The sequence below is a fragment of the Halorussus salinus genome (genome assembly GCF_004765815.2).
GTDB lineage: Archaea > Halobacteriota > Halobacteria > Halobacteriales > Haladaptataceae > Halorussus > Halorussus salinus.
Window position 1 is genome coordinate 109,159 of sequence record NZ_ML974129.1, and the last position, 109,916, is coordinate 219,074.

Sequence of the window (109,916 nt, forward strand, 5' to 3'; positions counted from 1 at the left end):
CTTCGTGAGCGTGACAGTCACCTATTCGATTTTAGTGGGAGACGAGCATCGAGGAGGCGACGGGAAAACGACCGGTCCCACCGAGGAGGATTGAGACCGTCCACGGTCCGTCCCTACCCGAACACCTGCGCGAACAGCGTCGCCTGCCCCCGGCGCAGGCGCTCCAGAAACGCCGACTTGCTGATTCCCACCTCGTCGGCGACCGCCGCGGCGGTCGCGCCGCGCGGCACCGCGAAGTAGCCCATCTCCAACGCGGTCCGGAGCGCGACCTCTTGGGCGGGGGTCACGTCCCACCGCTGGGCGACCGCCTCGTCGTCCTCGCTCCCGAGCGGGAAGACGCGTTCGAGCGAGACGCCCACCGTCTCGGCGACCGCCGCGAGGACGCCCTGTAACACGTCGTGGCCGACCACCGCACCGGTGTAGCGTTCGGTCCCCTCGCGGTACTGCAACGTCTCGGCCATGAACCCCGCGTCGGTCAACTCGTGGACGACGCAGGGGTGTTTCGAGAGACACCGGAAGTTGGTCCGACTGTCGGTCCGGGAGACGTGGAGGTAGCGAATCCGGTCGTCGGCGTCGAGGAGTGCCGCGAGTTCGTCGGTCTCCTCGCCCGCCGAGAAGCGCAGGAGCGCGTTGTCGTCGTGGCGGAGTTGCGGCGGTCTGGCGTCGATGGTCGCGCCCGTCTCGCGGGTCGCCTCGGCCAGCGGGCAGTCGTCGCCCGTGACGCTGAACTCCACGACGAGACATTCGTCTATCAATTTCGACCACCTCTCGAACCGATGCGTCGCCGAGAGACGGAGGAACGTCGGCGAAGAAGAGTTAGAAAGCCCCCGCCGAGTCGCGGTCGCTCCGCCGGATATTCCGCGCGCAGAACTGCGCGCGGAATAGGGCCGCCGGAGGCGACCACGGGCCTTCGACCCGCGACTCGGCGGCCCCTTTCAGTCCACCCAGACGTGGCGGTCGGTCGGCCGGGCGTTCGCGGTGGTTCGGTGGGTACTCGCGCTATCGTTCGACGGTCGGCCGGGCGTCGGCGGCGTGTCGGCCGGGCGGTCATACGAGAAACTTGTTCGGCTGGCTATTTAAACCCGCCACATGGACGGGTTAATCGGTATCCCGGTCGGGGTCGTAGACGATTGTATATGGACATCGAGCAAGTCAAGGAGCGCGCCGGGCCGCGCGAGTTCAGTCCGAAAGACGACCTCCCGGAGAAGTACCGGAAGGCCGCGACCCGCATGATTCAGTTCCACGCCAACAGCGAAATCATGGGGGCCTACCTCGAACGACCCTTCATCCGTGAGGCACCGAGTCTCGACCGGAAGCTGGCCTTTTCCGCGAAAGTGCAGGACGAAATCGGCCACGGGCAACTCCTCTACCGGGCCGCCGAATCGCTCGGTATCAAGGACCGCGAGCAGATGCTGGACGAACTCGCCAACGGCGAGGGCAAGTTCCTCAACTGCTTCCACTACCCGCTGGAGTCGTGGGTCGAGACGCCGATGATAGCGTTCTTCGTGGACGGCGCGGCGATGCGCCGACAGGCGACGCTCAAGCAGTCCAGTTGGGAGCCGTACGCCCACGCGATGGACAAGGTGTGTTTCGAGGAGGGCTTCCACGTCAAGCACGGCGAGGCCATCCTCTACGAACTCATGACCGGCTCGAAGGCCGAGCAGGAGAAGACCCAAGAGGCCTTCGAGACGTGGTGGCCTCGAATCATCCAGTTCTTCGGACCGACCGACGACAAGTCCACCCACCACGACTTCTCGGCGGACGTAGGGCTGAAGACGATGACCAACGACGACCTGCGAAACGCCTTCCTCAACGCCTACATCCCGAAGGCCGAGAAGTACGGTCTCGAAATCCCCGACGAACCGCGCATCCGGGAGAACGGCGACGGCACCTACGAAGTCGAGGAGGACGACCTGAACTGGGACGAGTTCTTCACCATCGCGAAGAACGACGCGCCGGGGAGCCACGAACAGATCGGCAAGCGCAACCGCACCCAAGAGGCCGTCGAGTGGGTCCGGAACTCGATGGACGGCTGGGAAGCGAAGGACGCGGGCCAGACCCCGCAGGCGGCCGACTAACCATGATTTGGGAAGTGTTCCGTCAGGACCAAGCGGGCGAGTATCACACCCACTGCGGAAACGTCCACGCGCCCGACCGCGAGATGGCGCTGATGTTCGCCGAAGTCCAGCACGGGCGGCGCAAGCCGACCAACAGCCTGTGGGTCGTCCCGCAGAAGGAAATCGGCGAGGTCGATACCGAGGACGCGAAGTTCGGCGGCACGACCGACAAGTCCTACCGGTGGGCACAGTCCTACAGCTTCGAGGCCGCCGCCTCGGAGGTCGCCGAGTCCGAGAGCGAACAGGTCGAGGCCGAGGCCGAGCGCCAGCGGGGTGACGACTGATGGCGACCGCAGAGCAACTGTCCGGACCCGACGAACTCTCCGACGAGGAGCGCGAAGCGGTCGAGACCCTGCTGTTCCGGCTCGCGGACGACGAGTTCGTCCTCGCGGAGCGATACACCGAGTGGCAGGTCCGCGCGCCCACCCTCGAATCCGACCTCGCGCTGGCGAACATCGCGCAGGACGAGTTGGGTCACGCCCGACTCTGGTACGACCTCCTGCAGGATTTCGGCCCGGACGAACCCGACCTGATTTGGGAACGTCCGCCCGACGAGTGGCACCACAGCACGCTGACCGAACGCCCCTTCGAGGAGGGCGACTGGGCCGACCCCATCCTGCGGTCGTACCTCTACGACGTGGCCGAGGAGATTCGCCTCGAAGCCCTCGTGGATTCGTCGTACGCCCGCATCCGCGACCGCGTGGGCAAGATTCGGGGCGAGGAGGACTACCACCGCGAACACGCCGAGAACTGGCTCGAACGACTCTGCGACGACGACGAGGGGCGACGGCGCGTCCAGCAGGCGCTCGACCGACTTCTGCCCTACGCCCTGACCGTCTTCGCGCCGGTAGACGACGAAATAGAGACCCGAATCGACGAGTTGGGGCTTCGGACCGAGACGCTGGCGGACATGCGCGAGGAGTGGCTCGACACCGTGGTCCCGTACCTCGAAGGACTCGGTCTCGATGTCGATGCGGACGCCGACCTGCCCGAGGAGATCGGCCGGGACACTAGTCACACCGACGACTGGGACGACCTCTGGGACGAGTTCACCAACACGTATCGCGAACTCGACCGCCACGAGGCGACCCGAATCATGAAAGACCCCGACGAGGTGGAGTGACGTGTCCAGCGAAAGTGACGAACCACGTTCGTCATCTCGTGAGACGGAGTCTCACGGTGTGCCCTACGACCCCGAGATTCCGGACCTCCGCGAGGAGGACCCCGCGGACCTCGACGCCGACGAGATTCCCGGCACCGGGGGCGTCCCCGGTTTCGGCGACGACTGCGAGGACCCCGCGCTCTGTGCGTACACCGAGTACGTCGAGGGCGAGGAGGTCGAGGACCTGCCCGAGACCGGCGAGGGTGCCGAGGGCGTCGAGGCCGACGTGTGGGACGCCCTCTACGGCGTCGAGGACCCCGAGATGCCCGTCTCCATCGTGGACCTCGGGCTGATTTACGGGGTGGAAGTGACCGAGCGCGTGGACGAGGGCCACCACGCCGAGGTGCTGATGACCCTGACCTACTCGGGGTGTCCGGCCCGCGACATGCTGACCGACGAGGTGGAGCGGAGCGTCACGGGCGTCGAGGGAATCGAGTCGGTGGACCTGCGACTCGTCTGGAGTCCCGAGTGGTCCATCGAGATGGTGACCGAACAGGGGAAGGCCGACCTGAACGACTTCGGCCTGAGCGTCTGACCATGCGACGACCCGACCCGAGCGTCGAGACCTCCGGCGAGGACAGCGGCGCGGAGTGCCCCTACTGCGGTTCGACCGAGACCGAGCGCGAGCATCCGAAAGGCCCGTCGCTCTGCCGGTCGATGCACTACTGCAACGACTGCGAGCAACCGTTCGAGAAGTTCGAGTAGTCCGGTGTCGTCCGTCGCGGGTTGTCCGTCGCGGGTTGTCCGTCGCAGGTCGTCGCCGCTCTTTCTCCGAACTGCACCGAAGCGCGAGCGAACGCGATACCGAGACTATCTATCGTACCATGCCCGAAATAGTTTGATTTATTAGTTATAAGTATAGAAACTAGGTCGCACTCCACCATTCATGATAGGAGATGACACACGAAGCTGGTTCGGAGCCGTCGCTACCTGCGCAGTCGTCTTGCTCACGCTGACGGGTAGCACGCTCGCGCCAGTCGCGGCCGCGACGCCAGTACCGACGACCGACCGAACCGCGCCGAGCGCGGCGACGAGCGCGACGAATGCGACGACGACCGCGGCGAGCGCGACGACGACCGCCGCGAGCGCGACGACGACCGCCGCGAGCGCGACGACGACCGCCGCGACTACCGCGGCGGCCGGGAACACCGCCACGGTGACGCTCTCGGGCACCGTGACCTACCCCAACGGCACGGCCGCCGAGAACGTCACGATTCGGTTGCTGACCGAGGACGGCGGCGAGACCGACTTCGCGGGCGTCGTCACCGACGCCGACGGGTCGTACGCCGCGACGCTCCGAGCCAACCGGAGCTACGAGGCCCACCTCTGGCAGGCGAACCTGAACGACGCGGACCCCGACTCGCCGACCAACGTCGTCTTCCCCCGCGACGGCGTGGCCGACTTCACCTCGCTGGGGTGGGTCAACACGACCACGACCGCCGAGACGCGTAACTACTCGTTCCCGGTCGGGCACCTCCTCGACGTGACCGTCGAGAGCGAATCGGGCGCGCCGGTGGCGAACTCCTCGGTCGGCCTCCGCGACGGCGAGGGACCGACCGGCGCGTCGGTCTACAGCTACCTCTACGCCGACGGCCTCCCCACCGACGCGCAGGGCCGGATGGCTCACCCGCCCAACCCCGGTACGGGACTGGAGGTCAACGGTTCGACCGGCATCTCGGTCGAACCGCCCGCGAACTCGTCGTACGACGAGACGTATCTCCGGCGCACGGTCACGAGTGATTCGAACGTCACCGCGACGCTCTCGACGCCGACCGTCGTCTCGGGCACCGTGACCGACCCCGACGGTACCCCGGCGTCGAACGTCACGCTCCAGTGGGAGGGTGTGAACGGAACCGAAAACGACGGCCGGACCGTCACCGACGCCGAGGGTGACTTCTCCGTCGAGTTCGACCGGACCGGCGACTACCAGTTCACCTACTGGCAGGGCGGCGACGTGTACGCCGAGGCCGGGAACGTCACCTTCCCGCGCGACGGCGTGGCCGACTTCGGGAACCTCGGAACCGTCTCGATTTCCGGCGCGACCACGACCAACTTCACGCTCCCGGTCGGCAACGTCCTGAACGTCACCGTCCTGAACCGCTCGGGTATGCCCGTCGAGGAGGCCGAAGTCGTCCTCTCGGACCAGCATCCGGCGACCGACGAGCGGGCGTACGCCCGCGGATTCGCCGACGGCAACGTCCCGACCGACTCGCAGGGCCGGATGCAGAATCCCTCGAACGACCGACCCGGCATCGAGGTCAACGGCTCGGTCGGCGTCTACGTCGAGGAGCCGGTCGGCACCGACTACGGTGACAACTACACCGAGTACGACGTGCAGGGGCCGCGAAACGAGGCGGTAGTCCTGTCGAAGACGACGGACCTCTCGGGCACCGTGACCGAACCCGACGGCACCCCGGCGTCGAACGTCACGCTCCGCTGGTGGACCGACGACGCGGGCGGCGACTTCCGACAGGCCGTCACCGACGAGAACGGCACCTACGCCGTCGATCTGCTGACGAACAGTGACTATCAGGTGGACGTGTGGCAGGCCGACTTGCGCGAGGCCGACGCCGATTCCCCGACCAACGTCGCCTACCCGCGCGACGGCGTGGCCGACTTCGCCGCGCTCGGGTGGCACAACACGACCACGGCCGACGAGACCCGCGAGTTCCGGCTTCCGGTCGGGCACGTCCTGAACGTCACCGTCGAGAACGGGTCCGGCGCGCCGGTGGCGAACTCCTCGGTCCAACTCGCCGACCGGACCGACGGCGTCTGGACCACGTTCTACGGCTACCTCCGCGCCGACGGGGTGCCGACCGACGCGCAGGGACGGATGGTTCACCCGCCGAACCCCGGCCCCGGCGTCGAACTGAACGGCACCGTCAGCGCGATAGCGCGACTGCCCGCGGACGCGCCCGACGACCACGTGGGGACCGAGGTGACGCTCACCGAGGACCGCGACGTGACGCTGACGACCGAGGAGGCGACGGAAATCGAGGGCCGAGTCGTCGGTCCCGACGGTCTCCCGGCCCCGAACCTGACCGTCTCGGTTATCAACTTCTCGACGGGCGTCTTCGAGCAGACGACGACCGCCGGAGACGGCACCTTCTCGAAGTCGGTCCCCGACGGTGACTACCGAGTCTACGTCTTCGACGGCGCGACCGGGGACGGCGTGGCCGACGCGTGGCTGACCGGTCGCTTCGACGCGAGCGGCCCGACAGACGTGGGCAACCTGACCCTGCCGCCCGCCTCTGAGACGACTATCGACGTGACCGACCGCCGCGGCGACCCGATGGACGCCTACACCGACGTTCGCGGCGGCAACGGCGGTTGGATATTCACGTTCGGCCACGGGCAGGCGCTCGACCGCCCGTCGAGCTACGACAAGCAGTCGGCCGACCTAACGGTCGGCACCCACGCCGCGACGGTCTACGACTCGTGGACCCACGACGTGCTGGCGACCGAGGTCGTCCGCGTCGGCGACTCCGACCGGACCGCCACGCTCTCGGTGGACCGGTTCAACGGTACGCGGGTCTCGGGCGCGTTCGGCACGACGGTCGTCCGCGACCTCCAGACGCCGACCGCCCAACAGTCCGTGCAGGACGTGCTGAGCGAGAGCGTCAACGTCCGCCTGTTCGTGCTGAACGCGACGAGTAGCACCGACCTCCGGGTTACCGAGAAGCTTCCGGACGGGTACGGTCTCGACACGTCGAGCGTGACGGCGGACGGGCCGGGAAGCGTCGAGAACGTCACGTTCGCCGACGGCACGCTCTCGTTCGACGTGCGCGGCGACGTGTCCGAAGTCCGGTATCGCGCGGTGCCGACGAACGGTTCGGCCGCCGAGGTGCGCTTCGCTGGCGAGTTCGGCGACACCCCGACGGTCGGCCAGACCGCGCTCCCGGCCGAGGCGAACGTCTCGGTGTTCGCGCCCGCCGACGGCGCACAGGTCGCCACGGCGAACCCGGTCGTGGAGTTCGTGACCCGCCACCCCGACGCCGGGAACGTCACCGACCTCGAATATCGCGTGGACGGCGGCGCGTGGCGGCCGCTCGGCGACACGCCCGCTATCGGCGCGACGCAGCTCGCGGGTCTCGACGACGGCCAGCACACCGTCACCGTGCGACTCGTGAACGACGAGGGAACCGTCGTGACCGACACCACGACCTTCACGGTCGATACGTCCTGAGACGGTTCCGGCGCTCTCCTCGGTTTTTCTTCGGCCGTCGATACGTTTCCGCACAGAGAACAGACTGGCGGCTGAGATGATACAGACCGATAGCGCATACCTCCGTCTTCAGGCGCGGGAGGAGATCAAGACGAAAGTGGAGGACTGGAACTCGTGATACCGAACCGCGCCGGATGGCGAACGCGCGGGGCGGATGACAGACCGGGACCGTCGGGCGGCGTGGTCGTGGAGTCGCGGCGCAACCGGGGCGCAACCGCAGTTAACTCATCTAGTAGTACCTGTTTAGTTGTTATGGCCGTATTCTGAGAAAATTAGCTGAGGAAGGTGTTCGGACCGACGACTCGCTCGACCGTAGAGCCGCGGGGGTCGCTCGGAGATTACGCGTCGGCCGGGTCGCGCTCGTCACCGCTCTCGACGGCTCTCGGCGTCTCCCGACGGCCCTCGGCGGCTCCTTCGAGCGCCAGCAGTCGGCGCTTGAGCGGGAGTCCGTCGCCCGCCGAGTAGCCGCCCAGCGAGTCCGCGCCGACGACGCGGTGGCAGGGCACGACCAGCGGGACGGGGTTCGCGCCACAGGCCCGACCCACCGCGACGGCCGCGGTGTCGAGGTCGTCGGCGATTTCGCCGTAGGTCCGGGTCTCGCCGTACGGAATCGTCCGCATCTCGGCCGCGACCTCGCCAGCGAACCCCGACGAGAGCGCCACCGACAGGTCGAACGCGCGGCGCTCGCCCGCGGCGTACTCGCCGACCTGCGCGCGAATCTCGTCCGCTGGAGCCTCGACACGTTCGGCGTCGAGTTCGACGGTTCGGTCGAAGAGTTCGACGTTCATCGGTCCAGCGAGGGTGCGCGAGGACTTTGCGGTTTCGGTCGGCGGCCTCGCGGTCGCCGCCTCCGCTCGTCGGCGTGGCTACTCTACGTCCACCGACTGCCGTCGCTCGCGCTTCGGGAGCGTGATTCGGAGTCGCCCGTTCAGGTACTCGGCGCTTGTTCGCTTCTCGTTCACGCGCTCGGGGAGCCGAATCGTCCGGCTTATTCGGCCCTCCTCGCGCGCTCTCGCACCGAACGCGCCCGCGTTCTCGGGGTCGTCCTCCGGTTCGGCGAGTATCTGGACGCGGTCCTTCCGGACTTTCACGTCGATGTCCTGCTTGCGGACGCCCGGCAGGTCCGCGGTCACGACGAACTCGTCGCCGCGTTCGGCCACGTCCACGGCTATCGCAGGGTCCGGTCGGGCGTCAGTCGCGCGAGCGTCGGTCGGTCGGCGTCGGCGTCGATTTCTGCGAACCATCGTTTCTCCCTGTATGGTCTGGCGACGGCGTCCGGCTTAACGTTGGTGTGGGCTCGCGCCGCGACCCGAGTAGCGCAGGTTTAAACCCGAAGACGCGCAAGCCTCGGGCATGACCGACGACGGACCCCACCCCGAAGGCGGGTGGTTCGAGGAGGTCGCGCCCGGCGACGCCGCGGCGGGCGCGGCCCGGATACGCGAGGGGCGGGCCGACGCGCCCGCCGACTGGCCCGAGCGGGCGGTCGCGTCCGGATTCGCCGAGAGCGAGGACGAGTACTACGACGCGCTCCGGGACGCGAGCCTCCGGGCGGCCCGCGAGGGGGCGGCCGAGCGCGAGCGCGCCGACGACCAGCAACTGGTCCACGCGGTCCGGGCGATGGACGACGCCGCGTCCGAGGCCAACGAACTCGCCGAGCGCGTCGCCGAGTGGGCGGGGAGTCGCTACCCCGACGCGGGGACCGGCGTCGAGTACGCCCGCGAACTCGCGGAGCGCGACCCCGAGTCGCCGACCGACGAACGTCTCGTCTCGCTGGCGCGGCGCGTCGCGGACCTCGCCGACGAGTCCGACGAACTGCGCGAGTTCATCGAGCGCGAGACGCCCGAGGTCGCGCCCAACCTCGCGGCGCTGGCCGGGCCGGTCCTCGGCGCGCGACTGATTTCGCTCGCTGGCGGCCTCGAACCGCTGGCGAAAAAGCCCTCCGGGACGGTGCAGGTCCTCGGCGCGGAGGACTCGCTGTTCGCGCACTTGCGAGGCCACGCGACCTCGCCCAAGCACGGCGTCATCTTCACCCACGAGTTCGTCAGGGGCACTCGTCCCGACAAACGCGGGTCCGCGGCCCGGACGCTGGCGGGGAAACTCACCATCGCCGCGCGCATCGACCACTACTCGGGCGAGCGCAAGCCGGAACTCGACGACGAGCTACAGCGCCGAATGGACCAGATTCGCGGGCGGGGCGACGGGAGCGAGGAAGATGACAGCCCCGAGGACGAGAACGCAACCGAGGAGGGCGACGCATGACTGACCAGTCCGACATCGCTCTCCCCGAGGGCGTCGAGCGCCGCGCGTTCGACGGCCGACGGCGGCTGGCGACGCGGGGCGCGCCGGTCTACGGCGAACCGACCGACGGCGAGTGGCGCTGTTGGGACGCCGGGCGCTCGAAGCTCGCGGCGATGGTGGAGTCAGGAATGGAAATCGGTCTCGCTGGCGGCGAGACCGTGCTGTACCTCGGCGCGGCCAGCGGGACGACCGTGAGCCACGTCGCGGACTTCTCGGGGGCGACCTACGCCGTCGAGTTCGCTCCTCGGCCGGTCCGGGACTTGGTGGGCGTCGCCGAGGACCGCCGGAATCTCTTTCCCCTATTGAAGGACGCTCGCAAGCCAGCGACCTACGCCCACGTCGTGGAGGCCGACGTTGACGCCATCGTGCAGGACGTGGCGACTCGCGGGCAGGCCCGCGTGGCGGTCGAAAATCGGCAGTTTCTGGCGGACGACGGTCGCCTGCTTGCGGCCGTCAAGGCCCGTAGCGAGGACGTGTCCCGCGACCCCGAGGCGGTCTTCGACGACGCGCTGGCCGACCTCCGCGACGAGTACGAAATCGTGGAGACGGCGCGACTCGAACCGTACCACGACGACCACCTCGGCGTGGTCGCGCGGCCGCGGTAAGGCTCTTCCAGACCGCAACCGCCCGGCCATGCCGGGTTCGGAACTATTTACACCTCGGATTACGAAAGACCGAGAAATGGACTCGGGTTCGGCTGGAAGTTTCGCGGAGATGGGGACGCTGGGCATCGAAGAGGAGTTCTACGTCGCGGACGAGCGCGGCCGCCCGACCGCGGGCACCGACGAACTCGTCTACCAGCGCGACCCGCCCGAACTGTTGGACGGACGCCTCGACCACGAACTGTTCAAGTGCGTCGTGGAGACCCAGACACCGAAGATACAGCGTCTCGCGGACGCTCGCGAGCATCTGCTTTCGGTCCGCAACGCCCTCGTGGACCACGCCGAGGAGGCCGGATTCCAAATCGCGGCCGCGGGTCTCCACCCCGGCGCGCGGTGGCGCGAGTTGGAACACGCCGAGAAGGAGCGGTATCGCGCCCAGTTGGACCGGATTCAGTACCCTCAACACCGGAACACGACCGCGGGCCTGCACGTCCACGTCGGCGTGGACGACGCCGACAAGGCGGTCTGGATAGCCAACGAGATTCGGTGGTACGTGCCCGTGATGCTCGCGCTCTCGGCGAACTCGCCGTACTGGAACGGGTTCGACACCGGACTCCAGTCCGCGCGAGCGAAGATTTTCGAGGCCCTGCCCAACACCGGGATGCCGACCTGCTTCGACTCCTACGACGACTTCGCGACGTTCGAGGAGACCATGCTTCGTTCGGACTCCATCGCCGACCGCGGGGAACTCTGGTACGACGTGCGACCCCACACCGGCCACGGCACGGTCGAAGTCCGGACGCCCGACGGGCAGGCCGACCCCGACCGCGTGATGGCGTTCGTGGAGTACACTCACGCGCTGGTCGAGGACTTGGCGACGCGCTACGAGGACGGCGAGGAGGGCTACCGACACCGCCGGGAGCTGTTAGACGAGAACAAGTGGCGCGCGATGCGCTACGGTCACGACGCCGCGTTCATTCGCCGGGACCGCGAGGGAGAGATTGGTCTCGGTGAGGTCGTAGACCGGGAGTGCGAGCGACTGGGCGTCTCGGGCATCCGGGACCTCTACGAGGGCGAGAGCGGGGCGACCCGCCAGCGCCGGACTCTGGACGAGGAGGGACCCGACGCGTTGTACGAGTCGTTGCTCCTCGAACGCGAGTGACCGAGCGCGCGGTCGCGGACTCGACACCCGAGACCGTCGAGGGCGGTGCCTCCCGAAAACCTCCGTGCGCGGCCCGGACCGCTCTGAGCAACCTTTTTACTCGCCCGCGACTTGTGTCCTCGTAGAGAGGACATGTCCGACGAGAATACAGACGACGAAGACATCGACGTGAACGTCGAAGACGACACCGTCGAGGAGGCCGAAATCGAAGACGTAGACGACGACGTGTCCGTCGAGGAGGAGCTCGACGTGGACGACGAGGGCGGCGTGACCGAGGAGGTGAACGTGGAGATCGCCGACGACGAGAAACTATCGGTCGAACAGGACGTGTCGGTCGAGACCGACGCCGACGCCGAGGCGGACCGCCTCTCGAAGGGCCGCGAGCGCCTCGGCGAGGAGGCCGACCGAGCGGTGGACCAGTTCGACCAAGGCATCGTGGACCTGCTGTCGTGGGTGCTGGACACCGAGACGCGGGCGCGAATCTATGTCTATCTCCGACAACAGCCTCACAGCACCAGCGAGGAGGTCGCCGAGGGCACCGGTCTCTACCCCTCGACGGTTCGGGAGTCGCTGGCGGAACTCCACGACGAGGAGAACGTAGAGCGCCGCAAGCGCGAGAGCGAGGGCGCGGGCAACAACCCCTACGAGTACACCGCCATCGCGCCGAGCGAACTCGTCGGCGGCATCGTCGGCCAGATTCAAGACGAACTCAACACCGTCTTCAATTTAGACGACCACCTCGAACCCGAGTCCGAGACCCCAGCGGAGACGGAACCGAGCGAACCGGTGAGCATCCGGGTCGAAGACGAAGAGGACGCGAGCGACGACGAGACGACCGGGGCCGACGACGAGGGCGACGAGTAAAATTCGCTCCTCCGGCGGGTATTCCGAAGGCACTAAGCCGCGGGGCACCCTTCGCGGGGGTATGAGGGTTGCCTTGGGCGGGACCTTCGACCCGGTCCACGACGGCCACCGCGCGCTGTTCGAGCGCGCGTTCGAACTCGGCGACGTGACGGTCGGTCTGACGAGCGACGAACTCGCGCCGAAGACGCGCCACGAGGACCGGTACGTCCGCCCGTTCGACGAGCGGAAGGCCGACTTGGAGACGGTCCTGTCGGGGTTCGCCGACGAGTACGACCGCGAGTTCGAGGTCCGAGAGTTGACCGAACCGACCGGTATCGCCACCGAGGAGCAGTTCGACGCCTTGGTGGTCTCGCCCGAGACGACCGACGGTGCCCAACGCATCAACGACATCCGCGCCGAGCGCGGGTTCGACCCGCTGGAGGTCGAAGTCGTGGACCACGTTACGGCCGCGGACGGCGACATCATCTCCAGTACCCGCATCGTGAAGGGTGAAATCGACGAACACGGGAATCTCACGCCCGAACGCGACGGACGCGACGCGGAACGCTGAGCCGGATTCGGTCTTTGTCCGGAACTTCGGAGTCGAACCGGTAGCTTCGACTGTCGTCGCTCCCAACCGACTCGCATGAGCGCACAGGAGACCACCGCGAACGGCATCACCGCGCGCTACCGCGAGACCGACGACGAGCGCCTGCTGGAGTTCGAGTCCGACCGTTCGACCGCCGCCATCGCCCAGAACGTCGAGGGCTACGCCATGCTGAAGGTCCGCCCGACGGCCGACGGCGACGAACTCGAACGCTACTACGGGTTCGACATGGCGCTGGACCACGCCGCGGAACTGCTCGGCGTCTCGCCCCACGACCTGCCGGTGCCCGACGGGGCCGACGACATGGGAATGTGACGGTTCGGAACAACTATAGCATTCTTAGAAGCTTATTTTCATTCTCCAAGAGATTCTCTAGTTTCCTCCGGACGTGCGACCAGCGGCGCTCGCGCGGACCAGACGCGCCGGAGTCGCGCACGAAGGTTTAAATCCGAGAGCGGGACCAACTCGTCTCGGACGTTCCGGGTCGTCTCGGGCGAGCGACCCACAGTCCGACTAACCTGAGAGAGGGCTGAGCCAGTACGAACGACTGTGACCTCGGAGGTCGCGCTCGCTTCGCTCGCGCAACCGGCCGTTACCTCGCAGGCCACGAGCGACTGCCACGTGAAGAATTCGGGTCGGACGAACCCGGTTACGGAGCCGCGGGCACCGAATCGGTCGCCGAGCCTCGGCTACCGGAAGGTCAGGTAGTGGCCGTCGGGGTCCCGGACGCGCGTCCCGTCCTCAACTTCGGCGACCTCACAGGCCGCGTCGCGGACCGCGTCGGCCGCGGCCGCCGGGTCGTCGGCCGCGAACCCCACGTCGGCGTGGAGACCGCCGCGAGCGTCGGCGATGCCGAGGTGCGGCTCCCACAGTTCGAGGTCCACCGGCCCGCCGAGTCGGAGGCGACGGCGCTGGTCGCCCCTATCCACGACCTCGAAGCCCAGCGACCGGTAGAACGACTCGGCGCGCGCGAGGTCTTCGACTTCGAGAACTATCTCGAAGATGTCGGTGATGGCCTCCTCGCCCTCGCCGACGCCGCCGATTTCGACGCAGTTGCCGTCCGGGTCGTAGAAGTACAGCGACTTCGCGCCGCCGAAGTCGAACTCCGTGAGGTCGAACGACTCGCCGAGGAGGTCGTACCACTCGTCGTAGCGGTCGGGCGGCGTGGCGAAGGCGTAGTGGGTGTGGACCCCGCCGCGGGGCACCGCGCCGGGTTCCCGGAGGACGAGGTTGGCCCCGCCCGCGTCGAAGACGACTTCGCCGTCCTCCTCGCGGACCACCGACAGGTCGAGGTGCGTCTCGTAGAATTCGCGGGCGCGGTCGAGATACTTCGCTTCGAGCGCCAGCCAGCGCAGCCCCGAGAGCATGGGCGGGGATACGCACGCCCGGTGCTTAAACCCCCGACGCTCTCGCACCGCAGGACGCGTACAGGAGGGTTTTGTGGGTTCGGTCCGTACAGTCGGCTATGCCGCTGAAGAAATCGGAGCCCGCGACGGAGTACGAGGAGATAAACCGGTGGGACGAGGGCGTCGGGTGGATAGCCCACCCCGACGAGACGATGTTGCGGGCCAGCCACGCGCTCGACACGGCGGCTGGCGTCTGGGCCGTAGACCCCGTGGACGCGCCGGGCGTGGACGACCTGTTCGCGGAGTTCGGCGACGTGGCGGGCGTCGTCGTCCTCCTGAACCGCCACTACCGGGACGCCGACGAGATAGCGCGCCGCCACGACGTGCCGGTGTACGTCCCCGCGTTCTTCGACCGCGTGCCCGAGATGGAGGCCGACCTTCGGCGGTTCGACGCGACGTTGCCGGGCACGGACTACCGGATGCTGAAGGTCGCCGACGCGTTCGGCTGGGAGGAGGCCGCCCTCTACGACGAGGCGGCGGGGACGCTGGTCGTCGCCGAGAGCGTCGGCAACGCGCCCTACTTCACGACGCCGGGCGAGCGCATCGGCGTCCACCCGATGATGCGACTCACGCCGCCGTCGGCCCTGAAGGGGCTTCGACCGGAGCGCGTGCTGGTCGGGCACGGCCGGGGCGCGATGGACGACGCGACTCGCGCGTTGGACGACGCGCTCGGCGGCGCGCGACGACAGACGCCGAAGCTCTACGCCGAGAATCTGCGGATGATACTGCGTCGGTGACCGAACGGTTCGAAACTGACGAAACTCACCAGTAAATTTTTGCAATTCCAGCACTAGGGTAGAAAACATGCGTTCCCTCCAAGGGGTACCGACGCGTGAGAAACGACTGGGGGTGTGGCAGTGACACTGTCGTTCGAGGCCGCGACGGAGCCGACCGGCCTCGAAATCCGGGACCGAATCGAGCGGCGCACGTACACTATCGGAACGTCGGGGTCGGTCTCCCCGACGCCGACCGACGCCGACGAGTTTCGGTTCCCGGTAGACGACGCGGTCGCCGTCACGACCGACACGCTCGCGCTTCCGACGTTCGTCGCGTCGTACGTCCGCGACGCGACTGGTGGGATGCTCCTCGAAGTCGGGAGCGAGACCGACCGACGCCTTCCGGCGGGGTGCTACGGCGTCGAGTTGTGCGCGCCGATGAAACTCTATCTCGCCGTCGAGGGACCGATGAGAGTGACGGGGGCCGACGACGGGATTCGGTTCGGGTTCGAGTCGGCGACGACGGTTCGCGTCGGCGCGCGGTCCCACCACGAACGCCCGGCGGCGACGGTCACGACGACCGACGACCCCCGCGACGTGATGGCCGCGCTCTCGACGCTCGGGTCGGCGCTCAAGACGACCAGTCCCGAGCGGAGCTTTCCGACGTTGCGGGGCCACCCGCCCCTCGTGGAGTTGGGCGACGAGCTGTCGATTCCCGACGAACTCGCTCGCCCCGATACCGGCGTCCGCATCGAGTTGCCGCCCGAGCGCGGCCGGGCCTACGTCGCCGCACCGCTGGCGTTCTACCTCGGCGCGGAGTTAGTTCCCGTGACCGACGCGAGCGCGCCCCGCATCGTCACCGACGGGACTGCTCGTGCGGACGGGTTCGCCTACGACCTCGACGGGCCGAAGGGGTTCGAAGAGGAAGTGGCCAGAGTCCTCAAGCAGACGTTCCTGCTCGACTGCGTGACCCGAACGGAGGGCTACTACCCGGTGGCGCTCCACGAGCGCGAGGCGCTCGACCCCGACGTGGGGCTGGACTTTGCGGCCCTCTACGACCGGTCGCTGGCCGAACGACTGGCCGCGTACCTCTCGGTCCCCTTCGAGGTGGTCGAGGACCAGATTCCGACGTGGAAGCTGACGACCCACGTCGAACCGACGCCCGAGAACGTCGCTACCGTGCCGTTTCTGGTGGACGACCTCGCGGTCGTCCGGACGCCCGCGTCCCGACGACCGACCCGGCGTACGACTACTTCGTCCGGCGAACTCGTGCGGGACGGCGACTTCACGCGAAGCTCCTCGGAGTCGGAGGACACGCGCCCGGTGGTCGAACCCGAGGGCAGCGACTCGGTCGAACAGGCGTGGATCGGCGACCACGCGCCGGTGGACGCCAGCAAGGCGACCCCGACCGCGTTCCGGAATCGGTTGGAACAGCGGTCGGAAGCCGAGGAGATCGAGATTTCGGTCGTCTGCAACGACACCGAAATGGACGAGGAGCGCGACATCGCCGCCGAGGTGTACGGTTCTCGCGAGAGTTTACCGTTCGACGTGACGGTCCACCGCAACCTGCGGACCGACGAACTCCGCGCGGTGCTGGCCGACGAGACGGCGTTCCTCCACTACATCGGCCACATCGACGGGGCGGGCTTCGAATGTGCGGACGGCCACCTCGACGCCGGAGACGTGGACTCGGTGGGCGCGGAAGCGTTCGTGTTGAACGCCTGCCAGTCATACGAGCAAGGGATGGAACTCATCGACGCCGGGAGCGTCGGCGGCGTCGTGACGTTGAGCGACGTGATAAACAGCGGCGCGGTCCGGGTCGGCAAGACGATGGTCCGCCTGCTAAACCGCGGGTTCCCGCTCCGGGCCGCGCTCTCCATCGCCCGCGGGCGGAGCATCGTCGGCGACCAGTACATCGTCGTCGGCGACGGGAACGTCGACATCGTCCAGACCGAGAGCAACATGGCGATGCTCTGTGTCGTAGAGACTGGCGACGACGACAGCGTTTTCGAGGTGTCGGTCGAAAGCTACGTCTCCGGAGACGGTGGAATTGGCGGGTTCTTCAGGCCACGGTTCGGCGACCCCGAACGCTACCATCTCACTTCGGGACGACACGGACCGTACTCGATGACTCGCGAGGAACTTCGGACGACGCTGGCGATGGAGAACGTTCCGATGAAAGTAGACGGCGAGTTCACGTGGAGCCACGACCTTGAGGTGAACGAGTTTTAGGTTTACGGTCCGTAACAGGCCACTGCCATTCCGGCCGACGCGTTTCCGGCCTGCGTGAGTAGCAGTAGCATCGTGAACAGGACGCCCATCTTCCGGGGATTCTCTGCGAGATACGTGGTGAGGTCGGATTCGGACATTGCAAATACCAGTAATAGCTATTATATTATGAAATATTCTATATTTTTCGAGACACGAACGTGTCCGACGTAAGTCAGACACTCGACGCACTCGTTGAAATACGTTTTCACTCGTCGCGTCGGTCGGCGGCAAGCGCCACCGTCGGAGGAGGTCCCCGTATCGAGAATCGCGGTCGCTGTCGCGGGCAGTATGGTTATACGCGGACGGGCCAAAAGAGAGGTGTGGTGTACGTAACTCGGGGGCTGGTGGACGTGTTACTGGACTTCGCGGCGGAGGCCGAACCCGACGAGTTGACCGTCTCGCTCGCGGTCACGCCCGCTGGCGAACTGGACGGCACCGAGGAGCTACCGCCCGACGCGCCGGTGTTCACGCACTTCTATCCGCCGGACGCGGGGAAGTCCATCACGGCGGTCTTCGGTGTGGACCTCTCGGTCCCGGCGGGTCAGACCCAAGGCCGGTTCATCGCCCACCCCAAGGGGAACTTGGAAGTGAACAAGACCGACGACCTCCACGAGGCGATTCTGGTCGCGGTGCCGCCGTGGGACGAGTCGTCGCTCGGAGCGTTCGACCGCTCGGGCCGCAGACAGCCGCTGGAGGTCGTGGACGCCGAACCCCCGACCGAATCGCTGTCGTAGTCGCTGTGGCAGTCGCTGTCGTCGCCGCCAACCGACGCTATTCGAGGTAGCCGAGTTCCCTGAGCTGGCCGGTTATCTCCTCGAACTCCGACTCGGTGAGTTCGCCCTCCTTCTGGTGCTGGATGACGATACTCCGGAGGAGGAAGCGCACGAGGTCGCTGGTGCTGGAGAAACTGGTGCCTTCGATGGTCTCCTCGACGCGGTCCGCGAGGTCCTTCGGAATCGAGACGGTGGTGTACTCGGTCATAGGGGCTACTGGGGCCGCGCGCGGGAAAACCGTTGTCCTCTCGGCGGTCGCCGCTCTGCCGACGCCTCCGCGCCCCGGCGGATTCCCGGTCCGGCGATTACGACGAGGAGTCGCTCACAGCCGCTCGGTGTCCACGCTCACGTCGTCGGGCGTCACGATGAGAAACTCCCGGAAGTGAATCAGGTTGCCGCCGCGCTCTTTGACCCGCGGCGCGAGGTCGGCCGCCAACTCGGGGAGGTCGCCCTCGACCGCCAACACGAGGACGTTGCCGCGGTCCACGACCTCGAACCACTCGCGCTCGTCGGTCGTCCCGTCTAACTCGCCGAGGACGATGCGCCGGTCGGTCCCGTCGGTGCCCTCCTCGTCGTCCGCTATCTCCTGCTCGACCGTCTGGAGGTCGAGGTCGAAACCACTGCCCATACGCGCTCGCTCACACTCCCCCGCCAAAATCCTTGCCCCCTGAGGGACGTTCGGAAATCGAACATTTTAAATAAATGTTGGCAATCTATTTTAAGAATATTTCTATTGCCATCTTTTAAACAGATTGAATTAGCTCGTCGTCCTTGCCAAAAGTGGTCATGGCACAACCCACGACGCACGCACGGATGGCGGAGTTTCTCGAATCACACCCCCGAGCGATGGGCGCGCTGTTCACGATATGCCTGCTGTTGATGCAGGCCGGGAACGTGGCTGCGAACGGTGCAAGCGCCTACAGTGGACCGTAAGTCACAGGTCCTCTACGGATAGTTCGTCGCTCCAGTAGAGATTCCCCTCGTAACTAACCGGCATGACTTCACGGTCGAAGTAGTCGTTTAGTTCGGATTTCGTAATCCGGAACGAGTTGTCCCCCGCAGAGACGAGTTGATGAACCGAGTTCTGCCCGATAATCGGGAGATATATCGAACCGAGTTCGTACCCCGGAGACGAGTACGCGCGCACGTTGGCCTCGAACTCGTCTTCGCCGACCCGTTCGATTTTGAGGTGGAGCGGACAACCGCTCTCGCTCTGACAGAGAGTCACGCTTCCATCGCCGACCGTCGTGTACTGGTAGGCCGGACCGATGGCGTCTTTCACGACCGAGAGCGCGACCCGGAGCGGGAACCCGCAGTTGAGGAGTCGCGCGAGCGTCCGGCCGATGTCGGTGGCGACGCTGTTGGCGATTTCCGCGAGGGTGACGACGCCGCCGTAGCTTCCGGCCTCCACGAGTGCTTCGCCCTGCGCGTACGACCGGCAGGCGTTGAGGACGAACGCTTTCACGTTCACTTCCGAGAGCGTCCGGGCGTCCAAGTGACCGTCGGGACACCGCATCCCGTCGCCGTCCACGTGGCCGATGTAGTGCAGGAAGTCGGCGGGTTGGGCCAGCAGGTCCCGGAGTTCGTCGGTCGTCAGTTCGTCGTGAACCGACACGTCGAACCGGAGGAGGTCCCGAAGCCCGTAGAACTCCTCGACGACGCCCTCCTCGTTCATGCGCTCGTCGTTGCAGACGACGTGGACCTCGATGCTAGTCTCGTCGGGGGCCGACCGCCGGGCGCGCCGCCGGTAGGACTCGACGGTCGCCTTGTTCGCGCCGACCGGGAACCCCTCGCCGACCCACGCGTGTTCGACCGTCTCGACCGGTTCGGGGTTGAAAATCTCGCTCTGCTGGACGGTCGAGGAGTTCCCGTCGGTCGTGCTTCTGGTGAACTCCTCGGCCGCGTCGTCGGCGGTGCGGGCGTCGGCCGCACCGTCCGGGCCGCTCCGGAAGAACTCGCCGAGGGGTTCGGGCGTCGGACTCACCGACGCGCCGGTCGGGTCGCCCGGACACCGAACCAGCGCGAGGTCGTCGGCGACGAACGGCAGCACTTCGACGTTGTCCGGAGTCGCCATCACGTCGGTCGTCAGGCTCCAGTCGGGCACGTGGTCGGCGACTGACTCGAAGGGGACCGAGAGGTACGCGGCCAGTCGTTCGGCCAGCGACCGGTCGTAGAGGTCAGCGAAGTCCAGCCCCACGTCGGGGTCGAGCGCCTCGCGCTCGTGGAGGTCCACGTCGTAGTAGCCTTCCGTCCGGGTCACACAGTCGAAGAAGAACGTCTGGCGGAGGACGCGCCCGACGGTGGTCTCGTAGCCCCGCGGGCCGTCGAGGTCGTACGCGAAGCCAGCGTCCGTGACGAGTCGAGGATGGTCGGCCGGGACGACTTCCGCGCCGAGGTAGTACGCCAGCGACGCCGCGGGGTAGACGTACTGGTAGTCCGCGGGGAGTTCGAGTCGGACCCCCGTGTCGGGGCGAGCCACACCCTCGGGGGCGTCGAACTCGTCGCCTAGTTCCACGAGCGGCGGATGACCCCGGAGCGTCGGAAAACTCCGCTCGGGACTGGTCGTCTTGAGCGCCGACCCGAGGAGCGAAATCGCGTCCATCGCACCCACGGGGTCGGGCGTGGTCGTGACGGTGCCAGCGGGCCGGTCGTGGAACGAGCGCGCGCCGACCGCGACTTCGGTCGGGCCGCCGAAATCGACGGTGACGGTCGCCTCGTCGTGGCGGACCTCGATGGCGCTCTCGACGGAGAGGTAGAGTTTCATCGGCGCGGTGCTGAGTTCGAGAGTGTACGCGCCGGGGTCGAGCGACCGGTCAACGTGGTCGGCGTTGTCGGCGACGAGGTCGCCCGACTGGGTGCGGACGAGGACGTTGGCGAGTTTCGGGACGCCGACGCTACTCGTCTCGAAGGCGATGGCGGAATCGACGGGGAAGTAGAACTCGTCGGTCGGGGCGGGCGAGGGGGAGACGGGCGAGGCGGTGTCGAGTTCGAAGCGGGCGTTCTCGACGGGGTCTGTTATCTCGACGGTCGTGCAGTCGGTGTGTGCCGTGAACGTCGGGTCCATGAATCACCTCACAGGCGCACCCAGTCGGTCCGCTGGTCGCACTCGGGGACGTGCCACCGCTGTTCGGTCGGCAGTCCGTCGCGTTTCCGGAGTTCGATGCGGGCGTCGAACAGCGGGGAGAGACGGTCTACCACCTCGTCGTCGTCCGGTCGCGGGAGGTGGTAGTGGGCCATCCCGCGGACCCCCTTGACCATCGCCGAGACCGAGCGCACGAATCGCGCGACGCGGTCGGGGTCGTACTCGTGGGCCATCCGGCCGAGCGACGAGACCGACAGGCGGAGTTCCGAGGAGTCGAGTCCGCTGTCGGCGTCCGCGAAGAAGTCGATGGCGACGACGACCTCCTCGCGGAGTCGGCCGAGCGCGCTCCGGTCGGTCTCGTCGGTGGGAAGCGACACCCCGCCGCTCTCGGCGGCCTTCGGGACCGACCGCTGGCAGGCGTCTTGGTCGATTATCCACACGTCCGAGTCGTCCGAATCGACGCCCGGCGGGAGCCGTTCGTAGACGTTCCCGGCGCTGGGGTCGGCCAGTGCGACGACTCGTTTGCGCTCGGCGTTCGGCGCGCCCAGTAGCGTCCGCGTCGCCTCGACCGTCACGTCCTCGGAGACGGCACCGGTGACGAGAAGGTTGCAACCGTCGTGTTTGAGCCGTTTCAACACCTCCTGAAACTCGTGGGTCGAAGGGTCCCCGCGAAAGCGTGCCCGCTGGAGTGACATCTCGTCTCATACCACAGAGGGGGTGAAAATAAAATTTTGTATTCTTTCGGACGCGAATAGATGTCTCACTCGAAATACGTGTGGAAATAGTCGCCAACGTAGCGACGTTTCGGGAGGCATAGTATGCGAACAGGTAACAATAAAGTAAAGCGTGGCGGTTAGTCACGAGAACGGAGGGCGGTCCGGCGTCGCGCTCGGCGGCCGCGGTCCGGCGTCGCTACTCGTCGTACTCGCGCTTGAACCCGCGGAACTCCGTCCGGTGGGCCTCCTCGTCGGCGAGGATGGTGACCGCGATGTCCTCGGTCACGGGGTCGTCGTCGCCCGCCGCCTTGATGAGCGCACGGTAGGTTTCGATGGCGTCCTCCTCGGCGTCGAGGACGCCCTCGATGACCGACAGCACGTCGGTGCTGTCTTCCGGCGGCTGGAGGCTCTCCTGACGGGCCTCGAAGTCGTAGGAAGCGGGCGGGCGCTCGTCGAGTTGCTTGAGCCGCTGGCCGAGCATCTCGGCGTGGTTTAACTCCTCTTGGATGTCGGTTTCGAGGCTCTCCTTGACCTCCTCGGCGCTCACGCCGTCGAGGACGATAGAGTTGGTGAGGTAGTTCATCACGGTCTCGATTTCGTCGCTGTACGCCTTCTTGAGTAAGTCCGTAACCTCTTGAGTCGTCATCGAACGGAACTACGGTCGCCAGCCTTCTTACTGTTCCGGCGGTGACAACCCGTGCGTGCGCGACTCACGCGCGACTCTGCGTGGTTTCGGCCCCCGACCGAGGAGTTCCCGTCCGACGACCGAACCGCGCCCGAGAATATCTCGGCCGTATATTTTGAAAACCAACTGTTCAGGAACCGCACCAAAGTATGGTTACCGAAGTGAATATAAGGTCGAATAAGGACATTCGAATAGTTACAGGACGTTTCAGTCGGGCGATTTTGCTCTCGGTGCCCCGATGAGAGTCGTGTCAGACGGAACATCCGACCTGTCGCAGCGGTACGCTTAAATAGGAGAAAGTGGCCATCACCGAGTACGATGTCTGACAACGACATGCACTCGTCCGATACCAGTCGGGCGGGTCGAGTTCTTCGACGGCACGTTGAAAACTAACGGCGAATTCGAGTCCGCGCGGGTCTTCGACACGACCCTGCGCGACGGTGAACAGGCACCCCGTACGTCCTTCTCCTACGACGAGAAGCGAACTATCGCGGCCGCGCTGGACGAGATGGGCACCCACGTCATCGAGGCAGGGTTCCCGGTCAACTCCGACGCCGAGTTCGAGGCGGTCAGCGACATCGCCGCGAACACCTCGGCGACCACCTGCGGACTCGCTCGCGTGGTGGACAAGGACGTGGAGGCCGCCATCGACTCCGGCGTCGAGATGGTCCACGTCTTCGCTTCGACCAGCGACGTGCAGCTAGAGGATTCGATGCACGCCACTCGCGAGGAGGTCGTGGACCGCTCGGTGAACGCAGTCGAGCGAGTGAAAGAGGCGGGCGCGACGGCGATGTTCTCCCCGATGGACGCCACCCGGACCGACGAGGAGTACCTGCGGGAGGTCGTCTCCGCGGTCTCGGAGGTCGGCGTCGATTGGATAAACATCCCCGACACCTGTGGCGTGGCGACGCCGACGCGGTTCGCCGACCTCGTCTCGGCGGTCGATAGCTGGACCGACGCCAGAATCGACGTTCACACCCACGACGACTTCGGGATGGCCGCGGCCAACGCGGTCGCCGGATTCGAGGCCGGTGCGGACCAAGCGCAGGTCTCCATCAACGGCATCGGCGAGCGCGCCGGAAACGCCGCCTACGAGGAGGTAGTAATGACGGTCGAATCGGTGTACGGCGTCGAGACCGGTATCGACACGACCGGCATCGTCGAAGCTTCCCGGACGGTCGAGGAGTACAGCGACGTTCCGGTCCCGGCGAACAAGCCCATCACGGGCGACAACGCCTTCGCCCACGAGTCGGGCATCCACGCCGCGGGCGTCATCGAGAACTCCGACACCTTCGAGCCGGGGGTCATGACGCCCGAGATGGTCGGTGCCGAACGCGAGTTCGTACTGGGCAAGCACACCGGCGCGAACTCGGTCCGCAAGCGACTGGAGGACCGCGGCTTCGCGCCGACCGACGGCGAGGTCCGGCAGGTGACCCGCCGGGTCAAAGACTACGGCGCGGAGAAGAACCGCGTCACGGTCGCCGACTTGGAGCGGTTCGCCCGCGAGGTCGGCGTCGCCGAGGAGGAACGGGAGGTCCGAGCCTGATGGCGACGCCCGGATTCGCCCCGCCTCGCCAGCCGCGCGCGGCGGGTCCGGTCGCTCGCCCGGTGCCCGCGTCGCCGCCGGGACGGAGGCGCTCGTCGGGTGTGACAGTCTCCCGAACTTCGCGCAATGGTTGCAGTTCGCGAAAAGGTTTTGAACGTCGGCGTCGGTACGTTCCCAGTAACGATGCGACAGTCACCGACTGCCACCGGCACGAGACGCCTCGCGTCTCGACGCGCGCTCGCGGCGGACGCCGCGGGCGCACCGGCCGCCAGCAGTGCGACTGTCGAGCGCGCGATTATCGTAGGGGCCTGAGCCCCTACAACACCACTTCTCCGACCCGACGTTCCGCATCGTTCTCTAATCGACCAGCACGCGCTCGACGACCAGTGACACCGAATCGCACGCCACCGACGACGACAGCACCGACAGCGAACCATCGTCCGCCAGCATCACCAGCGAGCAATCGCTCGCCAGCATCGACGGAAGGGTATCGACCGCCAGCACCGGAGGACGGTTGGCGTGAGTGAACACGCTCCTCCCGAGTCCGACGCGGCCGACGAGAGCGTCGGGACGACCGAAACCGGCGTCGAAACCGGCGCAGAGGCCGTCGTCGCCGCGCTCGAAAACGCCGGAGCCGAGACGCTGTTCGGCGTGCAGGGCGGTGCCATCATGCCCGTTTACGACGCGCTGTACGACTCGGACCTCGCGCACGTCACGATGGCCCACGAGCAGGGCGCGGCCCACGCGGCCGACGCCTACGGCGTGGTCTCGGGCGACCCCGGCGTCTGTCTCGCCACGTCCGGTCCCGGCGCGACGAATCTGGTCACGGGCATCGCGGACGCCGACATGGACTCGGACGCGATGCTCGCGCTGACCGGACAGGTCCCCTCGCACATGGTCGGCTCCGACGCGTTCCAAGAGACCGACACGACCGGCGTCACCGCGCCCATCACGAAGCACAACTACTTCGCGGGCGACGCCGACACGGTGGGCGACACCGTGGGCGAGGCGTTCGCGCTGTCGGCGGAGGGCCGACCCGGCCCGACGCTCGTGGACCTGCCGAAGGACACGACGCTCGCCGAGACCGACCGCGAACCCGGCCCCGCCGAGACGCCCGAGACCTATCAGGTCGAGGAGACCCCCGACGACGCCGAGGTCGAAGCCGCGGCCCGCGCCGTCGAGCGCGCGGAGAAACCCCTCCTCCTGTTCGGCGGCGGCGTCGTCAAGAGCGACGCCTGCGAGGTGGCCCGCGGCTTCGCGATGGAACACGGCATCCCCGTGGCGACGACGATGCCCGCCATCGGCTCGATGCCCGAGGACCACGACCTCTGTCTGTCGTGGGCCGGGATGCACGGCACCGGCTACGCCAACATGGCCATCACGCACACCGACTGTCTCGTCGCCGTCGGCACCCGGTTCGACGACCGACTCACGGGCGGCGTCGAGACGTTCGCGCCCGAGGCCGAGGTCGTCCACGTGGACATCGACCCCGCGGAAATCTCGAAGAACGTCCACGCCGACTACCCGGTCGTCGGCGACGCGGGCACCGCAATCGAACGCATCGACGCCGAGATGGACCGCTCACCCCAAGCCCGCGAGTGGCGCGACCAGTGCCAGTCGTGGCAAGACGAGTACCCGATGGCCTACGCCACGCCCGACGACGAACCGCTCAAGCCGCAGTTCGTCGTGGAGGCGTTCGACGAGGCCACCGACGACGACGCCATCGTCACCACCGGCGTCGGCCAGCACCAGATGTGGGCCGCCCAGTTCTGGACCTACAGGAGTCCCCGAACATGGGTCTCCTCGCACGGACTGGGCACGATGGGGTACGGCGTCCCGGCCGCCGTCGGCGCGCGAATCGCGGCCGAGGACGACCAGCAGGTCGTCTGTTTCGACGGCGACGGCTCGTTTTTGATGACGATGCAGGAGATTTCGGTCGCGGTCCGCGAGAATCTGGACATCACGGTGGCGGTGCTGAACAACCGCTACATCGGGATGGTCCGCCAGTGGCAGGACGCCTTCTTCGAGGGTCGCCAGATGGCGGCCGACTACGACTGGTGTCCGGAGTTCGACAAGCTCGCGGAGGCGTTCGGCGCGAAGGGCCTGCGCGTGGACGACTACGACGAGGTCGCCGACGCCATCGAGGAGGCACTCGACTACGACGGGCCGTCGGTCATCGACTTCCACATCGACCCCGCAGAGAACGTCTATCCGATGGTGCCCAGCGGCGGAGCCAACGGGAAGTTCGCGCTCTCGGAGGACCAGCTATGAGTAGCGACGAGACGCCCGACCAGCAGACCGACGCCCGTTCGGACGCCGAACCGCACCCCGAGATTCCGCGCAACGGACTGCCGGGACCGTCGCCCGACGAGCGACCGCATCCGTCCGGGCGGCGAAACGCGAAGGGCATCCGTATCGACCCCGAGGCCGAGGCCGAACCCGAGCATCGGACCGCGGTGGTCTCGGCGCTGGTCGAACACGAACCCGGCGTCCTCTCGCGGGTCTCCGGGCTGTTCTCCCGGCGGCAGTTCAACATCGAGAGCCTGACCGTGGGGCCGACCACGGTGGAGGGTCACGCGCGCATCACGCTGGTCGTCGAGGAGACCGACCCCGGCATCGACCAAGTGAAGAAGCAACTGGCGAAGCTCAAGCCCGTAATTCAGGTCGGCGAGTTAGACGACGACGCGGTGCGGGCCGAACTCGTCGTGCTGAAAGTCCGGGGCGAGGAGCCGGACAAGGTCCAAGCCATCACCGAGATGTACGAGGGCCGGACGCTGGACGCCGGACCGCGGACCATCACGGTCCAGATTACGGGCGACCAGCAGAAGATAGACGACGCCATCGACGCGTTCCGGCAGTTCGGCATCATCGAGATCGCCCGGACCGGCCAGACCGCGCTGGCGCGGGGCGACACCCCGACGACGCCCGGCGAGGAGCCGGGCCACGCGAAGGAATCGGACGACGACCAATCAGACGAAATCCAGACAGGAACCTACGATGACTGAGGCATTCGACGCGGAAATCTACTACGACGACGACGCGGACAGTTCGCACATTGACGACGAGACGGTAGCCGTCCTCGGCTACGGGAGTCAGGGCCACGCCCACGCCCAGAACCTCGCCGACAGCGGGGTGGACGTGATTGTCGGCCTTCGGGAGGACTCGTCGTCGCGCAAGGCCGCCGAGGAGGACGGCCTGCGCGTCGCCACCCCGGTCGAGGCCGCCAGCGAGGCGTCCATCGTCTCGGTGCTGGTACCCGACACGGTGCAACCGAGCGTCTACGCCGACATCGAGGAGGAACTGGACGCGGGCGACACGCTCCAGTTCGCCCACGGGTTCAACGTCCACTACGGCCAGATCGAACCGGCCGAGGACGTTGACGTGACGATGATAGCGCCCAAGTCGCCGGGCCACCTCGTCCGGCGCAACTACCAGAGCGGCGAGGGCACGCCGGGCCTGCTGGCGGTCTATCAGGACGCGACCGGCAACGCCGAGGAGCAGGCCCTCGCCTACGGGAAGGCAATCGGTTGCACCCGTGCTGGCGTGGTCGAGACCACGTTCCGCGAGGAGACCGAGACCGACCTGTTCGGCGAGCAGGCCGTCCTCTGTGGCGGCGTCGCGGAACTCATCAAGGCCGGATACGAGACCCTCGTGGACGCCGGGTACAGCCCCGAGATGGCCTACTTCGAGTGTCTGAACGAGATGAAGCTCATCGTGGACCTGATGTACGAGGGCGGACTCGGCGCGATGTGGGATTCGGTCTCCGATACCGCCGAGTACGGCGGCCTGACCCGCGGCGAGGCGGTCGTGGACGACCACGCCCGCGAGAACATGGAGGAAGTATTGGAGCAGGTCCAGAACGGCGAGTTCGCCCGCGAGTGGGTCACGGAGAATCAGGCGGGCCGACCGTCCTACCGCCAGCGCCGCATCGCCGAGAAGAACCACGAAATCGAGGACGTGGGCGAACGCCTGCGCGACCTGTTCGCGTGGGCAGAGGAGTCCGAAGCGGCCGAGGAATCGAGCGAGAACGACAGCGAATCCGAGAAAGTGCGAGCCGACGACTGACAATGAACCGACACACCCAGAGCCGAGACGACCCGACAGGAACCGACCAGAACACCGACGACGGCAACTCGACCCCAATGGGAGACGTGAGCCACACCCATCCCCACGCCGACCGCGGCACGGTCAACCGACCGTTCCAGCGCGGGCCGGTCGTGGCCGCCGACGGCGGACGCCGAGAGGCGCGCGACGCCGAGGCCGACGCCGACGCCCGCGAGGAGGACGACGAGCGAACCGACGAGGACCGGATGAAAGACGTGGCCCACACGCCGCCCCACGGCGAGGGCGCGGACCGCGTCTTCGAGCGCGGCGGCGAGCGCGACCCCGTCGAATCCGAAGAATAGCGATGGACGAGCGTACGGATTTTTCCGGCGGCGAACCGCGTAGCGGGCGGTCCGGAGTGCCGTCTTCGACCATCTATAGAATCACCAAAGAAAGATACGCAATGTCTAAAGAAATCCAGCGAACCGCGAGAACTCCGAGCGGCGTACCGTACCCGACCACTGTCACCGTGACCACTGTCACCGCGACCACTGCCACCGCGACCGCAGGGAGGAGGTCCGCGTGAGCGAGCGCACCCTCTACGACAAGGTGTGGGACCGCCACAGCGTGACCGAACTTCCGACCGGCCAGACCCAGTTGTTCGTGGGTCTCCACCTCGTCCACGAGGTCACGAGTCCCCAAGCGTTCGGGATGCTCCGCGAGCGGGACCTCGACGTGGCCTACCCCGAGCGGACCCACGCCACCGTGGACCACATCGTCCCGACCGCCGACCGCGACCGGCCCTACGAGGGCGCGGCCGAGGAGATGATGGCCGAGTTGGAGGAGAACGTCCGCGAGGCGGGAATCGACTTCTCCAGCCCCGACACCGGCGACCAAGGCATCGTCCACGTCATCGGCCCGGAGCAGGGCCTGACCCAACCCGGCATGACGGTGGTCTGTGGCGACAGCCACACCTCGACCCACGGAGCCTTCGGCGCGCTCGCCTTTGGCATCGGCACCTCTCAGATTCGGGACGTGCTGGCGACCGGCACCGTCGCGATGGAGAAGAAGAAGGTCCGACGCATCCGCGTCACGGGCGAACTGGGCGACTGCGTAGAGGCCAAGGATGTTATCCTCCAAATCATCCGGAAGTTGGGCACCGACGGCGGCGTCGGCTACGTCTACGAGTACGCGGGCGAGGCCATCGAGAATCTGGACGTGGAGGGCCGGATGTCCATCTGCAACATGTCCATCGAAGGCGGCGCTCGCGCGGGCTACGTCAACCCCGATGAGACCACCTACGAGTGGCTGCGAGACACCGACGCCTTCCGCGACGACCCCGAGGAGTTCGCGCGACTGAAGCCCTACTGGGAGTCCATCGCGTCGGACGACGACGCCCAGTACGACGACGAGGTGGTCATTGACGGCGACGCGCTCGAACCGATGGTCACGTGGGGCACCACGCCCGGACAGGGCGTCGGCATCACCGAGCCGATTCCGGACCCCGAGGAGCTACCCGAGGACAAGCGCGAGACCGCCCGCGACGCGCAGGAACACATGGGCGTCGAACCGGGCGACACGATGGAAGGCTACCCCATCGACGTGGCCTTCCTCGGCTCGTGTACGAACGCCCGCCTGCCCGACCTCCGGCGCGCGGCGCGACTCGTCGCCGGACGAGAGGTCCACGACGACGTGCGCGCGATGGTGGTCCCCGGCAGTCAGCGCGTCGCCACCGCCGCCGAGGAGGAAGGTCTGGACCGAATCTTCGAGAAGGCTGGCTTCGACTGGCGCGAGGCCGGATGCTCGATGTGCCTCGGCATGAACGACGACCAACTGGAGGGCGACGAGGCCAGCGCCTCCTCGTCGAACCGCAACTTCGTCGGGCGACAGGGGAGCAAGGACGGCAAGACCGTGTTGATGAACCCCCGGATGGTCGCGGCGGCCGCAATCGAGGGTGAAGTCACCGACGCCCGCGAGTTCGACGAGACCGACCTGCCGGAGGCCGACCGACCGCAATCCGACGCCGCGGACTCGGAGGTGCAAGCATGAGCGGCGAGGCGGGCGCAGGCGGCGAGGCGGACGCGACCCGCGAGACGGACATCGAGACGGTCGAACACGTCTCGGGGACCGGGATTCCGGTCCGCGGCAACGACATCGACACCGACCAGATAATCCCCGCGCGGTTCATGAAGGTCGTGACCTTCGACGGTCTCGGCCAGTTCGCGTTCCACGACCAGCGGTTCACCGACGAGGACGAACCCAAGGACCACCCGTTCAACGAGGACGAATACCGAGACGCCTCGGTCATGGTCGTGAACGCGAACTTCGGGTGTGGCTCCTCGCGCGAACACGCTCCGCAGGCGCTCGTGCGCTGGGGCATCGACGCCGTCGTCGGCGAGAGCTTCGCCGAAATCTTCGCGGGTAACTGCCTCGCGTTGGGCGTGCCGACCGTCACGGCGAGTCAGGACGACATCGAAGCCCTCCAGAACTACGTCGAGGAGAACCCCGACGCCGAAATCGAGGTGAACGTCGCCGAGGAGACGGTTCGCTACGACGACAACCGAATCGACGCGACGGTGGACGACGCCCAGCGCAAGGCGCTGGTCGAGGGCGTCTGGGACACTACGGCGCTCCTCAAATCGAACGCCGACGCGGTCGCCCGGACCGCCGCGGACCTGCCCTACGCCGAAGCCGAGACCGCCGAAGACGCCGCCAGCGACGGGGAGGAAGCCGAATGACTGCGGACGACCCCGAAGAAATCGTCGTCATCCCCGGCGACGGCATCGGCCGGGAGGTCGTCCCGGCGGCCCGCGAAGTCCTCGAAGCGGTCGGCCCGGAGTTCGAGTTCACCGAGGCCGAGGCCGGTGACGCCGTGAAGGACGAGACCGGCGAGGCCTTGCCCGACGAGACCCGCGACCTCGCCGCGAACGCCGACGCCACGCTGTTCGGCGCGGCGGGCGACACCGCGGCCGACGTTATCATCCCGCTCCGGCGCGCCGTCGAGTCGTTCGCCAACGTCCGGCCCGCGCGGGCCTACCCCGGCGTGGACGCGGCCAAGCCCGAGACTGACCTCGTGTTCGTCCGCGAGAACACCGAAGGCGTCTACGCTGGCCACGAGACCGAGGTTGCGCCCGGCGTAACGACGCTGACACGGGTCGTTACTGAAGAGGCCTCCGAGGAAATCGCGCGTTACGCCTTCGAGTACGCCGAAAACCGTGGGAGCGATGTGACAATTGCTCACAAGGCCAACGTGATGCGGACCACCGACGGCCTCTTCTTGGAGACAGCCAAGGCGGTCGCCGACGAGTTCGACGTGGCTTACGACGACGCGCTGATGGACGCGCTGGCGATGCACCTCGTCGCCCGTCCCGAGGAGTACGACGTGGTCGTCTGCCCGAACCTCGCTGGCGACGTGTTGTCGGACCTCGCGGCCGGACTGGTCGGCGGACTGGGACTCCTCCCGAGCGCGAACGTCGGCGACGAGCGCGCGCTGTTCGAGCCGGTCCACGGTACCGCACCCGACATCGCGGGCGAGGGCGTCGCCAACCCGAGCGCGACGATGCTGTCGGCCGCGATGCTGTTGGAGTATCTGGGCCACGACGACGCTGGCGAGCGCGTGCGCACCGCCGTCACGGAGACGTTGGCGTCCGGTCCCCACACGCCGGACCTCGGCGGCGACGCGACGACGAGAGACGTGACCGACGCGGTGCTGTCGAAGCTCTGAGTCGGAGAACTCCGTTTCGCACGCGGAGCGACGCGAGCGTCACCGACCGTAGCGACCGACGCGGACGTTATCGACGCAGAAGTGACGGACGCAACGCTGTCGAGTCGGGTTTCGTAGAACGCTACGATTCAGGATTCGTCCCGAACGATTACCGGAGCGGGTCGCGGCCGCCGATGAGGTTGGTCGTGTCCACCTCGTCCGCTCGCGCGCCGCCTTTCTTGACCTCTGTCGCGGTCATGCACTCTAGACAGCCGAAGACTTCGTTGTGGTTGTTCCCGAAGACGCGGGCGAAGTCCCGCGTGACGAAGGAGCCACAGGACTGGCAGCGGTTCTCGGCCATCGTGTCGTCGCCGTTGGTGAGTCTGTTGTCGGTGGTGGTCATGGCTGCGCGATAGATACACACAATCCTATCCACTTTGTTATCCAGTACCTACACCCCCGTAATCAACCATTAGGCACCGCAGTAACCGACTGTTACGCTCGGTATTGGAATCCCGTTAATTCGGAAACCGCCCCGCTAATTTAAGCGACCGGGGTGTCAAAGCCGCGGGTCGTCGGTCGATTCCGCGGTCGCCCCGCCGTCCGCTCGGGTCGGTCGTCGGTCACCTCCGTCGTCCCCGTCGCTTATGAGGTTCGGCCGCGTATTCGAGGGGCGATGCCCAAGATTCAACTCGACGACGAGACCATCGAGCGCCTCGACGGGCTTCGGGTGGACGACGAGTCCTACGACGAGATCGTCAACGAACTCATCAACATCTACGAGGCCGAGGAGATGACGCTGTTCCACAGCGGCGACTGATACTCGACAGGTCTCGCCGCGGCGCTACCGGACGAGTTTCGTCTCGCCCGCCCGGACCGTCTGGCCGCGCTCGACTGCAACGTCGGCGAGGTCCACCTCGGGCGGCAGGAGAACGTCCGCGCGACTCCCGAACGAGATGTGGCCGAGTCGGTCGCCGCGGTCGAGTTCGTCGCCCGGTTCGACGTAGGGGTGGATTCGTCGGGCGAACGCACCCGCGATGAGCGTCACGTCGTGGTCGGCGAACCGGACGTGGACTTTCTCGTTGTTGTCCGACTCCTTGGAGAAGGCGGGCCGGTGTTTGCCGGGTTCGTGTTCGACGGTCTCGACCCGACCGCCGAGCGGTGCCCGGTTGACGTGTACGTCCGTGACGTTCATGAAGACGCCGACCCGGACGCGAGTGTCGGCGGTCTCCTCGGCGGACTCGTCGCGTCCGGCGTTCGATTCGTCGCGTCCGGCGCTCGACTCGTCGCGTCTCTCGTTCGACTCGTGTTCCTCCTCCCGAATCACCGACACTCGTCCGTCGGCGGGCGCGACAGGCCCCGACTCGGGCGGACTCCGGTCGGGGTCGCGGTGAAAGACGAGAGCGCCCACGCTCAGGAGCGGCCCCGCCAGTCCCAACCGCCGGGTCCACCGCTTCGACCGCGCGAGGAGCGCGGCGGGAACCGCCAGCGCGAGCGCCAGCAGGGCGTAGCGCCACGCGCCCGGCGCGAACCGCGAGGAGCCGCGCGACCGCGTGGCTCCGGACCCGCCGGACTCCTCGGTATCTCCGCCCGTCACTCGCTGGCGGCCTCGCGGACGCGGTTCCACTTGCCCTGCGATTCGAGGCGCTGTTGGAGTTCGCTGGCGTACTCCTGCGCGAGTCGGCTGGCCGCTTCGAGCCGGTCGTCGTCCACGCCGTCGCCGCCACCGCCGAGGCCGAGCGCGTCCTTCACGGAGTCGAAGACGCCGCCACCGCCGCCTGCGCCGCCGCCTCCCGCGCCGCCACCGCCGCCCGCGACCGAGTTCATCTGGTTGCGGATGTTCTCTAGCTCGGGCATCACCTGCTCTATCTTCGCGGTGTCGGCGACGATGCGGGCCCGTTCGGCGTCGTCGGGGTTCTCGATTTCGAACTCGACGGCGGTCATGATGAGTCCCCACTCTTGGCGGGAGAACTGCGAGTCCGTCACCTGTTGGGAGAACTCTTGGTCTACCGCCATCCGGTCGCCGACGATGAGGTCCTGCCACGCGCGTTCGGTCATGTCCGTAGCGTTGGGTTCCGGGGAGTATGAGGGTTTTCCTACTCCTCTGTCTTCGAGGTGCGGTGGTCGTCTAATTGCTGATAGTCGCCACCACTCGAACTGTAGGCGAGAGGTCTCAGAAAGCCTCGCCCGCTCGCGGGTCGGTCGTCTGCCGCGTCCTCGATTCGAAGAAAAGGAATGCTCCGTCGCGGTCCGGCGAGTCGCCTCAGAACGCGCCGCTCTCGACGGTCACGCTGGCTTCGAGGTCGGTCTTCAGCGCGTCGTGGACCTTGCAGAGTTCGTCGGCGCGCTCGACGACCTTCTCGGCCTCGTCGTCGTCCATCTCGGCCTCGGTCTTGACGGTGAACTGGACCGCCGCGAGTTTGTCGTCGTCGTTGAGGTCGCCGCTCACGTCGATTTCGATGCGACCGAGGTCGCCTACGTCGCGCTGTTCGCCGCCGACGCGGAGCGCCGGAACGTAACAGGAACCGTAGGCCGCCAGCAGGGATTCGAGCGTGTCGGGGGCCTCCTCGCCCGTCGCGTCGATGGTGACCTCGAAGTCTCGAATCTGGTTCTCGGCCGTGTATCCCTCCTCGGAGACAGTTGTGACTTCTTTCGTCATGCGTCCGGGACGACGCCCGCCAGACCCCTAAGGCTTGCTCATGTCGGGGATTACCACGCGAATCGGTCGCACTCGCGGAGTCGGCGTCTGACTCACGCCCGAGGAGACCACCCGCGCAGGAACGCGACCGAGAGGCCGCCCGCCGAGAGGCCGAACGGCAGGCTGACGGTCCGGACGACCAGCACCGCGGCGGCGGCCGCCGAGGCCGGTGCGCCGGTGACGACGACGAGCGCGCCGCCGAGAAGCACGTCGTACGCGCCGATGCTCGCCGGGACCGGCACGACGCTGGCGACCTGCGGGAGTGGCATCAGCGCGACGATGGGGAGGAGGGCGACCGGCGTCCCGGTTCCGGCGAGCGCGACCCAGAGCGCGCTCGCGGTCAGCAGTTGTTCGAAGACGCCCCCGACACCGACCAGCGCGAGCAGTCGCGGCGCGTCCCGGAACTGGACGACCCGCGACCAGAACCGGTCGAGGGCCTCCTCGACCGCCGACCGGTCGTGGGGTGTCTCGCGGTAGAGCGACGAAATCAGGCGGACGACCGGCCCGACGAGTGCGACCAGTGCGCCCGACAACTGCTCGCGCAACCGGACGACGAGGCCGCCGACCGCGACGAGACCGACCAGCGACCCGCCCAACGTGACGACGACGAACCGCGCGTCGGGCGTGCCCAGCAGGAGAAGGACCGCGAGGAGGGTCGAGACGAGGATTTGGCTCCCCGATTTGACGTACTTGGCGACGCCCCGGACCCCGAGCGCCTCGCTGTAGGTCGTCCCGGTCGTGACGCCGATGAAGCGCGCCATGATGGGTTCGGAACTGACCGGTCCGGCGGGACTCAGCGTGTCGAAGAAGTCACCCGCGAGCGCGAACTGGACGGCCTGCCGAGGAGAGAGTCCCCGACCGAGCGGCTTCACCGAGGCCCAGACGCCGATGCCGTCGGCCAGTCCCTCCGCGACGACGAGCGCGACCACGACGGGAATCGCCCACGGCGCGATGGCGGTCGCTCGCTCGACGACGCTGTCCACGCCGACGAACCAGAGGTACGCCGCGAACGCGCCGCCGCCGAGCGCGACCCCGACGAGAAAGCGGGCTACTCGACGCATCGTCGCTCCATGCCCGAGAAGCGACACGACGGCCGGTTTACGGTTTCTATGATTGCTATATATGTCTAAATATGTTCACTGGAAAGGAACGCAGAACGCGGTCGGCCGTCAGTAGTCCAGTTCGTCGGCGAGGTCGAACGCCTCCTCGCCCTCTAGAATCCGGACCTCGGCGTCGCTACCGGTGCCCTTGACTTCGTTCCGGAAGTCCTCGGGGTCCTGCTCGATGGGCGGGAACGTGTCGTAGTGCATCGGGAAGGCGTAGTCGGCGTCCACCCAATCGACCGCGATGGCGGCCTGCATCGGTCCCATCGTGAAGTGGTCGCCGATGGGCACCGCGGCGGCGTCGGGTTCGAGGTACGGGCCGATTACGTCGCGCATCTCCGTCTGGAGCGAGGTGTCCCCAGCGTGGTAGAAGGTCCGGCTCTCCTCGTCGCTGACCTGCGTCGGCTTGGTGTCACTGATGACGAAGCCACCGGGCATGCCCCCGGAGGTGCCGTAGCTGGTGTCCATCCCGTTGGTGTGGTCGGCCCGGACCATCGTGACGAAGGCGTCGTCGCACTCGACGGTCCCGCCGAGGTTCATCCCCATCCCGCCGACCGCCTCGAAGTCGCCGAACTCGTCGCGGCAGTACTCCACGACTTCGGGCGTGGCGACCAGTTTCGTGCCCTCGTAGCGGTCCACGTCGCCGATGTGGTCGGCGTGGCCGTGCGTGAGCAGGAGGTAGTCCGGGTCTAGCTCCTCGGGGTCGGTCTCCGTTTTCGGGTTGTCGAAGAAGGGGTCGATGAGCAACTCGGTGTCGTCTACCTCGACGTGCCACGTCGAATGGCCGTACCAAGTGAGATTCATTTGCGGGCGAAGATACGCCCGGTTTACACTTAAAGGGTGTTGGCGTCGAGCGCGACGGGAGCCGTCAACCGCGGTCGCGCTTGCGCTCGCGTTCACGGTTCGACGCCAGCAGATTCCACCCGGTCGCCCGGCGGACCACCCAGTCGAGGACGAGACCGACGCCGACGACCGCCAGCGAGAAGCCGACGAACAGGCCGCCCAACTGGGCGCTCTCGGTCGCCGTCGGGGTCAACACGAGACTGAGGCCGAACAGCATCGAGGCCATGAACAGTATCGGGACGACGAACCACTTCAGCACCCAGTGGTCGTCCAGAAACCGACTGGCCGACCGGAGGAGTTCGTACATGTTCACTCGTTGAGTAGCGATTCGCGGTCGGTCGTGGTAAATGTTTCTCCTCTCACAAGTTGCCGTCGGCGGAGTCCGGACGCACCGACTCGACATGGCAACCCCTAAGTTTTAGGCTGGCCTAACTTCGCTCGAATGGAACTGACTCGCCGGGACGCGCTGGCCGCGCTGGCCGCTGGCGGCGTCGCGGTCGGCACCGGGGCGCTGTTGGAGGGCAACCCCTTCGCCGACGGCCGAGGAGCCTCCTCGACCGACGCCGCTCCCGAGGAGCGCATGGCGTCGCTCCTCGCGGTCGCCGAGGTGGTCTACCCCACCGAACTCTCGGGCGTCGAGGAGTTCGTCCGGACGTACGCGCTCGGTCGGGTCGAGGAGCGCCCGGACTACCGCGAGGGGATGGTCGAGGCGCTCGACACGCTCGACGAGTACTCGAAGTCGTGGTTCGACGACGACTTCCGAGCGTTGGACGCCGAGACGCGCGCGACGCTCCTCGACCAGATGGGCGTCGATACGGCGAGTCCGGCCCCCGAGGGCGCGGACGCCGACCGCGTGCGCTACTATCTGGTCAACGAACTGCTGTACGCGCTGTACTCCTCGCCGACCGGCGGAAAGCTGGTCGGCATCGAGAACCCGCAGGGCCACCCCGGCGGCGCTACGAGCTATCAGCGCGGCCCGAGAGAAGGTGGGGATTCGAGATGACGGACCGAACGCCTTCCGAAGGCGCAGACGTGTGCATCGTCGGCGCTGGCCCGGCGGGCGCGCTCGCGGCCCACCGCCTCGCCGAGGAGGGCCACGACGTGGTGATTCTAGAAGCCGGGGAACGCTTCGACTTCGAGGACCGACAACGCCGGATGGAACGCGCGATTCGCCCGGCCCACGGCCCGCTGTCGGTCTGGGAGATGGGCGGGGAACGCGACCGGTTCTCGTCGGCGGGCGAGTGGTTCTACCCGCTGAACGCCGCCCGCGTCAAGGGCGTCGGGGGGACGACGCTCCACTGGCAGGGGATGGTGATGCGCTTTCACGAGGAGGACTTCGCGTCGTGGCCCATCGACTACGACGACCTCCGGCCCTACTACGCCGAGGCCGAGCGAGCCTTGGGGGTCGCTGGCGCGGCCGACAACCCCTACGCGCCGCCCCGCGACGAGCCGTATCCCCTCCCGGCCTTTCCGCCCTCCTACAGCGACTCCATCTTCGCGGAGGCCTGCGAACGACTCGGCGTCACGATGCACTCGGTGCCCAACGCGCGCAACTCGGAGGGCTACGACGACCGGAGCGCGTGCGTCGGCTACGGCACCTGCAAGCCGGTCTGTCCCTCCGGCGCGAAGTACTCCGCGGACCACCACGTCGAGAAGGCCGAGGAGTCCGGCGTCCGCGTCGTCACCCGCGCGCCGGTCCAACGTCTCGAACACGACGACGCGGGCGAGCGCGTCACCGCGGCGGTCTACGCCACGCCCGACGGCGAGACCCACCGACAGGCGGCCCGCGAGTTCGTCCTCGCGGCGGGCGGCGTCGAGATTCCGCGCCTCCTGCTCCTGTCGAAGTCCGAGGAGTACCCCGACGGACTGGCGAACTCCTCGGGCGCGGTCGGCCGGTACTTCATGGACCACCTGTTCGCGGGGTCCGGCGGCACGCTCGACACGGAAACGCGCCAGAACCACGTCGGATTCATCACCAGCGAGTGCCACCAGTTCTACGACGACCCGACGCGCGGGACCGAGGGGAGCGCGGGCGGCGTGCCCGAGTGGTCGGGAGAAAAGGAGGAACCGAAGCCAGACAGCATCAAACTGGAGTTCCTGAACTACGCCGGACCCTCGCCGGTCGAGATGGCGCTCACCGGCGAGGAGTTCGGCGACGACCTCCTCGACACCCTGCGCGAGGGCTACGGCAACTCCATCGCGATGGGCGGACTGGTCGGCCAGCGCCCCCGGAAGGAGAACCGGATTACACTGGACTCCTCCACGACCGACGACCACGGGAATCCGGTGCCCGAGATTCACTGGCGCGTGGACGCCCGGACGAAATCGTCGCTCCGGCGCGCCAACGAGATTCAGCACCGGATTCTGGACGAGTTGGGCGTGGACGTGTCGTGGACCGTGGGACCGGAGAGTACGGGTCCGGCGTTTCACCACATGGGCACGACCCGGATGGGTTCGAATTCCGAGGAGAGCGTGGTGAACGCGCAACTGCGGACGCACGATTTGGCGAATTTGTCGGTGGCGTCTTCGAGCGTCTTCCGGACCAGCGGGGCGCTGAACCCGACGCTGACCATCGCGGCTTTATCTCTGAAGATGGCAGACCACGTGGATGAACGGTTGTGATTTGACGCCGTTTTCTGCAATTCGGTGAACTTGACGAAGCTAGCTACTGTTGTCGCCGCACGATACGAGGTGGTTTGTCGAGGGAAGTTAGCTACTGCCGACAAAAAGGAGTTACCGCGACTGCACAGCACCGCACCACGTCCTCCCCAACCGATTGCGTTGCTCACTCCGTTGCGCTACTCATCCCTCGCGCGTGTAGGCGCGACGCCTACGGGCGTCGCGCCAGCACGCGCCGGGTCGAAAAATGAAGATACTCGTTTCTCGCCAGCGTCGTTACTACCCGTCGATTCGCGTGCCGGGGTCCTCGCCCGCGAGGAACTCCCGGAGGGCGTCGGGACCGAAGACGGTCGCGGGCGCGCCGAGATCCAGTAAGGCCCGGACCTTCCCGGCCATCCCGCCGGTCACGTCGGTCGCGTCGCTCTCGCCGAGGAATCGGACGACCTCCTCGTAGGACCGGATTTCCGGAATCACGTCGTCTTCGTCGTCCAGCACGCCCGGCACGGTCGAGCAGAAGCCCACGCGCTCGGCGTCGATGCCCTCGGCGACGGCCGTGACCACCTCGTCGCCCGAGAGGATGGTCACGCCCTCGCCCGCGTGGGCCACCACGTCGCCGTGGAGGACCGGGACGAACTCCTCGCCGAGCATGGTCTCGACTTGCTCTGTCATGACGGTGAGTTCGGCCGCCTCGTCCCGCGAGGCCGCCGAGAAGGGGTGGACCGGCACCGCGGGCACGTCGCGGTCGTGGAGGCGCGCCAGCACGAAGTCGTTCAGGGTCTTCATCGCGCCGTGAATCTCGACCGCCGCGGCGGCGTCGCCCGACCCCTCGGTCTTCGAGACGCCGTGGTCGCTGGCGTGGTGGTGGCCGAAGCTCCCGCCGCCGTGGACGACCACGAGGTCCGACACGTCGCCGCTCGCGAGCGCGTCGGCGATGGCGTCCGCCGCGCGGTCCAGCGCGGGACCGTCGAGTGCTTCCGGTCGGTCCTTGTCCGTAATTACGCTCCCGCCGAGTTTGACGACGGTCGTCCCGGACTCGCGTCCCGCCATCTCAGGCCTCCTCCACGCGAACGCCGTCGGTGTCCAGTTCCGCCCGGAAGGCGTCCTCGCAACCGGGCGTGTACCGGAGCGCGGTCTCGGTGCTGTCAGTCGGATCGAGCGCGACGATACAGCCGCCGCCGCCCGCGCCGGTCAGCTTGGCACCGTGAGCGCCCGCGTCCCTCGCGGCCCAGACCATCTGGTCGAGCGACCGCGAGGAGACCCCGAGGGCCTCCAGCAGGCCGTGGTTGAAGTTCATCAGTTCGCCCAACTCCGCCACGTCGCCCGCGGCGAGGGCCTCCTCGCCCGAGCGCACGATGTCGCCGATGCTCTCGACGGTATCCGCCGCGAACTCGTACTCCTCGCGGAGCGCCCGGACGCCCGCCACGAGCTGTCCGGTGTCGCCCGCGCCGCCGTCGAACCCGATGACGAACGGCAGGTCCGGGGCCTCGATGGCCCGGCAGTCGTCGCCCTCGACGCGGACCGCGCCGCCCGTCGCCGAGCAGAAGGTGTCCGCGCGCGACGCCTCGCCGTTCTGGACCTCCAGTTCCGCCTGATAGGCCCGCTCGGCGACCTCTTTTGCCGAGAGTTCGACGCCCAACTCGCGGGTCCCGGCGTCGATGCCCGCGGCCGTGACCGCGGCCGACGAACCCAGTCCCGCGCCGAGGGGAATCTCGCTCTCGACGGTGATGTCGAAACCGGCCTCGGGGCGGCCCGCGGCGTCGCGCGCCTGCTCGACCGCGGCGTCGATGTACCCGATTCCGGCCTGCACCAGCGACTCGGTCACGTCCACGTCGGGGCCGCCGTCGCTGCCGTCGCTGTACTCGACCGTGAACCCGTTGAGACTCAGGTCCTCGGCGTGGACTCGGATGCGGTCGTCGTCGCGCGCTTCGACGGAGACCCGCGCTCGGCGCTCGATGGCGCAGGGGACCGCCGGTTCGCCGTAGACGACCGCGTGTTCTCCGAACAGGTAGACCTTGCCCGGAGCGCTCGAAACGACCATGTAGAGGGGTTTCTGACGGGAGGTTAATTCGTTTGCGAAGCCGACCGGTCGCCGACGGGAGTCGTCCGAGGCTTTGGCGATGCGGATTCTCGTCGTCCGGTTTGCCCGTGCCCCGAAGTTTATGTACGAAGGCCGAACCAATCACGTCCATGTCCGACCCGCCCGAGAGCGAGCGCCGCGAAGTCGTCGAGGAGCTACACGGCGAGGAGATACGCGACCCCTACCGCTGGCTGGAAGAGGACACTGATGAGGTCCGGGCGTGGGTCGAGCGCCAGAACGACTACGCCGACGACCACCTCCGGGGGCCGGTCCGCGACGACCTCGCGCCGCGGTTCGAGGCCCGCGCCGAAGTCCGAGCGTACGGCGTCGTCACGCCCCGCGAGCGAGGGTATTTCCAACGCGTCGAGGCCGCCGACGAGGACCACCCGAAGCTCTGTTTCCGACCCGATTTGGACGCCGAGCCGACCGTCCTCGCGGACCCGAACGAGTGGCCCGAGACCGACTCGCTGGACTGGTTCGTGCCCTCCCCCGACGGTGCGCGAGTCGCCTACGGACGGGCCGAGGGCGGTCGAGAGCAGTACGACGTGGTTCTCCTCGACGCCGAAACCGGCGAGACCGTGGAAGTCGTCCGCAACTGCGGCCGGACCGGACCCGACGGGTTCGCGTGGACCGACGAGGGATTCTACTACGTGACTACCGGGTCCGCCGACGATGGCACCCAGTTGGACAAGCAGATTCGGTACCACGAGGTCGCGGGCGAGGGGACCGGTGATAGCGGCGGGGAGACTCCCGAGTCCGACGCCGACTCGGACCCGGTTCTGACCGACGACGTGGGCGAACACGTCTGGCCGCAACTCGGCTACACCGACGGGACGCTCGTCGTCGCCTACCACGAGGGCTGGACGCACTCGGACGTGTACCGTTGGGAGCGCGACGACTCGGCCCCCGACGAGGGCGAGTTAGTCCGACTCGTCGCCGAGACCGACGCGTCGTTCCGGTTTGCGGTCGCCGACGGGACGGCGTACTTCCGGACGGACTACGACGCCCCGAACTCGCGGCTCCTCGCCTGCGACGCGGACTCGTCGGCGGCCGACCCCGACGACCTCGCCGAAGTCGTCCCCGAGTGCGAGGAGACCCTGACCGACTTCGCCGTCGCGGGCGACGCGCTGGTCGTCCATCGACAGCGCGACGCCTCGTCGTCGCTGTCGGTCTACGACCGCGACCAGCGGCCGACCGAGGACTCCGCGGCGGTCCACCGACACGACGTTTCCCTGCCGGACCACGCCGCGGTCAGCCGCGGCGGCTTGACCGGGAATCCCGACGCGCCAGAGTTCTGTTTCCACGCCCAGACGTTCGACCGCCCGCCGTGGGTCGCTCTCGGCCGGACCGACACCGCCGAGACGACGGTCGTGAGCGAGCGCGACCCCGAAGCGGACTTCGGTTCCCGCCTCGACTCGACCCCCGAGTCCGGGACCGACTCGGAGTCGGCGGGCGACTCGGGTCTCGACCTCGTGGTCGAACAGCAGTTCTTCGAGTCGGCGGACGGCACCGAGGTTCCGGCGTTCGTCGTCCACCGCGAGGGCCTCGAACGCGACGGCGACAACCCGACGGTCCTCTACGGCTACGGCGGGTTCCGCCTCAGCCTCACGCCGAGTTACGACCGGTTTCGCGTCCCCTTCCTCGAAGACGGCGGCGTCTACGTGCAGGCGAACCTCCGAGGAGGCACGGAGTACGGCGAGGAGTGGCACCGCGCCGGAACGCACGAGCGCAAGCAGAACGTCTTCGACGACTTCTACGCGGTCGCCGAGGGGTTGATAGACCGGGAGTACACCCGCCCCGAACGACTCGCCGCGATGGGCCGGTCGAACGGCGGCCTGCTGGTCGGTGCGGCGATTACCCAGCGCCCGGACCTCTTCGGCGCGGCGTCCTGCGGGGTCCCGCTTCTGGACATGCTCCGATTCCACGAGTTCCTGCTCGGCGAGTCGTGGACCAACGAGTACGGGTCGCCCGACGACCCCGACGACTTTCGGTACCTCCGGGAGTACTCGCCGTACCACAACGTCTCCGAGCGCGCGTATCCGGCCGTCTACTTCGAGACCGCCGCGGGCGACACTCGCGTCCACCCCGGTCACGCCCGGAAGATGACCGCCCGGATGCAGGCCGCGAACACGGGCGAGAACCCGGTTCTCCTCCGGACCGAGACCGACACGGGCCACGGCGCTGGCAAGTCCACCTCGATGGTGGTCGCCGAGCAACTGGACCGCTGGGCGTTCCTCTACGAGCAGTTAGGCGTGGCGACGGACGCGAACGCGAGCGACGAATCGAACGGGAACAGCGAATAGGACGCGAGCGACGAATCTGACCCGGCGGAGTGACCGACCTGCGGCACAACGGCTAACTTTCCCGACAGCGAAGATTCGGGTATGAAGCTACGAAAGCTCGCGGCCGGAGTCGCCGGTGGCCTCGGAGCCGCCGCGCTCGGCAACAGACTGCTCTCGTGGAAAACGGGCGAGTTAGACCCCGCCTTGGAGGGCGAACAGGGCACCTACCGCTGGCGGGGCTTCGACGTGGCCTACACCGAGGCTGGCGACCCCGACGACCCCGACGTACTCCTCTTGCACGGGGTCCACGCCGCCGCCTCGAACAAGGAGTTCGACCAGATTTTCGACAAACTCGCCAAGACCCACCACGTAATCGCGCCCGACCTGCCGGGCTTCGGGCGCTCGGACCGCCCGCCGCTGACCTACTCCGCGGCGCTCTACACCGCCTTCGTCACGGACTTCGCGGAGGACATGACCGACGACGCGGCCTGCGTCGCCACCTCGCTGTCGGGGGCCTACGCGACGCTGGCCCAACACCAGTCGAGTCCGTTCACGCGCCTCGTGTTGGTCGCGCCGACCGGCGACACCGGCCCGCGCCGGACGTGGCTCCGGTCGCTGTTCCGGTCGCCGCTGGTCGGGCAAGGGCTGTTCAACCTCCTCACGAGCAAGCGGTCGCTGCACTTCTTCGACAATCGGGAGGCGTACTCGACGGAGGCGTCCTACACCGAGCGGGACGTGGACTACCAGTGGGAGACCGCCCACCAACCCGGCGCGCGATTCGCGCCCGCTTCGTTCGTCTCGGGCTACCTCGACCCCGACGTTGACCTCGGGGACGAACTCGCGCGACTCGACATCCCCGTCACCATCGTCTGGGGCCGCGACGCGACGGTCTCGCCGCTGGAGGAGGGCGAGGAGCTAGCCGAGCGAGCGGACGCGAAACTCGTCGTGTTCGACGAGGCGAAACTCCTGCCCCACGCCGAGCATCCCGGTCCGTTCCTCGAAGTCCTGCTGGACGAACTGACTGAAGAACAACGCGAGACCGGAAGTAGCGTCACGACGCAGTAGCGCGAAGACTGCGAGAACGCGGCGTCAGGCGGGTCGGAACACCAGCACGCGCTCGTCGGTCGTCGCGCTCTCGCCGACGCCGACCGCGACCGCGGTGCCGACCTCGATTTCTTCGGCCTCGCTACCGCGAAGTTGCCCCGTCAGCCGAACGCCGCCGAAGTCCGCGACCGCCGTCACGTAGGGCGCGTCGTCGGCAAACGAGGGCGCGGGGACGTGGACCTCGGTGTACGTCTCGATGTCGCCGGTTTCGGGGAGCGCGACTTCTTCGAGGTCCGTCGCGCCGCAGTGGGGACAGACCCGTCGGGGCGGGAGCGAGCCGTGACCCTCCGGGCATTCGAGATAGTAGCCCTCGCCCGACTCGATGGCGTCCAGCAGGTCGTCGTACCCCTCGTCGCGGACGCGCTCGTCCTCGCCAGTCTGGTCGCTCATTCGTCCACCTCCAAGACGTGAACCGTGGTACTCGCCACCGTGCCACCCGCGTTGTGGGTCACGCCGATGTCGCCGGGCACGGCGTCGCTGTTGGGGTGGTCTCCTCGGAGCAGTCGGGTCATCTCGACGATTTGGCTCCCGCCGGTCGCGCCGACCGGGTGGCCCTTGGCCTTGAGGCCGCCCGAGAGGTTCACCGGCCGGTCGCCGTCGCGGGTCGTCTCGCCGCGGGCCGCCGCGCCGATGCCCTCGCCCGGCGCGTAGAAGTCCAGCGCCTCGATGGCGAGGACTTCCGCGATGGTGAAACAGTCGTGGACCTCGGCGACCGACACGTCCTGCGGGCCGACTCCGGCGTCGTCGTAGGCCTCTGCGGCGGCGTACTCGGCGGCAGGGGTCCGGGCGAGATAGCGCCGGTCCTGCAACGCCATCTTGTCGCCGCCCTGTCCCGTGCCGGTGATGGCGACGGGCGCGTCGAGGTCGTGTTCGTCGGCGTACTCGTCGCTGACGAGGACCGCGGCGCTCGCCCCGTCGGTGATGGGGCAGGCGTCGTAGAGGCCGAGCGGGTCGGCGATGGTCGGCGCGTCGAGGGCCTGCTCGACCGAGATGGACTTCTGGAACTGGGCGAACTCGTTTTCGAGGGCGTTGTCGTGGTTCTTCACCGCGATTTCCGCGAGGTCCTCCTTACTGCCGCCGTACTGCTCGAAGTACGCGCGGGCCATCAGCGCGTAGGCCGCCGGGAAGGTCATCCCCGCCCGGACCTCGTAGAGGTCGTCGGCCGCGATGGCGAGGGCTTCGGTCGTGCCCGTGGTGCCGAGGTTGTTCATCCGCTCGGCCCCGCCGACCAGCACCACGTCGGCCTCGCCGTTTCGCACGTCTTTGACGGCCTCGCGGACCGCGACGCCCGAGGAGGCACACGCGCTCTCGTAGCGGGTCGCCGGAGCGGTCAGGCCAGCGGCCTCGGCCATCAGCGGGCCTTGGTGGCCCTGATGCTCGCTCAGTTCGCCCATGAAGTTGCCGTAGTTCAACTGCGCCACGTCGGTCCGGTCCACGCCCGCGTCGGCGAACGCGCGCTCGCTCGCCTCGGCGAAGAGATCCCGGCCGGTTCGCTCGGGGTGTGACCCGAAGTGGGTGAGTCCGACCCCTGCGACTCGTACGCCTGTCATGCGTCTGTCTTCGTGATGGATGGGTAAGAAAGGCATCGGTCTTGCGTTCGACCGAGTTCCCGAAAGAAAGACTCGACGCCGCCGAGCGTCGGCGTCCGTCGGCGAGCGTCGGCGAGACGAGAAATATTTACTCGACTTCGAATTTACATTCGGTCGCTGTAGTCCCAACTGTAGATTCGGCGCGGACGCACCCGGATGCGGACCTCCTCGCGGTCGGGCGAGAGGAGCCACTCGGCCAGTTCCGAGTCGGTGCCCCCGAGGTAGCGTTCGAGCAGGTCCCGGAGGAGGCCCTTGTCCTCGTCCTCCGAGAGACCGGTCGAACCGTTCCCCCGGACGCCGCGGTACGGCGGTTGGTTCTCCGACACCTCGAAGGCGACCTCGGCGTCGTTGCGGAGATAGGACACCACGTCGGCCTCGGCCCACGTCGAACACTCGAAGTAGCCCTCACGGTAGCGGTACCAGAGCGCCACCATCCACAGCGACTCGTCGGGGCGATGGCAGGCGATTCGGATGGGAACCGTGGTCGATTGGAGGTAGGACTCTACTTCCTCCTCGGTCCACGCGCCGGTGAACTTGGTCATGGATGGACCCATCACGCGACGGTAGATAGTTCTTCACGACGACGGCGGCCGATTCGGCGTCCGGCGAACGCGCCCTGAACGGCGGGGTCGGTCGCGGGGCCGACCCCGGCCAGATAGATTGATACTCTCGGAGGCCCTATTAGAACCGTTTATGACCGAAACGAACGTCTCAGAATCTCTCAGCGACAGCCTCGTAAGCAGTTCCCGGACCGCGCTCGGCGACACGCTCCGGACGGTGGTCTACTTCACTCCGGACGCGTTCGACGTACTCTACACGCGCTCGGACCTCTACGGCGGGGACCCCGAGCGCGTCCGTGAAGTCAAGAGTCGGTTCGTGGACAGCGAGCGCGTCGGTTTCGACGCCCAAGAGACCTACCGGGACCTCGCAGGGGTCCCCGACGCCGAACCCGACATCGGCGAGTACGAGTTCACCATCCGGGTGTTTTCCGACGGGTTCGTGAGCCGCGTCATCGTGGGCGACCACGGCGTCCTCCTGACGACCGACAGCATGGACATCGACAGCTTCGAGGAGTTGGCCGTCTCGCTCCGGAAGCTACTGGCCGACGAGAGCGGGTACGCTCCTCGGAATTAGCACATCCTTGCATACTTCAGACGGCGATAAGAGCAACCTTTACACTCCCTTGCCTACACCGTCCGGGTATGAGCGAGACAGTCCTGCTGGTCGGCGGCGGCGGGCGCGAACACGCCATCGCCCGCGCGCTCGGCGACAGTGACGCAGACCTCTACGCCTGCGCGGGCAACCGCAACCCCGGCATCGCCGCGCTCGCCGAGGAGTTCGAGACGCTGGAGACGACCAACCCGAAGGCGGTCGTCGCCTACGCCGAGGAGGTCGGCGCGACGCTCGCGGTCGTCGGTCCCGAAGGCCCGCTCGCGGCGGGGGTCGCCGACGCGCTGGAGGGTGCCGGAGTGTACGCCTTCGGCCCGAACGAGGCCGAGGCCCGTATCGAGACCGACAAGGCCTACCAGCGCCGGTTCATGCGCGAACACGACGTGCCGGGCTGTCCGGACTTCGAGACGTTCGACGACATGGAAGCGGCCTGCGAGTACATCGACGAGTACGACGGCGACCTCGCGGTCAAGCCCGCGGGCCTGACCGGCGGGAAGGGCGTCCGTGTCACCGGCGACCAAGTGACGAAGGAGGAAGCCAAAGAGTACCTGCGCGACTCCGAGTACGACCGCGTGGTCCTCGAAGAGCGACTCGTCGGCGAGGAGTTCACGGTCCAAGGGTTCGTCGCCAACGGCGACCTGCGCGTGACCCCCGCGGTGCAGGACCACAAGCGCGCCTACGAGGGCGACGAGGGACCGAACACCGGCGGGATGGGAAGCTACAGCGACGCGGGCCTCGCGCTCCCGTTCATGACCGACGAGGACTACCGCGAGGCCGTCGAGGTGCTGAAAGCCACCGTCGGTGCCTTGGACGACTACAAGGGCGTCCTCTACGGCCAGTTCATGCTCACCGCCGAGGGCGTGAAGGTCGTGGAGTTCAACGCTCGCTTCGGCGACCCCGAGGCGATGAACACCCTGCCCGTCCTCAACACCGACTTCTTGGACGTGCTGGTCGCGGCCCGCGAGGGCGAGGCCCTGCCCGAACTCTCGTTCGCGCCGAAAGCGACCGTCTGCAAGTACGCCGTGCCCGAGGGCTACCCGACCGACCCCGAGGCTGGCGCGAAGGTCGAAATCTCTGCAGACAACGCCGGGGACGCACTCCTGTTCTACGCCAGCGTGGACGAGCGCGAGGACGGCATCTACACGACCACCTCGCGGGCGTTCGCGGTGGTCGGCGTCGCCGACACCATCACCGACGCCGAGGAGATAGCCGAGGACGCCCTCGCGGTCGCTGGCGACGAGGGGTTGGACGTGCGCCACGACATCGGGAAACCCGACCTCGTGCAACAGCGTATCGACCACGTGGCGAGTCTGCGCGGCGAATAAACACTCTCTGCTCGCATTTAGACGCCGCCTGCGAGGCCACAGGCAACCCATAACAAAACTGCTTCTGTCCGTCTCGTCGTCCATGTCCCTGTCCGACGAAGGCGACTCTCGATTGACGACCGACCAAGCCTTCGACCTGCTGGGCGACGCCGAGCGACGGCGCGCGCTTTCGGCCCTCCGGGAGTTCGAGGAGGCCGTGAGCCTCGACCGACTGGCGACGGCGACCGCGGCCCGACTCGAAGACGCGACCCCCGACGAGGTGACGCCCGACCAGCGCGAGCGCGTCGCGGCGATGCTCCACCACGCTCACCTCCCGCGGTTCGAAGACGCCGGAGTGGCGAGCTACGACCCGATGGCGGGCGAGGTCGAACTGACCGAAATCGCCGACGAGCTAGACCCGTACTTCGAGGTGATGGAGCAGTACCGCGAGACCGCCCGGTCCGAGTCCACGCGGTCCGACTAGCTACTTTCAAGGCCGAACCGAACCAACCTCGGTCCGTGCCCGACGACACCGACCAGCCGGACGAGCGAGACGCCGACCCTACCCGACGCCACGACCGAATCGCCCGCCACGCCACGCCGGGACCGGGCAACTCCCTCCGGTCGTGGACGAGGGCCAAGAGTCCGCTCCGGGTCGCGCTGAACTACGTCGTCATCGTCCTCGCGCGCATCTCGCCGAGCCTGAAACTGAAGAGTCTCCTCCTGCGCTCCATCGGCGTCACCGTCGGCGAGGGCGTCTCGTGGGGGTTGGAATCGACGCCCGACGTGTTCTGGCCCGAACTCGTCACGGTCGAGGACCACGCCATCGTGGGCTACGACGCGACGATTCTCTGCCACGAGTTCCTGCAGGACGAGTACCGAACCGGCGAGGTCCGCATCGGCGAGCGCGCGATGATCGGCGCGGGAGCGGTCATCCTGCCGGGCGTCGAAATCGGCGAGGGGGCCAGCGTGGCCGCCAACTCGCTGGTCACCCAAGACGTGCCGCCCGGCGCGACCGTGGCCGGAGTCCCGGCCGAACCGATGGGGAGCGACGAGTCGCCGGACTGAGGTTCAGACGCGACCGAGCGCGACTCTTCTGACGGCGTACTCCCCGAGCGCGACGAGACCGGTCAGACCGACCAACAGCGGACCAAAGAGGAGGACGTACAAGCCGAGGGGGTCGGACTCGCCTCGGACGCTCAGAAACGGCGGGAGAATCAGCACCGTCACGGCGAACAGCGCCGCGAGCGGCGCGACGAGTCGCCAGCGAGCGACGCAGTAGTACGGAATCGCGGCCTGCGCGCCGAGGACGACGAGCGCGGCCACCGTCCAAGCGAGGAAGGTACCCGCGTCTGCGGCCATCCCCGCGACGAAGGCGTCGGTGGCGACTCTGGCACCGGCCCACGCCGCGAAACAGGTAATCGCGTAGGCGAGGCCGCCGCCCAGTGCGAACGCTCGCCGTTCGGTGAGACGGTCTCTGAAGAGGTACGGGAGCGCGACGAAGAGACCCGCAACGAGCGTCGAGACGCCGATGTTCAGCGCGTCGCTTCCCAACACGGGGTCGGGGGAACCGGGCATCGACTCACTCCCTGATGCGGACGATGCCCTGCTCGAAGACCCGGCTGTTCGGGATGATGTACTCCTCGCCGTCGTTCTCGATGCGCGTGACGAACACGTCCACCTCTTGGACGATGCCGCGGTCGTCGCCGACCCGAACTTCGTCGCCGATGCCGTAGGGCTGGTTCAACAGGAGGTAGACCCCTGCCGCCGACGAGCGCAGGAGGTCCCAGAACGCCACCGCGCCGAAGAGGATGACCGCGAAGACGTAGGCCGCCAGCAGGATGAGCAACGCCCCGATGGCGACGCGCAGTTGCCCCAGCGCGACCAGCGCGGCCAGATAGACGATGGTGTACTTGACCAGTCGCGGGAGGAGACCGACCTCGGGGAGTTTGACCGACCGCAGGCGCTCGCCGACGACGAGTTCGGCCTTGTCGGCCACGACGAACCCGACGATAAAGACGAGGATGGCGATGAACAGGTCGGGGATGAAGCTCAGCGCCCCGGCCCAGAACAGTTGGGCGTTCAGGAGTTCGGCGAAGTTGAGCGCGATGAGGACCGCGACGCCGTAGATGAACCACGAACTCAGCCGCGAGACCAGCGCCACGGTGTCGGTCCCGAGACTCTGGGCGGTTCGCTCAAAGGGAGTGCGCGCCACCGCCTCGGGCACCCCTGCGGCGGTCAGGAGACGCTGGTTCAGTCGCCCGACGACGTAGCCGACTACGAGACCGACGGCGAGGATGAGCAGGGCCAGCACGTACTGGAACTCGTCTCTGAGAAGCGTCTCCAACTGGACCTGCAACACCACCATCAGTACTCCTCCGGGTCGAGTTCGAGGACCAGTTCACCGCCCTTGAACGCCCGTACGAGGCCGTCGCTCTCCGAGAGGACGATGGCCGTCGCGTTGGTCTCGCGGGTGACGGCACCGGCGGCCATGTGTCGCGCGCCGAGGCCCTTGGGGATGTCCACGCCTTCGGCGGAGGGTTCGAGATAGCGATAGGCGGAGACGATTTTGCCCGCGTCGGAGATGACGAACGCGCCGTCGAGGCGGGAGAACTCCTTGAGCATCACGTTCACGATGGGGTCGCCGACGTGGACGTGGGACTTCTCGAAGGGGTTGTAACTGAGCGGCCGGGACTTGTTCATCACCTTCCCGGCGTCGCCGACGACGAACAGCGCGCCGACGGGTTTGCCCTTCTGGCCCTTCTTGCCGAGTTCGATGGCGACCTCGAACACGTCGCGGATGACGCCGGGGTCGCCCCGCGAGTTGGCGAACAGGTCGTAGACGCCCGAGTGGATGGAGTCGCTGGCCCGTGCGCGGGTCACCGTGTCGGTGCCCTCGTCGAACATGCTGACCGCACAGACTACCACGTCGCCGTCCTCGACGACGCCCTGCTCCATTCCGCCTTCGATACCGAACCGGATGCGCTCGCGCACGTCGTCGAACTCCAAGGGCAACTCCACGAACGAGTCGGCCCCGACCGAGTTCTCCGGACCGACGACGACGAGTTCCACCTCCTCGTTCAACTCCGCGTACCGGTCGTAGTAGGACCCGCTGGGCGAAAACAGAAAGACGGCGTCGGCGTCCTCCGTCACGTCCCCCAAGAGTTCGTTCAGGTCAGCCATTACCCGAAACGACTCAGTGACCGGAGAAAAGGTTTGTGGGGGGATACGTACGTCGAGTGAAACGTCGCCGTCGGTCGCGGTCCCGACGACGACCCCGAATCGGCGCGACCGACGCCCGACTGATGCCAACGGTCGGAGGAGTCACCGCGTCTCGGTCTCGTCGTCCGACCGTCTCTCGTCGCCGTCGCCGGACGCCCGCTCGGGGTCCGCCGCGGTCACGACCGACTCGACGCTCCCCCCGAACGCGTCGGACTCGCGACGGTCCGAGTCGTCGTCGCTCGGCGAAGTCCGGAATCCGGCACCGAACAGCGCCAGCACGCCGAGCGCGTAGGTTCCCATCGCGACCGGCGGTAACTGGCCGACGTGGCCGGTCCACTCCGCGGTCCAGAACAGCACGACGCCCACGCCCGCGACGGCGGTACCAACGCCCGCGAGCGGTCTCGACCGGGCCGCGTCGGGACACCGGCCGAACAGCACGAGAAAGCCAGCGAGCAGCGAGAGGCCCCCGAGGAGAACCCCGAGTCGGAGCGCGGCCGACTTCGCGACCCCGAACCCCGCGACGAGACTGGCGGTCACGGCGACGAACCCGACGACCGCGACCAGACTCCCGACGAGGAGGGCGCTCGCACGAGCGACTGCTCGCCAGTAGTCCTCCTCGTGTTCTCCCCCGTCGGCCGACATATCTGGTTTGATATGTACGGATATGGGAAAAGTATGTCGGAGAGTTTCAGCGTTGATACTCTCGCTCCTCGGGTGTCGGTCCAGCTATTATTTCTGAGATTTAACTGCGGAATTAGTGAATGATAGACAATCACGCACAGTCGGTGGCGAGCGGGCGAACTCCTCGTCGTCGTGTTCATGGGAAAATGTGCGGGACCGGATTTGAACCGAAGTAAGACGGTCCGGGCGTGCGGCGCTTCGCGCCGTTCCGGGCGTGCGACTTGCAGGATTCAAACCTTTATCGAAGCCATGTTTCCGCTCACGAGTTGACGAGCAGACGAACTGCCCGTGGTCGTGTTCGCGGGAAAATGTGCGGGACCGGATTTGAACCGAAGCAAGACGGTCCGGGCGTGCGGCGCGTCGCGCCGTTCCGGGCGTGCGACTTGCAGGGTTCAAATCGGTCCTGCTCTTCGCTCACTTCGTTCGCTCATGCGCGGGACCGGATTTGAACCGGCGGACCCCTACGGGATAGCGTCCTAAGCGCTACGCCGTTGGCCTGGCTTGGCAACCCGCGCGCAGTTGGACGTTCCGGCGAGGGCGACAAGAACCTGTCGTTCTCTCGGGACCGCCCCGCTCGCGGCGAGACGCTTATGTGAGTCCGGTCGCAAGCCGTGGTCGTGTATCGGGCACGCGACCACGTGGAAAACGAGCGGTGGCTGGCCGAAATCGAGGAGTGCGCCGACCGACTCGGCCTCGACACGGCGGCGCGCTCGCGGGCGACCGACCTCTTTCTCTCGACGGTCTCGGAGTGGGACGCGCCGAGCGACCGGGACGCCGACTCCCGGCGCGCGGTCGTCGCGGCCAGCCTCTACGCCGGGTCGCTCATCGAGGGCGACCAGCGTTCGCAAGGCGAGGTCGCCGAGGCCGTCGGAGTCGCCCGACTGACTATCCAGCAACGCTGGAAGGACCTGCTGGAGGCGGCGGGTCTGCAACCGCCGTCGTGGTGATAGGGATTATCGTAGAACTGCGGAGATTTATCGGCCAGAATGCAGGTGCTGTCTCTCGATTACGCTGAACTCTGTAGCGAGACTCTATGACTTGCTACGATAATCCCTATGAGTTCTCGTCGGACGAGCCACGGTCCCGACCGTTCCGCGACAATTCGGCGATTACGCGCTTTCAGTCCGGACCTAGGGCCGAGTATCCCCGCGTTCGCCGCTTGAACGATTGACACGCTCTTCCCGCCGAGGAGCGTCCGTCCGAGCGGAGATTCATGACACGCAAGACAACAGTCCTCGCTATCGCCGCGCTGATGGTCGTCGGCTCCTCGGCCGCACTCGCGGTCGGGGCCAGTCCGGCCGCGACCGACGAGAGACCGCTCGCACAGGAGACTGAGACGACGACAGGCAACGAGACGGGCGAGACGACGACCGCCGACGAGACGATGGGCGAGACGACGACCGCGGCGGGACAACTCGGGGCGGGGGTACAGGTCACGTTCCTCAACCAGAGCGCGGGAGTCACGTTCACCGACATGGAGCCGAACAAGACGACGGTGACTATCGAGCGCGTCGTCGTCCCCGAGGGCGGCTTCCTCGTCGTCCACGAAGCTCAGAACGTGACCGGCGAGTACGCCACCGAAGGTGAGGTTGAGGTCGGTGCAGTGGTCGGCAACTCGACGTACCTCGAACCCGGTGCCCACAGTAACGTGGTCGTCGAGTTGAACGAGAGCATCGACACCACCCAGACGCTCGTCGCGATGCCCCACCGCGACACGAACGACAACCAGCAGTACGAGTTCCCCGAGGCGGACGCGCCCTACACGATGGACGGTTCGGCGGTCATCGACAACGCGCTCGTCATCGTGGACTACGACGTTATCGACGCGACGTTCGGTGACGAGGAGAACCGGACGACGACCGAAGCCTGAACGCGGTTCGATTCGGACCGACTCTTTTTCGGCGCGGCGCTCCGGGAGTCAGCCCAACAGGTCGAGCGCGACGCCGAGGACCGCGAAGATCGCTCCCGAGACGATGGCGATGGCGGCCCACGCCGGTATCGAGAAGTCGTCCGGTTCGCCCGTGAGAAGGGTGTACATCGAGGCGACTGCCATCAGGCCGCCAGCGAGGAGCGGTACGACCGAAAGGCCCACGCCCTCGGCGCTCACGGACGCGAGTCCGTCCGCGACGAACGCGACGCCCATGACCGCCAGCGACCCGTGATAGACTGTGAATCGTCGCACGATTGTCTCCAATGACGAACGGCGAGAAAAAACCGCTTTCGGTGACACCTCGCGGCGCCTCAAGGTTTAATCGTTCGCCGAACGGGGATTCGGTATGGCAATCGAGGAGCGCGAGCGAACGCGGAGCGACGCCGACCGACCGTGGAGCCACGAGCAGGCCGTCGTCGGCGACGTGCGCCTGCACTACGTCGCCGCGGGCGACGACGAGGACCCGCTCGTCGTCCTGCTCCACGGCTTCCCCGAGTTCTGGTACTCGTGGCGCGAGCAGATTCCCGCGCTCGCCGACGCGGGCTACCGGGTCGTCGCGCCAGACATGCGGGGGTACAACCTGTCGGAGAAACCGCCGGGACTCGACAGCTACCGGATGGAGGAGTTGGTCGGTGACGTAGTGAACCTCATCGACCACTTCGGCCGCGACGAGGCCACCGTGGTCGGCCACGACTGGGGCGGCGCGATAGCGTGGGAGACCGCGATTCGCCGCCCCGAGCGCGTCGCCCGCCTCGCGGTCCTCAACGCGCCCCATCCAGAGCGGTTCCGCGAGGAACTCCGGTCCAACCCCGAGCAGTGGCGGCGCTCGTGGTACATGCTCTGGTTTCAGGTGCCCGCGCTCCCGGAGAAACTCCTCGGCGCGCGAAACGCCTTCGGCGTGGGGCGACTCCTCGAAGAGAGCGCGAACCCCGGCACGTTCGGCGACGACGACCTCCGGCGCTATCGGGAGGCCGCCGCCAGACCCGGCGCGCTCGGGGCGGCGATACACTACTACCGGGCGCTGTTCCGCCAGCAGTTGGGCGAGCAAGCGCGCCGACTTGTCGGCCGGGCCGAACCCCAGCGCCGCCTCCGGGTGCCGACCCTGCTCATCTGGGGCGAGGAGGACGTGGCGCTCGGCACCGAACTGACCGAGGGACTGAACGACTACGTCTCGGACGTGCGCGTAGAGCGCCTGCCCGGCGCGAGCCACTGGGTCCAGAACGACCGTCCGGAGCGCGTCAACGACCTGCTGGTCGAGTTCTGCGGGGAGACGGAGTAACAGTCACTCGCGCTCCTCGTTCGGCAGGCGGACCAACTCCTCGGGGTTCTGGAAGGCGTAGAGGACGAGAGACCCCTCCAGTCGCTGGTTCTTCAGGAGGCCCTTGGCCTCGCCGCGGTCCATCTCGCCGATTATCTCGACGGCGGTCAGCAGGTCGGCCTGCGAGACCCCGAGGTCGCTCCGGTCTACTTCGACGCCATCGGGCGCTTTCACGCTTTCGAGCATCACGTCCACGTAGTCCGCGAGGTCCCTCGTCTCGGCGAGTCGCTCGTGCCACGAGGGCGGGTAGACGCTGACGTTCCCGCCGATTCGATAGAGTCGGTCGCCGGGTTGCCACGACCGGGCGTCGGTGAGGCGGTCGTCCAGCGAGGTGTCGAACCGCTCGCGGTCGTACTCCAGTTCGTCGGCGTACGCCTCCACGAGGTCCCGTGGCACGCCCGGTCCCTCGACCGGGTGGTGGCGTTCGAGGTACTCCACGAGTTCCCGCGCGGTAAAGTACTCGTCGTGGTGGGACAACTCGTTAGCGAGGTCCGTATCGACCGATACCATGGATGGACTGGGACAGCGACGAGGAAAAACGCCGCGTAAGATTTCCGAACGTCGGGTCTGGAAACCAACTGCTCTCGTCGCTCCCGCGGGCCGACCTCTCCTCGACGAGGTGCGGGCGGCACCCCCGACCTCACTCCTCGCCGAGATGCGGACGGTACGGCCGGACCCACGCGGGGAGTTCACAGTCCAGCATCTCGGCCCGGCGCTCTATCGACGGGTGGGTCGCGAACGCGGCGAACCACCGCGACCGGTCGGCGGTCCACGGAATCGGCCCGGTCACGTCCTCGTCGTTGTCGCCGGTCGCCACCGCCGCGATGCGGTAGAGGGCTTCGGTCAGGTCGGCCGAGGAGACGAGTTCGGCGGCGTAGGCGTCCGCGCGATGCTCCTCCAGACGGTTGGCGTAGCGGCTCGCGGCCAGCGCCAGCGGTTCCGCGCCGAGACCGAGCGCGTACCGGACCGCCGCGGCCCGCCGGTCCGAGGAGTACGCCAACGCCAGAAACAGCGCGCTCCCGGCGGTGGCGACGGTCGGCCCGCGCCCCGCCAACGCGAGGGTCCAGAACGCGCCGAAGCCGACGACGTGAGGCAGGTAGAGCCGAATCGCGTCGGTCGAGAGGTCCCGCCCGAGGTGGCCGAGTTCGTGGGCGAAGACGGCCGCCATCCCGGTCGGGCCGACGACGGTCGGCAGGCGCGGGTCCACCGCCAGCAGGGGGTCGCCGTCGTCGTAACCGACCTTCGCGCCCGGCGCGTCCATCCGGACGACGACCACCTTCGGAACCGGCCGCCCCGCCCGCTCGCAGACCGCCAACAGCGCGCGCTGGATTTCCGGCGCGTCGCTCAGCCGAGGGTGGCCCGACGCTCGCAGGTTCTCCTCGATTTCGAACCGCCCGCCAGAGCGCCACGCCTGCAGGGAGACGTAGCAGAGAAAGAACGCGCCCGCCGCGACGTAGAGCGGGGGTGCGCCGGTCCGGACGAGTTGGAAGATGGCGACCCCGGCCGCGACGACGAGCGCCAGCGTGACCGCCCACACGCGGAGCGCGAGGGAGAACTCCGACACTCCATCCGGCGAGGGCTTCATGCCGACGAGCGCGAACGCCGCGAGGAAAAGCGTTGCTCTCGCTCGCGGCCGGGTTACGTCGCGGGCGGTCTCACTTCGCGGTACTCACTATCTTCACCACGTCGCCCTCCTCTAACTCGTACTGGTCGCTGATTTCGCGGTTCGTCTTCCCGTTGACGGCGTGGAGGTAGCCGTCGCCGATGTCGCTGTGGACCGCGTAGGCCAAGTCCTTTGGCGTCGAACCGCGCGGCAAGAGGAAGGCGTCGGGCAGGACGTTGCCCTTCGCGTCGGTCCACTTGGTCTCGTTCTGGACCGGGAAGGCGGTGATCTGGTCCAGCAGGTCGTAGACCGCGTGGTCGAGGGCGTCTTGCACGCCCGTCCCGCCCCACTCGGCCATGACCTCCCGAATCTGGTCGAGTCCGGCCTGCTGGTCGTCGCTCAGGTCGCCCAGAATCTCGAAGTCCTCGTCGCCGGGGTCGTAGGCGACGGCTCCGGCCTGCTCGGCCTGTCGGAGCGCCAGTTCGCCCTCGGCGGTCGCGGGAATCACGGGCTTGCCGGTCTCTTTGAGGCGCTCGATGTTCTCGGCCGGAGCCACGTCGGCTTTGTTCGCAACGAGAATGATGGGCTTCGTCCGCGCACGCACGTCGCGGGCGAGGGCCTCCCGATGCTCGTCGGTCCACTGAATCGGGTCCTCGGGGTAGTCCAACTCCCGCAGGCTGGCGGCCACGTCGGCCTCGCTCGCGCCGAATCCCGTCAACATGTCCGCGAGGGCTTCGTCCACATCGAAGTCGGGCGACCGGGACTTGCGCTCGACGCTCTCCCAGTTGCGCTCGACGATGCTGGCGAGCCACTGGTCTAACTGCTCTTCGATGAAATCGACCTCCTCCACCGGGTCGTAGGTGCCGATTTCGACCGGTTCGCCCTCCTCGTTGGTGCCGCCGGAGGCGTCCACGACGTTGACGATGGCGTCGGCATTCGTCAACTCGTCCAGAAACTGATTGCCGAGTCCGCGGCCCTCGTGTGCGCCCGGCACGAGTCCGGCCACGTCCAGCAGTTCGATGGGGACGTATCGTTTGCCGTCGTGACAGTCCTCGTCGCCGCATCGCTCGTCGCGTTCGAGGCAGGGACAGTCGGTCCGGACGTGGCTGACGCCGCGGTTCGCGTCGATGGTCGTGAACGGGTAGTTCGCCACGTCCACGTCGGCCATCGTCGCGGCCTTGTAGAAGGTGGACTTGCCCGCGTTGGGCTTGCCCGCGAGTGCGATGGAAATCATGAGGGAAGCTACCGGCGTCCGGGAAAAGCCCCTTTCGGTTCCGCGAGTCTCGAGGAGTCCCCTGCGACTCCTCAGAACGCGCCGAGACTCGACTGGAGCTGTCGCTCGCTCTCGTCGTCGCCGACCTCGTAGCCGACCAGATTCCGCAGGTCCACCGCGTAGGTCGTCCCGCCCCGAGCGAGGACCAGCACGCGGCCCTGCACGCCGACGATTTCGCCGGTGGCCATCGTCTCGGCGACCGGTCGGGCCGAGAGGTCCAGTCCGTAGTCGAACTCGAACGTCTCGGCCGGGTCGAACTCCGCGAGGGCGTCGCGCCACGCCGCCTCGTCCACCGCCCTGTGAAGCCCCGAAATCTTGTCGGGGACGCGCACGCGGTCGGTGAACTCGTCGGCCAACTGGGACTCGATTTCGCGGGCGATGCGGCCGTTTTCGACGGTCCGGAGGAGTGCCGCGCGGTCGGCACCCTGCTCGCGCAGACGCGTGGGGAGTCGCCACGCCTTGGTCACGCCGACCTTGAACGTCGCGGGCGCGAACGCCGCCAGATAGATGGCGTGGTCGTCGTAGCAGTCCATCTCGTCTTTGAGACAGCTTCCGGTACACCGCGCGCAGACCCACGTGCTGGTGTGCTGGTCGCAGTAGGGCGCGGCCGCGTTCGCACAGTCGTAGTGGGTCGAACCGTCGAGCGCGCCCGCACACCGACGGTCGCCGAGCGCGTAGCCGAGTTCGCGGCCGGGGTCGAGTCGCTCGCGGTGAACGCCGTCGGCGTCGGCGAGGAGCAACGCGGCGCGCGTGGGCCGTTCGTCCGCTCCGGTCTCGCCGCTCGCGGTGGAGGAGTCGGCCTCGTCGCTCTCGCCTGCACTCGCCGCGCGCTCCGTGTCGTAACCGACGATTTGCACGTCGCCAGCTACGAGTTCAGTTCCTAAAGACGTGCGGATCGGTCGCCTCTACTTCGTTGCTCGACCTACTTATTAAGATAGGGAACTATTGGGTGGTGAAATTACTCTAGAATCCTAAGAAAAATTCATTAACTATGGCAGTTATTTACACATTTAATGGTAGCAAATGACAATGGTATGTCTCGGCGTAACGTATTGAAAGGTGTCGGTGCGTCCGTCGCGACTGCTGGCGTAGCGAGCGGTCTCGCGGCGGCCGACCCGACCGAAAAAGTCGAAGTCAACGTCGGCTTCGCGTCCGAGCGCGGCCGGAAGGCGGCGCTCAGCCAATCCGACGAGACGGTCCGGAAGTTCGACTCCATCGACGTGCTGACGCTCCGACTGCCCAAGCGGGCGGCGACGGCGCTGGAGAAGAACCCGAACATCCGGTACGTCGAGGAGAACGGCACGATGGAGGCGCTGGCCCAGACCCTGCCGTGGGGCGTCGACCGCGTGGACGCGGAGGTCGCACACGCGAACGGCGAGACGGGCAGTGGTGCCGACATCGCTATCATCGACACGGGCATCGACGACGACCACCCCGACCTGCAGGGCAACCTCGGAACCGGGAAGGCGTTCGTCTCCTGTGGCAACGGCGGCTACTTTGGTAACTGCGGGTATTCGGGCAACAGCAACGCCTGTAACGACCCGTGGTCCGACGACAACGACCACGGCACCCACTGTGCCGGTATCGCCGACGCCGTGAACAACAGCGAGGGCGTCAAGGGCGTCTCGACCGAGGCGACGCTCCACGCGGTCAAGGTGCTGGACTGTTCGGGGAGCGGGTCGTTCTCGGACATCGCGGCGGGTATCGAGTACGTCGCCAACCAAGGCTGGGATGTCGCTTCCCTGAGCCTCGGCGGGAGTTCCGGTTCGTCGGCGCTCAAGGACGCGGTGGAGTACGCGCAGGGACAGGGCGTCTTGCTGGTCGCGGCCGCGGGCAACGACGGCTCCTGTACCGACTGTGTCGGCTACCCCGCCGCCTACGACGAAGTGATGGCGGTCAGTTCGACCAACAGCAACGACGAACTGTCGAGTTTCTCCTCGCAGGGTCCGCAAGTGGAAATCGCCGCGCCCGGTTCCGACATCTACTCGACGGTGCCCGGCGGCTACGACACGTTCTCGGGCACGTCGATGGCCTGCCCGCACGTCTCGGGCGCTGGCGGACAGCTCATGGCCAACGGCGCGAGCAACGGCAACGCTCGCAGTCAGCTGAAGTCCACCGCCGAGAACATCAATCTGGGAAGCAACGAGTCGGGGTCGGGCCTCCTCGACGTGGCCGCCGCGCTCGGTCTCGACTCCAGCGACAGCACGTAGCGACTCGGCGACCGTCACGGCTCCTTGTTTTTTCGTACTCGTCCGGTAGCGTCACCGAGAGTGGAACGCGTCCCGCGTTCGAGGCCGCCCTCCTCGCCTCCGGCGAGACGAGAACTCCCGGCCGGAATCGGCGGGTCGGTCGTCGGTTTCGGTGTTTCGACGGGCGATCCGGTATTCTGCCGGACGAAAACGCCATAACCGCCGTAATCATATATTTTAGAATTTATTTCTTATTTGAGTTCTAGAAACTTTATTACCTGCTGTGTGTATTTTACACATGCCATGCGAGGTAAAGACAATGGTATTTCGAGGCGGAACGTCCTCAAGATGGCCGGTGCGTCCGTCGCAACGGCGGCAGGAAGCGGACTCGCGGCGGCGAAACCCGACGACACCGTCGAGGTCAACGTCGGCTTCGCGTCCGAGAAGGGCCGACAGGTGGCCCTCGGAAAGGCAGACGAGACGGTCCGGAAGTTCGACTCCATCGACGTGCTGACGCTCCGACTGCCCAAGCGGGCGGCGACGGCGCTGGAGAAGAACCCGAACGTCCGCTACGTCGAGGAGAACGGCACGATGGAGGCGCTCGCCGAGACCCTGCCGTGGGGCCAACAGCGTATCGACTCCGACGTGGTCTACAGCAACGGCGAACTGGGCGCTGGCGCGGACGTGGCCATCCTCGACACGGGCATCGACGACGACCACCCCGACCTGACCGACCGGCTCGGTACGGGGAAGGCGTTCGTCAGCTGTAACACCCAAGGCGGCTGTCGCTTCGGTGCCAAGCCCGCGGACAACACGTGCAACTACTCGTGGACCGACGACAACAACCACGGTACCCACTGCGCCGGAATCGCGGCAGGCGACGACAACAGTCAGGGCATCGTCGGTGCCGCGCCCGACGCGACGCTCCACGCGGTGAAGGTGCTGGGTAAGTGTGGCAGCGGTTCGTTCTCGGACATCGCGGCCGGTGTCGAGTACGTCGCCGACCAAGGCTGGGACGTGGCTTCGATGAGCCTCGGGGCCAGTTCCGGTTCGTCGGCGCTCCGCGACGCGGTGCAGTACGCGACGAACAACGGCGTCTTCGTCGTCGCGGCCGCGGGTAACGACGGACCGTGTTCCGACTGCGTGGGCTACCCCGCCGCCTACCCCGAAGTCATGGCTGTGGGTTCGACCGCGAGCGACGACACGCTCTCGGACTTCTCCAGCACGGGGCCGGAAGTCGATATCGCCGCGCCCGGTAGCGACATCTACTCGACGGTCGCCAACGGCGGGTACGACACCTACTCCGGCACGTCGATGGCGACACCGCACGTCGCGGGCGTCGCGGGTCAACTCGCCGCGAACGGCACGACCGGCAGCGACATCCGTTCGACGCTGGCCAACTCCGCGGAGAACATCGGTCTCGCCAGCAACGAGTCGGGTGCCGGTCTGCTCGACGCCGCGGCCGCGCTCGGCTACGACTCCAGCGACGACACCTGAGGGACGGCTCCTCGCGGGCTCGCTTCGAGGAACCGTTCGATTCCTTCTTTCGACTCGGGCCGTCGATTCTTCCGTCCGAGTCCCGAGTTTCCCACGGACCGACAGGAGACGGCGAGGAGGTCCGAGAAGTGCCGAAGCCCAGTCTGAACTCGTCTCCTTCCGGCTCGCTGGCGCGCCATCGCCATTATATTTACAGTATCTAGAACTAGAATAAAACTTTATTACGAGATAGCACCACTAACAAATTGCAATGCTTGGTAACGACAATGGCGTTTCGCGACGTAGCGTACTGAAAACGGCGGGCGGTTCGCTCGCGGCGATGGGCGCGACCGGCCTCGCGGCGGCCAAGCCCGACGACAAGGTCGAAATCAACGTCGGCTTCAAGTCCGAGAAGGGCAAGCAGATGGCCCTCTCGCAGGCCAACGATGTCGTCCGGAAGTTCGACTCCCTCGACATCGTGACCATTCAGGCCCCGAAGAAGGCCGCGACGGCGCTCGACCAGAGCCCGAACATCCGCTTCGTCGAGGAGAACGGCCGGATGCAGGCGCTGGCCCAGACCCTGCCGTGGGGCATCGACCGCGTGGACGCCGACAACGTGGCCGCCAGCGGTAGCGGTGCCGACGTGGCCATCATCGACACTGGTATCGACGGCAACCACCCCGACCTCGAAGCCAACCTCGGCGCTGGCGCGCAAGCGGTCGCGTGTAGCTCCTACTCCGCGGAGTGTACCTACAGTTGGGGCGACGACAACGGCCACGGGACCCACTGTGCCGGTACCGCGGGTGCAGTTGACAACTACGAGGGCGTCGTCGGCGTCGGCGACGGAATCACGCTCCACGCCGTGAAGGTCCTCGGTTCCAGCGGCGGTGGCTCCTACTCGGACATCGCGGCGGGTATCGAGTACGTCGCCGACCAAGGCTGGGAGGTCGGTTCGCTCTCGCTCGGTGGCAGCGCGTCCAGTACGGTCCGCAGTGCCGTGCAGTACGCCGACGACCGCGGCGTCACGCTCGTCGCGGCCGCCGGGAACTCCGGTCCGTGTACCGACTGTGTCGGCTACCCCGCCGCCTACCCCGAGACCATCGCGGTCTCCTCGACCAACGACTACGACGGCCTGTCGAGTTTCTCCTCGACCGGTCCCGAGGTGGACATCGCCGCGCCCGGTTCCGACATCTACTCGACGTACGTCGGCGGCGGCTACCAGACCCTCTCGGGAACCTCGATGGCCTGCCCGCACGTCGCCGGTGCCGCGGGCATCCTGCGCTCGCAGGGCCTCTCGAACGCCCAGACGAAGAGCCGACTCCTGAACACCGCCGAGAACATCGGTCTGGGCTCCAACGAGTCCGGTGCGGGTCTCCTCGACGTGGAAGCCGCGGTTCAGTAAACCGTCGGGTTCGACGTAGGGACTGCTTCGCCGCGTCGCAGCGAACGCGAGCCACCCTATCGCGTCTCGTCACCCACCCACCCGCTTCCGGTGGCTCGTCACCCGCGACCGACTTGCGTTTCGTCATCGGGTTTTCCTCCCGAAGTCGAGCGGTCCCCCGTCGCGGACTCGGATTCTCGCCGGTCTCGGACCACCGGTTCCGGACCACCACCGTTCCCCGTCCGCCGCGGGTTCCGCTTTGGCGAGTCCGCCCGCCCCGCTTCTTTCGAGTGAGCGACCGAACAGTCGTGGGGTTCGTCCCAAGGATTTTATTTCATAGATTCTAGATACAAATTTTTGTGCTTTAGGCCTGTACTTGCTGACGATGTTCGACGAAGAGACCATCACGCGACGCACCGTTCTCAAGACGACCGGCGGGTCGCTCCTCGCCGTCGGCGCTGGCGGCCTCGCGGGGGCGTCCCCCGACGAGGAGGTCCGGGTCAACGTCGGGTTCGACTCCGGCCGCGGTCGGTCGGCGGCGCTCGACGCGGCCGACGAGGTGGTTCGGGAGTTCACCTTCGACGCCGCGACGCTCCGGCTACCCAAGCGGGCGGCCACCGCGCTCGCCGAACGCGATAGCGTGCGCTACGTCGAGCGCGACGGCACCGCGCGGGCGCTCTCGACCACGTGGGGCTACGACCGCATCGACGCCGACGTGGCAAACATCAACGGCTACACCGGTGCGGGTGCCGACGTGGCCGTCATCGACACGGGCCTGCCCTGCGACGACCCCTGCCTGCCGAACGTGGGCAGTGGCAAGGCGTTCGTGGACTGTTCGAGCGACTGCTGTGCGCCGTGGGACGACGACAACGGCCACGGAACCCAAGTCGCGGGCGTCATCGGTGCCGACGAGTCCTGTAGCTGTACGACCGGCATCGCACCCGACGCGACGCTCCACGCGGTCAAAGTGCTGAACGACTACGGCGCGGGGTCGTACTCCGACATCGCGGCGGGCGTCGAGTACGTCGCCCGGCAGGGCTGGGACGTGGGCAACCTCAGCCTCGGCGGGAGTTCGGGCTCCTCGGTCCTGAAAGACGCCGTGGAGTACGCGACGAACAACGGCGTCCTGCTGGTCGGCGCGGCGGGCGGGTCGGGTCCCTGCACGAGTTGCGTGGGTTACCCCGCGGCGTATCCGGAAGTCGTCGCGGTCAGCGCGACCAACCGGAACGACGAACTCGCCTCCTTCTCCAGTCGCGGCCCCGAAATCGAACTCGCCGCGCCCGGTTCCGACATCACGACCGTCGGCTCGGGCGGATGTGCAACTCTCTCGGGCACGTCGTACGCCACGGCCCACGCGTCGGGGGTCGCCGCGCTCGTGATGGCGCAAGGCTACACCAACTCCGGCGCTCGCACCCGACTCCAGAATACCGCCGAGGACCTCGGTCTGCCGAGCGACGAACAGGGCTCCGGTCTCGTGGACGCCGCGGCCGCGGTCGGACTGAATTCGAGCGACGACTGACGGCGCTCTATTCAATTTATTAATTAAAATAACTAGATTACATTTTTAATAAATATAGTGTCGAAGATATATCCATGCCATTCGATAACGGCGTTTCCAGACGAAGCGTGCTTCGAGTGACCGGCGGTTCGCTGGCGGGTCTCGGGGCGAGCGGTCCCGCCGCGGGCGACGCTCCCCAGCGCGTCGAAGTGAACGTCGGGTTCGCGGGTCAGAGCGGTCGGTCTGCCGCGCTCGGTGCCGCCGACCGTGTGGTCCGGAAGTTCGACTCGCTCGACATCGTGACCGTCGAGGTGCCCGAGCGCGCCGCCGAGGAGCTAGCCGACCGACCCGACGTGCGCTACGTCGAGGAGAACGGTCGGATGGAGGCGCTCGCTCAGAGCCTGTCGTGGGGCCACGACCGAATCGACGCCGAGCGCGCGCACGGTTGCGCGCAGGGCGCTGGCGCGGACGTGGCCATCCTCGACACGGGTATCGACGGCAATCACCCCGACCTCGAAGCCAACCTCGGTGCTGGCGGGTACGCCGTCCAGTGTAGCTCCTACTCCGCGGAGTGTACCTACGACTGGGGCGACGACAACGGCCACGGGACCCACTGCGCTGGCATCGTCGGCGCGGTGGACAACGGTCGGGGCATCCTCGGCGTCGCGCCGAAGGCGACGCTCCACTCGGTGAAGGTCCTCGGAGCGAACGGCGGCGGGTCGTACTCCGACATCGCCTCGGGCATCGAGTACGTCGCCGACCAAGGCTGGGACGTGGCGAACCTGAGCCTCGGCGGGAGCGCGTCCAGCGCGGTCGAAGACGCCTGCCGATACGCCTACGACAACGGCGTCCTGCTCGTCGCGGCCGCCGGGAACTCCGGCCCCTGTTCGGACTGCGTGGGCTACCCCGCCGCTTACGACGAGTGCGTCGCGGTGTCGGCGACCACGAGGAGCGACAGTCTGTCGACGTTCTCCTCGACTGGACCGGAGATCGAAATCGCCGCACCGGGGAGCGACATCTACTCGACGTACGTCGGCGGCGGCTACCGCTCGCTGTCGGGGACTTCGATGGCGGCCCCGCTCGTCAGCGGCGTCGGGGCGCTCCTGATGGGCGACCCGAACAACTACTCGAACACGAAGGCCCGGAACATCCTCTGTCAGACGGCCCAGCCCATCGGGCTCTCCGGCAACCAGTCGGGCTGTGGCCTCGTGGACGCCGAAGCGGCGGCCTGCTACTAGCACGAAAAGTTTTCACCACTCCGCGACGCAGTAGAAAGTATGACGCTCCAGAGTTCCGTGGACACGACCGTCGAGTCCGACCGCGTGGTCTTCGAGTACACCGTCGAGAACGCGAGCGACGCGCCCGAGGAGGTCCAGTTCCGGAGTTCCCTGCTCGCGGACTTCGCCCTCCTCGACGGCGACGACGAGGTCTGGCGGGCCAGCGACGGCCAGATGTTCGCCCAGATGATTCAAAACGAGACGTTCGGCGCGGGCGAGACCCGGACGTTCACCGACGAGTGGGACGACCCCGACCCCGGCGACTACACCGTCGTCGCCACACTGAACGCGATGGGCGACGACGCCGAGGCCCGGACCGACTTCTCGGTGTGAGCGGGGTTTTCGCCGCTCGGTCGCGGACTCGACTGCCGTCCGAGCGTAATTCCGAAACCCCCTAACCCGCCGACCGCCCACGCCCTGACATGCAAGGCGAACCCGAAGTGGCGGTCCTCCGCCTCGGTCACCGGCCGGGCCGCGACGAGCGCATGACGACCCACGTCGGCCTGACCGCGCGGGCGCTGGGGGCCGACCGCGCGATTCTGGCGGGCGACGCGAGCAAGTCGCAAGGGACCGTCGAGGACATCACCGACCGCTTCGGCGGCCCATTCGACGTGGAGTTGACCGACAGTCCGAAGGCGGTCATCCGCGACTGGCCGGGGCAGGTCGTTCACCTGACGATGTACGGCGAGCGCGTCCAAGACGTGGAAGACGAGATTCGGGCGGCGCACCGCGGCGCGGACGACGACACCGAGGAGGACGCCAGCGAAGGCGACCCGATTCTGGCGGTCGTCGGCTCGCAGAAGGTCTCGTTCGACGTGTACGAGGAGGCCGACTACAACGTCGGCGTGACCAACCAACCCCACTCGGAGGTCGCCGGACTCGCGGTGTTCTTGGACCGCCTGTTCGAGGGCCGGGAACTGGAACGGGAGTGGAGCGACGCGGACCAGACCGTCGTGCCGAAAGCGACCGGGAAGAAAGTGGTTCCGGCGGACGAGGAGTAAGACCACGCTGAGGCTCCTCCATATTTGTTTGAGGTGCCTCTAGCGTTCTTTGAAGCAGGTATATATTTCTTTTCATGGGGGAAAGAAACGGGGCGGTAACGGCAGGTTCGAGCGATGGCGTCGCCCGCACCGCGACCACGACCGCACAGCACCGTAACCGCACTGCGACCGCACAGCGGACTCTCGCCGACACACAGGAGTCTGCCGCACAGCGCCGCGACCGCCCCGCACCGCGACCGCACCTCGTCCTCCCCAACCGATTGCGCTTCTCACTCCGTTGCGATGTCTGCGAACGCGGTTCGCAGATCAGCGAGACGCTTCGCGTCTCGCAAGCCTCATCCCTCGCGCGGACGGGCGCGCCACGGAGGGCGCGCCAGCGCGCGCCGAGGAGGTGGTCGAGTCATGCGCGCACGCTCCCGGCGTATCGAGAAGCGACTCCGACCTGACTGCCGAATCGACCGCCCGGACGACGAAATGATGGCCAGTGGGAACGTTCGCGCCGTAGCGGCCTCGACGCTCGCCAACCGCCGGACGCCCCGAGACTGCGAGACGGCACCGGACCGCGGTTCGGGGCCGAACGGTCGCTCCGATGGTTTTAAACGCTCCAACGCCCCAGTACACCATAATGGCTTTTGAGGACTTACTGGAGGACCCAGTAATTCAGAAATATCTTCACGAGTTGGTCGGTCCGAAGGGAATGCCCGTCGCCGCGGCCCCGCCGGACGGCGAGGTCACCGACGAGGAGCTAGCCGAGGAGCTAGACCTCGAACTCAACGACGTTCGGCGCGCGCTGTTCATCCTCTACGAGAACGACCTCGCCACCTATCGCCGCCTGCGTGACGAGGACTCGGGATGGCTCACCTACCTCTGGACGTTCCAGTACGACAACATCCCGGACAACCTCGAAGAGGAGATGCACCGCCTGCTCGACGCGCTCGAACAGCGCGAGGACTACGAGCGCCAACACGAGTTCTACCTGTGTGAGGTCTGTTCGATTCGCTTCGAGTTCGGCGAGGCGATGGACTTCGGCTTCGAGTGTCCCGAGTGCGGCTCGCCGCTCGAATCCATGGAGAACAGCCGGCTCATCGACTCGATGGAGCAGCGACTCGAAGACCTCCGCGAGGAACTCAACGTCGAGAAACTCGAAGAGGCCGAGGCATAGATGGTCGTACTCGCCACCAAGGTGTACGTCGAGGGCGACGCCCGCGAGCGGTCGCTCGACGCGCTCCGGTCGCTGGTCGCCAACGAAGTCGAAGACTTGGACGTGGAGTACACCGTGGGCGTGCGCCACGACGACTTCGCGGTCGTCACCATCGAGGGCGACGACGAAGTGGTCGCGCGCAACCTCCTCCGGGAGGCCTACGGCGAGGTCACGCCGAACTTCGAGCCGGGCGAGACCTACGTCGGCACGCTCGAAGGGTGGGACGACGAAGGCTGGCTCCTCGACGCTGGCGAGGAGATTCGTATCCCCGCCAGCGAACTCGGACTCGGACAGGGGACGCCGGTCCAAATCGTCGAGCGGTTCGGTCTCGTCCAGCACACGCCCCTGAAGTTCGTCTACGGCGGCGACGCGGACGGCTCCGGAGCGAACGCCGACGGTGACGGCTCCGAAGCGAGCGGCGACGGGGACGATGCCGACGCCGAACCGAAACCCCACCGCCTCGCCGACGAGGAGCGCGACCGCCTCTACGACTGGACGCGGGGCGCGGGGCGAGTCAACGTCAACAGCGCGACCCGCGGGGAGGTCCGTGCGACGGTCAACCGCGCGGGCCACGCCCGCGACATCGTGACCGTCGAACGCCTCGGCCTGTTGGAACAGAGCATCGTCTGCAAGGACGAGACCGACCCGCCGGGGTTACTGGCGGCCATCGGGAGCTATCTGCCCGCGGAGATTCGGTGCGTCATCCCCTGACAGCATGAATCGGCGACTGCTACTCGCGGCCGGGACGCTGGCGCTCCTCGCCGCGACCGCCGGGTGCGCCGGGGTCTTCGGCAACGACCAGTTCAGCGAGAAGCGCCTCGAAGGCGACGCCAACGCGACCTACGAGTGGAACACCACCGCGGACGTGACGCTCAACATCACCAGCGGACAGTATCAGGCCATCTACGACTTCTCGAACCGGTCGCAACTAAAAATATACCAGCGCGAGTCGCTGGGCGAGGAGGGCCCGGTGCAGGTCGAGACCGTGCGGTTCCGGTACCCGAACGGCACGGTCGTCACGCTGAACCAGTCGCAGGTCCGGCGCACCGACTCCCGGACCGTCTTCGCGCTCCCCTCCCGCGAGGGCAAACTCGCCTACACCGCGCCCCACCGCGGGAAGTCCTTTAGCACGCCGACCTACGTCGAAGGCTCCTACGAGGTCGTCCTGCCGACGGGGATGCGGGTCGGCACGCCGATTCTGAGTCAGGTCAGACCCAACGCGGACACCAAAGACCAGATCGCCGGTCGGGTCCACCTCCACTGGGGCGAGGTGACAGCCAACAACCTCACCGTCCGGTACTATCTGGCGCGCGACCTCCTCATCTTCGGCGGCATCATCGCCGCCGGAGTCGTCATCGCCCTGCTGGGGCTGGCCTACTTCCGACTCCAGATTCGGCAACTCGAACGCGAGCGCGAGGAGATGGGCCTGAACGTCGATACCGACGGCGACGAGTTCGACCAAGGGCCGCCGCCGGGGATGGGCTAGAGAACGTCTGCTTTTTACTCGCGGGACGCCAAGCGGTTTCCATGCAGGTAGCCCTCGTCACCGTCGGCGACGAACTGCTGGCGGGCGACACCGTGAACACCAACGCCGCGTGGCTCGGCGAGCGACTCGGCGAGCGCGGCGCGAGCGTCGAGCGCGTCGTCGTGGTCCCCGACCGGGAGCGCGACATCGCGCGCGTCGTCAATGAGTTGCGCGCCGACTACGACGCCGTAATCGTCACGGGCGGCCTCGGTCCGACCCACGACGACCTGACGATGGAGGGCGTCGCGGCCGCGGTCGGAGTCCCCGTCGAGGAGCATCCCGACGCCGTGGCGTGGATTACCGACCGGACCGACTACGAACGCGGCGACCTCGTGGAGGGGACGACCCACCTCCCGAAAGGCTCCCGGATGCTTCCCAACGAGGAGGGCGTCGCACCCGGTTGCGAAATCGAGAGCATCTACGTCCTGCCGGGCGTCCCCGACGAGATGAAGGCGATGTTCGAGTCGGTGGCCGACGAGTTCGCTGGCGAGACGCGCCACGCCGTCGTCGTGGAGGCCGACGAACCCGAGAGCGCGCTGGTCGAGCGATTCGCGACGCTCCGCGAGAAGTTCGACGTGACCGTCGGGAGCTATCCCGGCGACCACGTGCGGGTCAAGTTACAGAGTACCGACGAGGAGGAACTCGAACGCGCGGCGGCGTGGCTCCGCGAACGCGTCGAGGGCGTTCAGCGATAGAGGTACGCCAGCCATGCCGCGGTGATGGCGAGTCCGACGACCGTCGTCACGATACCTGCGGCGTTGGCCGGAATCGACGCCGATTCTGCGAGTACGAACATAGTAGTCGGTTCCGCGGGCGGTCCCTTAATCCTTGTCAAGCCCGACGGCGGGACCGGATTCTCCGGTCGAAACGCGGCGTTGAATCGGCGAACGGTCCGGAAAGGTGAGCGTAACCCGACCTTTCTTTCCCCGGAAGAATCGGTTTTTTCGACCCGGTACGGCAGGAAATACACCGTTGTCCGGTTGAACAATCGCTAACGGTCGCGTCGGTTTATCTGCGAATCGGGTGAAGTCCCGGTCGCCTGCGACGTGGCGTCTCGGCGTTAGGAGACGCCTACGCAGGGGAGTGATAAACCATGTCAGAACAGTATCAACAGTCCACGGGAACCACGAGTCAACAGACGTACGGCGGGCCGGTCGGCCAGCAGAGCCAACGCCAGCCCACACAGTCGCAAGGAATCGGCCAGCAGACAGGACAGATGGGCCAGATGGGGACCCAACAGTCGGGCCAGAGCCACCAGATGACCCACCAGAACGTCGGCCACCAGTTCGAGTCGGAGATGACCAACGAGCTGAATCAGGCGCTCGAATCCTTCGACCGCGTGGTCGAAATCGCCGAGTGGTGCGCCGACAAGTGCATCGAGAGTGGCCCGCAGATGGCCGAGTGCGCTCGGCTCTGCGAGGACCTCTCGGACCTCGCGTCGCTGAATGAGAAGCTCATCGCGCGCGACTCCATCAACGGGCCGGAGGTCGCCGAAGCGTTCCTGCGAGTCGCCCAGCAGGGACTCCCGATTCTCCAGCAGCACCAGCAGTCGCCCCACGTGCAGGAGACGTATCAGGCGGTCCAGCAGGCGCTGGACGCGACGAACAAGCTGCTGGACTCCATCAGCGGCGGCCAGCAGAGTCCCACGACGGGCATCCGCGAGCAGGTCCAACAGCAGTCCGGCCAGATGGGCCAGCAGTCCGGACAGATGGGACAGCAGTCCCGCCAAACCGGTCAGTCCGGCCAGATGGGCCAGCAGCCACAGGGTCAGTCGTTCCAGCAACCGCAGGGCCAGTCGTTCCAAGGGTCCCAGCAGTACTGAGACCCGACGCCGGGACCTCGACGCCGAGACTCGTCTGACCACTGCACTGCGCCGGTGGCAGTCTACTTTCGCGGTGCGGTTTTTCGCGACGACGCTTCGCCCCGAGCCGTCTGCTCGGGCGTCCGACCGACGGTCCGGAATCGGACCGACTGTCCGGCATCGGACCGCTTTTGCGCTCGACGCGCGTAGCCACGGCCATGCGAACCATCGGCGTCGTGGTCAACCCCATCGCGGGGATGGGCGGCCGAGTAGGGCTGAAAGGCACCGACGGAAAGGTAGCGGAGGCCCGCGAACGCGGCGCGGCCCCGCGGGCACCCGACCGGGCGGTCGCGGCGCTGCGCGCGCTCGGCGAGCGCACTCGCGTCGCCGATTCGGACATCGAGATACTGACCTACGGCGGCGAGATGGGCGAGCGCGAGGCCCGCGAGGCGGGGTTCGACCCGCGAGTCGTGGGCGGACCGGCGGCCGAGGAGACCGCTGCCGCCGACACCCGCGAGGCCGTCCGGCGGTTCGTCGCCGAGGAGGCCGACCTGATTCTGTTCGTCGGCGGCGACGGAACCGCGGTGGACGTGGCCGAGACGCTGGACGAGGCGGACGCCGAAATCCCGATTCTCGGCGTCCCGGCGGGCGTCAAGGTCTACTCGGCGGTCTTCGCGGTGACGCCCGAGGCCGCGGGCCGGGTCGCCGCGGAGTTCGACCGGACCGAGCGCCGCGAGGTCAACGACATCGACGAGGAGGCCTACCGCGACGGCGAGGTCCGCGCCGAGTTGAAGGCCGTCGCCGCGGTGCCAGTCGCCGAGGACCTCCAGTCGAGCAAGCAGGTCGGGGGCGGCACCGTCGAGAGCCTCGCGGCCGGAGTGGCGGCCGACGCCCGGAGCGACGCGGGGACGACCTACCTCCTCGGGCCGGGAAGCACCGTGGGCGCGGTCAAGGAGGCGTTGGGCTTCGAGGGGTCTCCGCTGGGCGTGGACGTGTGGCACGATGGCGAGGTGCTGGCCGCGGACGCGAACGCCGACGAGATTCTGGAACTGCTGGGCGACCGGAACGTCGTCGTGGTCTCGCCCATCGGCGGGCAGGGGTTCGTCTTCGGTCGGGGCAACGACCAGATTTCGCCCGCGGTTATTCGCCGCTCGGAGGTGGAAGTCGTCGCCTCGAAGGACAAGCTAGACGGGGTGGGCGTCCTCCGGGTCGATACCGGCGACGACGAGGTGGACGACGACCTGCGGGGGTGGCGGAAGGTCCGCGTCGGCCGGTTCGAGCGCCGGATGATGAAGGTCGTCTGACGAATTTCGAGACGTGATGAAGGCCATTTAAGGCACAATAATTGTCCCCTAGTGAAGCTTAAGGTCGTCGGGTGCCGTAACCACACGTACATGGAAACTCGTAAGGTACAGCGATTGGGTCCCTCGACGCTGGCGATGACGCTACCAGCCGAGTGGGCCAAGGAGAACAACGTCGAGAAGGGCGACGAAGTGTCGTTGCGGATGGGCGGGAAGGGGACGCTGACGGTCCTGCCGGAGTCGGCCCACACCGAGGAGTCCGAGGCGGTCATCCACGCCGAGAATCTGGACGCCGACGCGGTCGAGCGCGCCATCGTCGCACAGTACGTCCTCGGTCGTCGGGTCATCCACGTCGAGAGCGAGGAGACCCTCGACAGCGCACACATCAACGCCGTCTACAAGGCCGAGACCCAACTGATGGGACTCGGCGTGGTCGAGGAGACCCCCGACAGCATCGCCATCCGGTGTTCGGTGGACCCCGAGGACTTCAGCCTCGACAACCTCTTGGAGCGACTGGAGAACACCGGTTCGACCATGCGCGGCGAGGCGGTCAAGGCGCTGGCCCACGGCAACCCGGACCTCGCACAGCGCGCGCTCAACCGCGAGCGACAGGCGAACAAGATTTTCGTCCTCCTGCTCAGGCTCATCTTCACGGCCTACCAGAACCCGACGCTGGCCCGCGCGGTCGATTTGGACTCCGGGTTCCCGCTCATCGGCTACCGCTCCATCGCCAAGAACCTCGAACTCATCGCGGACAACGCCGAGGACATCGCCGAAATCACCCTCGAAGCAGAGGGCCACACCTTGGACGTGGACGGCCAGACGATGCGCCGCATCCGGGAGTTCACCGACCAAGTGGACGAGATTACCGCGAAGGCAGTGCAGGCCGCGGTCGAGCGCGACTACGACAAGACGCTGGAAGTCCGCGCGCTGTTCCACGAGATCGGCGACCGTGAGAGCGAGATTCTGTCGGACCTGCCCGAGATGGACAACGACTCGCTGCTGGCGGTCCGGGAGGTGCTGGTCAGCCTCCAGCAGACCGCCCAGTACGCCATGCGGAACGCCGAAATCGCGGCGAACCTCGCGCTCAACGAGGAGAGCGAACACACGACCATCAACTGACAACAGTTCGAGACGCCCGTCGCGGCCACAGACGCTCTTTCGCGGTGCGTTCGCGTTGTCTCGCGGACGCCGCGGCAGCTCGTGTCGAGTTCCTCGGTTTTATGTTCGCGTAGTCCAACCACGTTCTAATGGTTGACTCGACTGGCAGTACCGTCCTCGATAGGGCACTCGACGGTGGCCTCCCCGAAAACCGGACGATTCTAGTCACGGGCGGGCCGGGCACCGGCAAGTCCACCCTCGGAATGCAGTTCCTCCAGACCGGCCTCGAAAACGGCGAGAACTGTCTGTTCGTCAGCACCGAGCAGACCGGCGACGAGATTCGCGCCTCCTTCGAACCGTTCTCGTTCGACTTGGACCACGACGCGCTGACGATAACTTCGGTCCACGCCCGGCGGGGCAAGACGCTCGAAGACGACGAACCCGTCCTGACGCTGCAGACGTTCGACGACGGACCGACGCTGGACGACGAGTACGCCGCGCCCTTCGAACCGCAGTACATCGTGGAAGAGCTATCTTCCTACGGTCCCGTGGACCGCGTGGTCCTCGACAGCGTGTCGGGCCTGTCGGCGATGGGCGAGGATTACGACACCTACCGGCGCGCCGTCTTCGACCTCGTGCGCCTGTTCAACGACGAGTTCGGCGCGACCGCGATACTGACCGCCGAGCAGAGCGAGGCGACCGGCTCCGTCGAGGGCGAGCAGTCCATCGCGGCCTCCGACGCGGTGCAGTTCAACACCCACGGCGTGATTCGGCTCTGGCGCGAGAACGTCGAGGGCGACTACCACCGGTTCGTGGAGGTGATGAAGATGCGCGGCGTGAACCACGACACCCGCGTCTTCGAGTTGGACTTCGGCGACGACGGACTCCGGACTTACCCCCGGATGCGGACCCACCCCGGTGAGTTCCGACCCGAGGAGTTCTTCGGGACGGGCATCGACGGTCTCGACGCGCTGATGGGCGGCGGGGTCGCGCTCGGGGGGAACCTCCTGCTCCAACACGACGGGCAGGCCAGTCCCCACTCGGTGTTGACGAACCTCCTCGTCCGAGCCATCGAAGACGACATGGCGGTACTCCTCGTGCCGCCGGTCGAGTTGCCGCCCAAGCGCCTCCGGAGCATCATCGACGACCGGGTGGGCGACATGGACGGACTCCTGAACGACGACCGACTCTTTTTGCTGGATTTCACCAACATCTGGGAGAACACCCGCCGGAACGTCTTCAAGCCCGTCGCCCACGAGGACGAGACCACCGAGAGCGTCTTCCGGACAATCGACGAGCGACGGGGCGACCGGTCGCTCCTGAGTCTCGTCAACGTCGAGGCCCAAGTCCCGGTCTTGGACGCCGACGAACTCCGGCAGGTCCGATTCTGGGAAGAGGAGAACTTCTTCCGACACGAGGACACCTCGGTCTACTTCTTCAATCCCAAGACCATCGGCGAGCAACTGTCGATGTTCTACAAGAACGGGGCGTGGCAGGTCCTCCGGACGTGGATAGACGCCAACGGTCTCCAGTACGTCAAACTGGAGAAGTCCCCGAGCGGCTACATGGGTTCGACCCGACTCGTGGAGTACAGCGACGACGAACCGTACATGAACGTCCAGCGCCCGCCGCGGCCGCCCCGAGGAGGCGACGAGTCGTGAGCGGAGCAGTCGAGTCCCGACTCGCGCCGGGGAGCAACGTCCTCGTGCTGGCCGACCGGTCGGACCCGGAGGCGACCGCGACGTGCTATCGACTCCTGACCGCGCCCGACGCCGACCCCGCGACCCTCAACGTCGTGCAGGTGTCGTGTACCCGGTCGCCCGACCAACTCGTGAGCGAGTGGAACGACCACGTCGGGACTCCTCCGGGGAGTTTCCACGTCGTGTCGGCGCTCGGCGGGCCGTCGCTCGGCGACGAGACGCCGAGTGGCCCCGAGGGCGTCTCGGTCGTCTCGGCTCACCCGAGCGACCTGACCGGTCTCGCCATGCGGATGCGCGACTCCGTCGAGCAGGGGATGGCTCACGACGGCCCGCTCACGGTCGGCGTGGACGCGCTGACGCCCCTGCTTGAGTACAACAGCGTCCAATCGACGTACAAGTTCCTCCACATGTTCTCGGGCCGACTCGCCGAGGTGAGCGCGTCTACTCACTTCCTCCTCGACCCGAACGCCTGCGACGAACAGACCGTCCACAAACTGAAGACGCTCGTGGACGACGTGGTGACCCTCGACGGGTAGCCGGTCGATTCTCGCCGTCACTCCTCGTCGCTCTCGATTCGACTGTCTACCGTTCTCGAAGCGTCGCTCGTATCGTCAAAAGATGGCATCGGTCGTTCCGTCTCGGCTCGTCTCCGGGTCGGTCGCTTCCGGACCGCTGGCTCGGCCTGCGAGGTGGCGGTCAGTCCGCGTTGACCACCTCGCTCTCGGCGCTTCCGCCGGGTTGCTCGGGAGGCGATTCAACGGTCTTTTCGGCGGTCAGCGGGTTGCGCCGCGTTATCGTACAGTCGAAGTTGGGATGCTCCGCGAAGTGGCGCACCAGCATGTGGCGACGCGACCCCGTGATGCCGGTCCGGCCCACGTCGTCGGCCGAGAACTCGGCGGGCAGTCGGTCGAACATCCGGCGCAGTTGGCCGAACTCCTCGAACACCTTCGAGTTGCCCGCCGAGTCGGCCCCGCGCCGGACGACCTCGTAGGTGCCGTCCTCGCGGTGGACGCCCGCGGTCCGGAAGAACTCCCGGCGCTGGGTCAGGGCGTCCCCAACCGCGTCCTGCAGGTCCGCGGCCTCGTCTCTGGACAGTTCGTAGGCGTCGCCATCGACCGCCAGTACTATCGACTCGCCGTCGCTCCGTATCGAAACGTCACTCTCGTCACACGAGAAGAACTCGATCAGGAGCGTCTACACTCCGTGTCATGCGTTGGTACGTCTCTCGCCCTCGGGTATAACTCTACCGGCGAGCGCAAATATGCGCGAGGCCTCCTCGGACGAAGCGGCTTCGGTCGCTCAGACGACCGAGGAGACCGCGAGAAGTCCGTCGTCGGTGGTCGTCGTCTCGCCGTCGGACGCGTCCGTGGTCGTTTCGTCGGTCGTCGTTTCGTCTTCCGCGGTGGGAGTGTCCCCCGCGGCGGTCGTCTCGTCCGCCGCGGTCGTCGCGTCGGTCACCGAGTCGTCGCCGGTCGTCGTCGCGTCGCCGGACTCGGACCCGTCTTCGGCGGCAGACTCGTCCGTGGCTTTCGACCCGGCCTCCTCGGTCTTGCTACCGAAGAGGTCCGTCTCGATGGTTTTGCGGTAGGTCAACTCGTCCAAGGGCACACGGAACGTCTCGCCGCCGAGTTCCAACTCGGCGTAGAAGTCGATGCGGAGTTGGGTCACTTGGTCGTTTTCGAGGTGCGAGACCCACCACTGGTCGAGTTTCCCGTTCCTGATGGCGGTTTGGGTCTCGATAGTTTCCGTGCTGTGACCCTCGATGACGTGGCCGGTCTCGCTCGACCCGTTACCGACCGTGACGTTGTTCATTGTGATGGTGTATCCGATTTCGGTGACTGCCATCGGGAGCGACTTGGCGTTGTAGACCGTGAACCGCATGTCGATTGGCGTCTCGGCGGCCGTCACTTCGCCCCACCGCGCGCTGGTCTCGTTGACGTAGCCCACGGGGTCCGAGACCAGCGGGAGATCGCCGTCGATGGGTCGCGGCTCGGTGGTGTTGAACTGCGAGACGACATCGGTCGAAATCTCGCGCTCGACCGGCGGGGCCGCGACGCTCCGCCCGAGCGTCGCGGAGCGGACCGTGGCGTCCACCCGGAGGTCGGTCTCCTCGTCGTTTCGGACGTGACTGACCCACCACGTCGGAATCTTGTCGTTGTCCATCCGCGTGCTGAACGCGACGGTGCTGTTGCCCGTGCCGACCGAGACGCCCTCCTTGCTCCCGTTGGCCATCGCCACGTCGTTCATCCGCACGTCGTAGGACACCGACACGCCGCCGAGGTTGATACCGATGGGATTGGGGTTCCGGACGACGAGTTCGGTCCGAATCTCGGTCTCCTCGTCGGTCACGTCGCCGAAACTGTTGTGGACGCCGCCCACGCTCGGCGCACCGAGGAGTCCGAGCGAGAGACCACCACCGACGACGACCCCGAGCGCCAACAGTAGCGTCCCCAGTACACGAACCTTACTCCCGAGTAACGCCGACTTGACCGTCCCGAGCATATCTCGTGACCCACACTCCACCCCGTAAAACCTACCGGCGGACGACGAGTAGAATGAACTAAGTTCCGTCCGCCGGAAACGCCGGGCATGGCCGAACACGAGACTGTCGCGAGCGACAAAGGTATCGGACTCGCCACGCTGTTTACACTGCTGGCGGTCGGGTCGACGGTGGCGATGTTCGTGGAACCGGGTGGCGAACTCGCCGCATGGGGCTTCGCGGGTGCCGTCACCGCTGGCGTCCTCGCCGTCGCCGCGGTTCACCTCTACTGGTAGCCCTCCCGTTGCCCCCGACGTAATCTCTACCTAAACAACGGCGAGCGACGATTTCCCGCCGAATTTCGGTCGAATCGACCGGTCCGCTTCGGGACCGGTCGCCGAACTGAGCGATTACCGGCGGGAAATGGTTAAGGTTCCGAACGCCGTAGTACCGTGTAAGGATGACTGACTACAGCGACGAGGAACGGCGCATCCTCGCGTACCTGCGCGAGAGCGTCTCGAAAGGCGAGCGTTACTTCCGTTCGAAGAACATCGCCGAGCAACTCGGTCTCTCCTCGAAGCAGGTGGGGGTGCGACTGCCGGAACTCGCCGAGAAGAGCGAGGAGGTCGACATCGAGAAGTGGGGCCGGGCGAAGTCCACGACGTGGAAGGTAACGCTGGGCTAAGTGGACGGAACGGCGGTCGGAAACGCGGTCGGCGACGGCGACGCGAGCGGAAGCCGCGGGAGGTCCGGCGGGTTTTTGACACCGCGGCCCAAAGTCCCGATATGACTGTCCGGGTAGAGCGGACCTTCGAACTCGAAGTTTCGCCGGAGAACGTGTGGGAGTTCATCGCGGACCCGGAGAAGCGCGCGAGTACTATCAGCGTCGTCGCCGACTACGAACAGACCGGCGAGTACTCCTCTATCTGGCACATCAAGCTCCCGATTCCGTTTCTCGACACGACCGTACCGGTCAAGACCGAGGACGTGGAGCGCGACCCGCCCCGCTACGTGAAGTTCGTCGGCCGGTCGTCGGCGCTCCGGGTGACCGGCGAACACGAGATTCAGGAGACCGAGACCGGGAGTCGCCTCGTCAACCGGTTCACGGTCGAGGGGAAGGTGCCCGGCGTCGAGCGCTTCTTCAAGAAGAATCTGGACGACGAACTCGACAACCTCGAAGCCGCGCTTCGCGAGGAGGCCGCGGCGTGAGAGTCGCGCTCGCCCAACTCGAAATCGAGGGCGGCGCGGTCGAGGCCAACCGCGAGCGCGCCGAGGAGGCCGTCGCGGCGGCCGCCGACCGCGGCGCGGACCTCGTGGCGCTCCCCGAAATTTTCAACGTCGGCTACTTCGCGTTCGACACGTACCAGCGCGCCGCCGAACCCGTCGAGGGCGAAACGCTCGCGCGCATCGCCGACGCCGCCCGCGACCACGGCATCGGCGTTCTCGCCGGGAGTATCGTCGAAGACCTCGCCGAAACCGAGAGCGTCGAGACGCCCGCCGACGAGGGACTTGCCAACACGTCGGTCCTCTTCGACCGAGACGGGTCGCGGCTCGCGGTCTACCGCAAGCACCACCTCTTCGGCTACGAGTCCGCGGAGGCCGAACTCCTCGTGCCGGGCGACCAGTTGGGCGTCGCCGAGTTCGAGGAGACCACCGTCGGGATGACGACCTGCTACGACCTCCGGTTTCCGGAACTCTATCGGGACATCGCCGAGGAGGGCGCGGACCTCGTCCTCGTCCCGAGCGCGTGGCCCTACCCCCGCGTCGAACACTGGAAGCTCCTGCCGCGCGCCCGCGCCGTCGAGAACCAGTTCTTCGTGGCGACGGTCAACGGGTCGGGCGACTTCGAGGACGCCTCCCTGCTCGGTCGCTCGACGGTGTACGACCCGTGGGGAACGACGCTGGCCAGCACGGGCGACGACCCGGACCTCGTCGTGACCGACGTGGACCCGACCCGCGTCGCGTCGGTCCGCGACGAGTTCCCCGCGTGGCGCGACCGGCGACGCTGACTGGACCGATGACGCCGACGAGACCGGTGACGCCGACGAGGGTCAGCCAGCCGTCAGACGGCCACAAGTCTAAAAACCCCAATGTTAATTACGAAGGGGATAACAATATACGATAATAGACAGATGGCCGAAGCGACAACGACGTTGAGTACTTCGAACAGGGGTGGGACGGCGACGCAGGAGCCTTCCAGAGAGGCGATGTTCGACCTGCTCGGTAACTCCCGACGGCGGCGCGTTCTCCGGCACCTGTTGGACGACCGCCAGATCACGTTGACCGACTTGAGCGCACGCATCGCGGCGTGGGAGAACGACACTCCTCTCTCGGACTTGACTTCTAGACAGCGAAAGCAAGTGTACTCGTCGCTCTACCAGACCCACATTCCGCGACTGAGCGAACACGGACTGGTCGAGTACGACGCGGAGGACCGACTCGTCACCCTGACCGGCGACCCCGAGCGCATCCGACGGTTCCTCGAAGTCGAGGCTCCCGAGCGCGGGCGGTTCTCCCACAAGTGGAGTCGCTACTTCTTCTTCACTGCGGTCGTCGGCAGTGCGGTCATCGCGGGCAACTGGCTCGGCACGGCTCCGGCGACCCACGTCACGACGGAAAATCTCTACGGACTGTTGACCGTCGCGTTCATGATGCTCAGCGTCTCGTTCGTGATGGCCGTCGAGGGACAGAAGTTGCTTCGGCTCGGGAACTGAGTTTCGGCGGTTCGTTCTCTCGCGGCTTCGCCGTCGGTCGTTTCGGTCGTCTTTCGGTGGTCCGAGTCGAGGAGGCTACTCCTCGGATTCGAATCGCAGAACGAGCTACCGGAACCGCAGGAAGCTAGCTTGAAGCTCGAACGCGGGGGTCTACCGCGACTGCGCCGTAACCGCACCGCGACCGCGCCGTCGGCAAAATAAAGTCAGCTCCTCAGTGGTCTCCTCAGTCGTCGGATTCTGCGAGAGCGAGACCGAACCTCCGAAATCGCCTACGGCGATTTCTTCACTTCAGTCGTCGCTCTCTACGCAGACGCCGATTAGATTTGCTCGACCACGCAAAGCGAGTCTCGCAGTTTAATCGTCGCCTTCGGTCTTGATGTCCGCACTCAGGCCTTGGGCCATCTCGATGTCCTTGCTGTTGTTCAGCGTCCACGCCGTGCGCTCGGTGACGGCCTCGATTGCCTCGCGGGCGCTCGGGTAGCCGTTGCCGGACTTCTTGACGCCGCCGAACGGCAGTTGGACCTCCGCGCCGATGCACGGGAGATTACCGTAGGCCAGTCCGAGTTCCGCCTCGTCGCGGAACTGGTTGACTTGGCGGTAGTCCTCGGAGATGACCGCGCCAGCGAGTCCGTAGGGCGTGTTGTTGTGAATCTCCATCGCACGGTCCATGTCGCCCGAATACTCGATGAGCGCGACGTGCGGACCGAAGACCTCCTCTTGGATACAGCGCAGGTCCTCGTCGTAGTCGATTTCGTAGACGAACGGACCGACCCAGTAGCCCTCGTCGTGGCCCTCGGGAATCTCGTCGTCGTCCAGTTGTTCGCGGTCCACGAGGACGTTCGCGCCCTCCTCGCGGGCGAGGTCGTTGTACTTGCCGAACTTCTCGACCTGCTCCTCGTTGACCATCGGACCCATGAAGGTGTCTTCTTCGAGCGGGTCGCCGACCGAGACGTTCTGGGCGAGTTCGACGTACCGCTCCTTGAACTCGTCGTACACGTCCTCGTGGACGATGAGGCGCTCGCTGGAGACACACCGCTGGCCGGTCGTCTTGAACGAGGACATCACCGCGGAGTGGACCGCGATGTCGAGGTCCGCGTTCTCGGTGACGACGATGCCGTTCTTGCCGCCCATCTCGCAGGCCGCGAGTTTGCCGGGTTCGCCGCCGACCTTGCCCGCGATTTTGTGGCCGACCTCGCTACTGCCGGTGAACAGCACGGTGTCCACGCGGTCGTCCTCCACGATGGCGTTGCCAGCGTCGCCGAAGCCCTGCACCATGTTGAAGACGCCCTCGGGGACGCCAGCGTCTTCGAGCATCTCGGCGATGATCTGTCCGCACCATGGCGTCTGCTCGGCGGGCTTCCAGACGACGGTGTTGCCCTCGACCAGCGCCAAGGCCATGTGCCAGAACGGGATGGCGACCGGGAAGTTCCACGGCGTGATACAACCGATGACGCCGCGGGGCTTGCGGCGCATGTAGGCGTCCTTGCTCCCGATTTCGGAGGGAACCACGTCGCCGTGGGGGTGGCGGGCGTTGCCCGCGGCCCACTCGACCATGTGCGCGGCCTCGACCACGTCGGCCTTGCCTTCCGAAATCTCCTTGCCGCACTCTTTGGTGACGACCTCGCCGAGTTCGTCGGTGCGGTCCTTGAGTTCGTGGTACACGTCCCACATGTACTCCGCACGGTCGATGTACGAGAGACTGGCCCACTCGTCTTCGGCCTCCTTGGCGGCCGCGAGCGCGGCGTCTACGTCCTCCTCGGTCCCGCGGTGGAACTCGCCGAGTACTTCCTGATTGGACGGATCGACGCTCTCGAAGGTCTCGTCGCCGTGTCCCTCGGTCCACTCGCCGCCGATGTAGTGCTGGTATGTCTCCTCGCTGGCCTGTTGACTCATGCTCTGGCAAAAATTGGAACGGGCACGGATAAAAAGTCTCCCAATTCCGGTCGGTCGCCGGAAAGTCAGACGCTACGTCACGCCCGAAGACGGCGAGAATCGGACGCGTTCCGACCTGTCGGAACGAAACTACTTCTCGCCCGGACTTATCGCTCGTTCGAATCTGCCAACTTCTCGATTTCGCCCTTGACGCTCACGGCGTCGAAGTCGTGGTCGGGGCGGATGTTCACGAAGTCCAGAAAGTCGCGGGCCGCCAGTAGTTCGTCGGCCGAGTAGTGGTCCGCGGCGGCCGCGACCGACGCCCGCGCGCCGATTCGGGGTTCGAGCGCCGCGAGCGCGCACGCGAGGTCGTACGACCGGGCCTCGTCGATGGCGTCTTCCCTGACCGTCGTCGCGTCGATGAAGTACACCTCGCCGTGCTGGACGAGGACGTTCTCTCCTCGCAGGTCGCCGTGAGCGAGGCGGTTGTCGTGCATCGCGGCCAGCGACTCGAACACGTCGGGCGCGAGGAGTTCCACCTCGTCGGTCGCCACCTCGTCGAACGTTCGGAAATCGGGTAGGTACTCCATCACGAGGACCGCCATGTCCTCGACCTCGAACACCTCCAGCGGAGCGGGCGCGTTCAGTCCGATGTCGGCCATGCGCTCGGTCGCTTCGAGTTCCTGTTCGGCCATCTCGACCGGTCCGGCCGAGTGTTCGAAAAAGCCCTCGGTGCCCGACGAGAAGGCCCCGAGGTTGCGCGCGCCGGTGAACAGTGCGTGGACTATCGAGTTCTGGCGCGTGATTATCTTGACGAACCAGCGTTCGTCCACGACGCAGGGCGTCGAGAGCCAGTTGTCGGCGTCCAGAAACTCGACCCGTAACTCCGGCCGGTCGTAGCGCCGCGCCATCTCCACGAAGACCGCTTCGAGTCGCTCCCACTCGATGGTGCCACGCACCAGCCGCCGGATACTCATCGGAGGCGACTAAGCGTCCGGCCCTCAAAAAGCCACTTGCCCGCGCCCGCGGTCAGCAGTCCAGAAAGTCCACTGCGGTCTCGAACTCGGGTCCTTCGTCTACGACGCCGTCGCCGAGGTCCGGGTCGTAGGTCACGATACCGGCCTCGGCCAGTTTCGGCAGGTGAACGTGGCGGAGACTGTGCTCGAGTTCGGTCCGGAACTCCTCGAAGTCGTCGGTCTCCGCGTCCGGAAACAGCGACAGTGCCAGATACGTCGCGAACGAGGGGACCGGTATCGGCAGGTACTCGCGGGTCAGACAACTCACCACTGCGCGTCTTCGGGGGTGTGCCAACGCCCCGAGAGTCGAATTTAGCCGACGCTTCGTCATTCGGTACCCGTCGCTTCTGCCGTCACGAAAAAAAGTCCGTTGGCCCACGAGTCACGGAGTTTATCAGCCCGGTCGGGGACCGACCCCGGCGAGGTCACGCCAGCGACGTGACTACCGAGGCGACGTAGCCGACCGCCGCCAGTCCCGCTAACAACAGGAGCAACCGGACCGACGACAGCGAGTCGCGGGTCGGCAGTCGCCCGACCGGGAGCGCCTCGCGCGACCACCACAGTTCGAGGCCGCCCCAGACCGCGAGGAGACCGACCAGCGCGAACGTCGCCAGCACGTCGTAAAAGCCCATCCACCACGGGAAGAAGTAGCCCAGCAGTCCGTTCTGGACCTCGACGGGCACCGCGTCGCGGACGGCCTCCTCGAACTCCTCGGCGGGGCCGGACGGTGGCTGGACGCGCCGGGACTGGAGGTCGGCCGCGGCGGCGCTCGGTCCGCCCGCACTCTCGTCGCCCGTACCGAGGCGTTCGGCCTCGTAGGCCCGTTCGACGGGCATCTCCCAGACGACCGCGCCGGTCTCGTTCACCTCGAACACCCGGTCGCCGATGGTGTCGGTGACGAGCGTGTTGCCGTCGGGCAGGCGGTCGGCGTCGCGGGACCACTGCATCTCGTCGTCGGTCCAGAGCCACGACCGGTTCCACGAGCCGTTTTCCCGCTGGTACTCCACGATGCGGTCGTTCTCGGAGTCGGCGACGACGATTGCGGGACCGCCCTCCGACTCCGGAATGTAGTCGGGGTTGTGTTGCTCGCGCAGGATTTCGTAGTCGTCCTCGGTGCCGAGCGTCCAGTTCTCCACGATGCCGCGCTGGCGGTCCACGAACGCGACTTTGTCCTGATTGCGCAGGTCCACCATGATTCGCCCGTCGTCGAGGTACTCCACGTCGTTGAGGTGGACCCAGTCTTTCTCGTAGGTGCCGCCGCCGGTTATCGGCAGGTCGCTCTCGGCGGTCCACGTCCACTCCCGGATGCCCGAAGTCGTGTTGACGATGAAGACCGCTTCGTTGCCGATGTCGCCGACGAGGAGATGCGTGTCGTTGATTACGTCCACGTCGTGCCATCGACCGCCGGACATCCGGTGGGAGTAGAGTCGGGTGCGCTCGCCGGTGGTCAGGTTCACGCGCTCCACGACGTTCCGGCGGCAGTCCCCGCGATTCTTCAGCAGGGGACCGCCGTCACAGACCGACTCGTTGAGCCACTCGGTCGCGACGAACGAGACGGTGCGAGCGCCCGTCGGACTCGGGTCCACGTCCCAGTAGGTGCTGTAGTGGTCGGACTGGTAGAGGACGGTTCCGTTCGGGCGGACGGCGACGAGTTCGCCCGAGAGACCTCGCATCCCGGCGCGCTGGACCGCGACGACGGTGACGCCGCGACGCGGTTCGACCACCTGCTCCTGTTGGCCGGAAGCGAGGTCGGCCGACCGGTCGTACTGTTGGTTGGGCGACGGTCCGGCGGTCACGAATCCGGCCGCGAGCGCGAGGACGAGACCGAGGACGAGGGCGGCGAGGACGGCTCTGGGCGGCGTACGACTGGTCACGGTTCCGGGCTACGAGTGGTCGGGATAACAACGTTTCGGCACGGAAGAAACGGTGGTGGACGAGCGATTTTCCCCCGACTCCGCGAGGGGTGGCGCCGCGGAGCGATGGCGCGACGAATCCAGTTGCGGAGAGTTTATACTGTCGCTGGCGCAAAAATTGCGTATGGATTTCAGCCTTCCCGACGAGCATCAGATGATTCGGGACGAGGTGCGTCGGTTCTGCGACGAGGAGATAGAACCCATCGCCCAAGACATCGAGGACGAACACCGGTTCCCCGACGAGATTTTCTCCCAACTCGCGGACCTCGACATGATGGGCGTGCCCGTCAGCGAGGAGTACGGCGGACTGGGCGGCGACCAGTTGATGTACGCGCTCGTCACCGAGGAGTTGGGTCGGGTCTCGGGGTCGGTCGGTCTCTCGTACGCCGCGCACGTCTCGCTGGCCAGCAAGCCCATCGAACTGTTCGGCACGGAAGAACAGAAGGAACGCTGGCTTCGCCCGCTCGCGGAGGGCGAGTATCTCGGCTCGTGGGCGCTGACCGAACCGAGTAGCGGTTCGGACGCCAGCGACATGGACACGATGGCCGAGAAGGAGGGCGACGAATGGGTCCTCAACGGCACCAAGCAGTTCATCACCAACGCCAACGTCGCCGGGTCGGTCCTCGTCAAGGCGGTCACGGACCCCGGCGCGGGCTACGACGGCATCTCGACGTTCATCGTGGACCCCGACGAGGACGACGGCTTCGAGGTCACGACCGTCTGGGACAAGATGGGCCTGAACGCCTCGCCGACCTGCGAGATTCAACTGGACGACGTGCGCCTCCCCGAGGACCGCCTGCTGGGCGAGGAGGGCGACGGTTGGGACCAGACCAAGAAGACGCTAGACGGCGGTCGTATCTCCATCGCGGCGCTCTCGACCGGACTCGCGCAGGGCGCGTTCGAGGCCGCCAAGGAGTACAGTACCGAACGCGAGCAGTTCGGCCAGCCCATCTCGAAGTTCGACGCCATCCGGAACAAGGTCGTCTCGATGGACCGAAAAGTCGAGCGCGCTCGCCTGCTGACTCACAAGGCGGCGTGGAAGTACGACCAAGGCGAGTCGGTCTCCCACGAGAGCGCGCTCGCCAAACTCGACGCCAGCGAGGCCGCCCGCGAGGTCGCCGAGGACGCGGTCCAGACCCTCGGCGGCTACGGCTACACCGAGGACTTCGCTCCCCAGCGGTTCTTCCGCGACGCGAAGCTGATGGAGATCGGCGAGGGCACCAGCGAGATTCAGCACCTCGTCATCGGACGCGAACTCGGTCTGTGAGCCCGTCGAAGTGATACTATCCGTTCTACACTGACGACGAATCGTTGCTAACGAACGAGAGAACCGGAGACCACCGGTGGGCGTCACCGGCGAGGCACCGACGGTGGCGTGCCACGGGCTACGCGACCGAAAGGAGAGAGAATAGGTCGATAGGCTACAGTTCGACCGCTTCCTGATTGGTCAGCGTCTGGGGCACGCTGTGGTGGTAGGTCACTGCGCCCGCGGACGTGACTATCTTGATGGTGAAGTCCTCGCTCTCGCGGAGACCGTGAGACTTGTCGGTCAGTTCTGCGGTATCGAGCGAGATTCGGAACCGGTCGCCTTGGTCCACGAGGACGGGATACGTGTTCTGGATGTCCTTGACGGTGGTGATGTTGAACCGCGTGTCGTTGGCGACGCCGTCGTCGGCTCTGGTCAGAATCTTGCCGCTGTCGGGACCGAGCCACTCGACGGTCGCCGACGAGAGGTTCACGTCGCCCGACCCGGAACTCTTCATGACGGTGAGGTTCACCGTGTGGATTGACTCGTCGTTGCCCACGGCACCGACGGTGCTGACGACCTGCACCCGATTAGTCACTTGGTCCGTGGACTCCTGACCGGTCTGCTCGGCTTTGGTCTGGAGGAAGCCCGCGGTGTTGATGAGTACGCCCGCCGCGATGGCGGCGACCAGCACCATCGCGATGAACACGATGAGGGTACCGATACCCACTTGTGCCCGGTCGGCCCGCCAGTTTTCGGTGTCGAACATGGTTCTCTTCTGTACCGCTATTCTCGTACCGAGAACATAAAACCCCGATACCATTATCAGGAGTGAAAACTAACGCGGAGGTCGAGAAAAAAGGACTGACAGGCTCTCTGCGTCCGTTTCGACCCCTCGCGCCACCTCCCTCTTATAATATATGTTACCTCGAAAGAAAACGAACGTGACTATCCGTTTATGTGAATCTCAGGGCCAGTTGCCGCTCTCGTCGTAGGCGTCCACGACGCGCTGGATGGCGACGACGTAGGCGGCGGTGCGCATGTTCGGCGCGCCGGTCTCCTCGTAGGTCTCGACCAGATTGTCGAAAGCGTCGGTGATGATGCGTTCGAGTTCGTCGTTGACGCGCTCCTCGGTCCAGTGGAACCGCTGGCGGTTCTGGACCCACTCGAAGTACGAGACGGTGACCCCGCCCGCGTTCGCCAGAATGTCGGGGAAGACGTAGGTGTCCGAGTCGGCGAGTACGTCGTCCGCTTCGGGCGTGAGCGGGCCGTTGGCCGCCTCCACGACGACATCGGCCTGCACGTCCTCGGCGAGGTCGCCGTCGATGGCGTTTTCGAGCGCGGCGGGGACCAACAGGTCCACGTCCAGCGTCAGCAGGTCGTCGTTGGAGAACTCGTCGTCGGCCTCGGGGTAGCCCGAGACGCTCCCGGTCTCGTTCTTGTGGCTCTTCACGTCCACGGGGTCGAAGCCCTCCTCGCTGTAGATAGCGCCGCTAGAGTCGGAGACGGAGACGATGTCGGCACCGAGTTGATGGATGAGTTTGGCGGCTATCCACCCGGCGTTGCCGTAGCCCTGCACCGCGACCGACGCCCCTTCGATGTCGCGGTCGAGGTAGTCGAACGCCTCGCGGGCGGTGAGCATGGTCGAGCGACCGGTCGCCTCGACGCGGCCCGCGCTCCCGCCGCTGTCGGGGGACTTGCCCGTGATGACGCCGGGCGCGGTCGTGTTCTCCAGCGTCTCGTAGGTGTCCTTTATCCAGTTCATCTCGCGCTGGCCCGTGTTCACGTCGGGCGCGGGGATGTCCTTGTCCACGCCGATGAACGGGCGCAGTTCCTTGGCGAACGACCGAGTGATGCGTTCGAGTTCCTCCTCGGTGTAGTCGTCGGGGTCGATGACGATACCGCCCTTCCCGCCGCCGTACGGGATGTCCACGATGGCGCACTTGTAGACCATCCACCCCGAGAGCGCCTTGACCTCGTCGCGGGTGACGCCGGGATGATAGCGAATACCGCCCTTGTACGGGCCGCGGTCGCCGTTGAACTCCGAGCGGAACGCCTTGAACACCTCGATGGAGTCGTCGTCCATCTCGACCGAGAGGTTGGTTTCGAGTACGCGCTCGGGGTGCTTGAGCCGTTTCAGCACGTCCTCGCCGACATCCATGTACTCCGACGCGTCGTCGATCTGTTCCTGCAGACTTTCGAAGGGATTTGCTTGCTCGGACATGGGTGGTAATTTCTGCCGTCACCTTACAAGGTCTCGATTGGGACTCATACAGTTTCCGAAACTGCAACGTCGCGTCGGGTCCTATGCGGGCGGTTTTGACTAACCTCATCCAAACCCGACCTCTCACGTAAGTATGTGTATAAGGACCTTAGACAACTCCGTAGCATTAATATTTTGTACGCCTACGGGAACCTACGCCTACGATGCGTCGCCGGGACCGCTCGCTTCGGAGAGTCCGAATCGAGTCGGCCCCACCGCCGAGTCCCGGACGACGTACGAAACGAATCATGCCTCCAGAAACCGTCGAAGCAACCGAACAGAAGGGTAGTGACGAGGAGACCGAAGAACCCGAGTCCGCGCTCGAAACCGCGCGTCGCCAGTTGGAACACGCCGCGGCCCACCTCGACGTGGACGAGGGCGTCATCGAGCGACTGAAACACCCGACCAAAGTCCACCGCGTCGCGGTGCCGCTGAAACGCGAGGACGGCGAGGTCGAGGTGTTCACGGGCTATCGCGCCCAGCACGACGACGTGCGCGGCCCGTACAAGGGCGGCCTGCGCTTCCATCCCCACGTCAGCGAGCAGGAGTGCGTCGGCCTGTCGATGTGGATGACGTGGAAGTGCGCCGTGATGGACCTGCCGTTCGGCGGCGGGAAGGGCGGCGTCGTCGTGGACCCCAAGGACCTGACCGAAGACGAGAAAGAGCGCCTGACTCGGCGGTTCGCCGAGGAGCTACGGAAGTTCGTCGGACCGAAGAAGGACATCCCCGCGCCCGACATGGGTACCGACGCCCAGACGATGGCGTGGTTCATGGACGCCTACTCGATGCAGGAGGGCGAGACCATCCCCGGCGTCGTCACCGGGAAGCCGCCGGTCGTCGGCGGGAGCGAGGGCCGCCAAGAGGCACCGGGTCGGTCGGTCGCCATCGTCGCCCGCGAGGCCGCCGACTACTACGACTACGACCTCGAAGACACGACCGTCGCCGTGCAGGGGTTCGGTTCGGTCGGCGCGAACGCGGCCCGCCTGCTGGACGACTGGGGTGCGAACGTCGTCGCGGTCAGCGACGTGAACGGTGCCATCTACGACCCTGACGGACTCGACACCCACGCGGTGCCCTCCCACGAGGAGGAACCCGAGGCGGTCATGAGCCACGACGCGCCCGAGAAGCTCTCGAACGAGAAGATTCTGGAACTCGACGTGGACGTGCTGATTCCGGCGGCCATCGGGAACGTCATCACCGCGGACAACGCCAACGACGTGCAGGCCGACGTGGTGGTCGAGGGCGCGAACGGCCCGACGACGTTCGCGGCCGACGCCATCCTCGAGGAGAACGGCGTCGAGGTCATCCCCGACATTCTGGCGAACGCGGGCGGGGTCACCGTCTCGTACTTCGAGTGGTTGCAGGACATCAACCGCCGCCAGTGGTCGCTCGAACGCGTGCAGGACGAACTGGAGAAACACATGCTCTCGGCGTGGGACGACGTGCGGACCGAAGTCGAGGCCCGCGACGTGAGTTGGCGCGACGCCGCCTACGTCGTCGCGCTTTCGCGCATCGCCGAGGCGAAGAGTACCCGCGGCCTCTGGCCCTAACTACCGGCGCGTTTTCTCAGTTTTCCGCTGCCGCCTCGGCGTACGCCAGCACGCGCTCGGCCTGTGCGACCAGCGGTGCGTCTATCATCTCTCCGTCCACCCGGAAGACGCCCCGACCCTCGGCGTCGGCCTCCTCCTTGGCGGCGAGGACGTTCTCGGCCCACTCGACGCGCTCGGGGTCGGGTGTGAACGACTCGTTTATCGGCGCGACCTGCGCGGGGTGAATCGCCATCTTGCCGTCGTAGCCCAACTGGATGGCGAACGCGGTCTCGTCGCGCAGACCCTCCGTATCTTCGATGTCGGTGTACACCGTGTCGATGGCGTCCACGTCCGCCGCGCTCGCCGCGAGGAGAACGTGTTCGCGCGCGTGGAGGACTTCTGTCCCCTCGTCGGTCCGAGTCGCACCCACGTCGGCCGCGAGGTCCTCCGCGCCGAAGACGAGCGCGTCCACCTCGCAAACGCTCGCGATGGATTCGGCCGACAGGATTCCGGCCGCGGTTTCGACCAGCGCGAGAATCGGCACGTCGGCGTCGCGCTCGTCCAGCAGGTCCGCCAGCGTCTCGGCGTCGTCGGCCTCCTCGGTCTTCGGGAGCATCACCGAGTCGAGCGTTTCGGCGGCGTCGCGCGCCGTAGAGACGCTCGATTCGTCGTCGGCCGCTTGCTCGTCCGACGCGCCCCCGAGGACGCCCCGGAGGTCGTCGTCCGCCGCGATACCGGTCGGATTGACCCGGACGCAGACCTCGCAGTCGGGCGAGAAATCCGGGTCCGTAAGTATCTCGCGGACCGCCGCGCGCGCCTCGTCCTTGGCGTCGGGGGCCACCGCGTCCTCCAAGTCGAAGACGATTACGTCGGCCCCTGCGCTCGGCGCTTTCCGCATCATCGCCGGACGGTCGCCCGGCGTGAACATGACGCTTCGTCGTGGCATACCTCGAACGAAGAACTCCGACGTTTCAACTATTCCGAAAGCGAAAGCGCAGTGACGGTCCCACCGCAGTCGGCCACGTACGCCGTCGCGTCGGCGACGACGACCGGGGCCACGACTGCGTCCGTCGCCCGGCACCACCACAGTACCGTCCCCTCCTCCCTGTCCAGCGCCCACACGTCCCCCGCCTCGGTCGCCGCGAGGAGGGCGTCGTCTGCGACCGTCGGCGAGGCCCAGACGCGCGAGCCGAGGTCGGTCCGCCAACGGACCGACCCGTCTACCGCGTCGAAGGCGTAGACGAAGCCGTCCCCACTTCCCACGAAGACGGTTCCGTCGGCCACCGTCGGCGACGCCCACACCGCGCCGCCGGTCTCGCCGCGCCACCGTTCCCTGCCCGTCGTCGCCGAAATCGCGGACACCTGACCGTCGTCCACCGTGGCGATGTACGCGGTGTCGTCGGTCACCGCGGGCGCGCCACCGACCGCGACCGAGGAGGCGAACCGCCAGCGTTCGCGGCCGTCGGTCGGGTCGCGGGCGTACGCGCCGCCGTCGAGACTCGCGAGGAGGAGTCGGCTGCCGTCGTGTGCGAGCGCGCAGAGCGCCCGCGCCGCGTTCCGGAACGTTCGGCGTCGAGAGCCGTCAGCGCCGTGGAGGGCCGTGATTCGGCCGCCGTCGGCCGCGACGAAGACCTCGCCGTCCGCGAGTGTAGGCGACGCCTGTACGCCGCCCTCGGTCACGAACTCCCACAGGTTGTCGCCCGTCGCGGCGTCGAGTGCGACGACCGAACCGGAGTCGGCGGTCCCGCAATCGCGGCCAGCGTAGACAGTTTCCCCTGAAACTGTCGGTGCAGTGGGTCGGCCATCGGCCCACCGCGACCACCGTTCGGTGCCGTCGTCAGCGTCGAATGCGTGCGTGCAGCCGTTCGCACAGGCGAGATACACCGTGCCGTCGCCGACCGCGGGCGCGGTCTCGGCCGGGCCGTCGGCCCGGAACCGGAAACGAACCCGCGGGTCGTCCGAAGTCGCGCGTCGGTGGGTGGCCGCGGTCACACGCTCGTCCGAGTCGGCGGTCGTCGGACGCGAACGCGCGCCCGGTCCGGGCGACTCGCGTGCGTCCGCTCCTCCGGCCGAGGGCGTCGCGCCCCGCGGCGTCCCTCGCGCCGCTTCGCTGCCGGCGGTCGAACCGACTCGGTTACGTTCCCCTGTCTGCGGTCGTACCCACTCGAACCGACTGGCGTCTTCGGACATGGTTAAGCCTCGACTGTGACTGACTGCGACTCGATTTATTCGTCACGTAGCCTTTGTTATGGGCTGATTACCGACGCGTAGGCGGTGCCTGAAACGGTCTGCAACCGTCCGGCCGCGCCGAATCGGCGGGATTTTTGCCGGGTCGCGCCGACGACTCTCGCATGACGGGACTCTACTACGAGGAGTTCGAGGTCGGCGCGACGTACGAACACGAGAAGCGTCGCACCGTCAGCGAGTCGGACAACCAGCAGTTCTGCGACATGACGATGAACCAGCAACCGCTCCACCTCGACGCGGACTTCGCCGCGGACACCCAGTTCGGCGAGCGGTTGGTCAACGGTCTCTACACGATGAGCCTCGCAGTCGGCGTCTCCATCCCGGACACGACCGACGGCACTATCGTCGCCAACCTCTCGTACGACGAGGTGGAGCATCCGAACCCGGTGTTCCACGGCGACACCATCCGCGCTCAATCGACCGTGACCGACAAGCGCGAGACCAGCGACGGCGAGCGCGGCGTCGTGACGATGCACGTCGAGGCGTTCGCGGTGAACCGCGACGACGAGGGCACCGAGGGCGACGGCGAGACGCTGGTCTGTGAGTTCGACCGGACGGTGCTGTCGCTGAAGCAGGAGAACCAGTAGCGGGCGGGTCCGAGACGGCAAGGACCTATCCGAGAACTATCGCGTAGAGCGAGAGGTTGACGACCACCGCACCCATCCACGGGACCGCCAACCCCGCGGGCACGAGGAGACCGTGTTCGTCCGGGAGCAACCACCGACAGCCGACGCCGACCCCGAGCGCGAACAGTTTCAGCCCGACCATCGCCGCGAAGCCGAAGCGGTCGAGCGCGGCCCGCGCGACCGGGTTGGATTCGGTCAGCCCCATCTGGAGGCCGTAGTAGGTCGTGAGCAGGTCCCCGACCAGCGCGACGCCGACGAGAATCCAGAGCGTTCGCTCCCAGCCGTCGATTCGGGCCAGCGGGGCGGTCAGGCGTCGGGGCTCCTCGCGAACGGACGACGGCCAGTGGAGTCGGTCGGAACTCATGATGAAATCCGGCGCGGAGTGCGCCTCGTCACGACTGCAACGTCGGCGCACGGGGCAATTGTTATAAGGCTCCTTAGCTCCTGATACGGGCGATTAACCCGACGAGCGCCGGGGGAGCCGACGGTTCGGCCGCCGACAGAGAATCTGCGCGATAGTCGCTGAAACGCTCGAAATCCGAAGTTACGGTGTCGATACGCCGCGGCAGTGGCGCGCTACCGCTCCGATGGCACCGGCGACCGACCCGGACGACCCCGCCGACGGACTCGACGTTGCCGACAGACTCCGACGGCACTTCCGACGCGACCGGGAGGATTTTCGGCGGTCGGGTCCCTACCCCCGGACGTGTCCCGGAGTAGCGCGCGCCGGACCGTCGAATCGGCGTTCGAGAGCGTGGCGTCGCGGCTTCCCTCCTCGGCGGTAGTGACGCGGGCGGGTCTCGGCGCGATGCTGGTCGCCGCTGGCGTCCACAAACTGCTGGACCCGGCGGCGTGGGCGGTCTACGTCACCGACTGGCTCGCGCCGCTGTTGGTGGTCTCGCCGGTCGCCTTCATGCTGATAAACGGCTGGCTCGAAATCGGGTTCGGACTCGCGCTCCTCGCGGACCGCTACGTCGCGCTCTCGGCGGCGGTCGCCGCGGTCTCGCTCTCGGCGACGATTCTGTACCTGCTGGTCGTCTGGGCGACGACCGGGCGGTTCGGCGACGTTATCGCGCGGGACATCGGACTGGCGGCGCTGGCGCTCGCGGTGTTCGCCGACGCGGTTCGCGGGGCAAAAGCGGGGTGAGGACGAGGGGCGACGGCGGACTACAGAATCGTGCCGTGCTTCTTGTCCGGCAGGTCCTTCTCGATGCCCTCGTAGAAGGCGAACCGGTTCTTCAGTTCCTTCCGGAGTGTACTCGGCGGCACGATGTCGTCGATGACGACCTCGCTGGCCATCCGATGCACGTCGATGTCCTCGCGGTACTCTTCGCGGAGTTCCTGCTCTTTCTTCGCGCGCTCCTCGTCGTCGGCGATTTCGGAGAGCTTGCGGGCGTAGACCGCGTTGATGGCCGCCTCCGGCCCCATGATGGCGATTTCGCCGGAGGGAAGGCCGATGACACTCTCGGGGTCGTAGGCCGGACCGCCCATCGCGTAGATGCCCGCGCCGTAGGCTTTCCGGACGACGACGGTCTGCTTGGGGACGGTGGCGGACGACGTGGCGTAGATGAACTTCTTGCCCTTTTCGAGGATGGCGTCCTCCTCGACCTGCGACCCGGCCATGAAGCCCGGCGTGTCACAGAGGTACAGCAGGGGAATTTCGTAGGCGTCGCAGGTCCAGATGAACTCGGCGGCCTTCTCGGCGGCGTCGGGGAAGATGGCTCCCGCGCGCTGTGCTGGCTGGTTGGCCACGATGCCGACCGGGCGGCCGTCGATGCGGGCGAACGCGGTGATGATCTCCTTGCCGTACTCGGGCTTGAGTTCGAAGTAGGACTCGTCGTCCACCACGCGGTCGATTACGTCGGTCATGTCGTAGCCCTTGTTCGGCTCTTGGGGGACCACCGAGTCGATACCAGCGGGCGATTTGAGCGGCGGCTTGCCCTCCGTCTTCGGGGGCTTCTCGTCGGCACTGTCGGGCAGGTAGCTCACGAGGTCGGCGACGAGTTCCCGCGCGTGTTCCTCGTCGTCGGCCACGAGGTCGGCACTTCCGGACTTCTGGGCGTGAACGTCCGGGCCGCCCAGTTCTTCGAGTTCGATGTCCTCGCCGGTGACCATCTGGACCATCCGAGGAGAGGCGATGGCCATCGCGGACATGTCCCGGACCATGATGGTGAAGTCGGCGAAGACGGGGGTGTAGGCCGCGCCAGCGATGCAGGGGCCGTAGAGGACGCAGATTTGCGGGACCGCGCCCGAGAGCATCGAGTGGTTGTAGTAGTACTTCCCGATGCCCTCGCGGTTGGCGAAGAAGCCGGTCTGCTGGTCGATGCGACCGCCCGACGAGTCCATCAGGTAGAGGACGGGCTTGCCGTTCTTCAGCGCGCGCTGTTGCATCCGGAGGAACTTCTCGACGCCCTTCTCGGCCATCGACCCGGCCTTGACGGTGAAGTCGTTGGCCATGAAGTGCAACTCGCGGCCCTCGAACTCGGCCGCGCCCGTGAGCAGGCCGTCGCCGGGCAGTCGGTCGTCGTTGCCCTCCTCGACCTCGGGGCTGTCGGGGTGCCACGCGTCGAAGTTAGCGAACTTGCCGTCCTCGAAGAGGAGTCCGTCCTCGCCGAACCAGAGGTCGAGGCGGTCCCGGACGAACAGTTTGCCCTGCTCTTCGAGTCGGTCCTTGTACTTCTCGGGACCGCCCAACTCGATGTCCTCGATTTCGTCCCACAACTGCTCCTCGCGCTCGGTCGGCCCGAGGTCGTCGGATTGGGCGATTGCCTCTGCGGCGGCCTCGGCTCCTGCGTTCGGGGGACCGGCGGGGGCCTCCCGGACCACCGCGGGCGCGTCGGCGTCGCCCACGTACACTTCCACTTCGTCCCGGACGTGTTGGGCGAGCGCCTCCGCGATGGCCGAGGCCTCCTCGTCGGTCGCACCGTCGCTGACGCGGACTTTCATACAGTCCAGTCCGGCCAGCGATTTCAAACAGTTTTCCCTTTCGATTCGCCGGAATCTTGCCGCGGGGCACGGCGCGGGGCAACGACGCGCGCCGTGCCCCGTGGTCTGCTACCCCAACGCGATGAGCGAGATGCCGACGATGGCGACCGCTCCGGCGACGAGGCGGAGACCGAACCGCTCCTCGCCGAGCAGGAGACCGCCGAGGACGACCGCGACGATGGCCTGCGTGTTCAGGACGGGCGAGACGACGCTCGCCGGGAGGACCGCGAACGCCCGCATCATGGTGTGGGTCGCCGCCGCGACGACCGCCCCGAGCGCGAGGAACTTCGGAACCGCGGACGCGAACTGGTCGGGCCGCTGGCGGGCCGCGAGGGGCAGGAGGACGACGGCGACTCCTCCGGTGTAGACCAGCGCCCACACGTCCGAGCGAATCCCGACGCCCTGCAACAGCACGCGAGTCCCCACGTCCACCGCGCCGTAGAGCGCCGCGCTCCCGAGCGCGAGTTGCGCGGGGCGATGGGTCGCCGCCCGGCGAATCGGCGCGAGGAGTCCGGTGTACTGGTAGTTGGCGAGGTAGACCGCCAACGTGGCGAACCCGACGCCGACGACCTGCGCGGCCGCGAGCGATTCGTTCACGAGAATGACCTCCAGCGGGAGCGTGAACGCCGGGACCAGTTTCCCGAGCGGCGCGACGTAGGACACGTCGCCCGCCGAGAGCGCGTAGAGGAGCGCCAGATACGCCGCGGCGCTGGCCAGCAGGACGCCGACGACCAGCGCGAGCGCGGCGGGCGTAATCTCGCCCGACACCGGCCCGTCGGCGGGCGCGAACAACACGACGGGAAGGTACCACGCGACCGCGGCGGCGTTCGCCGTGACGATGACGACCGCGGGCGAGAACCCCGAGAAGTAGCGTTTCAGGCCGAAGAGGTAGCCGCCCCACAGCAACGCCGAAATCGTCGCGTACCAGATGCCGGTGGCTACCACGTCGCGCCCTTCTCGGCGCGTCGGGAAGTAACGTCTGGCCGAGACCGAAACTGCTGGACTCTTCGGACGCTCCGGACTCTCCGAGCCGCCATCCTTTCGCCCCTCCGCGCCGACGGGTCGGACATGAACCTCGACGCTCACGTCGGCGAGTTCGCGGCCCGCGACTGGCAGACCACTGAGGAGGGCACGGTCCGGGTCGCGCTCGTCGGTCTCGGCGGGTTCGCCCGCGACCACGTTCTGCCCGCGCTGGCGGGCGAGGCGGAGCGCGCCGCCGCGGGAGACGCCACCGGACCGACTGATCGCACCTCCTTCTGCGAGGTCACGGCGCTCGTCAGCGGGTCACCCGAGAAGGCCGAATCGGTCGCCGACCGCTACGACGTAGGTCACACCCTCTCGTACGACGAGTTCGAGGAGGGCGAGGGCGTCGATAACTTCGATGCCGTCTACATCGCCGGGCCGAACGCGCTCCACTTAGACTACGCCCGGACCGCCGCCGACCACGGCAAGCACGTCCTCTGCGAGAAGCCAATCGAAGCGAGTGCGGAGCGAGCGCGCGAGATGGTCCGGGTCTGCGACGAGTCCGGCGTGACCCTGATGGTCGGCTACCGGCCGCAGGTCGAACCCGCGATGCGTCGGCTCCGGGGACTGATTCGGGACGGCGTGCTGGGCGACCCGGTGGCCTTCCACGGCTGGTTCACGGGCCACATCCTCGACCAAGGCGGGCCGGACCAGTGGCGACTCGACTCGGACCTCGCGGGCGGCGGCGCGCTGATGGACGTGGGCGTCTACCCGCTGAACGCAGTCCGGTTTCTCCTCGGCGCGAATCCGGTGGCGGCGCAGGCCACGACCAGCGCGCCCGACCCCGAGTTCGAGGAGATAGACGAACACGTCGCGTTCCAGTTGGAGTTCCCCGAGGGCGAGACCGCCTCCTGCACCGCGAGCTATCGGGCGCAGGCCGACGACCGCCTGCGAATCGTCGGGACCGAGGGGCAAGCCGCCCTGAATCCCGCGTTCAACTCCGAGATTCGTCCCACTCTCACCCTCGAAATCGGTGACGAGGAGGTCACCCGAACCGGCCCGTACGTCAACGAGGTCGCCGAGGAGTTCGACTACTTCGCCCACTGCGTGCTGACCGACACCCGGCCGGAACCCGACGGCCGCGACAGCGTGGCCGACATGGAGGCGGTCGAAGCGATTTACGAGTCGGCCGAGACGGGCCGACGCGTCGAAGTCGGCGACGCCGGAACCTGACGCCACGGACGCTCGCTGGCGGCGTCAAATGTCGCGGCGCTCGGCGACGCGGACCACCGCCAAGAGCCTGACCCGACAAAACCACCAGCGAACGCTCGACCGACCATCCGACCTGTTTGGGTGGATTGAAAGGGGCCGCGCGGTCGCGGGTCGGAGACCCGTGGTCGTCTCAGCGACCGCTCTCCGGAGTGAACCGGAGGTGAGCGGAGGAGATGTCGCTGAGCGACCGCGACCGGGCGGGGGCTTTCCCAGCCGTCTTCTTGCTGTTCTCGGCGGTCGTTCTCACGAGAAAAACGAATCCAACTCACGGCCGAACACAGATAGAAAATCCCACACGTTTACCACGATACGAACGCTCCTGTAGCCCGTGAACCGAACCGTCCTCGCCGCGTTCGCCGCGCTGGGCGTCCTTCTCGGCACAACTACGCAACTGGTATCCGTCGCGCCCGCGCTCGTCCCCGACCCCGCGCCCGGACCGCCCAGCGCCGTCGTCTTCCTGTTCAGCACCGTCAGCTTCCTCCTCTCGACCGTCGCCGTCTCGGGCGTTGGCTACTGGGCGAACCGCCACGTCGCGCTCCCCGACGAGTTCGCACGCTTCGCCGCGACGGCCGGTGTCGCTGGCGGCGTCGGGTTCGCGGTCGGCGGCCTCCTCGTCCTCGCTACCGCCCCGATAGCGATGGAGGGGTTCGTCGGCACGCTCGTCTTCGGACTCGGCTACAACGCGGTCACGAAGTCGGTCTCGGTCGGTCTCGACGCGCTCGCCGGGGCCGCCGTCGCGCAGTTCCGCGGTTCGGGACGGGACTCCTCGTCTCCGAAGTGAGACACCTCTAGAAGTGTTAGGGATTTATAAATACACCTCTACAAAACCTATAGTTAGTCTTCAGCCAGCTCGGAGCCGTGCCACACGACCGACCAGTCGGCGGGACTCGGCAGGCCACACCCCGTCACCGCCAGCAACGCGACGGTGCCCAACTGGTCGCCAGTCGCGACGGGGTTCGGCAGGACGCCGACCGCGACCAGCGCGAGCGGGAGCGCCAACGCCAGCGGAGCGAGCGCGGCCCCGCGAACCAGCCATTCGGGCGTCGCGTCGGGGAGGTCCGTGACCTCGACGCGGACAAGACTGCCGGTCAGCGCGTTCTGGAACGCCGACTCGCCGTCCGATGGGAAGAGGGTCACGGCGTACTCGGCGTCGGTGAACGACAGGGGGAGGACGTGCAACAGTTCGTGGACGCAGACGCCGACGGCGACGGTGACGACGAGAACTCCACCGACCGACAGCAGGTGAACGAGGCTGTGCATCCGAGCGACCGTGGCGAGTGGGGCGACTCCAATGTTTCGGAACGCCGCGCCGGGCTACAGGTCGAGGTCGTCCGGTCCGTCGGCGGCCCGCGCGGCCGCGAGTTCGGCCAGCACCTCGTCAGTCGTCACCTTCTCGTCGTCGGCGTACGGGTCCGCGACCGCCGCGAAGGGGTCGGGTGCAGTCGCCGCCCCGTCGTCGGCTTCCGCGACCGCCCCGTCGTCTTCCGCAAACCCGTCTGACCCGCCGAGCGCGGCCGCCCGCTCGACCGCACGGCCGAATCGCTCGCCGAATCTCTCTTTCAGTCGCTCGGCGGCGGTCTCGGGCGCGACCCACTCGTAGTCGTCGTGTTCGTGATTCAGCGCGACCTCGCGGTCGTCGGTCTCGCACCGGTAGACCAGCGTCACCATCGGGTTCGCCGTCTCGCCGTCGAGCCACCCGCCGTAGGCGGCTTCGACCGGCGGGCCGACCCGCGCGTCGAGGCCGACCTCCTCGCGGAGTTCGCGTCGGAGACCACCGACGAGCGTCTCGCCGAACTCGAAGGTGCCACCCGGCGGTTCTCAGTGGTCGCCGACGCGCGTCACCAGAACGTCGCCGTCCGAACCGAACAGTATCGCTTTCTGAGTGATTTTGCCGCCGAAATGATTCTCGTCCGTCTCCGGAGTCTCGTCGGCCATGCGTGGTCACACTCCCGAACGTGATAAGTAAGTGGACGAAACGAAGCGGGCGGAAAGAGCGTAGCGCGACGCCTCAGAACCCGGCTTCGAGTCGCTCGATGAGGTCCCGATTCCCGACGTAGACCGGCGTGCGCTGGTGTAGCTCCTCGACTTCGGCGTCGAGTAGCGAGGTCTCGCCGTCCGAGGAGGCCCCGCCTGCTGACTCGATAATGTAGCCGATGGGGTTGCCCTCGAACTGGAGTCGGAGTTTCCCCTCCGGACGGGACTCCAACTCGGGGTAGGCGAACACGCCGCCGTAGGTCAGCACTTGGTTCACGTCGCCGATCATCGCCCCGCCGTAGCGGAGTTTGAGTTCGTTCGCTACCTCGCGGGCGTAGTCGGCGAACCGGTCGGTCCAGTTGGGGACGCGCCCGCCGAACCCGTAGACGGTCGGCTCCTCCGGGAGCGTCACGTCCTCGCGGACCGCGCGGCGAGAGCCGTCGTTTTCTACGACGTACTCGGTCACCTCGCCTTCCCGCGCCGTCACCATCGTCGTGATGGGACCGTAGAGGACGTAGGCCGCGCCCACGAGGTTCCGGCCCGGTGCGGGGAGGTCGCCGTCGTAGACGCCCAGAATCGTCCCCATCGTGTTGTTGGGCTTCAGATTCGAAGAGCCGTCGAGCGGGTCCACGGTGACGGCGTACTCGCCGTCGCCAGCCTCGACCACGCCGTCGCGCTCCTCACTGGCGAACTGACCGACCTCCTCGATGGCGGTCAGTCGCTCTTCGAGCAGGTCGTCGGCCCACACGTCGGCGGCCAGTTGCGTCTCGCCCGACGCGTTCTGCTCGTCGGTCTTCCCGCGTCGCCCCGCGAGTCCGCCCCGAATCTCGGGGGCTGAGCGCGCGACGACCTCGAAGGCCTCGGCGATGGCGTCGTCGGAGTCCGCCGTCGGCGATTCGGCGTCGTGCATCGTCACGCGTCGAGTGCTTCGTCGGCGGTGGCCTCCTCGAAGATGACCCGTTCGAGCGCGTCGAGAATCGCCTCGGGGTCGTCGCGCTGCCAGACGTTCCGGCCGACCGCCAGCCCCGAGCCGCCCGCGTCCATCACGGCTTCCACGCTGGAGAGGAACTCGTAGTCGCTGACCTTCGAGCCGCCCGACATCACGACCGGCATATCGCCAGCCGACTGGACCGCCCACTCCATCGACTCCCGCGAACCGGGGTACTTGACCTTCGCCATGTCCGCGCCGATTTCGAGCGCGATGCGGGTCGCGTAGGCGATGACGCTCTCTTTGGTGTCGTTCTTGAGTCCCTGCCCGCGCGGGTACGACCACATGACGACCGGCAGGTCGTACTCGCTGTGGGCCTCCTCTTGCACCTGCCGGAAGTCCTCGTACATCTCCGTCTCGTGGTTCGAACCGGAGTAGACGGTGTAGCCGACCGCGTCGGCACCGATTTCGGCGGCGTACTCGACCGTCCAGTTCTGGGGCGAGTAGGGTTCGCCGGTCCAGAGGTTGCTGGTGCCGTTGAGCTTCGCCAGCAGATTCACCGAGTCGTCGTAGGAGGGGTAGTAGGTCTCGGCGACCCCCTTCTGGACCGCCAGCGACGTGACCGCGTCGTGCGTGCCGATTTCGAAAATCTGCTCGGGGTCGAGCGTCTCCGGAACCGAACTGAAGTCTGCGGAGGGGCCGTGTTCGAGGCCGTGGTCGTAAGCGAGGATGAGCGCCTTGCCGTCGCGCGTTACCGGGGAGTCTTCGAGTGGTATCATCCGTTTCGAACTGCGGTAACATCGCATAAGTGTTTACTGGTCAGCGAAGCCTCTGCTACTCGCTCCCAGTGCAACGTATCGGGCGCGAGAGGCGTCGTGAAAGCGATTCGGTGACGAAACGACTTACTACTCAGATAGTAAAAACTCAGGCGAGGTCGCGGGCGGCGTCGCGCCACTCGGCGACCAGTCGCGGGTCCAGTTCCAGCGAGTCGGCGACGTGTTCGGGGTCGGCGGTCGCGAGGCTCCGGACCGAGGTGATGCCGCCGTTCGCCAGAATCTCCGCGATGCGGTCGTCCACGCCCGGCACGTCGGTCACGGGGTCGGGCCTGCTCCGCTCGCGCCACGCCTCCTCGGCGGCCTCCGCGGCACCGCTCCCGTCGGTCGTGGCTTCGGCGGACTCCCCGCCGGTCTCGGCGTCCGCGCCGGTCGGGGTCCAGTCGCCGCCGGTCGTCGCATCCGGGGTCGCGGTCGTGGACGCGCTCGCGGTCGATTCGCGGTCCGCGTCTTCCCAGTCGCCGCTACTCGCGGCGACCCACGCGCGCTCGCCGTCCTGCAAGCCGCGGACCTTCTCGGAGCGCCGTTCTAACGAGTCGTCGCTCTCGTCCTCGCCGCCGAACGACCACGGGAGGGAGTGTTTTTTGCGGAGTCGGGTGGCGACGCCGGGGTTCACGCCCGCGTCCATCAGCATCTCGTAGGAGACGGTCTTCTCGGGGATGCCGATGGCGTCGAACTCGGCGCGGGCCAACACCTCCGCAGTCGCCGGGCCGACGAAGTGAATGTCGGTCAGTCGTTCGACCGCGTGCGGGTCTACGTCGTCGGGGGCGTCTTCGTTGGTCACGGGGCGTCACCGATTTATTTCCGACTCACACCGTCGGGGCTTGAATGTTTTGACTAGAGTAGCTGACGCTACACAGATACGGCCGCGGACAGGTCAGGCGGGTCGCGAACAGGTCGGACGATTGGACGCAGAGGAGTTCCGACGGTCTCGGTGCGGACAACGAAACCCATACGCTCGTCGGGTCCGAACGTCGCCCCATGAACGAACCCGGAGTTCACTCGTTGCTGGACCAGCGGACCCTCCGCCGCCGGGTCGAGGAGGGACGACTCCCGGACTGGGCGGTCGCCCACTACGAGCATTTCCGCGCGGGCCTCCTCGGCGAGCGCAACGGGACGCCGTTCCCCTGCTACTTCGGCGTCGAGATGGAACGCGAGGGCGACGGACTGTACACGTTCTGCGACTCCACCACCGACCCCGAGTCGCTGTTCGCGCTCGGCGAGGTCCTCTTAGAGTACCTCGATACCTACGAGGAGTACGCCGAGCGCGCGCCGCTGACCGTCTTCGTCCGCCCGACGGACGACGACCCGACCGAAGCCGAGTACCACGAACGGCTCTGGCACCTCCTCCAGTTCCTCCACGTCCACGACTCCGAACCGTGGCCCGACGAGGTGCCGACCGACCCCGACGACCCCTACTGGGAGTTCTGCTTCGGCGGCGAACCGATGTTCCCGACGTGTCGCGCGCCGTTCTACGACGACCGGAAGAGCCGCTACTGCCCGGTTGGACTCGAAATCACGTTCCAACCCCGGACGCTGTTCGAGGGCCTGACCGCCGACGACGAAGTGGGCCAGCGCGCCCGCGAGGTGATTCAGGACCGGATGGAGGAGTACGACGGCGTCTGTCCCCACGCCGACCTCGGCGACTGGGGCGTCGCGGGCGACCGCGAGTGGAAACAGTACCTCTTCTCGGCCGACGACGCCCAATCCCCGGACGAGTGCCCGATTCGAGTCACGCGCGAACATCCGAAGGCGGACCCGGAGCTACTGGTCGGCGCATGAGCCTCGACCTCCCGCCGAACGCCGTCCTCCTGCTAATCGACTTCCAGCGCGGGTTCGACGACCCCGGTTGGGGCGAGCGCAACAACCCCGACGCCGAGGAGCGTGCCCGCGACCTGCTGGCCGCGTGGCGACGCGACGACCGGCCGGTGGTTCACGTTCGGCACTCCTCGACCGAATCCGACTCCCCGCTCCGGCCCGAGAGCGAGGGCTTCACGTTTCTGTCCGGACTCGCCCCCGACGAATCCCGCCCCGGCGAAATCGAGATCGTCAAGCGGGTCAACGGCGCGTTCGTCGGCACCGACTTGGAGTCGTGGCTCCGCGAGCGCGACCTCGAAACGCTCGTCGTCGCGGGCCTGACGACCGACCACTGCGTCTCGACCACGACCCGGATGGCCGAGAACCGCGGGTTCGACCCGGTAGTCGTCGCGGATGCGACCGCCACCTTCGACCGCGAAGCGCCCGACGGCACCTCGATTCCGGCCGCGCAGAACCACCGCGTCGCGCTCGCGCAGTTGCAGGGCGAGTTCGCTCGCGTCGCGGACGCCGAGGACGTGCTGGCCGCCTTCGACTGAACTTCGCTTTCCTTACTCGTCGGCGACGCCGACCTACTCGGCGAACTCCACGCCCCTGAACTCGAAGCGCGCGCCGCCCGCCTCGCTCTCGGTGACATCGACCGTCCAGTCGTAAGCGTCGGCGAGTCGCACGACGTAGGTCAACCCGAGACCCAACCCGCCGCCGGACGAGTGGCCCGCCTCGAAGACGGCCTCGCGCTCGCTCTCGGGGATACCCGGCCCGTCGTCCTCGACGTAGAATCCGCCCGGCAGGTCGCCGAGACGGACGGTGACGCGCTCGCCAGCGTGTTCTATCGCGTTGCGAAACAGGTTCTCGAAAAGGTGCTGGACCGGATTGCGGTCCCCGTAGATGCTTCGGGTCGCGTCCGCGTCGAGGGTCGCCTCGTCGGTGTCGAGTCTGCTCCACGCCTCCGCCGCCACGTCGGCGAGTCGGACCGTCTGCTGGGACTCGCCGACCTCGCTTCCCTTCGCAAGCACCAACAGCACGTCTATCATCTCCTCGATGCGGTCGAGTGCGTCGGCGACCTGCTCGACTGCGGCCCGGTCCTCGGCCTCTATCTGTCCGACGTAGATTTCGGCGACGTTCAGGGGGTTGCGGAGTTCGTGGGCGAGCATGCTGGCGAACCGGTCGAGGCGTTCGTTCGACCGCTCTAGCTCCGCGACCGTCTCGTTGAGGCGCTCCTCGTAGCGTTTCCGCTCGGTGATGTCGGTCATCACGACTTGCACCGCGGGTTCGTCGTCGTGAGTGATGGGGACGCTCGTGGTGATGGCGTGGCGGACCGCCCCGTCGGCGGCCCGGAGTTTCGTCTCGGTCGAGGAGACCGCCTCCCGCGTTTCGAGGACGGTGTGGAGGCGGTCGGCGGCCCCGGCCCTGTCGTCGTCGTGAATGAAGTCCAACAGCGAGGTGCCCACCACGTCGGATTCGTTCCGGAGGAGCGTGGCCGCGGCGTCGTTGGCCAGCGCGATGCGTCCGTCGGCGTCGCAGGTCACGATTGCCACGGGCGCGGCCTCCACGAGCCGCCGGTAGCGCTCGTGTTGCTCCTCGATTTTGCGCTCGTACTCCCGGCGCTCGGTCACGTCGCGGACGACGCCGATGCGCTCGTACTCGTCGTCTTCGAGCGACAGCAGGGCGAAGGTCGCCTCAGCGACGATGGTGTCGCCGTCGGCGGTCCGGAGTTCGGCTTCGAGAGTCGGAGCCTCACGCTCGCCCGCGACCTGTTCGCGCTCGATTGCCCGCGCCCTCGCGGCCACGTCGTCGCTGACGACCGTCGAGACGCTCTCGCCGAGGAGGTCCTCGCGCTCGTAGCCCAGCATCTCGGCGTACGCCTCGTTGACCATCGTGAACCGACCCTCGGGGTCCACGGTGTACACGCCGTCGTTGACCGTCTCGATGATGCGCCGGTAGCGGCTGAGTTCTCGCTCGGTCTCGACGCGCTCGGAGATGTCCACGAAGTACACCGACAGCCCCGTTTCGGAGGGGTAGGCGTTGATTTCGGCCCACACGTCGAGCGGTTCGTAGTAGAGGTCGAAATCGACGGGCGATTGGGCCTCCATCGCCTCGTGGTACTTCTCCCAGATGATGTCGTCGGCGGCCTCCGGGAACTCGTCCCAGATGCGCTCGCCGAGGAGTTCCTCCTCGGAGCGTTGGAGTATCTCCTCGGCCTGCTCGTTGAGGTGGGTGAACCGCCACTCGTCGTCCAGCGCGTAGAAGGCGTCGGTGATGCGTTCGACCACCTCGTCCCAGCGGTCGGTGCCGTCGTCGCACTCGGAGTCTCCGTCCCGGTCGGCACCCCCGTCGCGGTCGGTCGGGTCCGGCGAGGAGGTCAGCCACCAGATGCGTTCGTCCTCGCCGATGCGTTTGGTCTCCAGTTCCCCGCGCGTGGCGAGTTCGGTCAGGTGGCGCTCGGCGCTCCGGTCCGGACAGTCGAGCGCGGCCGCGACTTCCCCCACCGTCAGCGGCGTGCCGGGGTCGGACTCCTCGAACACCCGGCGGGTCTCTGCTAACGTGACGCTCGGCTCTCCCGACGTACCCATACTGGTGTTACGACGCGGGGCCACTAAATGCTCCCGCGACGAATCGGTGGGTTCGACTCGACTTATCCTGACTCGACCGAGGACCCGACTTGTCTCGACTCGATTGGGACCCGACCCGAGACTTCGGTAGGCTTACGACGCGACCGCAAGAATTGCCGGACATGGTACGCACGCTCGACAGCGTAGAGAGTATCGGCGTCGTCGGCGCAGGCACGATGGGCAGTGGCATCGCGCAGGTCGCGGCCCAATCGGGCTACGACGTGGTGATGCGCGACGTAGAGGAGGAGTTCGTCCAGAACGGCTTCGACTCCATCGAGGACAGTCTCGACCGCTTCGTCTCGAAGGACAAACTCTCCGAGGACGAGGCCGACCAGACCCTCGACCGCATCGCGGGCACCACCGACCTCGCGGACCTCGCGGACTGCGACCTCGTCATCGAGGCCGCCGTCGAGGACATGGACATCAAGCAGGACATCTTCGCGGACTTGGACGACGCGATTCCCGAAGACGTAATCTTGGCCACCAACACCTCCACCCTCTCCATCACGACCATCGCCTCGGTGACCGACCGCGAGTCCCAAATCGTCGGTCTCCACTTCATGAACCCCGTGCCGGTCATGACGGGCGTCGAGGTCGTCGTCGGCGAGAAGACCAGCGACGAGGTGGCCGACTTCGCGCACGACCTCGCGGAGGACCTCGGCAAGGAGACGTGGGAGTCCGACGACAAACCCGGCTTCGTCACCAACCGCATCCTGATGCCGTGGATAAACGAGGGCATCCGCGCGTTCGACGAGGGCGTCGCCACCAAGGAGGACATCGACACGGGGATGAAACTCGGCACGAACGTCCCGATGGGACCGCTCGAACTCGCCGACCACATCGGTCTCGACATCTGTCTCGACGCGAGCGAGACGCTTCACGAGGAGTTGGGCGACCGCTACAAACCGGCCTACCTCCTCAAGCGCAAGGTCGATGCGGGCGACCTCGGGAAGAAGACCGGGACCGGATTCTACGAGTACTGACAACAACTAAGGGTTCGACCTTCGAGTCGGTCGCATGGACGATTCTACAGCGTTCGAGTCGAGCGACGACCCGGATACCGACGCCGACTGGGAAGGGCCGTACCGAGCTATTCTCGACGCCTGCCTCCCGGACTGCTTCTCGGTCGGCGACGGCGCGGCGACCGTCCCCCGAGCGAACGCCCTCGCGGGTCTCGGGGACTGGGAACCGGGAGACGAGGAGCCGTCGGACGACGACCCGCCGGACGACCCATCAGATGGCGACCCGCCGGACGCCGAGCGCGCCGCCGACCTCCTCGCGTCGCTCGACGCCGCTGGCGTGGTCGAGCGGGCGGGCGACTCGGTGGCCGTGCTGTTCGACCCCGACGACGAGCGCCCGCTGACGAGCGAGCGGTGGCGGGTCGCCGCCGACCTCCTCGCCGCGGAAATCGAACGCCTCGACGCCGAGGTGCTGTCCGACGAGGCTCCGGGCCACGAAGCGGAGATAGACGCGAAACTCCAGTCGGCCGCCGACGAGATTCGCGAGTTGGGTTCGGGCGAAGACGTGCCCGACCCCGACGACCTCGACGCCGAGGAGTCCGAACGATTCCGCCAACTCAGGCAGAAAATCGTCCACTACAAACAGCTTCAGGAGGCGAACACGGACCCGGTCGGTGCGCTCTCGCCGACTCTCACCGACTGGACCGACCGACTCGGGGAACTGCCCGAGGACTCGACCGACGCACTCGGCGAGTTCGGAACCGCGGTCGAAGTCACCGCGGCGTTGCGGACGGCGGTCGAGGCCGACGACTCGGAGGCGGTTCGGGACCGGTACGAGCGACTGGCCGAACTCCTCGACGGGTAGCTCACGACGGCGAGAACGGTTCGTCTTCCAACTGCGAGCGCAGTTCGCCGATTCGCTCGCGCTCGACGTTGCCCGACTTGAACAGCTGAATCAGCCCCATCACCTCGGCGCGCGAGACCTTCACGCCGCCCTCCTCGACCACGTCCTCCGGTCGCTCCAGCAACTCGCGGCTGGTGCCGACCGCCAGCAGGAACGGGATGGCCCACGCCTCGACGGTGTTGCCCTGCGACTCGGGCAGTGCTTCGAGATATCGCTGGGCGTCGTCCATGTACTCCCGAGCGTGGCGGGTCACGCGCTGGATGACCCCCGCGACCGCGGTGTGGTTCTCCGGGTCGGTGACGTTCGCGGGACTGACGCCGTACTCCCGGAGCCACGCCGCCGGGAGGTAGACGTTGTTCTCCTCGCGGAAGTCGTCGGACACGTCCTTGGCGACGTTGACCAGTTGGAGCAACAGCGCGAAGCCGCGGGCGTTGGCGCGCATGATTTCGGCGCGGCGGTCGTCCACGTCCTGTGCCAGCAGGTTCGTGATGAGTTCGCCGACCGTCCCGGCGGCGTACCAGCAGTACTCCTCTAACTCGTC

Annotated in this window: 120 protein-coding genes, 1 tRNA gene and 1 pseudogene (2 of these 122 only partly in view); 69 read left to right on the plus strand and 53 right to left on the minus strand. The window is 67.0% G+C overall.

The window, feature by feature from the left end; all coding sequences use genetic code 11:
- Positions 1-94: the final stretch of a hypothetical protein gene (locus EPL00_RS12400; RefSeq protein ID WP_135854480.1), read on the plus strand. The gene continues 128 nt to the left of window position 1, outside the view; the window shows 94 of its 222 coding nt (coding positions 129-222); the start codon falls outside the window, past its left edge; it ends in the stop codon at positions 92-94.
- A gap of 19 nt (positions 95-113) precedes the next feature.
- On the opposite strand, the gene EPL00_RS12405 is transcribed toward EPL00_RS12400, so the two are convergent.
- Positions 114-755, minus strand: a complete 642-nt coding sequence (locus EPL00_RS12405; RefSeq protein ID WP_135854481.1) for a helix-turn-helix domain-containing protein — start codon at positions 753-755, stop codon at positions 114-116.
- Positions 756-1,136: 381 nt separating this feature from the next.
- Between EPL00_RS12405 and paaA the strand changes: the two genes are divergently transcribed.
- The 6 genes from paaA (at position 1,137) to EPL00_RS12430 (ending at position 7,465) form a co-directional block, all read left to right on the plus strand.
- Positions 1,137-2,078: a 1,2-phenylacetyl-CoA epoxidase subunit PaaA gene (gene paaA / locus EPL00_RS12410; protein WP_135854482.1), complete on the plus strand. Its 942-nt coding sequence runs from the start codon at positions 1,137-1,139 to the stop codon at positions 2,076-2,078.
- Positions 2,079-2,080: 2 nt separating this feature from the next.
- A complete protein-coding gene (paaB, locus tag EPL00_RS12415; protein ID WP_135854483.1) occupies positions 2,081-2,401 on the plus strand; it encodes a 1,2-phenylacetyl-CoA epoxidase subunit PaaB in 321 nt (106 codons plus the stop codon).
- Complete coding sequence (gene paaC, locus EPL00_RS12420) at positions 2,401-3,240, plus strand: 1,2-phenylacetyl-CoA epoxidase subunit PaaC (RefSeq protein ID WP_135854484.1); 840 nt, start codon at positions 2,401-2,403, stop codon at positions 3,238-3,240. The genes paaB and paaC overlap by 1 nt, the downstream gene beginning before the upstream one ends.
- A 124-nt stretch (positions 3,241-3,364) precedes the next feature.
- Positions 3,365-3,814 carry a 1,2-phenylacetyl-CoA epoxidase subunit PaaD gene (gene paaD / locus EPL00_RS12425; protein ID WP_135854687.1) on the plus strand — a complete coding sequence of 150 codons (450 nt, stop codon included), beginning with the start codon at positions 3,365-3,367 and terminating at the stop codon, positions 3,812-3,814.
- Positions 3,815-3,816: 2 nt separating this feature from the next.
- Positions 3,817-3,984, plus strand: a complete 168-nt coding sequence (gene paaE, locus EPL00_RS23545) for a 1,2-phenylacetyl-CoA epoxidase subunit PaaE (RefSeq protein WP_202932630.1) — start codon at positions 3,817-3,819, stop codon at positions 3,982-3,984.
- 181 nt (positions 3,985-4,165) lie between these two features.
- On the plus strand, positions 4,166-7,465 hold the full coding sequence (locus tag EPL00_RS12430; RefSeq protein ID WP_135854485.1) for a carboxypeptidase-like regulatory domain-containing protein: 3,300 nt from the start codon (positions 4,166-4,168) through the stop codon (positions 7,463-7,465).
- A 377-nt stretch (positions 7,466-7,842) separates the two neighbouring features.
- Here the strand turns inward: EPL00_RS12430 and EPL00_RS12435 are convergent, their stop codons facing one another.
- Positions 7,843-8,292: a methylated-DNA--[protein]-cysteine S-methyltransferase gene (locus EPL00_RS12435; RefSeq protein WP_135854486.1), complete on the minus strand. Its 450-nt coding sequence runs from the start codon at positions 8,290-8,292 to the stop codon at positions 7,843-7,845.
- 78 nt (positions 8,293-8,370) lie between these two features.
- Entirely contained in the window at positions 8,371-8,748 is a 378-nt protein-coding gene (locus EPL00_RS12440) for an Hsp20/alpha crystallin family protein (protein WP_135854487.1), read from the minus strand.
- Positions 8,749-8,857: 109 nt separating this feature from the next.
- On the opposite strand from EPL00_RS12440, the gene EPL00_RS12445 reads away from it, so the two are divergent.
- The 6 genes from EPL00_RS12445 (at position 8,858) to EPL00_RS12470 (ending at position 13,331) form a co-directional block, all read left to right on the plus strand.
- Positions 8,858-9,763 carry an NOP5/NOP56 family protein gene (locus EPL00_RS12445; RefSeq protein WP_135854488.1) on the plus strand — a complete coding sequence of 302 codons (906 nt, stop codon included), beginning with the start codon at positions 8,858-8,860 and terminating at the stop codon, positions 9,761-9,763.
- Entirely contained in the window at positions 9,760-10,407 is a 648-nt protein-coding gene (locus tag EPL00_RS12450; RefSeq protein WP_135854489.1) for a fibrillarin-like rRNA/tRNA 2'-O-methyltransferase, read from the plus strand. Before EPL00_RS12445 ends, EPL00_RS12450 begins: the two co-directional genes overlap by 4 nt.
- Positions 10,408-10,483: 76 nt before the next feature.
- On the plus strand, positions 10,484-11,566 hold the full coding sequence (locus EPL00_RS12455; protein WP_135854490.1) for a glutamate--cysteine ligase: 1,083 nt from the start codon (positions 10,484-10,486) through the stop codon (positions 11,564-11,566).
- A 327-nt stretch (positions 11,567-11,893) separates the two neighbouring features.
- Positions 11,894-12,430 carry a winged helix-turn-helix domain-containing protein gene (locus EPL00_RS12460; protein ID WP_238398204.1) on the plus strand — a complete coding sequence of 179 codons (537 nt, stop codon included), beginning with the start codon at positions 11,894-11,896 and terminating at the stop codon, positions 12,428-12,430.
- Between the two features lie 61 nt (positions 12,431-12,491).
- Positions 12,492-12,980: a phosphopantetheine adenylyltransferase gene (locus tag EPL00_RS12465; protein ID WP_135854492.1), complete on the plus strand. Its 489-nt coding sequence runs from the start codon at positions 12,492-12,494 to the stop codon at positions 12,978-12,980.
- Positions 12,981-13,055: 75 nt separating this feature from the next.
- Complete coding sequence (locus EPL00_RS12470; protein ID WP_135854493.1) at positions 13,056-13,331, plus strand: DUF7111 family protein; 276 nt, start codon at positions 13,056-13,058, stop codon at positions 13,329-13,331.
- 374 nt (positions 13,332-13,705) lie between these two features.
- On the opposite strand, the gene EPL00_RS12475 is transcribed toward EPL00_RS12470, so the two are convergent.
- A complete protein-coding gene (locus EPL00_RS12475) occupies positions 13,706-14,383 on the minus strand; it encodes a VOC family protein (RefSeq protein WP_135854494.1) in 678 nt (225 codons plus the stop codon).
- 98 nt (positions 14,384-14,481) lie between these two features.
- Here EPL00_RS12475 and EPL00_RS12480 point away from each other — a divergent pair, with 98 nt between their 5' ends.
- Both EPL00_RS12480 and EPL00_RS12485 read left to right on the plus strand, forming a co-directional pair.
- Entirely contained in the window at positions 14,482-15,159 is a 678-nt protein-coding gene (locus EPL00_RS12480) for a hypothetical protein (protein ID WP_135854495.1), read from the plus strand.
- Positions 15,160-15,273: 114 nt separating this feature from the next.
- On the plus strand, positions 15,274-17,370 hold the full coding sequence (locus tag EPL00_RS12485; RefSeq protein WP_368407948.1) for a hypothetical protein: 2,097 nt from the start codon (positions 15,274-15,276) through the stop codon (positions 17,368-17,370).
- Positions 17,371-17,372: 2 nt separating this feature from the next.
- On the opposite strand, the gene EPL00_RS24050 is transcribed toward EPL00_RS12485, so the two are convergent.
- Positions 17,373-17,507, minus strand: a complete 135-nt coding sequence (locus tag EPL00_RS24050) for a DUF7503 family protein (RefSeq protein ID WP_274380995.1) — start codon at positions 17,505-17,507, stop codon at positions 17,373-17,375.
- 222 nt (positions 17,508-17,729) lie between these two features.
- Between EPL00_RS24050 and EPL00_RS12490 the strand changes: the two genes are divergently transcribed.
- Positions 17,730-18,143: an MPN domain-containing protein gene (locus EPL00_RS12490; RefSeq protein ID WP_135854496.1), complete on the plus strand. Its 414-nt coding sequence runs from the start codon at positions 17,730-17,732 to the stop codon at positions 18,141-18,143.
- A gap of 37 nt (positions 18,144-18,180) precedes the next feature.
- Here EPL00_RS12490 and EPL00_RS12495 read toward each other — a convergent pair whose 3' ends face one another.
- Together EPL00_RS12495 and EPL00_RS12500 are read right to left on the minus strand one after the other, a co-directional pair.
- On the minus strand, positions 18,181-18,390 hold the full coding sequence (locus EPL00_RS12495; protein WP_135854497.1) for a ribbon-helix-helix domain-containing protein: 210 nt from the start codon (positions 18,388-18,390) through the stop codon (positions 18,181-18,183).
- 114 nt (positions 18,391-18,504) lie between these two features.
- Positions 18,505-18,810: a DUF5779 family protein gene (locus EPL00_RS12500; RefSeq protein WP_135854498.1), complete on the minus strand. Its 306-nt coding sequence runs from the start codon at positions 18,808-18,810 to the stop codon at positions 18,505-18,507.
- Positions 18,811-18,968: 158 nt separating this feature from the next.
- On the opposite strand from EPL00_RS12500, the gene EPL00_RS23550 reads away from it, so the two are divergent.
- Positions 18,969-19,115 carry a DUF7503 family protein gene (locus tag EPL00_RS23550; protein WP_202932648.1) on the plus strand — a complete coding sequence of 49 codons (147 nt, stop codon included), beginning with the start codon at positions 18,969-18,971 and terminating at the stop codon, positions 19,113-19,115.
- Position 19,116: 1 nt separating this feature from the next.
- On the opposite strand, the gene EPL00_RS12505 is transcribed toward EPL00_RS23550, so the two are convergent.
- The 3 genes from EPL00_RS12505 to EPL00_RS12515 form a co-directional block, all read right to left on the minus strand.
- Positions 19,117-21,246 (minus strand): CHAT domain-containing protein, encoded by a 2,130-nt coding sequence (locus EPL00_RS12505; RefSeq protein ID WP_135854499.1) that lies wholly within the window; start codon positions 21,244-21,246, stop codon positions 19,117-19,119.
- An 8-nt stretch (positions 21,247-21,254) separates the two neighbouring features.
- Positions 21,255-21,959, minus strand: a complete 705-nt coding sequence (locus EPL00_RS12510; protein WP_135854500.1) for a DUF7504 family protein — start codon at positions 21,957-21,959, stop codon at positions 21,255-21,257.
- Positions 21,960-22,176: 217 nt separating this feature from the next.
- A complete protein-coding gene (locus EPL00_RS12515) occupies positions 22,177-22,626 on the minus strand; it encodes a ferritin-like domain-containing protein (protein ID WP_135854501.1) in 450 nt (149 codons plus the stop codon).
- Positions 22,627-22,987: 361 nt separating this feature from the next.
- Between EPL00_RS12515 and EPL00_RS12520 the strand changes: the two genes are divergently transcribed.
- Positions 22,988-24,211 (plus strand): LeuA family protein, encoded by a 1,224-nt coding sequence (locus EPL00_RS12520; protein ID WP_135854502.1) that lies wholly within the window; start codon positions 22,988-22,990, stop codon positions 24,209-24,211.
- A gap of 183 nt (positions 24,212-24,394) precedes the next feature.
- Positions 24,395-24,523, plus strand: a complete 129-nt coding sequence (locus EPL00_RS24055) for a hypothetical protein (protein WP_274380996.1) — start codon at positions 24,395-24,397, stop codon at positions 24,521-24,523.
- Between the two features lie 45 nt (positions 24,524-24,568).
- On the opposite strand, the gene EPL00_RS12525 is transcribed toward EPL00_RS24055, so the two are convergent.
- Positions 24,569-24,742, minus strand: a complete 174-nt coding sequence (locus EPL00_RS12525) for a hypothetical protein (protein WP_162224212.1) — start codon at positions 24,740-24,742, stop codon at positions 24,569-24,571.
- Here EPL00_RS12525 and ilvB point away from each other — a divergent pair.
- From ilvB to EPL00_RS12560, 7 genes are all read left to right on the plus strand, one after another.
- On the plus strand, positions 24,731-26,482 hold the full coding sequence (gene ilvB, locus EPL00_RS12530; protein WP_135854503.1) for a biosynthetic-type acetolactate synthase large subunit: 1,752 nt from the start codon (positions 24,731-24,733) through the stop codon (positions 26,480-26,482). The two genes, EPL00_RS12525 and ilvB, sit on opposite strands and share 12 nt — an antisense overlap.
- Positions 26,479-27,216: an acetolactate synthase small subunit gene (ilvN, locus tag EPL00_RS12535; protein WP_135854504.1), complete on the plus strand. Its 738-nt coding sequence runs from the start codon at positions 26,479-26,481 to the stop codon at positions 27,214-27,216. The genes ilvB and ilvN overlap by 4 nt, the downstream gene beginning before the upstream one ends.
- On the plus strand, positions 27,209-28,276 hold the full coding sequence (gene ilvC, locus EPL00_RS12540; protein WP_135854505.1) for a ketol-acid reductoisomerase: 1,068 nt from the start codon (positions 27,209-27,211) through the stop codon (positions 28,274-28,276). The genes ilvN and ilvC overlap by 8 nt, the downstream gene beginning before the upstream one ends.
- Before the next feature lie 2 nt (positions 28,277-28,278).
- Positions 28,279-28,617, plus strand: a complete 339-nt coding sequence (locus EPL00_RS12545; protein ID WP_238398192.1) for a hypothetical protein — start codon at positions 28,279-28,281, stop codon at positions 28,615-28,617.
- A gap of 220 nt (positions 28,618-28,837) precedes the next feature.
- A complete protein-coding gene (leuC, locus tag EPL00_RS12550; RefSeq protein ID WP_135854506.1) occupies positions 28,838-30,304 on the plus strand; it encodes a 3-isopropylmalate dehydratase large subunit in 1,467 nt (488 codons plus the stop codon).
- On the plus strand, positions 30,301-30,993 hold the full coding sequence (gene leuD / locus EPL00_RS12555; RefSeq protein ID WP_135854507.1) for a 3-isopropylmalate dehydratase small subunit: 693 nt from the start codon (positions 30,301-30,303) through the stop codon (positions 30,991-30,993). Before leuC ends, leuD begins: the two co-directional genes overlap by 4 nt.
- Positions 30,990-31,979, plus strand: coding sequence for an isocitrate/isopropylmalate dehydrogenase family protein (locus EPL00_RS12560; RefSeq protein ID WP_135854508.1), 990 nt, complete (start codon positions 30,990-30,992; stop codon positions 31,977-31,979). The genes leuD and EPL00_RS12560 overlap by 4 nt, the downstream gene beginning before the upstream one ends.
- Positions 31,980-32,127: 148 nt before the next feature.
- Here the strand turns inward: EPL00_RS12560 and EPL00_RS12565 are convergent, their stop codons facing one another.
- Positions 32,128-32,361 carry a DUF7563 family protein gene (locus EPL00_RS12565; RefSeq protein ID WP_238398193.1) on the minus strand — a complete coding sequence of 78 codons (234 nt, stop codon included), beginning with the start codon at positions 32,359-32,361 and terminating at the stop codon, positions 32,128-32,130.
- Between the two features lie 273 nt (positions 32,362-32,634).
- Here EPL00_RS12565 and EPL00_RS23555 point away from each other — a divergent pair, with 273 nt between their 5' ends.
- Positions 32,635-32,778, plus strand: coding sequence for a DUF7557 family protein (locus EPL00_RS23555; protein ID WP_202932631.1), 144 nt, complete (start codon positions 32,635-32,637; stop codon positions 32,776-32,778).
- A gap of 24 nt (positions 32,779-32,802) precedes the next feature.
- Here EPL00_RS23555 and EPL00_RS12570 read toward each other — a convergent pair whose 3' ends face one another.
- The 6 genes from EPL00_RS12570 to EPL00_RS12595 form a co-directional block, all read right to left on the minus strand.
- Positions 32,803-33,555: a phosphatidylserine decarboxylase gene (locus tag EPL00_RS12570; protein WP_238398194.1), complete on the minus strand. Its 753-nt coding sequence runs from the start codon at positions 33,553-33,555 to the stop codon at positions 32,803-32,805.
- Positions 33,552-34,016, minus strand: coding sequence for a DUF5799 family protein (locus EPL00_RS12575; protein ID WP_135854509.1), 465 nt, complete (start codon positions 34,014-34,016; stop codon positions 33,552-33,554). The genes EPL00_RS12570 and EPL00_RS12575 overlap by 4 nt, the downstream gene beginning before the upstream one ends.
- A gap of 205 nt (positions 34,017-34,221) precedes the next feature.
- Complete coding sequence (locus EPL00_RS12580; RefSeq protein WP_135854510.1) at positions 34,222-34,617, minus strand: OsmC family protein; 396 nt, start codon at positions 34,615-34,617, stop codon at positions 34,222-34,224.
- 92 nt (positions 34,618-34,709) lie between these two features.
- The gene (locus EPL00_RS12585) at positions 34,710-35,717 is read right to left on the minus strand and encodes a lysylphosphatidylglycerol synthase domain-containing protein (RefSeq protein WP_135854511.1); all 1,008 of its coding nucleotides are present in this window, start codon (positions 35,715-35,717) and stop codon (positions 34,710-34,712) included.
- A 108-nt stretch (positions 35,718-35,825) separates the two neighbouring features.
- Positions 35,826-36,563, minus strand: coding sequence for a metal-dependent hydrolase (locus tag EPL00_RS12590; protein ID WP_135854512.1), 738 nt, complete (start codon positions 36,561-36,563; stop codon positions 35,826-35,828).
- A gap of 64 nt (positions 36,564-36,627) precedes the next feature.
- Positions 36,628-36,915 (minus strand): hypothetical protein, encoded by a 288-nt coding sequence (locus tag EPL00_RS12595; RefSeq protein ID WP_135854513.1) that lies wholly within the window; start codon positions 36,913-36,915, stop codon positions 36,628-36,630.
- Between the two features lie 129 nt (positions 36,916-37,044).
- Here EPL00_RS12595 and EPL00_RS12600 point away from each other — a divergent pair, with 129 nt between their 5' ends.
- Both EPL00_RS12600 and EPL00_RS12605 read left to right on the plus strand, forming a co-directional pair.
- The gene (locus EPL00_RS12600) at positions 37,045-37,605 is read left to right on the plus strand and encodes a gluconate 2-dehydrogenase subunit 3 family protein (protein ID WP_135854514.1); all 561 of its coding nucleotides are present in this window, start codon (positions 37,045-37,047) and stop codon (positions 37,603-37,605) included.
- A complete protein-coding gene (locus tag EPL00_RS12605) occupies positions 37,602-39,224 on the plus strand; it encodes a GMC family oxidoreductase (RefSeq protein WP_135854515.1) in 1,623 nt (540 codons plus the stop codon). The genes EPL00_RS12600 and EPL00_RS12605 overlap by 4 nt, the downstream gene beginning before the upstream one ends.
- A 276-nt stretch (positions 39,225-39,500) precedes the next feature.
- Here the strand turns inward: EPL00_RS12605 and EPL00_RS12610 are convergent, their stop codons facing one another.
- A complete protein-coding gene (locus tag EPL00_RS12610; RefSeq protein ID WP_135854516.1) occupies positions 39,501-40,268 on the minus strand; it encodes an isopentenyl phosphate kinase in 768 nt (255 codons plus the stop codon).
- Between the two features lies 1 nt (position 40,269).
- Positions 40,270-41,259, minus strand: a complete 990-nt coding sequence (mvk, locus tag EPL00_RS12615; RefSeq protein ID WP_135854517.1) for a mevalonate kinase — start codon at positions 41,257-41,259, stop codon at positions 40,270-40,272.
- 149 nt (positions 41,260-41,408) lie between these two features.
- On the opposite strand from mvk, the gene EPL00_RS12620 reads away from it, so the two are divergent.
- Both EPL00_RS12620 and EPL00_RS12625 read left to right on the plus strand, forming a co-directional pair.
- Positions 41,409-43,601 (plus strand): prolyl oligopeptidase family serine peptidase, encoded by a 2,193-nt coding sequence (locus EPL00_RS12620; protein ID WP_135854518.1) that lies wholly within the window; start codon positions 41,409-41,411, stop codon positions 43,599-43,601.
- Between the two features lie 81 nt (positions 43,602-43,682).
- Complete coding sequence (locus EPL00_RS12625; protein ID WP_135854519.1) at positions 43,683-44,645, plus strand: alpha/beta fold hydrolase; 963 nt, start codon at positions 43,683-43,685, stop codon at positions 44,643-44,645.
- A 24-nt stretch (positions 44,646-44,669) separates the two neighbouring features.
- On the opposite strand, the gene EPL00_RS12630 is transcribed toward EPL00_RS12625, so the two are convergent.
- From EPL00_RS12630 to EPL00_RS12640, 3 genes are all read right to left on the minus strand, one after another.
- Positions 44,670-45,074 (minus strand): Zn-ribbon domain-containing OB-fold protein, encoded by a 405-nt coding sequence (locus EPL00_RS12630; protein ID WP_135854520.1) that lies wholly within the window; start codon positions 45,072-45,074, stop codon positions 44,670-44,672.
- Entirely contained in the window at positions 45,071-46,234 is a 1,164-nt protein-coding gene (locus EPL00_RS12635; RefSeq protein ID WP_135854521.1) for a thiolase C-terminal domain-containing protein, read from the minus strand. Before EPL00_RS12635 ends, EPL00_RS12630 begins: the two co-directional genes overlap by 4 nt.
- 143 nt (positions 46,235-46,377) lie before the next feature.
- Entirely contained in the window at positions 46,378-46,815 is a 438-nt protein-coding gene (locus EPL00_RS12640; RefSeq protein WP_135854522.1) for a pyridoxamine 5'-phosphate oxidase family protein, read from the minus strand.
- A 151-nt stretch (positions 46,816-46,966) separates the two neighbouring features.
- Between EPL00_RS12640 and EPL00_RS12645 the strand changes: the two genes are divergently transcribed.
- The 4 genes from EPL00_RS12645 (at position 46,967) to EPL00_RS12660 (ending at position 49,815) form a co-directional block, all read left to right on the plus strand.
- Entirely contained in the window at positions 46,967-47,407 is a 441-nt protein-coding gene (locus EPL00_RS12645; RefSeq protein ID WP_135854523.1) for a DUF7522 family protein, read from the plus strand.
- Between the two features lie 68 nt (positions 47,408-47,475).
- Positions 47,476-48,768, plus strand: coding sequence for a phosphoribosylamine--glycine ligase (gene purD, locus EPL00_RS12650; RefSeq protein WP_135854524.1), 1,293 nt, complete (start codon positions 47,476-47,478; stop codon positions 48,766-48,768).
- 82 nt (positions 48,769-48,850) lie between these two features.
- Positions 48,851-49,231 carry a DUF7344 domain-containing protein gene (locus EPL00_RS12655; RefSeq protein ID WP_135854525.1) on the plus strand — a complete coding sequence of 127 codons (381 nt, stop codon included), beginning with the start codon at positions 48,851-48,853 and terminating at the stop codon, positions 49,229-49,231.
- A gap of 35 nt (positions 49,232-49,266) precedes the next feature.
- The gene (locus EPL00_RS12660; RefSeq protein ID WP_135854526.1) at positions 49,267-49,815 is read left to right on the plus strand and encodes an acyltransferase; all 549 of its coding nucleotides are present in this window, start codon (positions 49,267-49,269) and stop codon (positions 49,813-49,815) included.
- Between the two features lie 3 nt (positions 49,816-49,818).
- Here EPL00_RS12660 and EPL00_RS12665 read toward each other — a convergent pair whose 3' ends face one another.
- The 5 genes from EPL00_RS12665 to EPL00_RS12685 all read right to left on the minus strand — a co-directional run bounded on the left by EPL00_RS12665 (position 49,819) and on the right by EPL00_RS12685 (position 53,165).
- Positions 49,819-50,325 carry a hypothetical protein gene (locus tag EPL00_RS12665; protein WP_135854527.1) on the minus strand — a complete coding sequence of 169 codons (507 nt, stop codon included), beginning with the start codon at positions 50,323-50,325 and terminating at the stop codon, positions 49,819-49,821.
- A 4-nt stretch (positions 50,326-50,329) separates the two neighbouring features.
- A complete protein-coding gene (locus tag EPL00_RS12670; RefSeq protein ID WP_135854528.1) occupies positions 50,330-51,115 on the minus strand; it encodes a mechanosensitive ion channel domain-containing protein in 786 nt (261 codons plus the stop codon).
- Positions 51,115-51,930: a diadenylate cyclase DacZ gene (gene dacZ, locus EPL00_RS12675; protein ID WP_135854529.1), complete on the minus strand. Its 816-nt coding sequence runs from the start codon at positions 51,928-51,930 to the stop codon at positions 51,115-51,117. The genes EPL00_RS12670 and dacZ overlap by 1 nt, the downstream gene beginning before the upstream one ends.
- Before the next feature lie 141 nt (positions 51,931-52,071).
- Entirely contained in the window at positions 52,072-52,611 is a 540-nt protein-coding gene (locus EPL00_RS12680) for a cell division protein CdpA domain-containing protein (RefSeq protein ID WP_135854530.1), read from the minus strand.
- 469 nt (positions 52,612-53,080) lie between these two features.
- Positions 53,081-53,165 (minus strand) — tRNA-Leu (locus tag EPL00_RS12685).
- 102 nt (positions 53,166-53,267) lie between these two features.
- On the opposite strand from EPL00_RS12685, the gene EPL00_RS12690 reads away from it, so the two are divergent.
- Positions 53,268-53,597 (plus strand): transcription initiation factor IIB family protein, encoded by a 330-nt coding sequence (locus tag EPL00_RS12690; RefSeq protein ID WP_135854531.1) that lies wholly within the window; start codon positions 53,268-53,270, stop codon positions 53,595-53,597.
- A gap of 266 nt (positions 53,598-53,863) precedes the next feature.
- Positions 53,864-54,520 carry a DUF7282 domain-containing protein gene (locus EPL00_RS12695; RefSeq protein WP_202932632.1) on the plus strand — a complete coding sequence of 219 codons (657 nt, stop codon included), beginning with the start codon at positions 53,864-53,866 and terminating at the stop codon, positions 54,518-54,520.
- A gap of 48 nt (positions 54,521-54,568) precedes the next feature.
- On the opposite strand, the gene EPL00_RS12700 is transcribed toward EPL00_RS12695, so the two are convergent.
- The gene (locus EPL00_RS12700; protein ID WP_135854532.1) at positions 54,569-54,832 is read right to left on the minus strand and encodes a hypothetical protein; all 264 of its coding nucleotides are present in this window, start codon (positions 54,830-54,832) and stop codon (positions 54,569-54,571) included.
- A gap of 94 nt (positions 54,833-54,926) precedes the next feature.
- Here EPL00_RS12700 and EPL00_RS12705 point away from each other — a divergent pair, with 94 nt between their 5' ends.
- Positions 54,927-55,859 (plus strand): alpha/beta fold hydrolase, encoded by a 933-nt coding sequence (locus EPL00_RS12705; protein ID WP_135854533.1) that lies wholly within the window; start codon positions 54,927-54,929, stop codon positions 55,857-55,859.
- A 3-nt stretch (positions 55,860-55,862) separates the two neighbouring features.
- Here the strand turns inward: EPL00_RS12705 and EPL00_RS12710 are convergent, their stop codons facing one another.
- From EPL00_RS12710 to EPL00_RS12725, 4 genes are all read right to left on the minus strand, one after another.
- Complete coding sequence (locus tag EPL00_RS12710) at positions 55,863-56,408, minus strand: hypothetical protein (protein ID WP_135854534.1); 546 nt, start codon at positions 56,406-56,408, stop codon at positions 55,863-55,865.
- A gap of 130 nt (positions 56,409-56,538) precedes the next feature.
- On the minus strand, positions 56,539-57,483 hold the full coding sequence (locus EPL00_RS12715) for a M48 family metallopeptidase (RefSeq protein WP_135854535.1): 945 nt from the start codon (positions 57,481-57,483) through the stop codon (positions 56,539-56,541).
- Positions 57,484-57,553: 70 nt separating this feature from the next.
- Entirely contained in the window at positions 57,554-58,735 is a 1,182-nt protein-coding gene (locus EPL00_RS12720; RefSeq protein WP_135854536.1) for a redox-regulated ATPase YchF, read from the minus strand.
- A gap of 71 nt (positions 58,736-58,806) precedes the next feature.
- Positions 58,807-59,514 carry a DUF2797 domain-containing protein gene (locus EPL00_RS12725; protein ID WP_368407950.1) on the minus strand — a complete coding sequence of 236 codons (708 nt, stop codon included), beginning with the start codon at positions 59,512-59,514 and terminating at the stop codon, positions 58,807-58,809.
- 294 nt (positions 59,515-59,808) lie between these two features.
- Here EPL00_RS12725 and EPL00_RS12730 point away from each other — a divergent pair, with 294 nt between their 5' ends.
- The 16 genes from EPL00_RS12730 (at position 59,809) to EPL00_RS12805 (ending at position 76,761) form a co-directional block, all read left to right on the plus strand.
- Positions 59,809-60,984, plus strand: coding sequence for a S8 family peptidase (locus EPL00_RS12730; RefSeq protein ID WP_238398195.1), 1,176 nt, complete (start codon positions 59,809-59,811; stop codon positions 60,982-60,984).
- A gap of 282 nt (positions 60,985-61,266) precedes the next feature.
- Entirely contained in the window at positions 61,267-62,460 is a 1,194-nt protein-coding gene (locus EPL00_RS12735; RefSeq protein ID WP_202932633.1) for a S8 family peptidase, read from the plus strand.
- A gap of 250 nt (positions 62,461-62,710) precedes the next feature.
- The gene (locus EPL00_RS12740) at positions 62,711-63,841 is read left to right on the plus strand and encodes a S8 family serine peptidase (RefSeq protein WP_135854539.1); all 1,131 of its coding nucleotides are present in this window, start codon (positions 62,711-62,713) and stop codon (positions 63,839-63,841) included.
- Between the two features lie 364 nt (positions 63,842-64,205).
- Positions 64,206-65,339: a S8 family serine peptidase gene (locus EPL00_RS12745; RefSeq protein WP_135854540.1), complete on the plus strand. Its 1,134-nt coding sequence runs from the start codon at positions 64,206-64,208 to the stop codon at positions 65,337-65,339.
- Positions 65,340-65,413: 74 nt separating this feature from the next.
- A complete protein-coding gene (locus tag EPL00_RS12750) occupies positions 65,414-66,556 on the plus strand; it encodes a S8 family peptidase (protein ID WP_135854541.1) in 1,143 nt (380 codons plus the stop codon).
- Between the two features lie 39 nt (positions 66,557-66,595).
- Entirely contained in the window at positions 66,596-66,928 is a 333-nt protein-coding gene (locus EPL00_RS12755; RefSeq protein WP_135854542.1) for a BsuPI-related putative proteinase inhibitor, read from the plus strand.
- Positions 66,929-67,017: 89 nt separating this feature from the next.
- Positions 67,018-67,596, plus strand: coding sequence for a tRNA (cytidine(56)-2'-O)-methyltransferase (locus EPL00_RS12760; protein ID WP_135854543.1), 579 nt, complete (start codon positions 67,018-67,020; stop codon positions 67,594-67,596).
- Between the two features lie 625 nt (positions 67,597-68,221).
- The gene (locus tag EPL00_RS12765) at positions 68,222-68,758 is read left to right on the plus strand and encodes a transcription factor (RefSeq protein ID WP_135854544.1); all 537 of its coding nucleotides are present in this window, start codon (positions 68,222-68,224) and stop codon (positions 68,756-68,758) included.
- Complete coding sequence (locus tag EPL00_RS12770) at positions 68,759-69,508, plus strand: DUF2110 family protein (RefSeq protein WP_135854545.1); 750 nt, start codon at positions 68,759-68,761, stop codon at positions 69,506-69,508.
- A 4-nt stretch (positions 69,509-69,512) separates the two neighbouring features.
- Complete coding sequence (locus tag EPL00_RS12775; protein WP_135854546.1) at positions 69,513-70,283, plus strand: DUF5803 family protein; 771 nt, start codon at positions 69,513-69,515, stop codon at positions 70,281-70,283.
- Positions 70,284-70,324: 41 nt separating this feature from the next.
- The gene (locus tag EPL00_RS12780) at positions 70,325-71,017 is read left to right on the plus strand and encodes a competence/damage-inducible protein A (RefSeq protein ID WP_135854547.1); all 693 of its coding nucleotides are present in this window, start codon (positions 70,325-70,327) and stop codon (positions 71,015-71,017) included.
- A 398-nt stretch (positions 71,018-71,415) separates the two neighbouring features.
- Positions 71,416-72,144: a hypothetical protein gene (locus EPL00_RS12785; protein WP_202932634.1), complete on the plus strand. Its 729-nt coding sequence runs from the start codon at positions 71,416-71,418 to the stop codon at positions 72,142-72,144.
- Between the two features lie 197 nt (positions 72,145-72,341).
- Positions 72,342-73,427: an ATP-NAD kinase family protein gene (locus tag EPL00_RS12790; protein WP_135854548.1), complete on the plus strand. Its 1,086-nt coding sequence runs from the start codon at positions 72,342-72,344 to the stop codon at positions 73,425-73,427.
- A 90-nt stretch (positions 73,428-73,517) separates the two neighbouring features.
- A complete protein-coding gene (locus EPL00_RS12795; RefSeq protein WP_135854549.1) occupies positions 73,518-74,546 on the plus strand; it encodes a phosphate uptake regulator PhoU in 1,029 nt (342 codons plus the stop codon).
- Between the two features lie 128 nt (positions 74,547-74,674).
- A complete protein-coding gene (locus tag EPL00_RS12800; RefSeq protein ID WP_135854550.1) occupies positions 74,675-76,186 on the plus strand; it encodes an ATPase domain-containing protein in 1,512 nt (503 codons plus the stop codon).
- Positions 76,183-76,761, plus strand: coding sequence for a DUF7504 family protein (locus EPL00_RS12805; protein WP_135854551.1), 579 nt, complete (start codon positions 76,183-76,185; stop codon positions 76,759-76,761). The genes EPL00_RS12800 and EPL00_RS12805 overlap by 4 nt, the downstream gene beginning before the upstream one ends.
- A gap of 160 nt (positions 76,762-76,921) precedes the next feature.
- On the opposite strand, the gene EPL00_RS24175 is transcribed toward EPL00_RS12805, so the two are convergent.
- Positions 76,922-77,320: a DUF7528 family protein gene (locus tag EPL00_RS24175; protein ID WP_135854552.1), complete on the minus strand. Its 399-nt coding sequence runs from the start codon at positions 77,318-77,320 to the stop codon at positions 76,922-76,924.
- Positions 77,321-77,524: 204 nt separating this feature from the next.
- Entirely contained in the window at positions 77,525-78,727 is a 1,203-nt protein-coding gene (locus tag EPL00_RS12815; RefSeq protein ID WP_135854553.1) for an LEA/WHy family protein, read from the minus strand.
- Between the two features lie 87 nt (positions 78,728-78,814).
- Here EPL00_RS12815 and EPL00_RS12820 point away from each other — a divergent pair, with 87 nt between their 5' ends.
- The 5 genes from EPL00_RS12820 (at position 78,815) to EPL00_RS12840 (ending at position 81,418) form a co-directional block, all read left to right on the plus strand.
- A complete protein-coding gene (locus EPL00_RS12820; protein WP_135854554.1) occupies positions 78,815-79,000 on the plus strand; it encodes a DUF7525 family protein in 186 nt (61 codons plus the stop codon).
- Positions 79,001-79,164: 164 nt separating this feature from the next.
- Positions 79,165-79,389 (plus strand): DUF7123 family protein, encoded by a 225-nt coding sequence (locus EPL00_RS12825; RefSeq protein ID WP_135854555.1) that lies wholly within the window; start codon positions 79,165-79,167, stop codon positions 79,387-79,389.
- Between the two features lie 101 nt (positions 79,390-79,490).
- Positions 79,491-79,913, plus strand: a complete 423-nt coding sequence (locus EPL00_RS12830; RefSeq protein WP_135854556.1) for a CoxG family protein — start codon at positions 79,491-79,493, stop codon at positions 79,911-79,913.
- Entirely contained in the window at positions 79,910-80,713 is an 804-nt protein-coding gene (locus EPL00_RS12835) for a carbon-nitrogen family hydrolase (RefSeq protein ID WP_135854557.1), read from the plus strand. The genes EPL00_RS12830 and EPL00_RS12835 overlap by 4 nt, the downstream gene beginning before the upstream one ends.
- Positions 80,714-80,857: 144 nt before the next feature.
- Positions 80,858-81,418 (plus strand): DUF7344 domain-containing protein, encoded by a 561-nt coding sequence (locus tag EPL00_RS12840; protein ID WP_162224213.1) that lies wholly within the window; start codon positions 80,858-80,860, stop codon positions 81,416-81,418.
- 354 nt (positions 81,419-81,772) lie between these two features.
- Here EPL00_RS12840 and EPL00_RS12845 read toward each other — a convergent pair whose 3' ends face one another.
- From EPL00_RS12845 to EPL00_RS12860, 4 genes are all read right to left on the minus strand, one after another.
- Positions 81,773-83,311: an aldehyde dehydrogenase family protein gene (locus EPL00_RS12845; RefSeq protein WP_135854559.1), complete on the minus strand. Its 1,539-nt coding sequence runs from the start codon at positions 83,309-83,311 to the stop codon at positions 81,773-81,775.
- 146 nt (positions 83,312-83,457) lie between these two features.
- Positions 83,458-84,267, minus strand: a complete 810-nt coding sequence (locus tag EPL00_RS12850) for an RIO1 family regulatory kinase/ATPase domain-containing protein (protein WP_135854560.1) — start codon at positions 84,265-84,267, stop codon at positions 83,458-83,460.
- Between the two features lie 52 nt (positions 84,268-84,319).
- Complete coding sequence (locus EPL00_RS12855; protein ID WP_449405129.1) at positions 84,320-84,637, minus strand: DUF7344 domain-containing protein; 318 nt, start codon at positions 84,635-84,637, stop codon at positions 84,320-84,322.
- 94 nt (positions 84,638-84,731) lie between these two features.
- Positions 84,732-86,180 (minus strand): arylsulfotransferase family protein, encoded by a 1,449-nt coding sequence (locus EPL00_RS12860; RefSeq protein ID WP_135854562.1) that lies wholly within the window; start codon positions 86,178-86,180, stop codon positions 84,732-84,734.
- A gap of 163 nt (positions 86,181-86,343) precedes the next feature.
- On the opposite strand from EPL00_RS12860, the gene EPL00_RS12865 reads away from it, so the two are divergent.
- On the plus strand, positions 86,344-87,486 hold the full coding sequence (locus EPL00_RS12865) for an acyl-CoA dehydrogenase family protein (RefSeq protein WP_135854563.1): 1,143 nt from the start codon (positions 86,344-86,346) through the stop codon (positions 87,484-87,486).
- A 154-nt stretch (positions 87,487-87,640) separates the two neighbouring features.
- Here EPL00_RS12865 and EPL00_RS12870 read toward each other — a convergent pair whose 3' ends face one another.
- Complete coding sequence (locus tag EPL00_RS12870) at positions 87,641-88,234, minus strand: archaellin/type IV pilin N-terminal domain-containing protein (RefSeq protein ID WP_135854564.1); 594 nt, start codon at positions 88,232-88,234, stop codon at positions 87,641-87,643.
- 198 nt (positions 88,235-88,432) lie between these two features.
- On the minus strand, positions 88,433-89,689 hold the full coding sequence (locus EPL00_RS12875) for a Glu/Leu/Phe/Val family dehydrogenase (RefSeq protein ID WP_135854565.1): 1,257 nt from the start codon (positions 89,687-89,689) through the stop codon (positions 88,433-88,435).
- A gap of 287 nt (positions 89,690-89,976) precedes the next feature.
- Here EPL00_RS12875 and gdhB point away from each other — a divergent pair, with 287 nt between their 5' ends.
- Entirely contained in the window at positions 89,977-91,278 is a 1,302-nt protein-coding gene (gene gdhB / locus EPL00_RS12880) for a glutamate dehydrogenase GdhB (RefSeq protein ID WP_135854566.1), read from the plus strand.
- A 16-nt stretch (positions 91,279-91,294) separates the two neighbouring features.
- On the opposite strand, the gene EPL00_RS12885 is transcribed toward gdhB, so the two are convergent.
- Positions 91,295-92,203, minus strand: coding sequence for an HpcH/HpaI aldolase/citrate lyase family protein (locus EPL00_RS12885; protein WP_135854567.1), 909 nt, complete (start codon positions 92,201-92,203; stop codon positions 91,295-91,297).
- Positions 92,204-92,232: 29 nt separating this feature from the next.
- Positions 92,233-93,249, minus strand: a complete 1,017-nt coding sequence (locus tag EPL00_RS12890) for an outer membrane protein assembly factor BamB family protein (RefSeq protein ID WP_162224214.1) — start codon at positions 93,247-93,249, stop codon at positions 92,233-92,235.
- 359 nt (positions 93,250-93,608) lie between these two features.
- Here EPL00_RS12890 and EPL00_RS12895 point away from each other — a divergent pair, with 359 nt between their 5' ends.
- Positions 93,609-94,091, plus strand: a complete 483-nt coding sequence (locus tag EPL00_RS12895; protein ID WP_135854569.1) for a MaoC family dehydratase — start codon at positions 93,609-93,611, stop codon at positions 94,089-94,091.
- Positions 94,092-94,116: 25 nt separating this feature from the next.
- Here the strand turns inward: EPL00_RS12895 and EPL00_RS12900 are convergent, their stop codons facing one another.
- Entirely contained in the window at positions 94,117-94,494 is a 378-nt protein-coding gene (locus EPL00_RS12900; protein WP_238398197.1) for a DUF5658 family protein, read from the minus strand.
- Positions 94,495-94,836: 342 nt separating this feature from the next.
- Here EPL00_RS12900 and EPL00_RS12905 point away from each other — a divergent pair, with 342 nt between their 5' ends.
- Positions 94,837-95,277, plus strand: a complete 441-nt coding sequence (locus EPL00_RS12905) for a DoxX family membrane protein (RefSeq protein WP_238398198.1) — start codon at positions 94,837-94,839, stop codon at positions 95,275-95,277.
- Between the two features lie 20 nt (positions 95,278-95,297).
- Here the strand turns inward: EPL00_RS12905 and EPL00_RS12910 are convergent, their stop codons facing one another.
- Both EPL00_RS12910 and EPL00_RS12915 read right to left on the minus strand, forming a co-directional pair.
- Complete coding sequence (locus EPL00_RS12910; RefSeq protein ID WP_135854570.1) at positions 95,298-97,076, minus strand: acyl-CoA carboxylase subunit beta; 1,779 nt, start codon at positions 97,074-97,076, stop codon at positions 95,298-95,300.
- 108 nt (positions 97,077-97,184) lie between these two features.
- Positions 97,185-98,060 (minus strand): DMT family transporter, encoded by an 876-nt coding sequence (locus tag EPL00_RS12915; RefSeq protein ID WP_135854571.1) that lies wholly within the window; start codon positions 98,058-98,060, stop codon positions 97,185-97,187.
- 123 nt (positions 98,061-98,183) lie between these two features.
- On the opposite strand from EPL00_RS12915, the gene gfo6 reads away from it, so the two are divergent.
- Together gfo6 and EPL00_RS12925 are read left to right on the plus strand one after the other, a co-directional pair.
- Positions 98,184-99,311 (plus strand): D-xylose 1-dehydrogenase Gfo6, encoded by a 1,128-nt coding sequence (gene gfo6 / locus EPL00_RS12920; RefSeq protein WP_135854572.1) that lies wholly within the window; start codon positions 98,184-98,186, stop codon positions 99,309-99,311.
- Positions 99,312-99,678: 367 nt separating this feature from the next.
- Complete coding sequence (locus tag EPL00_RS12925) at positions 99,679-100,131, plus strand: hypothetical protein (RefSeq protein WP_135854573.1); 453 nt, start codon at positions 99,679-99,681, stop codon at positions 100,129-100,131.
- Between the two features lie 53 nt (positions 100,132-100,184).
- On the opposite strand, the gene EPL00_RS12930 is transcribed toward EPL00_RS12925, so the two are convergent.
- The 5 genes and pseudogenes from EPL00_RS12930 to EPL00_RS12950 form a co-directional block, all read right to left on the minus strand.
- Positions 100,185-100,610, minus strand: coding sequence for a hypothetical protein (locus EPL00_RS12930; RefSeq protein WP_135854574.1), 426 nt, complete (start codon positions 100,608-100,610; stop codon positions 100,185-100,187).
- Positions 100,611-100,664: 54 nt separating this feature from the next.
- A pseudogene (locus tag EPL00_RS12935) lies at positions 100,665-101,153 on the minus strand (NUDIX domain-containing protein); the annotation flags it as partial.
- A gap of 205 nt (positions 101,154-101,358) precedes the next feature.
- A complete protein-coding gene (locus EPL00_RS12940; RefSeq protein WP_135854575.1) occupies positions 101,359-102,234 on the minus strand; it encodes a class 1 fructose-bisphosphatase in 876 nt (291 codons plus the stop codon).
- Positions 102,235-102,236: 2 nt separating this feature from the next.
- Entirely contained in the window at positions 102,237-103,031 is a 795-nt protein-coding gene (locus tag EPL00_RS12945; RefSeq protein ID WP_135854576.1) for a class I fructose-bisphosphate aldolase, read from the minus strand.
- Positions 103,032-103,176: 145 nt separating this feature from the next.
- Positions 103,177-103,869, minus strand: a complete 693-nt coding sequence (locus EPL00_RS12950; RefSeq protein ID WP_238398199.1) for a helix-hairpin-helix domain-containing protein — start codon at positions 103,867-103,869, stop codon at positions 103,177-103,179.
- A gap of 197 nt (positions 103,870-104,066) precedes the next feature.
- On the opposite strand from EPL00_RS12950, the gene EPL00_RS12955 reads away from it, so the two are divergent.
- Both EPL00_RS12955 and EPL00_RS12960 read left to right on the plus strand, forming a co-directional pair.
- The gene (locus EPL00_RS12955; protein ID WP_135854577.1) at positions 104,067-104,867 is read left to right on the plus strand and encodes a YqcI/YcgG family protein; all 801 of its coding nucleotides are present in this window, start codon (positions 104,067-104,069) and stop codon (positions 104,865-104,867) included.
- Positions 104,864-105,439 (plus strand): cysteine hydrolase family protein, encoded by a 576-nt coding sequence (locus tag EPL00_RS12960; protein WP_135854578.1) that lies wholly within the window; start codon positions 104,864-104,866, stop codon positions 105,437-105,439. Before EPL00_RS12955 ends, EPL00_RS12960 begins: the two co-directional genes overlap by 4 nt.
- A gap of 33 nt (positions 105,440-105,472) precedes the next feature.
- On the opposite strand, the gene EPL00_RS12965 is transcribed toward EPL00_RS12960, so the two are convergent.
- Positions 105,473-107,473, minus strand: coding sequence for a PAS domain S-box protein (locus tag EPL00_RS12965; RefSeq protein ID WP_135854579.1), 2,001 nt, complete (start codon positions 107,471-107,473; stop codon positions 105,473-105,475).
- A 161-nt stretch (positions 107,474-107,634) separates the two neighbouring features.
- On the opposite strand from EPL00_RS12965, the gene EPL00_RS12970 reads away from it, so the two are divergent.
- Positions 107,635-108,495: a 3-hydroxyacyl-CoA dehydrogenase family protein gene (locus EPL00_RS12970; RefSeq protein ID WP_135854580.1), complete on the plus strand. Its 861-nt coding sequence runs from the start codon at positions 107,635-107,637 to the stop codon at positions 108,493-108,495.
- A 34-nt stretch (positions 108,496-108,529) separates the two neighbouring features.
- Positions 108,530-109,336 (plus strand): hypothetical protein, encoded by an 807-nt coding sequence (locus EPL00_RS12975; RefSeq protein WP_135854581.1) that lies wholly within the window; start codon positions 108,530-108,532, stop codon positions 109,334-109,336.
- Position 109,337: 1 nt separating this feature from the next.
- On the opposite strand, the gene EPL00_RS12980 is transcribed toward EPL00_RS12975, so the two are convergent.
- Positions 109,338-109,916 carry the 3' portion of a phytoene/squalene synthase family protein gene (locus EPL00_RS12980; RefSeq protein WP_135854582.1) on the minus strand. It continues 504 nt past the right edge of the window, so only the last 579 of its 1,083 coding nucleotides appear in the window; its start codon lies beyond the right edge, outside the window; the stop codon is at positions 109,338-109,340.

Excerpts from the sequence above, each read along its gene's own strand:
- EPL00_RS12885 (WP_135854567.1), bottom strand. The coding sequence starts at position 92,203 with ATGCCACGACGAAGCGTCATGTTCACGCCGGGCGACCGTCCGGCGATG.
- EPL00_RS12670 (WP_135854528.1), bottom strand. The coding sequence starts at position 51,115 with ATGGTGGTGTTGCAGGTCCAGTTGGAGACGCTTCTCAGAGACGAGTTC.
- EPL00_RS12755 (WP_135854542.1), top strand. The coding sequence starts at position 66,596 with ATGACGCTCCAGAGTTCCGTGGACACGACCGTCGAGTCCGACCGCGTG.
- EPL00_RS12480 (WP_135854495.1), top strand. The coding sequence starts at position 14,482 with ATGCCGCTGAAGAAATCGGAGCCCGCGACGGAGTACGAGGAGATAAAC.
- EPL00_RS24055 (WP_274380996.1), top strand. The coding sequence starts at position 24,395 with ATGCGACAGTCACCGACTGCCACCGGCACGAGACGCCTCGCGTCTCGA.
- EPL00_RS12875 (WP_135854565.1), bottom strand. The coding sequence starts at position 89,689 with ATGTCCGAGCAAGCAAATCCCTTCGAAAGTCTGCAGGAACAGATCGAC.
- EPL00_RS12900 (WP_238398197.1), bottom strand. The coding sequence starts at position 94,494 with ATGAGTTCCGACCGACTCCACTGGCCGTCGTCCGTTCGCGAGGAGCCC.
- EPL00_RS12510 (WP_135854500.1), bottom strand. The coding sequence starts at position 21,959 with ATGTCACTCCAGCGGGCACGCTTTCGCGGGGACCCTTCGACCCACGAG.
- EPL00_RS12795 (WP_135854549.1), top strand. The coding sequence starts at position 73,518 with ATGGAAACTCGTAAGGTACAGCGATTGGGTCCCTCGACGCTGGCGATG.
- EPL00_RS12960 (WP_135854578.1), top strand. The coding sequence starts at position 104,864 with ATGAGCCTCGACCTCCCGCCGAACGCCGTCCTCCTGCTAATCGACTTC.
- EPL00_RS12975 (WP_135854581.1), top strand. The coding sequence starts at position 108,530 with ATGGACGATTCTACAGCGTTCGAGTCGAGCGACGACCCGGATACCGAC.
- EPL00_RS12635 (WP_135854521.1), bottom strand. The coding sequence starts at position 46,234 with ATGACAGGCGTACGAGTCGCAGGGGTCGGACTCACCCACTTCGGGTCA.
- EPL00_RS12515 (WP_135854501.1), bottom strand. The coding sequence starts at position 22,626 with ATGACGACTCAAGAGGTTACGGACTTACTCAAGAAGGCGTACAGCGAC.
- EPL00_RS12495 (WP_135854497.1), bottom strand. The coding sequence starts at position 18,390 with ATGACCGAGTACACCACCGTCTCGATTCCGAAGGACCTCGCGGACCGC.
- EPL00_RS12955 (WP_135854577.1), top strand. The coding sequence starts at position 104,067 with ATGAACGAACCCGGAGTTCACTCGTTGCTGGACCAGCGGACCCTCCGC.
- EPL00_RS12445 (WP_135854488.1), top strand. The coding sequence starts at position 8,858 with ATGACCGACGACGGACCCCACCCCGAAGGCGGGTGGTTCGAGGAGGTC.
- EPL00_RS12765 (WP_135854544.1), top strand. The coding sequence starts at position 68,222 with ATGGCTTTTGAGGACTTACTGGAGGACCCAGTAATTCAGAAATATCTT.
- ilvC (WP_135854505.1), top strand. The coding sequence starts at position 27,209 with ATGACTGAGGCATTCGACGCGGAAATCTACTACGACGACGACGCGGAC.
- EPL00_RS12965 (WP_135854579.1), bottom strand. The coding sequence starts at position 107,473 with ATGGGTACGTCGGGAGAGCCGAGCGTCACGTTAGCAGAGACCCGCCGG.
- EPL00_RS12735 (WP_202932633.1), top strand. The coding sequence starts at position 61,267 with ATGCGAGGTAAAGACAATGGTATTTCGAGGCGGAACGTCCTCAAGATG.
- leuD (WP_135854507.1), top strand. The coding sequence starts at position 30,301 with ATGAGCGGCGAGGCGGGCGCAGGCGGCGAGGCGGACGCGACCCGCGAG.
- EPL00_RS12630 (WP_135854520.1), bottom strand. The coding sequence starts at position 45,074 with ATGAGCGACCAGACTGGCGAGGACGAGCGCGTCCGCGACGAGGGGTAC.
- EPL00_RS12825 (WP_135854555.1), top strand. The coding sequence starts at position 79,165 with ATGACTGACTACAGCGACGAGGAACGGCGCATCCTCGCGTACCTGCGC.
- EPL00_RS12720 (WP_135854536.1), bottom strand. The coding sequence starts at position 58,735 with ATGATTTCCATCGCACTCGCGGGCAAGCCCAACGCGGGCAAGTCCACC.
- EPL00_RS12590 (WP_135854512.1), bottom strand. The coding sequence starts at position 36,563 with ATGAATCTCACTTGGTACGGCCATTCGACGTGGCACGTCGAGGTAGAC.
- EPL00_RS12710 (WP_135854534.1), bottom strand. The coding sequence starts at position 56,408 with ATGGTATCGGTCGATACGGACCTCGCTAACGAGTTGTCCCACCACGAC.
- EPL00_RS12850 (WP_135854560.1), bottom strand. The coding sequence starts at position 84,267 with ATGAGTATCCGGCGGCTGGTGCGTGGCACCATCGAGTGGGAGCGACTC.
- EPL00_RS23555 (WP_202932631.1), top strand. The coding sequence starts at position 32,635 with ATGCCCAAGATTCAACTCGACGACGAGACCATCGAGCGCCTCGACGGG.
- EPL00_RS12620 (WP_135854518.1), top strand. The coding sequence starts at position 41,409 with ATGTCCGACCCGCCCGAGAGCGAGCGCCGCGAAGTCGTCGAGGAGCTA.
- EPL00_RS12600 (WP_135854514.1), top strand. The coding sequence starts at position 37,045 with ATGGAACTGACTCGCCGGGACGCGCTGGCCGCGCTGGCCGCTGGCGGC.
- EPL00_RS12580 (WP_135854510.1), bottom strand. The coding sequence starts at position 34,617 with ATGACGAAAGAAGTCACAACTGTCTCCGAGGAGGGATACACGGCCGAG.
- purD (WP_135854524.1), top strand. The coding sequence starts at position 47,476 with ATGAGCGAGACAGTCCTGCTGGTCGGCGGCGGCGGGCGCGAACACGCC.
- EPL00_RS12930 (WP_135854574.1), bottom strand. The coding sequence starts at position 100,610 with ATGCACAGCCTCGTTCACCTGCTGTCGGTCGGTGGAGTTCTCGTCGTC.
- EPL00_RS12970 (WP_135854580.1), top strand. The coding sequence starts at position 107,635 with ATGGTACGCACGCTCGACAGCGTAGAGAGTATCGGCGTCGTCGGCGCA.
- EPL00_RS12665 (WP_135854527.1), bottom strand. The coding sequence starts at position 50,325 with ATGCCCGGTTCCCCCGACCCCGTGTTGGGAAGCGACGCGCTGAACATC.
- EPL00_RS12730 (WP_238398195.1), top strand. The coding sequence starts at position 59,809 with ATGTCTCGGCGTAACGTATTGAAAGGTGTCGGTGCGTCCGTCGCGACT.
- EPL00_RS12450 (WP_135854489.1), top strand. The coding sequence starts at position 9,760 with ATGACTGACCAGTCCGACATCGCTCTCCCCGAGGGCGTCGAGCGCCGC.
- EPL00_RS12585 (WP_135854511.1), bottom strand. The coding sequence starts at position 35,717 with ATGCGTCGAGTAGCCCGCTTTCTCGTCGGGGTCGCGCTCGGCGGCGGC.
- EPL00_RS12870 (WP_135854564.1), bottom strand. The coding sequence starts at position 88,234 with ATGTTCGACACCGAAAACTGGCGGGCCGACCGGGCACAAGTGGGTATC.
- EPL00_RS12895 (WP_135854569.1), top strand. The coding sequence starts at position 93,609 with ATGACGGGACTCTACTACGAGGAGTTCGAGGTCGGCGCGACGTACGAA.
- EPL00_RS12605 (WP_135854515.1), top strand. The coding sequence starts at position 37,602 with ATGACGGACCGAACGCCTTCCGAAGGCGCAGACGTGTGCATCGTCGGC.
- EPL00_RS12940 (WP_135854575.1), bottom strand. The coding sequence starts at position 102,234 with ATGCACGACGCCGAATCGCCGACGGCGGACTCCGACGACGCCATCGCC.
- EPL00_RS24050 (WP_274380995.1), bottom strand. The coding sequence starts at position 17,507 with ATGTCCGAATCCGACCTCACCACGTATCTCGCAGAGAATCCCCGGAAG.
- EPL00_RS12505 (WP_135854499.1), bottom strand. The coding sequence starts at position 21,246 with ATGGACCCGACGTTCACGGCACACACCGACTGCACGACCGTCGAGATA.
- EPL00_RS12775 (WP_135854546.1), top strand. The coding sequence starts at position 69,513 with ATGAATCGGCGACTGCTACTCGCGGCCGGGACGCTGGCGCTCCTCGCC.
- EPL00_RS12770 (WP_135854545.1), top strand. The coding sequence starts at position 68,759 with ATGGTCGTACTCGCCACCAAGGTGTACGTCGAGGGCGACGCCCGCGAG.
- paaC (WP_135854484.1), top strand. The coding sequence starts at position 2,401 with ATGGCGACCGCAGAGCAACTGTCCGGACCCGACGAACTCTCCGACGAG.
- EPL00_RS12575 (WP_135854509.1), bottom strand. The coding sequence starts at position 34,016 with ATGACCGAACGCGCGTGGCAGGACCTCATCGTCGGCGACCGGATGGCG.
- EPL00_RS12780 (WP_135854547.1), top strand. The coding sequence starts at position 70,325 with ATGCAGGTAGCCCTCGTCACCGTCGGCGACGAACTGCTGGCGGGCGAC.
- EPL00_RS12800 (WP_135854550.1), top strand. The coding sequence starts at position 74,675 with ATGGTTGACTCGACTGGCAGTACCGTCCTCGATAGGGCACTCGACGGT.
- EPL00_RS12740 (WP_135854539.1), top strand. The coding sequence starts at position 62,711 with ATGCTTGGTAACGACAATGGCGTTTCGCGACGTAGCGTACTGAAAACG.
- EPL00_RS12610 (WP_135854516.1), bottom strand. The coding sequence starts at position 40,268 with ATGGCGGGACGCGAGTCCGGGACGACCGTCGTCAAACTCGGCGGGAGC.
- EPL00_RS12830 (WP_135854556.1), top strand. The coding sequence starts at position 79,491 with ATGACTGTCCGGGTAGAGCGGACCTTCGAACTCGAAGTTTCGCCGGAG.
- EPL00_RS12680 (WP_135854530.1), bottom strand. The coding sequence starts at position 52,611 with ATGTCGGCCGACGGGGGAGAACACGAGGAGGACTACTGGCGAGCAGTC.
- gfo6 (WP_135854572.1), top strand. The coding sequence starts at position 98,184 with ATGAACCTCGACGCTCACGTCGGCGAGTTCGCGGCCCGCGACTGGCAG.
- EPL00_RS12565 (WP_238398193.1), bottom strand. The coding sequence starts at position 32,361 with ATGACCACCACCGACAACAGACTCACCAACGGCGACGACACGATGGCC.
- gdhB (WP_135854566.1), top strand. The coding sequence starts at position 89,977 with ATGCCTCCAGAAACCGTCGAAGCAACCGAACAGAAGGGTAGTGACGAG.
- EPL00_RS23550 (WP_202932648.1), top strand. The coding sequence starts at position 18,969 with ATGGCACAACCCACGACGCACGCACGGATGGCGGAGTTTCTCGAATCA.
- EPL00_RS12465 (WP_135854492.1), top strand. The coding sequence starts at position 12,492 with ATGAGGGTTGCCTTGGGCGGGACCTTCGACCCGGTCCACGACGGCCAC.
- EPL00_RS12705 (WP_135854533.1), top strand. The coding sequence starts at position 54,927 with ATGGCAATCGAGGAGCGCGAGCGAACGCGGAGCGACGCCGACCGACCG.
- EPL00_RS12815 (WP_135854553.1), bottom strand. The coding sequence starts at position 78,727 with ATGCTCGGGACGGTCAAGTCGGCGTTACTCGGGAGTAAGGTTCGTGTA.
- EPL00_RS12475 (WP_135854494.1), bottom strand. The coding sequence starts at position 14,383 with ATGCTCTCGGGGCTGCGCTGGCTGGCGCTCGAAGCGAAGTATCTCGAC.
- EPL00_RS12625 (WP_135854519.1), top strand. The coding sequence starts at position 43,683 with ATGAAGCTACGAAAGCTCGCGGCCGGAGTCGCCGGTGGCCTCGGAGCC.
- EPL00_RS12545 (WP_238398192.1), top strand. The coding sequence starts at position 28,279 with ATGAACCGACACACCCAGAGCCGAGACGACCCGACAGGAACCGACCAG.
- EPL00_RS12645 (WP_135854523.1), top strand. The coding sequence starts at position 46,967 with ATGACCGAAACGAACGTCTCAGAATCTCTCAGCGACAGCCTCGTAAGC.
- EPL00_RS12470 (WP_135854493.1), top strand. The coding sequence starts at position 13,056 with ATGAGCGCACAGGAGACCACCGCGAACGGCATCACCGCGCGCTACCGC.
- EPL00_RS12435 (WP_135854486.1), bottom strand. The coding sequence starts at position 8,292 with ATGAACGTCGAACTCTTCGACCGAACCGTCGAACTCGACGCCGAACGT.
- paaA (WP_135854482.1), top strand. The coding sequence starts at position 1,137 with ATGGACATCGAGCAAGTCAAGGAGCGCGCCGGGCCGCGCGAGTTCAGT.
- EPL00_RS12695 (WP_202932632.1), top strand. The coding sequence starts at position 53,864 with ATGACACGCAAGACAACAGTCCTCGCTATCGCCGCGCTGATGGTCGTC.
- ilvN (WP_135854504.1), top strand. The coding sequence starts at position 26,479 with ATGAGTAGCGACGAGACGCCCGACCAGCAGACCGACGCCCGTTCGGAC.
- EPL00_RS12560 (WP_135854508.1), top strand. The coding sequence starts at position 30,990 with ATGACTGCGGACGACCCCGAAGAAATCGTCGTCATCCCCGGCGACGGC.
- EPL00_RS12655 (WP_135854525.1), top strand. The coding sequence starts at position 48,851 with ATGTCCCTGTCCGACGAAGGCGACTCTCGATTGACGACCGACCAAGCC.
- paaB (WP_135854483.1), top strand. The coding sequence starts at position 2,081 with ATGATTTGGGAAGTGTTCCGTCAGGACCAAGCGGGCGAGTATCACACC.
- EPL00_RS12790 (WP_135854548.1), top strand. The coding sequence starts at position 72,342 with ATGCGAACCATCGGCGTCGTGGTCAACCCCATCGCGGGGATGGGCGGC.
- EPL00_RS12750 (WP_135854541.1), top strand. The coding sequence starts at position 65,414 with ATGCCATTCGATAACGGCGTTTCCAGACGAAGCGTGCTTCGAGTGACC.
- EPL00_RS12430 (WP_135854485.1), top strand. The coding sequence starts at position 4,166 with ATGATAGGAGATGACACACGAAGCTGGTTCGGAGCCGTCGCTACCTGC.
- EPL00_RS12745 (WP_135854540.1), top strand. The coding sequence starts at position 64,206 with ATGTTCGACGAAGAGACCATCACGCGACGCACCGTTCTCAAGACGACC.
- EPL00_RS12715 (WP_135854535.1), bottom strand. The coding sequence starts at position 57,483 with ATGAAGCCCTCGCCGGATGGAGTGTCGGAGTTCTCCCTCGCGCTCCGC.
- EPL00_RS12500 (WP_135854498.1), bottom strand. The coding sequence starts at position 18,810 with ATGGGCAGTGGTTTCGACCTCGACCTCCAGACGGTCGAGCAGGAGATA.
- EPL00_RS12855 (WP_449405129.1), bottom strand. The coding sequence starts at position 84,637 with ATGACGAAGCGTCGGCTAAATTCGACTCTCGGGGCGTTGGCACACCCC.
- EPL00_RS12910 (WP_135854570.1), bottom strand. The coding sequence starts at position 97,076 with ATGAAAGTCCGCGTCAGCGACGGTGCGACCGACGAGGAGGCCTCGGCC.
- EPL00_RS12760 (WP_135854543.1), top strand. The coding sequence starts at position 67,018 with ATGCAAGGCGAACCCGAAGTGGCGGTCCTCCGCCTCGGTCACCGGCCG.
- EPL00_RS12440 (WP_135854487.1), bottom strand. The coding sequence starts at position 8,748 with ATGGTTCGCAGAAATCGACGCCGACGCCGACCGACCGACGCTCGCGCG.
- paaE (WP_202932630.1), top strand. The coding sequence starts at position 3,817 with ATGCGACGACCCGACCCGAGCGTCGAGACCTCCGGCGAGGACAGCGGC.
- EPL00_RS12785 (WP_202932634.1), top strand. The coding sequence starts at position 71,416 with ATGTCAGAACAGTATCAACAGTCCACGGGAACCACGAGTCAACAGACG.
- mvk (WP_135854517.1), bottom strand. The coding sequence starts at position 41,259 with ATGGTCGTTTCGAGCGCTCCGGGCAAGGTCTACCTGTTCGGAGAACAC.
- EPL00_RS12945 (WP_135854576.1), bottom strand. The coding sequence starts at position 103,031 with ATGATACCACTCGAAGACTCCCCGGTAACGCGCGACGGCAAGGCGCTC.
- EPL00_RS12640 (WP_135854522.1), bottom strand. The coding sequence starts at position 46,815 with ATGACCAAGTTCACCGGCGCGTGGACCGAGGAGGAAGTAGAGTCCTAC.
- EPL00_RS12845 (WP_135854559.1), bottom strand. The coding sequence starts at position 83,311 with ATGAGTCAACAGGCCAGCGAGGAGACATACCAGCACTACATCGGCGGC.
- EPL00_RS12455 (WP_135854490.1), top strand. The coding sequence starts at position 10,484 with ATGGACTCGGGTTCGGCTGGAAGTTTCGCGGAGATGGGGACGCTGGGC.
- EPL00_RS12865 (WP_135854563.1), top strand. The coding sequence starts at position 86,344 with ATGGATTTCAGCCTTCCCGACGAGCATCAGATGATTCGGGACGAGGTG.
- dacZ (WP_135854529.1), bottom strand. The coding sequence starts at position 51,930 with ATGGCTGACCTGAACGAACTCTTGGGGGACGTGACGGAGGACGCCGAC.
- EPL00_RS12820 (WP_135854554.1), top strand. The coding sequence starts at position 78,815 with ATGGCCGAACACGAGACTGTCGCGAGCGACAAAGGTATCGGACTCGCC.